The following is a 115343-nucleotide window of genomic DNA, read 5'->3' on the forward strand; positions in this document are numbered from 1 at the left end:
AACAGAAAGAAGCTTGCTTCTTTCTGTTACCGCTCGACTTGCATGTGTTAGGCCTGCCGCCAGCGTTCAATCTGAGCCATGATCAAACTCTTCAATTAAAGTTTTGTTGAGACATAAGTCTCGGCTCAATGAATTCTGATTACATTATGCAGACTCGGAAGAATCTACATCCTGTTTGTTACATATTGCTATGAACACTCATCGTTACATTGATAATAATTTTGATTGCTTCATTCTTTACGAGAAAGAGTGAGCAATTTCGATTAACTCAACACCTGTGAGTGTCCACACAGATTACTTGATAAATTGTTAAAGAGCGTTAGCGCATCTCGGTAAGCCCGAGTGGCTAGGGATGCGTATTTTACGCAATTCCCGTTTCGCGTCAAGTCATTTTTAAACTAATTTAAAAACTCTTTTCAGCGTCACTTTACAGTGAACTGATTTGGCGTATACACCATGCTATTGCGTGGTTTGCCGTGTCAGTGGATGCGCATTATAGGCAGATTCTGAAACACCGCAAGGGCTTTTTAAAAGAAAACAGATCGAACGAAGATCTTTTGCGCAGATCGTTTTATTTTTGACTGTTATGGGTATTTTTGAAACGATTTTATTCTAGATTAATGTGGTACAGCGAAGTTTTTATTGTGTTTTGAGCTCATTTTTTCATCAGAGTATGGTGAAACCGCCAATAATTCATTACCATAGCTATGCTTTTTAACAGTTATTTATCATTTTTCATTTTTATCAGAGACAAACTTATGCAGAAGTCATTTGTTATTACCTTAGTTGCAGCGCTAATTGGCGCAGTCATCATTTATGCTCTTTCTACCAATGTTCAACTTGTTGTGTCTTTTATCGCAGGTGTAATGTTAGCAAGTCTTATTTTCACTTTCGTACCTTCTTCATCTGCTGCAGGTTCAAATGAACCGTATGTTGGCCCAACAATGACTTTATATGTTGGTAACCTTCCATACCGTGTACATGAGGGTGAAGTTAAATCACTTTTCGGTGAATATGGACCAGTTAATTCCGTTCGTTTAGTTCGTGATAGAAAAACAGGTCGTCGTAAAGGTTTCGGTTTCGTTGAAATGTCTGAAGCTGGTGCGAAGAAAGCGATGAACAAATTGAATGATTACAGCTTCCAAGAACGTACTTTAAAAGTACGTGAAGCAAAATCTCAAGAATCAGATCCTGCGGATCAAAATAAAGATAGTTAGCAAGACCTTATTTAGTTGGCTACGGCAATACACTCAAACTGTGTAAAACCGTAGTCGGCTAACGTCTCTTTAAGTCCTACATCAATTTCCTTCGTATATCCTGCTTTTAGCGTCCCTTGAACCTCAGTCTCTCCATTGCCTTTATCATCCATAAAAGACATGACTCTTGTGGCTATTGCATCTCCAGAATCTAACAACACCACTTTATGAGTCAAAGCTTCATCAATCTCTTGGCGTAACAATGGGAAGTGGGTACAACCCAAAACTAAAGTATCTAGGTTAGTATTATTAATTGGTGCGAGTATGCTGGCAATTTTGGCGTGGTTAACAGTTTGTCTTTTTGCTTTGGCTTCTGCTATGAGCACAAGTTCAGATGAACCCACTAAAGTCACTTTGCAACCACCAGCAAAAGAGCTAATTAAGTCTTGAGTATATTGTCTTGCTACAGTGCCAGGTGTTGCAAGTAAACCTATATGCCCAGTTTTTGATTTTTGTGCTGCAGGCTTAATCGCTGGCACAACACCAACAACAGGGATGGTTAATTGTTTTCTCAGTTCTGGCAAAACTAAAGTACTAGCACTATTACAGGCGACAACAACAATCGAGGCATTAATTTGTCGAACCTGTTCAACGATTAATTCAACACAACCTTGAATTAACTCTTGCTCGTTGAGATCCCCATAAGGAAGCCGAGCATTATCAAATAGGTAATAAATATCATGGTGGGGTAATTGGCGCTGAATAGGTTCAAATACTGATAAACCACCAATACCTGAATCAAAAATGAGTATAGAACCGACCAAGATATTCTCCGTTGTAAGTGGTTATTAATAAGAATTCGATTATATTTTGATTTAATGTTCGAAGAACACGCCAATCCACTGGACATCAGCGGTGTGTAGTATAATATTTGCGCCCTTAATTTACAGCCTATGGTGGAACAAAATGAATTTAGCTGCAATGGATCCTAAAAACTATGATGCGCAACTCGCTGAAAAACGTATCAAGCTTGAACAGGCCTTTGCCGAGTTTACTCCGCCTAGCTTAGAAGTTTTTGCTTCAGAACCTGCTAACTACCGCATGCGTGCCGAGTTTCGTGTTTGGCATGATGGTGACGACTTATTCTATTACATGTTTGATAAAGCGTTGAACGAAAAAGTACGTTGTGAGCAATATCTTCCAGCTGGAACCCTCATTAATGAAATGATGATAGCGTTAATGGAAGAACTACGTCCCAATCATGACTTACGTTTTAAGCTTTTCCAAGTTGATTTCCTATCTACGCTCAGTGGCGAAATTCTTGTATCACTGCTTTACCACCGCCAACTTAACGATGAATGGCGCGAGCAAGCAGAACTAATGAAGCAGCGTTTAGCTGAAAAGTTTAACGTTAACTTTATTGGCCGTGCACGTAAGCAGAAAATCGATTTAGATAAAGACTTCGTTGTTGAAACCCTAACTGTAGATGGCACCGAACTTAAGTATAAACAAATCGAAAACAGCTTTACTCAGCCTAACGCTAAAGTGTCTGTCAAAATGCTCGAATGGGCAATTTCAGCCACTAAAGACAGTACTGGGGATTTACTTGAGCTGTATTGCGGTAACGGTAATTTCACTATCGCACTTGCGCCTAACTTTGATCGAGTGCTTGCGACCGAACTTGCCAAGCCATCAGTTGATGCAGCGCAATATAATATTGCCATTAACAAGATTGAAAACCTACAAATCATTCGTATGTCTGCTGAAGACTTTAGTGATGCAATGGCGAAGAAACGTAAATACAGACGCTTGGAAGGTATCGATTTAGATAGCTATGACTGTAATACCATTTTTGTCGATCCACCACGTGCAGGGATCGACGATGATACGCTGTCATTAATGCAGAACTACGACCGTATTTTGTATATCTCTTGTAATCCGGAAACTTTGAAAGCGAACTTAGCAACGTTAAGTACAACTCATGAAATAACCCGTTTTGCTTTGTTTGATCAGTTCCCTTATACCAATCATATGGAATCCGGTGTGTTACTTGAGCGCAAATCGCAAGGTTAACTTGCTATTGCTGGTTAAACAGTAAGATCAAAAAGGCGGTGTTGTGATATCACAACACCGCCTTTTCTGTATTTATGTAGCAGCCTTTCTAAAATCTACTTAGTTTCAACCTTGTGCTGAAGGGCTTCGGCACCTTTTGCCACCATACGCAATTGAAGCACCAAGTGATCTGCTAACACCTTTCTATCTGCACGCTTCATATCTAATGCTGATGCTCCAGCATTAAACACTAAGGTTACTAAGGCTTCTGCCTGCACTCTTGCAAGCATTGGTGTTCTACCCGCTGTCGCTTCAGTGTAATGAGATAATTCTGAAATGAAATGCTCAATCTCTCTGGCTACTGCAGCGCGAAAAGCTGCTGACGTGCCAGAGCGTTCATGTAACAGAATGCGGAATACGTTAGGATTTGACTCTAATACTTCCACAAAAGTGTCAACTGAAATGCGAATAACACTACCACCAGCTTCAGCTCGTTGACGACCTTTACGCATCATCTGTCTTAATGTTAATCCGCCTTCATCCACCATTGTCAGACCTAACTCGTTCATGTCTTTAAAATGGCGATAAAATGATGTTGGTGCAATCCCTGCTTCCCTTGCAACTTCACGTAAACTCAAACTAGAAAAACTACGCTCAGCACTGAGTTGATTAAAAGCGGCATCTACCAATGCACGACGGGTTTTTTCTTTCTGTAATGCTCTTACACCCATGTATAGAATCCAATTAGTAAATGTTAGTGCACAGATAATACCGTTTTTATCAAAGAAACACAGCCCTTCAAAGCTTGACCATAGAATGAGTGTAAGTTAAATTAGCGTACAACTGTACGCCCAATAAGTTTTTTGGATTATCTTAATGAAAAAACCACCGATTATTTGGTTAAATACGTCTCTATTTGCACTCACTTTATTGGGTGCCATCACGCTGGTGCCTTGGCGTGGATTGACCCACGGCTTTGAAGCTATTGAGTGGGTTGCCTTTGTGGTGCTTGCTTTCGCCAGTGGCTTATCAATTACAGCCGGCTACCACAGGTTGTGGTCACATAAAGCTTATAAAGCTCACCCTGTCATGCGTTTTCTGTTCGCTTTAGGCGGCGCGCTTGCTTTACAAAATAGTGCTCTGCATTGGTCTTCGGATCATCGTATTCATCATAAGCATGTGGACAACAACGACAAAGACCCTTATTCGGCTAAAAAAGGGTTTTGGTACAGCCATATTGGCTGGATGCTACGTGAATACCAAGCAAGTCGTTATCATGATTACAATAACGTGCGTGACCTACAAAAAGATGCCATCGTCATGTGGCAGCATAAGCACTACCTTTCTCTAGTAGTATTGATGAATATTGGTTTACCTGCATTCTTAGGCTGGTTAAACGGCGATATTATTTCAATGGTGCTGATGGCTGGTTTACTTCGCCTTGTTGTTGTTCATCACTGCACTTTCTTTATTAACTCCCTTGCTCATATTTGGGGAAGTCAGCCATACACCAATAAAAATACCGCCCGTGATAATGGTGTTATTGCGCTATTAACCTATGGTGAGGGATACCATAACTTCCACCATATTTTCGAGAATGATTATCGCAACGGTATTAAGTGGTGGCATTACGATCCAACCAAGTGGTTAATTAAATCCATGCATTGGGTTGGATTGGCTAAAGACTTACGCGTTGTGCCGCAAGAACGTATTGAAAGTGCAAAGCTACAAATGCAGCTACTTAGAGCTCAAGACAAAGTCGCTCACTTACCTAACTGTGATGAAATCATTGCTAACTTCCAAGCTGAATATGATTTAATGAAGTTACACTTAGTTGAGTACTATCAAGCTAAAAAGAGCTTAATAGAAGCAAAACGTAAGCAATTAAGCTATCAGCAACTCAGCTTACAAGTTGAAGAACTAAAAGCACGCTTGTTAGCTCAAAAGAAAAATTGGCAAAACATTACTGCGGCTTATTAAAACCAGTCATTGTCATTAATGTGAATCGGCTACCTTGCAAGGTAGCCGTTTGTGTTTATGATGGATAATCGACATTAATGAGGATTATTCATTTCATGGCTGACACCGATATTAAGCTCACTGAATACAGCCATGGCGCTGGCTGTGGTTGTAAGATTTCCCCTCAAGTACTCAGTACTATCCTAGCCAGTGAAATACCTGCTTTTACCGACCCTAACCTACTCGTTGGCAACCAAAGCCGTGACGATGCAGCTGTTTATCAGCTCAATCAAGAAACGGGCATCATTAGCACCACTGACTTTTTCATGCCTATTGTCGATGATCCTTTTACCTTTGGCCGTATTGCAGCCACTAACGCTATAAGTGACATTTACGCCATGGGCGGTACTCCAATAATGGCCATTGCAATACTAGGTTGGCCGGTGAATACCCTACCAGCCGAAGTGGCGCAAAAAGTTATTGAAGGTGGCAGACAAGCCTGTGCAGATGCGGGAATTATGCTTGCAGGAGGTCATAGCATTGATGCGCCAGAACCGATTTTTGGTTTAGCTGTCACTGGGCAAATTCCTCTAGCCAAACTTAAACGTAATGACCAAGCTCAAGCAGGCGATAAACTTTACCTTACTAAACCCATAGGTATAGGAATATTGACCACAGCCCAAAAACAAAAAAAGCTTGCTAAAGAGGATAGCAAAATAGCCATTGATGCTATGTGTCAGCTTAATAAAGTGGGACAAAAAATTGCTAATATAAATGGCGTTAACGCCTTAACCGATGTCACTGGATTTGGCTTAGCAGGACATTTAATTGAAGTTTGCCAAGGCGCAAACTTAGCCGCAACCTTGTTGTTTGAGCAGATCCCACTTTTGGATAAAGCAGAACATTATCTTAATCTTGGCTGTATTCCTGGTGGCACCCAGCGAAACTTTGACAGCTATAAGCAACATTTAGGTTTACTTACTGACAAACAAAAAGCAATTTTATGCGACCCGCAAACTAGCGGCGGCTTATTAATATCGGTATCGGCAAATGCTGAACAGCAACTCATCGCTTGTTTAATTGAGCAAGGGATTAAACCCATCTGTATTGGTCAGTTATCCTCAGTTAACCAAACTGAAACAGATAAGCCTATCGCATTAGTGGATATCTGCTAATGAGTTCCAATATGATCGCCAGTAGCGAATATCAACGCATCTTTCTCGAGGATATACCTCTTCTCGATGTTCGCGCGCCTATTGAATACAGTAAAGGCGCATTTAATGATTCGACTAATATAGCGTTAATGTCTGATGATGAACGTAAGCAAGTCGGTACTTGTTATAAACAACACGGCCAAAATGCGGCAATAACACTTGGTCATAGCTTAGTAAACGGTAAGACCAAGCAGCAACGAGTAGAGGCATGGCAACAATACATCACAAAGCATCCTCAGGCTTATCTATACTGTTTTCGTGGCGGCTTGCGATCAAAGCTGAGTCAGCAGTGGATTAAAGAAGCGGGTAGTGACATCCCTTTCATCGAAGGTGGATACAAGGCGATGCGTCAGTACCTTATTCAAACTATTGAATCAGCAGCAATCGAACAACCACTGTTGATGCTAAGTGGAATTACAGGCAGTGGTAAAACAGATTTATTATTGCAACGAAATGAAGCAATAGATTTAGAAGGTCTAGCCAATCATCGCGGATCGAGTTTTGGGAAGAATATCGACCCCCAGCCAACTCAAATAAACTTCGAAAATAACTTAGCGGTTAAACTACTTAAACAACAGCGACTAGCATATCAATTTACCCTACTAGAAGATGAGAGTTATCTCATTGGTCGCTCCGCTATTCCGCAAGTTTTCTATCAAGCAATGCAGCGTAGCCAAGTTATCGTTTTAGAAGAGTCTTTCGATAATCGACTCTCTCGTATCCACCAAGCCTATGTCGTGGATAAAGCTAATACGTATATTAACCGTTATGGAATGGAACAAGGAAAGCACGCCTTTACTGATTACCTACTCAATAGCATTAACAGTATTAAAAAACGCCTCGGCGGCAAGATGCACGCAGATTTAACAGTATTGATTGAGCAAGCTATCAATTGTCAATTTATTCGAAATGACCTATCAGCACATTTTGATTGGATCTCTACTCTGCTGCTGCATTACTACGACCCTATGTATCAGTATCAGCTAGCAAAAAAACAACAGCGTATAATATTTAGTGGTGACCATCAGGCGATTAGTGAATGGCTAACAGCAAACAAAAAGCGCATTCAGTATTGAATGCGCCTCTCTAATCATAAGCTAAATCTAGCTAGATTTATGCTCAAATAACTCAGCAACACTTTTTTGTAAGCCGTGACGACCTAGCTCGACACCATCTACAGCTTCCCCAATATTCACTTCCACGTTTGACCAGAATCGTTTTGGAGGAGTTGTTAATGCATGACCTCCTTTATGGCTAAAGTACGAGCCCCATAAGCCATTCAACGCCATCGGAATAACAGTAACAGGATCGCGCTTTAATATTCGCTCAATTCCAGGTCTGAACTCAGCAATCTCACCATCTTTAGATAAACGACCTTCTGGGAAAATACATACCAATTCATCATTACTGAGCGCTTGATGTATTTGCTCAAATGATTCTTCATAGGTCTTTTCACATTGCTTAGGAGAACAAATAGGAATGACTCCCGCGTGACGGAATAAGTACTTAAGCAAAGGTATTTCACTAATTGATTTATCCATCACAAAACGCATTGGACGGGTTGATGACCCCATAATAATCAAGGCATCTACATAGCTGACGTGGTTACACACAATCACACCTGCCCCTTGAGCTGGGATCTGCTCACGGCCAGTAACCTTTACCCGATACATGAAGTGACTCAACAAGTAACTTATGAAACGCTGCGCAAATTCAGGCACTTGTGAATACACGTATAGTGCAACGACAGTATTCATCGCAGCCAGTAGCAAGAATAAGTCTGGGATGCTCCACTCTAATACGCCCAGTAGAATTATCGACAGTATGGCAGCAACAACCATAAATAATGCATTAATGATGTTATTGGCTGCAATGGCTTGCGCACATTCATCTTTAGCAGCTCTAGACTGAATGAAAGCATAGAGCGGCACGATAAATAAACCACCACTCAACCCGACCATAAATAAATCGCCCATCACTCTGAAATGCTGCGGATCAGTAATAAACGCACTAAAACCATAAACAAAGGTCAAGTCGGCCGGCGCTGGCGGTATCGCAAAGATTAAATCAACCCCAAAAACGGTTAATCCTAAAACACCGAAGGGTAAAACACCTAGCTCTACATGTCCGTATGACACTCGCTCACAAATCCAAGAACCAACAGCAATACCAATCGAGAACAAGGCAAGCAATAGCGACACTACAGTAGCATCAGCATGTAAGTGTAATTTGGCAAAGTTAGGAAACTGAGTAAGATAAGTCGCACCTAAAAACCAAAACCAACTAATCGCTAAAATAGCCATCCATATACCTGGAGTTTTTCTTACTTTAGCAATACTGCGCCAAGTGCCAGATAAAGGGGTAAATTTAATTTTTTCAATTTTTCCCTGCGGTGGTAATGCAGGAATAGCGCGACTTGAAAGATAACCAATAGCAGCTAATGTCACGACAATCGCCGCTGCGCCTATTAAACTATGATCACTGGCCACGATTAAACCAGCTGATAATGTTCCCACTAGGATTGAGATAAAGGTGCCCATTTCTACCCAAGCATTTCCGGTAACCAATTCATTTTCTTTTAATGTTTGTGGTAATAATGAGTATTTTACAGGCCCAAAATAAGCAGATTGACTCCCCATCATAAATAGCAGCAATAACATCACTAAATAGCTCTGAGATAGAATCGCAAAGGCTGCGCAGGACATAATGATCAATTCAAGTAACTTCAATCTACGGATCAGCATTGCCTTGTCCATATTATCGGCAACCATTCCCGCATGGGCAGAAAATAAGAAGAAAGGTAAAATAAATACCCCAGCGGCTAAATTAACAAACATATTCACACTAATAGGCAACTCACTGACCTGGCTATACGTCACAAGCAGCAATAAAACATTCTTATAAATATTATCGTTTAATGCCCCTAAACACTGAGTAACAAAATAGGGAAGAAATCGTTTAGTTAATAACATGAAGAGTCCTTTTCTTGAGTCATACCTGCTAAATACCCTCTTACATGACTACTGAGCATGGCGGGCAACGCTGCTTGTTCGGTAAAGAGTTTTCCGTCAACGGCAAGACAGGTTAAACCATGGATACCACCCCACAATACTCGGCTCATCAATACAATATCCTCATGATTCGTCTCAGCAAAAAGAACATTTAGCTGCTCGACAATTAAATTGAACAATGTATCAATAGCAAGCTTATGTTTTGATGACAGCTCGACTCCTTCTGGTGCAGACAACTCAAATACCAGTTTAAAACAAGCTGAATGGTCATTAGCAAACTGAAAATAACTGTGCGCCATTATCTCAATCGCTTCAATCGCCCTAGCCTTATGTGCTTCAGTGTTATGAACATGGGTTTTGTCAGTCATATTTACCGTTAACTGCTGATATAAATCCGTTAATACTTGTTCAGATACAGATAGCAATAAATGCTGATAACTACCAAAAATATTAATCAGGGTACTCGGTGCATAACCAATCTGAGTGGCGACTTTACGTAGGCTTAAGCTTTCAAGCTGGGCAGTTTGTAAGTATTCCATCACAGATTTAATGGCCATATCATGAATTTCTTCATGAGTATGTTCTTTCCTTCTCGCCATCAGACAGTCCTTTAAGATGTTTAAGTTTGTCTAAACTAACAATAAATAAAATAAAAAACAATGTTCATAATAAGTTTATTTTTACTCAGTCACTATCCGATAACTTAGCTGCACTAAAAAGCAGACACAAAAAAGCCCTCCGAAGAGGGCTTGTTTTTATTAATTTATTCAGCGAGTTAGTTACTAGGTAGTCAATATATCATCCCAAGCTAAACTAGGGCTGCCAACGACAATAAAATTAGGATTTTCTAGTGTTTCACGCTCGTTGTAGCTCATAGGTTGTAAGTTGATATCCATCAATGAGCCACCCGCTTCTTCCAAAATAATCTGCGCAGCGCCAGTATCCCACTCACCAGTAGGGCCTAGGCGGACATAACAGTCAGCCCGCCCTTCAGCCACTAAACAGCTCTTTAAAGCGGCTCCACCTAACACGACTAATTCGCAGCTATTAGGATGGCTTAATAATTTTAAAACCGATTGAGGATCTTGACGGCGACTAACAGCAAGCTTTAAGCCAGACTCTTCAATACTCTCAATTTGTCGGCTCATAATGCGCACTTCATTTTTACTATCACGCTTATAGGCACCTAAACCAGCAATCGCGTAATAACACACCTTGGTCATAGGAACATATACCACGCCCATTACAGGTCGATTATGTTCTACAAGTGCGATAATGACAGAGAAGTCGCCACTACCAGCAATAAATTCACCAGTACCATCTAATGGATCGACAAGCCAATATCGTTGCCATTCAGCGCGTTCAGAAAAAGGAATATCGGCAGCTTCTTCACTAAGAATAGGAATATCAGGAGTCAGTGCAGCAAGACCTGCACATATAATTTCATTCGCGGCTAAGTCGGCAGAAGTTACAGGTGTATTATCTGATTTTATTTCTCGATCAAAATCACCTTTGACATAGATGTCATGAATTTTTTGACCTGCCTCTGTGGCAATAGTGATGACTTGTTCAATAATTTCTTCTGGCTTCATAACGACTCCAATCGCCAAATAATACGCTGAATACTGTCAAGTTAGACCAAATTAAGGATTTTTTGTAGTTAACTTAGGCTAATATTTTGTTTTTATTTTAATTTATAACGACTATTTTGCTAAAAACTGCTGTGCGAGGAATAACGCACTGACACTTCTCGACTCTGAAAAGTCTTCATTCTCGAGTAAAGTTTGCCATTGCTCTAACGGATAAGGAATGACTTCTATCGGTTCAGGTTCATCGCCTTCAAGGGTGCTTTCATACAAGTCTTCAGCGATAAATATTTGCATTTTACTGGCAAAGTAACCTGGCGCTAAACTGAGCTCTTTTAGTAAAGTTAGCTTTTTACTGGCAAAACCTATCTCTTCTTGAAGCTCACGGTTGGCTGCTTCTATGGCTTCTTCACCAGGATCAATCAAGCCTTTAGGAAAACCAAGCTCATAATTATCTGTGCCAGCGGCATATTCTTTGGCTAATAACAACTTGCCTTGATGTACAGGAACTATCATCACCGCACCACGACTACCGCCACTCATTCTTTCATATTGACGCTCTACTCCATTAGAAAATTTAAGATGGAGTTGCTCAATCTGAAATAAACGACTTTTTGCGACGATTTCACGATGCAAGATTTCAGGCTTTTTATGCCGAGTTGTCATTAAGGCCTCATATATGACGAATTTACGTAGACGAGTTACAATCTTACTACCCTAGCTATATTCTACAACTGGAATTTTCATGTTTCCTTGGCATAAGATAGACACTGTTTTACTCGATATGGACGGCACTTTGCTGGATTTGCATTTTGATAACCACTTTTGGTTAACCTTAGTGCCCCAGCAGCTCAGCCAACAAAGACAAATTTCTGTAGCAGAAGCACAGCAATTAGTGGAGCAGTCGTATCACAAAGTAGAAGGTACGTTAGATTGGTATTGTATTGATTACTGGCAGCAAAAATTAGGCTTAGATATTTTAACCTTGCATTACTCACTCGTTGAGCGTATCCAAATGCGCCAAGATAGTATGCCTTTTTTACAAGCCCTACATCGAGCTGGTAAGCAGCGTATTTTAATGACCAATGCTCACCCAAAAAGCCTTGAGTTAAAACTAGAACATACCGACCTAGCCCACGGATTAGATGCCACATTTTCAAGCCACGAAACAGGTTACCCTAAAGAGCACCCGTTATTTTGGGAACATGCAATTAAACAATTTAACTTAGATCCTAGCCGTTGTTTATTCGTTGATGACAACGAGCATATTCTAGAAGCATCTAAAAAAGCAGGTATTGGTTTTCAGCTCGGTATTTCTAACCCTGATAGTCAAAAACCTCATAAGGAATTTTTTGACTTCCCGGCCATTCACGATTATCAAATGCTACACCAAGATTTATTAACCAATATAAAAGCCCCTTAAACGCTACGATCAAAAAAGGCATGTTATCCACATGCCTTTTTATTAAATCACAACCTAAACTGATTCAGTTATAAACCAGGAATCACCCCATTATAATTAATTGGGTAATAACCTTGGCTATCTTGTTTACCCAAAAAAGATAATGCTTGAGTTAAATCTTCAGGCTGTTCTGGTGTCGGCTTAATCTTAGCGCTAACAGAAAAACGATTATTCTCGCCAAGTGATGCTACACCTTCAATGCCCATGGTATTCATGGTGTCATCAGTGTTTAACTGCACCATGCCATCGACACAGCTCAACCCAAGGGCGATATCACCTAACGGATATTCACCAAACTGATTTTTCACATCAATACGGTTTAAAAATAACTTACCACTTAACTGTTCACACCAAGGTTCACCTTGCTCAAGACGTTCGACAATTAAACTGACATCGCCTTCTATCTTGGTTCTAAAAGGTAAACGAGCATTACCCAATAAAAATTGATTCGGTGCTTCGAAGCGTAGATTCTCTGCCGAGATACCTGACATAGACCAGCTAATATCACCTTGACCACTCACTGGAGTCGCACGACTACCGATTTGCAGATCAACATTGGCAGCACCGATAAGTAATGCCCAAGGATTTAAATCCCACTTCACTTGCTCTATCAAACGACGGTCAACAGACACAAGATCGGCACTACCTTGCCATAAAGTGCCAGTAACGCCACTGATTTTGATGTTGTTTGGCAATGGGGCAATGCCCACAACCCAATTAGCAGGAATATAAACCACCATAAAAATAAGGTAGATGAATACACCAATTATAATTTTCTTAATCAAACTCACTACAATACCTGCTTACTTAGACAGCTGAATACGACGAACTTTGACAAAACCAGCAATATCAGACTCTGATAAATCGACACTTTCCAGTGTTAAGCCTTTCTCTTCTACCAGTTCGTGTAAATAATTTAATAAACTGTCGAACGGTACATCGTCCATCCACAATTGGATTTTATCCCCTTGTGGTTGCATACGAGTAATCTCTAGTTTGTATTGTCCAGCCAACTGATTCACAACCGAGCTCAAACTCCCGCTGGATGTTGGTCTAGAGCCAGACTGCTTCAAACCCGCAATTTTATTTGCGGTCTGTTTGACATAGTTTAAAGTTTGTAATTCCGATTGATGCCTCATCTCTGCATTTTCAGCAGCTTGAGAAATCGGACTCCAAATGCCCCAATACAAAATACCAATGATGACAAACACACCACAACAAGCAACGAGTTGCTGCTCACGAAGGGCTAAGCCTTTCCACCAGGTCTGCAAATTTTCCATCTTATTTGCCTCTCAATGTCAGGGTTGTGTTCACTTCATCTTCACCACTGTTAATTGCACCCATATCGAGGTCATAACGCGTTTCAACGAGTTCTTTAAACTTATCAACCTGATCGTAAGTCTTAGCAGTCACTTGCATTCGAAGTTCATTTCTATTGGCATCAAAGCGTAACGAGTTTGGTTTCAGATCTGGCACTTGCTCAAATGAACCTCGTAAACCATCAAGCATTTCAAAAAATGCAGCTCCACCGCCTTGACCCTGCATACCGCGTAATTGCGAGTCCATTTGACTACGGATATTAACGATACGGCTTACATTGGGGATCACACGCTTAAATATGGCTTCACTCTCTTGCTTCACTTCAGCTGTTTGGCTTTCTAGCTGATGAATTGTAAGCCCTTTATTAACCAGAGAAAGTACTATGGCGACGGCTGCAATAATCGCAACGTTCTTCCACAGCATGAGGTGTTTACTATATTCACGCTTAGGTAAATAAACGCCGCTCAATAAATTAACTGGGGCTTGTAATATACCTTTCGCCAGCACCATCATAGGCAAATCTAATGGTTTTGGTTCAACCTCTGCATCCATAAAGACTAAATCTTCACTATAGGCAGCAATATTTAACGGCGCTTCATCTTCTTGCTTTTCTGGCATCAGTTTTGGCAATGCAAAATCTAACCAGGTTTTGGGTAAGCTAACTCCGCTACCTTCTCCGGTTCTAAGTAATAACTCGTCGCCCATATCAAGAGCTGCCCAGCGGCATTGCTCTAATGGTAATGCTAAACAATCTGGCACGATGCGTTTTACTTTAATGCCCGCTTCAAGTAACCAAGACATCCAATCTTGCATTTGGTCATGAGCTACCGCAACAACGTTAAGTTTCTCGCCATCTCGAGGACCAACCACAAAGTGCATGTCTTCGACATCGGATGCAATGGTTTCTTCGAGCATAAAAGGCAATGCTTTTAACGCTTGGCGCTGATTTTTTTCAGGCAAATTAATTTGCGTCAATGTCATGCTAGATGCAGGCACTAAAACATCAACCGGACGATTACCGGCACGCTCAGTTAAGCTAGTCAAACTAGCAGCATCGCTTAACTCACCTGAGGCAATGATTTCTTGCTCCTGTTCTGACCACACTAGCCAAGAACAAGGGCTTTCTGATGTTTTTCCTAATCGGATAAAAAGCCGTTCAGACACTGTTATTCTCCACAAGCTGCAATGGCGTCAATGCTAATTGCAGCGGGTTGTTACGCTTGTTCATTATTGCTGACCGCCATATTGGCGAGAAAGCACTTCAAAATTGGTGCCGCTTCGCTGTAATACGCTATCCATTCTAAAGGTTGCGTTATCCACTCTAGCGCCAGCTTTAAGTAAAAAGAAATTACTATCTACAACAATACTCGATTTCATATTGCTTTCTATGGCCACACTGGCCAACGTATTATTTTCCCAAAACTCTGCTGCAGTCTCAAAACCATCGGCAGGTCTTTGGTTAATTAAGCTTTCAGCATCGCTTTGGCTAATTTTATTATCTAGCATGCCAACCAGTAATGCCGCCTGCTCAACCTCAATGGTGTTCACATTGAGTAATTGCTGATTATTTCCTGGAATGGCGCAAATATAAGGTAATAATGTCAAATACACCTGCTGGTTGTAACCCATTACCGATCTGAGCTCACTGCGATGGTTCAATAAAGTGTTTCCAGTACGATATGGCACATTGCGAGATTCATACTCAGCATCTTCCGCGCCATAAGGCATCGATGTCGTATCATCATCAATGTAATCAATTAATGTATGGGTCAGTCTTTCTGCACCAAAATCATCCATACCTAACGCTACTAATAAGGCTTTATATTGCATTGCTGCGACAGTTAATTTCGGCTGACCATTTTCTAAGTCTGACGATGTCACCGATAGCGCATTCAGATTGAAACAGGAACGCATATCCATCATCTCACCACCAATTTCACCAAATTCAGCGGGAAAAATAACATCAGCAAGTGCCCAGTATTGCTGGAGATGTACCGTGCCGTCACTGTCTTCCATGTCTTGCTTTAATGTCTTTTTTGCCAGCTCTTCGGCTGACATCGCATACCAATAAGCCTGATCATACTGAGCTAGGTTCAAGGTTCGGCGCATTGAAAGCTGGTTTCTGCTAGTGATATTAGTTGCAATAATAACGACCAACGCCACTATCAGCAGCACAACTAGCAAAGCGACGCCTCGCTGCTTACGAATACCGGGTAATTGCTGCTTCATCATGTGCCATTACCTGTGCTACCAGAGCCATTATTGCCAGAGCCACTGTTGCCGGAACCATTTCCATTATTGTTGCCGTTATTATTACCGTTGCCATTACTGCCGTCGTCACCAGAACCACTACTGTTACCGCCTTTTGGCAATAAGAAGCGTCGCTCGATAATACCAAGCCCCTCAATTTCTACTTCCATGGCAATCGCTAAAGGCAAAGTAGACGCATCGACTTCAGTTTCCCATTTCTCTCCCACAAAAAAGGAGTATTTAATATCAATGACGTCTTCGATGATTAAACTTTTCAGCGGTTCAGCGCCTACTACTGGTTCAGGGTATGGGTAATACCAACGCTCTAATCGACCATCTTGTACAATATAAGCAACAGACTGCAGGCTACCACGGGGCAGCATGCCATCAGGGTTAAGCCAGCCTAAGCGAAAAAATACTAGTGCTTCAGTTTCAGAATCCAGCATATTGTCGCCAGTTTGAAATACCGAGCTAGTGCGCTCTCCATCCAAACCACGTTGTGTTCTGGCGACAATCTGACCTAAGTCGCGTTCAATTATTCCAAAACCTTGCTGCAATGCTTTTAGACGAACCGAGAATTCTTTAGTTGCTTCGTCATTTTTCATCACCGTTGATAGCACGGCATTTGCCGCCAAGCCTATCATGGCAAAAATCGCAATTGAGATAAGCATTTCCAGCAGGGTAAAACCTGCTTGGCTGCATTGTCGAGAACTAGCCTGCGTTGTGAACATAACTACTCACTTGGGCAACGATTCGGTTAAACCTATCTTCGTCGCTGACTAAAACTCTTATCATTCTAAAATTGTCGTCAGTCGTTTTAACCACCTCTTGACGCCAATACCAATCTTTTCCAGCCAATTCAACTTGGCCATTTTTAGTTCCAAGCTCCGGGAACTGCTGTATGAGTCGCGCTTCAACCATCTGATTGCTCGCGACCCATTGAGCTAAAGTACGTTCTTCCAAAATGGGTAAATTCGCCATTTGGTCGCCAATACTCTTTGTTACTGCTACAGCTGCGATGGAAAATACCGCTAAAGCAACAATGACTTCGAGTAAGGTCATGCCTTTACTGATCTTCATCGAAACTTCCTATAGCTAAACGCCCTAAAGCATCACCGACTACCAAGACTTCGACTTCTTTACCGTTCTGATCATCTGTTAAGAAACTCAGCTCAAACGTCGTCATTTCGCCACTTGGAAATAGCAGGATTTGTGGTTCGGGATTTTTCTTCTTGTCTTCTTTTGATTCTTCAATCAAAGGTTCATCGAACCAAGACTCATCATCTTCATCATCTTGTACTAAAGGTAAGCCATCCAACAATAAACTTAACTCCACCCCTTCATCCATTTGCTGTGGAGCAAGCTGGCGGTCACCGGTTAATGGTTCCCACTTACCTTCTTTGTAATAGACAAATTCATATTCGTCTTCTTCAACGACAATACCTAAAAATTGGCCACTTAGGATGGTTTCCTCAATGACCAGTTCAGTGGTAGCAATAAACTTTCTTGCCGTTTTTGTTAACGCTTGCTCAGGTCCCGCAGTGCTAGTGGTCATGGTCACAGCTGCGGCTGCTAAGCCCATCAACAATGCAACAAGTAACACTTCTAGCAGTGTGAAGCCTGATTGGCGCTTAAAGTTCATGATGCAATATCAAATCAAACTTCCATTACTGGAAGTTCTGTAGGTTCCAATTACCGATATCATCTTCAGTACCAACTTGACCGTCAGGTCCTGCACTGAAAATATCAATACGACCATTCTCACCTGGACTTAGTAAGAAGTAATCATTGCGCCAAGGATCCTGAGGTAAACGCTTAAGGTAACCATCTGGACGATAGTTGCGTGGCTCAGGAGAAGACGTTGGCTTTTGCACTAGTGCATCTAAACCTTGATCTGTTGTTGGGTAAACGCTGTTATCTAAACGGTACATATCAAGTGCATTTTCTAATGCAACGATGTCAGATACCGCTTTTTGTAAATCAGCTTTATCTTTGTTACCCATTAAGTTTGGTACCACCATTGAGGCTAAAATACCTAAAATCACGATAACTACCATGACTTCTAATAGGGTAAAACCACGTTGTTTACGATTCATTTGCATTGACGACTTCCTCCGATACGCACCCAATAGTGCGTGACAAAAATAAGATTAATAACTTACTGCGCTTAGCCGCTGATTAAGTTATTCAATTCTAAAATAGGCTGTAAAATGGCCATAACGATGAACAACACTACTGACGCCATACTGACGACAAGCATTGGTTCAAATACGCCAAGGGCAATATTCACGTTTGATTCAAATTCGCTATCTTGGTTATCTGCAGCACGTTCAAGCATTTGCTCCAACTGACCACTTTTTTCACCTGATGCAATCATATAGAGCATCATTGGCGGGAAAAGTTTAGTATTTGTCAGCGCCGCGCCTAAACTCGTACCTTCACGTACACGTGCAGTAGCATCATCAACAGCTGCTCTGACCTTCACATTAAGCAATACTTCACTAGCAATGCGCATCCCTTCAAGTAAAGGCACTGAACTAGCCGATAAAATACTTAAGGTTCTTGCAAATCGTGCTGTGTTAATTCCTTTACTGACCTTACCGATAACTGGCGCCTTTAGCAGCCAAGTATCAAACAACATTCTAAATTTAGGTTTTTTAAGCATTTGTTTAAACAATACAAATGCAGCAAATAACAGCCCAAGTACCACCAACCCATAAGATTGAACAAAGTCAGATGCAAGGATCAAAAACTGAGTTGTACCAGGTAACTCTTGGCCCATATGCTCAAACTGACCAACCACTTTGGGTACTACCGCAGCAAGCAGCACTGCAATAACACCAATCGCTACAACTGTCAGTACAATGGGGTAAATCATTGCTTGAGTCAGTTTTGATTTGAGTTGTTGACGACGTTCGGTGTAATCAGCAAGACGATTCAATACCACTTCTAAATGGCCAGATTTTTCACCTGATGCCACCATTGCGCGATATAAATCATCAAAGACGTGAGGATATTCAGCAAGAGAATCTGCAAGGCTATAACCTTCAACAACTCGAGAGCGCACAGCCATAACTAAACTTGCAAGTCTATCTTTCTCACATTGTTGACCAACAGCCTTTAACGATTCTTCAATCGGTAAACCTGCCGCAACGAGTGTTGCAATTTGACGAGTAATCAATGCCAGTTCGGCCACTGAAATGCCGCGTTGGAATAATTTTAAACCGCTACTTTTGGCTTTTGCTTCCTTTTCTGCAACGGGTTGCAGCTCGAGTGGCATTAAGCGTTGTTCGCGTAACTGACTACGAGCGTGGCGCGCTGTATCAGCTTCGATGACACCTTTTTGTTGCTTGCCATTGCTATCAAGGGCTTTATATTCAAACGCTGCCATTGATTATTCCTCGCGAGTCACACGCAGTACTTCTTCTAAAGTTGTCACCCCAGCAAGCACTTTGCTCATGCCATCATGGCGAATACTTGGAATAGTCTGACGCACGTATTTTTCAATGGCTAGTTCACCACGGCCGCCATGAATTAATTCACGGACATTATCATCAACCACGAGTAGCTCATGAATACCGGTACGACCACGATATCCATTATTACCACACTCTTTACAGCCATTGGCACGATAAATCACTCGAGTATCGTTGGCAGTAACGCCTAGTAATTCGCGTTCACGTTCATCTGGTTCATGGGGGATCTTACATTCATTACATAAAGTACGAATAAGGCGCTGTGCTAATACCCCTAATAAACTTGAAGAAACAAGGAAAGGTTCAACACCCATATCTTGCAAACGGGTAATTGCACCCGATGCAGTATTGGTATGCAGAGTTGAAATCACTAAGTGACCCGTTAACGAGGCCTGAACCGCAATTTGCGCGGTTTCTAAATCACGGATTTCACCAATCATCACCACATCTGGATCCTGACGCAAGATGGCACGTAAGCCACGAGCAAAGCTCATATCGGCTTTCATGTTCACTTGAGTTTGACCAATACCTTCAAGTTCATACTCAATAGGATCTTCAACGGTCAAAATGTTGGTATCTTTTGAATTAATCTCAGTTAAGCCAGCATACAAGGTGGTACTTTTACCTGAACCTGTCGGGCCTGTTACCAAGATAATGCCATGGGGTTTACGAATGATGGCATCAAATTGTTCGCGAATGTCTAGGGTCATCCCGAGTAATTTCAAATCAAGATTACCAGTATTCTTATCTAAAAGACGCAATACCACACGTTCGCCATGGCTTGACGGCATGGTAGATACACGCACATCAACCGCACGACCAGCAATACGTAATGAGATACGACCATCTTGAGGTACACGCTTTTCAGCAATGTCCAAACGCGCCATAACTTTAATACGAGATACGAGTAATGAAGACAGCTTACGATTAGGTTTTAGTACTTCTTTTAGTACACCATCAATACGGAAGCGAACGATCAATTGCTTCTCATAGGTCTCAATATGGATATCTGAGGCTTCTTCTTTAATCGCCTCTGACAATAACGCATTAATTAATTTAATAATTGGCGCGTCATCATCGCCTTCTAACAAATCTTCAGTTTGCGGAAGTTCTTCGGCGAGAGTGAATAAATCCATCTCATTGCCAATATCTTCCATTAGCTGTTGAGCCTCTGAAGAGTTAGCTTGGAAAGTTTGTGTCAGCTTGGCTTCAAACTCTTCCACTGGCAATTTACACAGCACTAACTCTTCGCCAGCGTAGCGACGCACTTCTAGCATCGCATCTAACGGAGTTTCACTGGTGTAATATAACTTTAGCGCATCAGTTTCTTTCGCTAATGCCAAATTAAAACGATGAGAAAAAGCAAATGGCAAACGCTCGCGACTGGTGGAGTGAAAAACCTCATCATTGAGCTCTTCTGCTTCCAAGCCTAAGTCGGTTGACACTTGTGCCAATTGCTCAGTCATTTCTGCTTCACTCATTGGCATCATCTTCTTGTTCTTCAGCAGCAGCTTCCTCTGCAGCTTCATCAGTTAATTGATTGTCTTTATCTTTACTTTCACTGATGTGTTTCAGTGCAGGATCTGTTTCGCGCATCTTAGTTTCTAAGTTTTTACCTTCTTTGTAGCGATTCAATACTTCGTTCACTTCATCTGGTAAGTATGCGTCTTGATCCCACTCTTCAAGAATAGGCACATCAGAATTTGGCATTAAGTTCACGCCACGCTCTTGCTGTTCAATTTGTAGAGCACGGAAGTAGTTATATTTACGACCAGCGATGCCTTCCATAGTAATGCCATCACGAATAATCGTAGGCTTAATAAATACCATCAAGTTTTTCTTCTTCACACCACTTGAAGAAGACTTAAATAAATGACCAATAATCGGTAAGTCACCTAAGAATGGTACTTTCTGAACCGACTCTTGGGTTTCTTCGTTAATCAAACCACCTAAAACAACAATTTGTCCTGAATCCGCCATTACGGTAGTCGTTAAACGACGAGTCGCAAAGGTAACATCGACGCCGGTTTTACCATTAATACCTGATACTTCTTGTTCAATGGTTAACTTAACAGCATTACCTTCGTTCACTTGAGGAACAACTTTCAGTTTCACACCCACTTCTTTACGTTCAACCGTTTGGAATGGGTTAGAGTTACCGTTACTTGAGTTTTGGCTACCCGTTAGAATTGGAACTTCGTCACCGACAATAAATGATGCTTCTTGGTTATCAAGAGTAGTAATAGAAGGAGTAGCAAGTACGTTTGATTTAGTATCGCTAGATACTGCTTGAACTAAAGCGCCAAAATCACCAGCAGCAATACCCCAAGCCATACCATTAACTTTACCTAACGCTGATGCAAGTAAGGTAATATCACCATCAGTATCTGGGTTTTCTGTACAAGTACCATTCTCAGTACAAACAGTAGTCCCTTCTTGACCTTGAGCTTCCCAGACACCTGCGCCAATCTCGCCAATGGTTGGACCTAAGTTATTAAACTGAGTACCACCACCCGATGCTGATGCCCATTGAACACCGAAACCAACATCATCACCTTCTGAGACTTCAACAATAATCGCTTCGACTAACACCTGCGCTCGGCGAATATCTAATTGGTTAACAACACTTTCAATCGTGCGCATCTGATCAGGCTCAGCGCTGATAACTAATGCATTAGTATCGACGTGCGCCATGATATTAATATCTTTACGGCGTTTGCTGCCACTTTGACCAGTATCTTGATCTGATTGTAATTGCTCAGCAAAACCTGTTAATACTTCAACTAAATCTTCTGCTTTTGCGTAGCGTAAATATCTTACTTTAGTGTTACCTGTTGTTGCTTGTTCAGCGTCGAGTCTTCTTACTAATTCAACAACACGTTGACGGCTTTTCTCATCACCACTGACAACGACAGCATTGGTGCGTTCATCAGCAACGACTTTAGGTGCTTGACCTGGCATTTGTGCTTGGTTAGCTGTTGAGCGGTATAAGGTGTCGATGATACGAACAATTTCGCCTGCTGAGGCAAATTCAAGTGACACCACTTGAACTTCGGTATCACCTTGTTTATCTACACGACGAACAATTTCAACTAGCTTATTTACTACCGCGGCGCGACCAGAAATCATCAATACGTTTGATGGGTCGTAGTTAACAACGTTACCACCGCCAGCGTTATCATTAAGCTGACGTAATAACGGCGCGAGTTGCTTAGCTTCGGTGTTATAAAGGGCAACAATACGCGTTACCATTTCATCGCCTAAACCAGGGGTATTATCATCAGCAACACGGATAGCGGCAGTTTTCGCATCTTTATCCTTAATCACTTTAATGACACGGTTTTCCATTTCAACAACGGCATAACCATATACTTGCAGTACATTGAGGAAGAATTGGTAGTACTGTTCATCGTCTAATAAATCGTAACTGCGTACGTTAATTTTTCCACGAACAGTCGGATCTACGATGATCGTTTTATTGAGGTTTTTACCTACAATATTAATGAATTCTTGAATGTCGGTGCCTTTAAAGTTGGCAGCATATTGCTCCGACCAAGCAGCTTGAGAAGCAAGCATTGCGATACCTGCAACCATCCCAGCTAATAACTTGCGTCGAATTCCATAACTCTTCATTATTTTCAATCCTCTACTGCCAGTACTATTCTGGCAAACTAAAAATTATTTCTACTAACTGTCCATCACGTTCAACCATGACGCCGATTTCTGTTAATTCTGGTAATTGCGCCATAACTTCTAATGATTGTCCCATGTCGGTTAAATCATATCCGTTAATGGATTTGGCTAAATCGTTTGCTTTAAATCCTGCAGCCGCAAATAAAGTTCTATCTTTACCTGGGTTGAGGCGATAGCCGCTGACACCATCGGGGCCGCGGACTGGAGAAATGGCTAGATAGTCAGTCAGCTTTCCTGGATCAGCTAATAACTCATCACGTGAATCACTGATTTGCTGGGCAACTTCAGCATTGAGTCGACGATCATCCCGTTGTACTTGTCGATCTTTCTTCGCTTGTTGCAGAGACTGGTTGGCTTGGCTTTGCGTGGTATAGCTTAAGCCATCCAACATCAAGGTTTCATAACGCCCAGCATTAGTAATAATAATTCGATCGGCATAAACTTCTTTTAGCGACGCTGAAGTGCCTTTGATTTTGTCACCTAAACCGTAGGTTTCTTGATTGCCTTTAGATTCAATGACAGCAAGACCATTAGTGTCTGAAGTCGAAGCCACTACACCAGTAAGCAATATAGATAGATTGGTTTTAGGAGCATCGGTAATTTGTTCGACTGGGGCAGGTTTATTTGGTCGACCATCAGCGTTGGCGTCTTTTTCGCCAAATAATGACAATTTCTGGACACTACTTAGCTCAACCCGCTTAGCTGTTGCTACCGAAGTTGGCGAAGGTTGCCATGCAACTGCCTGGGAATTTACTGGCATTAACTTCCAAGTAATCTGCGCTGTCAGTAATAGCACAATCACTAATCCTAACCAGAATACAGCTGTGCTTAACGGCTTTTGGGGGATTCCCGCGGCCTTAGTTATAATTTTATCTAATACATCCATATTCGGCTTTGACCCTCTAGCAGGTCGCTGTTCTAATTCTGTTAATTTAGGAAATACTGCATCATGCTAACTCACCCAGCTTATTGCAACAAGCCCGTAGCATATGGATTGGCGAAATTGCACTGAATATGCTACATTTGCGCGCCTAAAAAGGCTGTGAGAAACGCCACGATATTAGGCTCTTTCCACCATTTTATATATGAAAAATGTCAACGGTGTGAAGTCATACCACTTTTGGGGGTGTTAAATGAACCAAGCTCCATCTAAAACACTGACAGTTCGACTTGATAAATGGTTATGGGCGGCACGTTTTTACAAAACACGCTCATTAGCAAAAGAGATGATCAATGGTGGAAAGGTGCACTATAACGGTCAGCGGGCTAAATCTAGCAAACAAGCAGAGATTGGTGCCAAGGTTCGTTTACGCCAAGGCCATGATGACAGGGAAATAATTATTGCTCAGTTGTCGGAACACCGACAAGGAGCTGCTGTAGCGCAAACACTATATGAAGAAACAGCCGAAAGCATTAGCAAGAGAGAGTTTAATGCCGAGGCGAGACGTTTGAATATATTAAATAATCCCGCTCCAGAAAATAAGCCGGATAAAAAACAACGTCGCCAACTTATTCGCTTTAAAGATCTATAACGATATTTACGGCACAACAAACGAGATTAAACATGAGCAAAGATATATTACATCGCTACTTATTTGATAATGCCGATGTCCGTGGTGAAATGGTTCAACTTGAGAAAAGCTATCAAGAAATTCTTTCAGCACATCAATACCCAAAAGCGCTGCAACTGATTATGGGTCAGCTTATGGCTGCTACTTCATTATTAACTGCAACCATCAAGTTTACTGGTGATATCAGTGTGCAATTACAAGGTGACGGACCTGTTTCTGTTGCTGTGATTAATGGTACAAACTTACAAGCACTGCGTGGTGTAGCGCGCTGGAATGGCGAGTTTGCTGACGATGCATCACTAACCGATTTATTCGGCAAAGGTGTCATGGTGATCACTTTGACTCCTGATGAAGGTGAGCGTTACCAAGGCATTGTGTCATTAGATCATGAGAACTTATCTGGATGTTTAGAAGAATATTTCAACCAGTCAGAACAGCTACCAACGCGCATTTCATTATTTGCTGACGGTAAACAGGCTGCAGGAATGCTGTTACAAGTATTACCGACTCAAACTGAAGAAAATGAAGACTTCAATCACTTATTGGCCCTAACTGAAACCATTAAGCAAGAAGAGCTATTTACTTTAGAGGCTGAAGATATTTTGCATCGTCTTTACCATCAAGAAGACGTTCGTCTTTTTGATCCTGTTGAGGTGAGTTTCAAATGCACTTGCTCAAGAGAGCGCAGCGCTAAAGCACTGGCAACAATTGAGCAAAGTGAAGTTGAAGAAATTCTAGCGGAAGAAGGCAAGATTGAAATGGGATGTGAATACTGCCCTAAAATGTACACCTTCGACACTATCGATATCGCTGCTATCTATGCCGGCAACCTTGACGCTGGACAACAGCAATAACTGTTCGATGCAACATTAAAACTTTCATAAAAAAGCGCCTTTGGCGCTTTTTTTGTGTAAAAAATCTATCTTAAAACTAAATAACCCATCAAACTTACAAAAAAGTTACCAAACTGTTAGTTACCTGCCTTATTTATTACGTTACAATGACATTGCTAAATTAGTTTTAGCACAAGCAAGCGAGAACGTAAGTCATCCAAAATATGAATCGGCAACAAAGACCGATAAACGACCTATTTTAAACGGAGAAGCACCGATGACAGATGGAACCAACAGCGTACACTTTAACCTTACTAGCGCTGAGTTAATTGAACTTGCTTTACAACGTAATGAAGGGCAGTTAACCGCCAATGGCGCATTAGTAGCTAAAACAGGCGAGCGCACTGGTCGCTCACCCAATGATCGTTTCATTGTTCAAGAGATTAATACTCAAGATGAAATAGATTGGGGATCAGTCAACAAAGGTATTGCAGCAGATACCTTTGATGCACTGTGGGGCCGAGTTGAAGCTTATCTTTCTGAGAAAGACATATTTGTATCAGAACTTGAAGTTGGTGCTGACGATGCGCATTATCTTCCTGTTCGAGTCACTACCGAATATGCTTGGCATCAAGTTTTTGCCCGCAACTTATTTATCACCCCAGAGCAATTTAACCGTGGTGATAAAGACGTGTGGCAAATCATGAATGCGCCTGAGTTCGTTTGTGATCCTGCCCGTGACGGTACTCACTCTGATGCTGTGGTCATGATCAATTTCGAAGCTAAAAAAGTCCTACTCGCTGGACTGAAATATGCTGGCGAAATGAAAAAATCGATGTTCTCGGTGCAAAACTTCCTATTGCCAGCCAAAGGCGTATTACCAATGCATTGCTCTGCAAATGTGGGGCATGATGGCGATACAACCTTATTCTTCGGTTTATCTGGCACAGGTAAAACAACCTTATCAGCTGATCCAAAACGCTTCTTGATTGGTGATGATGAACACGGTTGGGCACCAGGCGGCGTATTTAACATCGAAGGCGGCTGTTATGCAAAATGCATCGACTTAAGTCAGAAAAATGAACCAGTGATCTGGGATGCGATTCGTTTTGGTACTGTGCTTGAAAACGTCATGTTAGACGAAAACCGTGTGCCTGATTACAGCGATACGACACTCACAGAAAATAGCCGAGCAGCTTATCCTCTTGAGCATATTGCTCAACGCAAAGAAGAAAACCGTGGTGCAGAACCAAACTCTGTGGTGTTTTTAACTTGCGATGTGTCAGGTGTATTACCACCAGTGTCAGTGTTAACTAAAGAGCAAGCGGCTTATCACTTCTTGTCAGGTTACACAGCAAAAGTGGGCTCAACTGAAATGGGGTCAACTTCAGCAATTCAATCTACATTCTCTACCTGCTTTGGTGCTCCTTTCTTCCCTCGCCCAGCTGGTGTTTACGCTGAGCTATTGATGAAACGCATTGAGTCATTTGGAAGCCGAGTTTACCTAGTCAATACCGGTTGGACAGGCGGTCCTCATGGCGTTGGTAAGCGTTTTGATATTCCTACCACTCGTGCAATTGTCGATGCGATTGTGAGTGGCGAGCTTAAAGATGTTGAAACACAACATATTGATAAGCTCAATTTAGCGGTACCTGTTGCGGTATCAGGTGTAGATACTCAGTTATTAAACCCAGTTAACACTTGGGCAGACAAAAATGAGTATGCTAAATATGCCCAGCAACTAGCAGAAGAGTTCACAGCAAACTTTGCTAAGTACCAAGTGTCTGATGCCATTAAAGCAGCAGGACCTAATAGCTAATTGGTTAAGTTAGCGCCTAAGTTAACGCTTATGCACAAGCGTAATTATATTGCTGCCTTAAAACAAAGCCTCAAATGACATTGAGGCTTTTTTATTTGTTACATTTTAGGTTCCTTTAAACCCAATAACCTCGCTTTTCCCTCTTGTCTCATACTCGATTTAATTTATGATAAAACAACACTTTTGCTCATATCATAGGGATATCTATGCGGCGCGCTTTTCTCGCAAGTTTGATTATTAATTCAATGTTTTCGTTTGCTAGCGTGGCAGCAACTGAAGAGCCGCAAGCAATAGATTCAAGCATTGCCGAGCCCAGAAATACTGAATCAGTCTATGCCGAACCTGTATTTATTAATGATGACATTCTCCCGCCAATTCTAACTTGGCAAGGCGCTAGTGAAGCACTGATAAAACCTGCTGACTCCCCATGGGCGACACCATTCGAGCAACAAGCATTAACCCAAAGCCCTAATTATGATGACACTCATCAATGGTTAACAAACTTAGTCGATAACAGTGCCTTATTAGCGCAAACATCTTTGGGGAAAAGCCCTCAAGGACGTGATATTTGGATGGTAATCGCATCTGAATCTGGCGCGACAACTCCCACGGAGTTATCTGAAAGCAACAAGCCAACGGTGTTAGTTCAAGCTGGTATTCATTCTGGTGAAATTGACGGTAAAGATGCCGGGATGATGTTACTGAGGGATATTACCCAAGGTGATAAACAGGCATTACTCGATAAGGTAAACCTATTATTTGTGCCCATTTTAAGTGTCGATGCCCATGAGCGCAGCACTGAGTTTAACCGCGTAAATCAACGTGGACCTGTGGATATGGGGTGGCGCACTAATGCTAGAAACTTAAATTTAAACCGTGATTACGCCAAGCTAGATACGCTAGAATTACAGCATATGATCCGTGCCATCAATGTGTGGCAACCTGACTTATATATTGATGTTCATGTCACTGACGGTATTGATTACCAATACGATGTCACCTTTGGCTACAACGTTAAACAAGGTTATAGCCCTGCAAGTTTTGACTGGCTAGAGAAATACTACCGCCCCGAAATTGAATCTGCGCTCACAGATAATGGACATGTTCCAGGGCCGCTTGTATTCGCTTTAGATAATACCGACCTTTCAAAGGGGTTATCTTACTGGAATCCAAGCCCTCGATTTTCAAACGGTTATGGTGACGCTCGTCATTTGCCGACCATTCTCATTGAAAACCACAGTTTAAAACCTTTTAAGCAGCGTGTTCTCGGCACATACGTCATGCTTGAACAAACCTTAAAAACAGTAGCAACACACGGCACCAAATTAAAAGCCGCCATTTATGAAGATAAATACCAACGTCAGCAGCAAGTTCCATTAACTTGGAATACAGTTGAACAAGCAGGGTGGGACTTTAAGGGCATTGATTATATCCTTGAGGCCAGTGAAATTAGTGGCAATGATGTGGTGCGCTGGAATGGTCAACCTAAGCTATATCCTAACCTACCAGTGATGGGAAATACTGAACCCAATATCATTACCCAACGCCCCAAATTTTATTATGTGCCTGCTCAGTGGCAACAAGTCATTGACCGCCTTTCGATTCATGGCGTTAGAATGAAACCACTGACTGAACCTAAAACGGTAAAGGTCAGTCAGTATCAATTTTCAGAGCCGCAATTTAATCTTAAGGACTATGAAGGCAGGCAACGAGTTAAGGCCACCAGCAACAAGGTAAATATCGAAACGACTTTACCGATTGGTACCATACAAATTGCCACGAATCAGCCATTAGGTGATTTAGCTATTTTATTACTCGAGCCTCAGTCTGCAGACTCGTTTTTCCAATGGGGCTTTTTTAATAGCATTTTCACTCGTACTGAATACATTGAAGATTATGCGGTAGAACCATTGGCAGCCCAAATGCTCAATGAAGACGAGTCACTAGCTAAAGAGTTCAAACTGGCATTAGAGGACGAAGCCTTTGCTAATGATCCAAAAGCAAGGTTACGTTGGTTTTATGAAAGAAGCCCATACTTTGATGAGCAATATATGAAATACCCAGTATTGCGATCTCGTTAGTGGCTTAGGTATTGATCTCGAGTTAAGATTCATTTTGTTATCCCGAGTTCAGGTGCTGGTGCTGGTGCTGGTGCTGGGTTCAGTTTCAGTAGCCAAGTTCTCAATCGTAAAGCCACTCTATGCTTATACCTCAGCTTACGCCTTGCATTGTTATCCGAGCTTGTGCCTGACAAAGCACCTTGAGGTAACATGGGTATTGAGTGGCTTTTTATTCAGGTTAACTTAATGCCTTAACTTAAGCATGACATAAGCTTCAAAGGCACTATATTAGAGGTGCTATATTAGAGGCTCTTTATCAGAGAAACTAAAGGTGATACTCGTCATATTGGTCATGCTTATCATCCTGATAAGAAGCAATTAATGCCAGCTTCTTCACTCTAGATAGTTTTTTCACCGCGACTTCTCGTTTTGACGCTAAACTTCTGTCTGCAACACTTTCTTGGTAAACCAAGGTCAATGGGCCTTTGCCTTTGAGGTACTTTGCCCCTTTAGCACCACCAGCTTGATGCTCTGTAAAGCGCCTTTTAACGTCAGTAGTAATCCCTGTATAGATATGTCCGTTATGGCACTTGATCATGTAAAGAAACCAATCGACATTTTTAGGTGATGACTTACTGGATTTCTCGCTCACATCGTCACTTTTACTAGTCATAGATATAAAAAACCTTCGGTCTGATCATAGTTATCTGTCGCTATCATGGCATAATGCGGTATCAAAAATGAATCTTATTATCTAAGTCAATCTTAGATGAACCACAACATGGCAATGTCATGTGAGGAGCAACGATGTCAACAAAATCTGATGCCTGTGCACAACCTGGCTTAATGGCGCCTGCAGATGCAATTAAAGCGCTATTGGATCAAGTCAGTGTTACCGAAAACAGTGAAATGGTCGGCTTAAATGAAGCTGTTGGCCGCATTCTTTCTGAAGATTTGGCATCTTGTATTGATCTACCGCCATTTGATAATTCATCAATGGACGGCTATGCATTTAAGTTTGATGAACTGACTGGTGACAAGGCTACAACATTGACCTTAGTCGGTACTTCATTTGCTGGACACCCGTATCAAGGCAAAATTCCTGCAAATACTTGTATTCGTATTATGACAGGTGCCCCTGTTCCAGAAGGTTACGATACAGTTCAAATGCAGGAAAAAACCACTGCAGATGGAAATAACATCACCATTGAACACCCTAAAGCCAAAGGCAATAGTATTCGCTACCGCGGTGAAGAGCTTGTCGCAGGCACTAGTGTTTTAAAAAGTGGCACCCAAATTCGCGCTGCCGAAATGGGCGTTTTAGCCACTATCGGTATTAGCCAAGTACGTGTTAAGTCACGCCTTAAAGTGGCTTTCTTCTCAACAGGTGACGAGTTACGCCCTGTTGGAAGCGACCTTGCCCCTGGACAAATTTACGATTCAAACCGCTACTCAATCAAAGGGCTACTGACCCAAGCCAATGTTGAATGGATTGACTTAGGCGTTATCCAAGATGATAAAGAAGCCATTCGCGGTGCATTTAAAGAAGCAGCGGACAAAGCGGATATGGTGCTGACCTCTGGTGGCGTTTCTGTGGGTGATGCCGATTACACTAAACAAATTTTATCTGAAGAAGGTGAAATCACCTTTTGGCGTCTAGCGATTAAACCTGGTAAACCTTTTGCTTTTGGTAAATTAGGCAAAGCAGTATTTTGTGGCTTACCTGGTAACCCAGTATCTTCAATGGTGACCTTCTACAAGCTGGTTTGGCCGATCATCAATAAGATGCAGGGATTAACCGTTAAAGAGCCACTCATTGTTAAAGCCACTCTATCTAGCCCAATTCGTAAACAGCCTGGTCGCGCCGAATACCAACGCGGTATTTTGAGCCGTAATGAAGCTGGGGAATTGGTCGTCGCCACCACTGGCGGTCAAGGTTCGGGGATGTTGACCTCAATGAGCTTAGCCAATTGCTTTATTAACTTAGATCAAGAACAAGGCGACGTTGCATCTGGCACTACAGTTAATGTTGAACCGTTCAACAGCGTATTGTGTTAAAGGCTGAGGAAGTATCATGAGTGATTTAACCCCAAATGCGCTTGAAGCTGATGATGGCGAGATTCTATCTGATAACGAAATGCTGCGTTATAGCCGTCAAATCTCCATTAAAGCAATGGATATCGAAGGCCAAGAAAAACTCAAGCAAGCTAAGGTATTGGTTATCGGTGCTGGCGGTTTAGGTTGTACTGTGACTCAATACTTAGCCGTTGCCGGTGTAGGTGCAATGACCATTGTTGATTTTGACACGGTAGAACTGTCGAACTTACAACGCCAAGTTCTACATCATGATGAAAACATCGGCCAAGCTAAGGTTGATTCAGCTAAACAGACGTTAGCGCAACTAAATCCGCTGATAACCATCAATACCATCAACGAATTCCTTGATGAAGCACGTATTGAACAGTTGGTTTCTGAGCACATGTTAGTACTAGACTGTACTGACAATGTGCAAGTCAGAGAGCAACTTAATAAAAGCTGCTTTAAACATAAGGTCAGCTTTATCTCAGCTGCGGCTATTCGTATGGAAGGCACTGTAACAGTCTTTGATTATCAAGCATCTTCACCTTGTTATCATTGCTACAGCAGCTTATTTGGCGAGCAGCAACTCACCTGTGTCGAATCAGGGATTCTAGCGCCTGTTGTGGGCTTAGTGGGTTGTATTCAAGCAACTGAAGCCATTAAAGCCATTAGCGGTATGGGACAAGGTCTGAATGGACGCATCCTGATGATTGATGCCATGACGATGGAGTTTCGTGAAATGAAACTTCCCAAGCAAGCCAACTGTGCTGTTTGCTCGAACGAGGCGTGAGCTATTGGTAAGAGCTATTTCTAAGAGCCATAGCCAAGCGCTATGACTTAAGTCTGTTTCAACCAAACTGACTTATCGATAAGCTATTTTTACCAAAACCTTCATTATTGGCTATAGTTGATAAAAGAAAAACTGCTGAATTATCAGCACTCTTTTATAAAGCTCTTTCATAGTTATTGTTAACGGAACCCTGTAATAGGAATTCACTATGTTTGCTCAATCGACTATAGCCAGTAACGCCATCTACAGTAATAAAAGCCAGTTAGTAAAATTCAGTAAGGTATTTTTCTGCTGCATCCTTCTGAGCACCCTCACAGCTTGTTCAGGTGATGACGTTAAACAGCTCAATATGACCAATCCAGCGGCTGATTACTGTATAGAAAAAGGCGGAACACGAGAGACTGTTGAGCATATCAATGGGGATGTATCGCTTTGTACATTGGCTGATGGGGAAGTCATCGAAGAATGGGAGCTGTTTAGGCGTGACCATCAAAAAAGCTAATGAAATAACTGTACAACGACTCTGTTAGACTCATTTTATAGCAATGTTTCTGTTAAAAAATTCTGTAAAAAATGAACTAGACACGTCAATTAATCTGCTTGCTCGCCGGTAACAACGGTTTCAATCGGTTGATTTTGATTGGCATCGCTTGTTACTGCTTGGTTCTCTAATGCCCGTTCCGCTTTAGAAACGTATTTAGGCTTATTGCTGCCCGCCTTTTTTGCATTGGCTTTCTTTGCTTTACCTTTGAGTGTTTGGTTAATCTTTTTACGTCTATTCATGATAATTTCACCTTTTACTCATTGATGTCGCTACTTTGCTCATGACCATTTAAGCAACAATAATCGGAGTGCGATTCTACAAGCCTAGACATAAAAATACCAATTCCAAATGACATCAGAATCGGTATTTATCATCTTACTCAGACATAAACTGTGGAAGTGTTGTATTTGCAGCTAATTCCTTACTAGCTAACAACTAGTCTTGAATCACCACCCAAATCGCATGGATTAAGCCCGGTACAAAGAAGAGTAAACACAAAATAATATTGATCAATAAGTCTTTTCCCATGCCTTTTTTCAAAAACACAGCAACTGGTGGTAGTAAAATTGCGATGACAATAAGTAGTAGTTTATTTGTATCCATAATTGTTTATTTTCCTTTTAACTTTAAAAAATTAATCAATCAAACCGCGCTACGAATGCAACAATTTGTGAAACAGATCAAATATTATTATGATGTTAGACACAATCAACTTATCCTGAATTTTTAATCATTTAATGCAGGTTTAATGATAGAAAACAGCAGTAGTCTCATTTTAATTCAAGTGATTTGTATCTTGTGCTTAGCAGGAACAATCGCTTGGACTGTAATGGTCGTTCCTATGCGGGTAGCACCCAGTGCTAGCTGGCGCTTTGCGCTTGCTAATTTCTGCGTTTTGTTAGGCATGCTGCTCTACACCCAACGTACTCAAGAACCAAGTTACCTGCATTGGCTAGTTGCTGACAACATAATTCTAGTCGGTTTTTGCTTTTTACGCTGGGGAGCTCAGCGTCTTTATCATTTAAAATCCAGTCATCGTTTTGATATTGCAGTTATTAGTATCTCAATCAGCTTAATGTTACTGGCAAAGCCTCACACGGCGAATGCGGCATACTTAATGATAATTTTATCGCTCGCTGCTGCAGTTTGTTTCTTCATGCTGGCTAAAGATCATTATATTGCTTTCAAAGCAAACTTTACCGCCTACGCCACTTATTGGTTGGTGATCCCTATAGTACTCATCGGGATGATGTTTTTGGTAAGAGCGTTCATACTTTTGCTGTTCCCTGAGAAAGTGGCCACTTATGCCGCCTTTCATACCGAAGAATCTTTGCCGATTTTATGGGTCTACATTGTATTAATTCTATTAGTGAACATTCTCATTATTGGCAACACCATCAATCGCCTTGTGGTAAAAATTATGACCTTGGCAAACAAGGATTCCCTTACAGGGCTTTGGAACCGTAACGCCCTTCAAAGTAAATTAGCTTTAGAGCATGCGCGTTGGCTAAGAGATAAGGTCAGTTACAGTGTGATACTGATTGACTTAGACCACTTTAAACAAATCAATGATTCTTATGGTCATACTGCTGGCGATGAAGTGCTAAAAGTCGCCGCGAAACAACTTAATAGCGTAACCCGAAAAATAGATTACTTGTGCCGTTATGGCGGAGAAGAGTTTGTATTAATACTGCCGCTAACGACGGAGAAAAAAGTACTTTGCGTTGCTGAAAAACTACAACAAATCTTATCTGAAGTGAGCTTCGAATGGCAAGGTAACCCTATTGCCATTGAGGCCAGTATTGGTTGCGCCACTATTAAAGAAGGTTTACCTGTGGAGGCTTTACTTCATTTAGCTGATAAAGCCATGTATGAAGCTAAAGCAAGTGGACGTAACTGCATTAAGATTGCTAAAACTGCACAACCCGAATAAAACTAAACATTACGCCTGCGGCCATCTAAGCTCTACAGGGTTTTGCCAGTCATCGTGTAACAGCTGCCCAACTAACGGATTGATAAATGCGCTACCAATTTCTGGAAGTTGTTTAAATTGGTAATGTTGCCCTTGATATTCAAAGTCCAGCATCATGGCATGTAAGTAACATCTATCAGCAACCTCTCCACCATAAAGCTCATCACCTAAAATTGGCACGCCGATACTGTTTAGCGCAACACGCAATTGATGGGTTTTACCACTTAATGGCTTAAGTAAATATAACCGTTCACCATCATCGATAGACTGGGAAAAGAACTGAGTAATGGCCGGGTTAGTCTTAGTTCGCAGTAACTTATACATACTACGACGTGATTTAGCCATATCACCGATTACCCAACCCTGTTTCTTTTTGGGCTTACCTTTAGCAATAGCCAAATAAAATTTCTGTATTTTATGTTCACTAAACAATGCAGTGAATTCAGCTGCCGCTTGAGGAGATTTAGCTAGAATAAGTAACCCAGAAGTGGGTGTATCGAGGCGATGAACAGCATACAGCTTAATCCCTAAATCTGCTTCAGCCTGTGCAACCACACCAGCACTGCCGTCTTGGCTATGGAAATGCACTTTGGGAGACTTATTGATAACGATGAAGTCTGGGTGCTGTTCTATTAGTTGGTACATATACTCGATTCTAGTTAAGTCACTGACTGATTTTAGCAACTAGGGCTAGAATTGAATATCAACAATTAAGCCTGGGTGATTGTCAATGAGCTCAATTTTAGCCTGGTGGCGAGATAAAATCGCTTTAACCATTGATAAGCCAAGCCCTGTCCCTTTATGGTGACGACTTGGATCGAGGCGCACTAAACGATCAAATACCCTTTCCTTATCTTCATCGCTGATGCCTGGACCATTATCAATTATTTGGATCGTTTTGCCTGATTGCACAATTTGAATTGTCGCATCTTCAGGCGCATATTTAATCGCATTATCCACCAAGTTAAACAAGGCTTGGAATAATAGGTATTTATCCCCAGATATGGTCACGTCTTTCTCAACGGTTAAGGTTAAACTTTGCTGTTTTGATTCAGCGACCACTTCTGCCATCTCAAATAAGTCTTCACACAAAAGCTGCAAACTCACAGGTTGCTTATCTAATGTTTGCTGACCTTCTTCGATGCGCGTTAAAGATAACATGGCATCAAAAGTTGCTAGACAATGATCTAACTCTTCCAGCAGCATTGCAGTCTGCTCAGGAACTTGTTCGGTGGCTTTATTGGGTAATTGTTCGATACCTATGCGCAAATGCGACAACGGAGTTCTTAAATCGTGGGCAATATTGTCAGTCACCCCGCGAACAGACATCAAATTGTGCTCTAAGGTATCAAGCACCCGATTGAACTGCCCAGCCAACATATCAAATTCATCTTCATTATGGCTGACAGGCAAACGCGTGTTGTACTCGCCTTGCTCAATCTTTTCACACAATAAATTGTACTGGACTAACCGTCTTAAAATCGCTTTAGAAAATATGAATCCGACAGCTAAAGTGATGCCAAGCGTGAACGCCACAGCCCAAAAGGCGGCATTAATGAATTTATCAATTAGCGCCGCTAAGTTATCGGTTCGAGTGGCTATCAATACCGGCCCATAATGCGTCATTACGATGCCACCAGTAAGAATATGAAGCTTATCGGGACCACCGGTTAAGATAGGGAAGTCTCGAGTTTTCGGCAACACAGGCATATTGTCAGGCACAAAACTGAGTGCGCCCACCATATCGACACTGTTACGCCATGCGATAAGGGCTGTTTTAGGATCTGCTGCTCGAATTTGCGCCGCGAAACTACGTCGGTCAACGGTTAATGCAAGCTGTTGATAGCGTTGCATTTCAGTCGCAAGATGTTGCTCAACCTGATTCTCTTGTTCAATGACGAGTTGGCGGTATAAACCAAATACCAACATCACGATCAACAAGGTCACCAAGGTTGAGAAGATCAGCGTTATCCGCCAAGCACTACTTTGGTAGGGTTTAATTCCCTTTGCAAAGGCGATATCCAGCCCCTCGAACAGTTTCGATGATTTCTGGATGGCCTAGCTCTTCAAATTTGCGACGTAACTTAGCGATATGCACATCAATCACGTTAGTGCGAGGATCAAAGTGGTAATCCCATACTGCTTCAAATAACAAAGTACGGCTTATCACTTGATTAGGGTGTTCCATTAAGTATTTCAGTAACTGAAACTCTTTAGGTTGCAGCAATAACTCATGCTCATCTAAAGTCACTTTACGTGTCAGCAATTCCATTCTTAAATTGCCCACTTCCAAATCGGTATTCGCCGCAGAAGGTGCATTACGTTGAATAAGCTTTTCAGCGCGCACTTGCAATTCAGCAAAGGCAAAAGGCTTAGTCATGTAGTCATCGCCGCCCGCACGTAAGCCTTTCACACGCTCATCAACGTGGCTAAGTGCCGATAGAATTAATACAGGGGTTTGGTTGCCATTATTTCTCAATGCAGTCAGCAAAGTCAGTCCGTCTAACTGCGGTAACATGCGGTCTAAAATAATAATGTCGTATTGATTATGCTTGGCTTGGTGCAGGCCATCATGGCCATTAGTCGCAGTATCAACTTGATATTGCTGCGCGGTAAAACCTTCGGCAACGTATTGTAAAGTAGTTGCGTCATCTTCAACGATTAATACTCGCATAGTGCTATTCCTTAATGCTACAGCCTTCACTGCAAAGATACTTATAGCCCGCTAAAGCTAATCCCATTGTAATAATGGTAACGGACGTAATTCTTCAATATCAAAAGCAATCGTATGCTTGCTAGAAACATTGAGTAATTTTAACTCTAGATAACTGATCGCTAAGTCATGGTCTAACTCAGCTTCGATTAAATATCCTGTTTGGTCTTGTTGCGCCATTCTGACGAGTTCAGTAAAGGTCATTTCTTTTTTTACTAAGACTTGAGCAGCTTTGACTTGATCCAAATCATCAGCTTCAAATACAGATAACTTTTTAGTGACTAAGCTGCCATCAGAGGCGTCAAATGAGAATTCGGTGACTTCACTATCATCAAGATTTAACAGGTCAATTTCATAAATTAGTTGACCGTTTTCAACATCCATATCAAACGATGAAACAATACCGCTGTATTCTGCTTCAACTTGTTCAATCACGATAAGCGGTTGTACGTATTCTCCCTCCGAAAGCAATGTATGCATACTCGGGGTTGCCATAACCATTGATGGGAATACGACTAACAACGACAGAACGATACGGAACATGAAAGCCTCAAGATGAGTATTTGAATAGTGCTACTTTACCTAAGCCCAGCAAAAGACCCAAGCATTGTAAGATTAATAATTGATCATGATTCTAGAATATGAACTTGTTCAGATTTAAGCGCAATCGTAGTCTCAAGCCCAGACTTTAATGAGAGTTTTTCAGCTAAGTGTGAAGGTATATCCATATTGAACACCTCATCAACATCAGCCATTCTGGCTTTTACTCGCACTGACTCACCCATGATAAGCATAGACTCAATGACAATATCGAGTTTATTAATACTACGACATAATCGCCCACTGGTAATGGCATTGAAACGGATACCTTGGTTAGGAATAACCCAGCGCACTTGCTGCCCCACCACTAACTCTGGCGCACTGTCGCTAGCAATAATTTGCTCACCCATTTTAAGCCAGGTGATATTAGCATCAGCATCTCGGCCGCTCACCTCAGCATTAAAGATGTTTCTCAGCCCCATTTGTCTAGCGACAGTTTCATTGCGTGGGTGAGATAACACCTCAAAAGGCTCACCTTGTTGCAGCATTTTGCCTTGGCTGATTAAAATCATTTTGTCAGCAAGTAACAAGGCTTCATTCATATCATGGGTCACCATGACAACAGGAATAGAGAGTTGCGACTTTAATCGGGCAAGCTCAATGTATAAGCGCTCTCTAGTTTCTCTATCAACCGCCGAAAAGGGTTCATCAAGCAATAACACTGAAGGCTCACGTGCTAATGCCCTCGCTAAGGCCACACGCTGACGCTGACCGCCAGATAACTGTGCAGGCAATCTAGCAGGAAGCCCATGTAAATTAACTCGCTCAAGCCAGTCTAAGGCTCTTGCTTTACGTTCGCTCTTAGGAATATGGTCTAAGCCTGAAATGACATTTTCTAGCGCCGTGAGATGGGGAAATAGCCCAAAATGTTGCGGCACATAGCCAATATGACGTTGCTGTGGTGACAAATGAATATTTTGCTCATCGTCAAACCATGTCTTACCGCCGCATTCTATCTGGCCTTGCTCAGATGAGCTTAATCCAGCAATCATCCGCAGCAATGTTGTTTTACCGCCACCTGATGGTCCAACGACTGCCAATACTTCCCCTGCTTTACAACTAAATTTAGCTGTTAAAGGGATTGGCGACTGTTGTGAGATTTCGCAATGTAAATCAGCGTTGTTGGTTGGCATGTTGCCCCCCTAAACGCTTCGACAAACTGGTCGTAATGGCGAGTACACTCACAGCGAATACCAACAACACCAGCGACATAGTGCCAGCCGCTTCAAAGTCGAAGGCTTGTACACTGTCATAAATGGCAATGGAGATAGTTTTGGTTTCACCCGCAATATTGCCACCGAGCATTAATACCACGCCAAACTCACCCAATACGTGAGAAAAACACAATACCACTGCCGTAAGGATCCCCGGCCAAATCATTGGAAGTTCAATTTTTAAAAAAATCCGCCACCAACTCATACCGCAACACGCTGCCGCATCTGGAATATCATGGGGAATGGTTTCAAATGCCCGTTGGATAGGCTGCACCGCAAAAGGAATATTGACCAAGATGGACGCGATCACTAAGCCAGAAAAATTAAACACTAACTGAGTACCAGTAAATTGCTCAACCCATTGGCCAATCAAACTTTGGCTACCTAAGCCCACCAGCAAGTAATAGCCAATCACAGTAGGTGGCAGCACCAATGGCACCATAATGAGTGCTTCAACCCATGATTTACCGCGAAATTGTTTATAGGCCAGAAAACGGCCCGCAAAAATAGCCATAGGGATCAAGATTAACACTGTAACGGTACTTAATTTGGCGGAAAGCCACAGTGACTGCCAATCCATACGTTACTGCTCCGCCACTTGTTGTCTTGGTCTTGGAGTGCTGAGTTTAGGTTGATGTAAATGGTGTTTATCATCGGCGTTGGTCGGAAAACCGAAGCCATAACTCTTCAGTACTTGCTGCGCAGCACTGGTTTGCATGTACCGATAAAACTGTTTGGTTGTATCGCCAGCTTTAGGCGTCATAACCATGCGTTGATTGATCGGCTGATATAAAGATTGCGGGATTTCAACATAACGTCCCATCTTGGTAAATTGCGGCGCCGAAGCTAACGACAATGCCACGATGCCACCTTGTGCTGAACCACTTAAAGCAAATTGAGCGGCTTGAGATACATTCTCGCCCATGATGATAGTTGGCAGTAACTCAGACCATAGCTCTTTGTGCTCCAGTAGCGCTTGAGCACGTTCGCCATATGGTGCATGAGCTGGGTTGGCAATAACAAATCGCTTAATTTCACCTTCAGAGACGGCTTCAGCTAGGCCTGTTAATTGGGGATCAAGTTTAAGTGAAGAGTTGTTAGGAGCGACAATGGCAAGCTTGCCAATGGCGTAGATATCACCATCAGAATCCGTTTTACCCGCCTTGTGTAACTGCTGCACATAAAACTCATCAGCGCTAAGCAACATTTCAAATGGAGCACCATGCTGAATTTGTGCAACAAAATTTCCTGAAGAGCCGTAAGATACCCGCAATTTCAAGCCAGTTTCTGCACTAAAGTTTGCCACAATTTCATCTAAGGCAAACTTAACATTAGCTGCAGCTGCAATGGCTGGCGGTTTAGCCGCAAATGCAGAAAACGAAAACAAAGAATAAAGTCCTAACAAACTCACAAGTAAAATACTTCGAATCTTTAATGCAACTCGACGACTAGCTGTCATTGGTAAGCATCCTTTGCTATTTGGTTTCGTTCCACATTGACGCAGCCTGCTCATCTGAATCACGTGCTTCGACCCAATTATTGCCTTCTTCACCCGCTTCTAGTTTCCAAAATGGCGCTTTGGTTTTTAAGAAGTCGATTAAGAATTCACAAGCTGCAAATGCTGCTTTGCGATGCATGCTAGTAACGCCGATAAATACGATTTGCTCACCCAACTCCATACGACCCACACGGTGAATGATGGTGACGTAATTTAATGGCCAGCGCTCATATGCTTGTTCAGCTAATTGCACTAGCACAGCTTCGGTCATACCTGGGTAATGTTCTAGGGTTAAATCAGTGACTGCACTACCATCATTGAAGTCGCGGACTTTACCAGCAAAGGTCACCACTGCGCCGTCGCTATTATCATTGGCTATGGCCGCATATTCATCAGCAACACTGAAATCAGCAGTTTGAACACGTACCACTTGTCTTGGGTTGTTATTAGCCGTTGCCGTCATAATTTAGCCACCTGTTACTGGTGGGAAAAAGGCAACTTCATCGCCATCAACAACAGCCGCATCCCATGCACTCATCGTTTGATTCACGGCTACCAGCAATTTGTCTGACGACAATACTTTAGCCCATTTATCATCTTTAGCGGCTAATGCTTCACGCAGTTGCTCAGTATTGGTAATACCCTCTGCTGCAACTTCAACTTTAGCGGTGCCGAGTAACTCTCTAACTTGTGCAAAAAATAGAACTTGGATCATGTCGATGTCTCGTATTGAGTTGGTCTTTCAATTAACGTTGAACTCTTGGTTGCGCTCAAATACCAGCAAAAATTAATCTTCTGCTTGGAAATGACCTGATTTACCGCCACGCTTTTCAAGTAAGCGAACGTGGGAAATAATCATGTCTTTTTGAACGGCTTTACACATGTCGTAAATGGTTAACGCCGCGGTTGAAGCTGCAGTTAATGCTTCCATTTCCACACCTGTTTTACCAGAAAGTTTACATAAACTCGTGATACGAACACGATTAAGCTCAGGCTGAGCTTCAAGGTCAACTTCTACTTTGGTCAACATTAATGGATGACATAAAGGAATTAAATCTGAGGTCTTTTTAGCTGCCTGGATACCTGCAATACGTGCTGTAGCAAATACATCACCTTTGTGGTGGCTGCCACTCATGATCATCTCAAGCGTACTAGGCGCCATTTCAATAAATGCTTCCGCACGGGCTTCACGCTCTGTGACATTTTTTTCAGTCACATCGACCATGTGGGCGTTGCCATCGGCATTGATATGGGTAAAACAATTGCTCATGCTAACTTGCCTTCTTAAGTCTTAATATCAGTCTGGGGCTAGTGTGGTAAATCGCGACTAAAGCGCACTGAGGTGCTAACCACCAATAGAGGCTAAATGCTTCGTCACACCGGTTATCCCTTGATGTAAATAATGCGTTTCTTCTTTCTGTGCTAATTGACTGTGTAAACGTTCAATAAGCTCTGCACGTTGAGATTCATGTTGCAATAAATCACGCAAATCAAGGCCATTTTCGGTAAACAAACATAAATGTAATTTACCTTTTGCAGACACTCGTAAGCGATTACAGCTGGCACAGAAGTTTTTGGCGTACGGCATAATCAAGCCGATGCGCCCCTGATAATCTGGGTGACTGAAGTTTTGAGCAGGACCGTCATCAACACTCGGTAAGTCATATAACCAACCCTCTGACTCAAGTTTTAGCTTGATATCAAGGCCAGCTAAGTGATGGGCATTAAAGTAATCATGACCTAGGCCTGTTTCCATTAACTCAATAAAGCGCAAATCTATCGGTGTGCTTTTGATCCAATGTAAAAAACGTGGCAAATCTTTGTCATTTAAGCCTTTAAGCAGTACTGCATTGATTTTAATTCGCTCAAAACCTGCCTCAAGCGCTGCGTCAATACCACGCATTACTTGATCAAACTTATTCTCGCCAGTGATTTGGTAAAACATTTTAGGGTCTAAACTATCAACCGAAACATTAATCCGGCGTAGACCCGCGTCATACCATTCTTTGGCGTGTTTCTCGAGACGATAACCATTGGTTGTTGTGGCAACAGTGTTGATGTTGTCATTATCAGCAACGACACGAATGATATCGGTAAAATCTTTTCTAAGGGTCGGCTCACCACCGGTGATGCGGATTTTTTGGGTACCTACTTCGCCAAAAGCCGCCACTAAATTTTCTATTTCATTTAGTGTGAGAAACTTAGGCTTGCCATCAGGTCTATAACCGTCAGGTAGGCAATAGGTACATTTGAAATTACAAACGTCAGTGACTGACATCCGCAGATAGTGAAATCTTCGACCAAAGCTGTCTTGTAGTTGGGACATGTTAACCTTTCCAAGTGTGGGAGGTAAGTGCATTTCTTTACTCACCCCGGTGGCATTATTACCACGGCTAAATACCCATATCTGTGGACGTAGGATATAAAGCTCGGAGAACCGTCAACCTTGATTATAGGCCTAAAATCACTCGAATCAGTACCTTTTTATGACAATTTGTCCCAGTTTGAACAAAATCTGTAAAGAATTGCGAGCTAGCTCACGAGCTCAAAATCGCAGTTGCTACTGTGACCTAGGTCATTTTTGAGGTAAGGTGAGTAAAACAATAAAAACAACAAACCCGCCAAAAATGGGAAACGAAGATCAAAGGTGAGATGATGGAACGCGAATCTATGGAATTCGATGTAGTAATAGTCGGTGCAGGACCAGCCGGACTCGCTACTGCATGTCGATTAATGCAAATATCACAAGATGCAGACAAAGAAATGACTGTCTGTGTGGTTGAAAAAGGCTCTGAGGTTGGAGCGCACATATTATCTGGTGCGGTTTTTGAACCTAAAGTATTGGATGAATTGTTCTCTGATTGGCGCGATTCCGATATCCCACTCAATACCAAAGTGACTCATGATGAGATTTATTTACTCAGCTCAGAGTCAAAATCTAAATTAATGTCTAACAGCTTAGTGCCTAAAACTATGCACAACGAAGGTAACTACATCATTAGTGTAGGTAACTTAACCCGTTGGTTAGCTGAAAAAGCTGAAGGTTTAGGTGTAGAAATCTTCCCGGGATTTGCTGCAAGCGAAGTGTTATTTAATCAAGATAATAGCGTTAAAGGCATTTTGATTGGCGATATGGGCGTTGGCGCTAATGGCGAAGAAAAAGACAGCTACATGCCCGGTATGGAATTACATGCCAAATACACCGTTTTCTCAGAAGGTTGTCGCGGTCATTTAGGCAAAGAATTAATTGCTAAGTATCATCTTGATAATGGCAAAACGCCGCAGCATTACGGCCTAGGCTTTAAAGAAATTTGGAAAATTCCAGCAGAGCAACACCACGAAGGTAAAGTGGTTCATACTGGTGGCTGGCCGTTAAATCAAGGCACATCTGGCGGTGGCTTCCTTTACCATATGGAAGATAACCAAGTCGCTGTAGGTTTGATTATTGACCTGAATTACAAAAACCCTCATGTCAGCCCATTTGACGAATTCCAGCGTTATAAGCAACACCCTGTGATTAGCCAAACCTTAACCGGTGGTGAGCGCTTAACTTATGGTGCCCGCGCCATTGCTAAAGGTGGATTAAATTCACTCCCTAAAATGAGTTTCCCTGGTGGACTGCTTATTGGTTGTGATGCTGGCACATTAAACTTTGCCAAAATCAAAGGCACGCATACCGCAATGAAGAGTGGTATTGTGGCAGCGCAAACCTTAGGTGAAGCTTTAATGGCAGGCGTTGAGGCGGGTAAAGATCTCGATTGTTTCCAATCACGCATTGAACAAAGCTGGCTTCATGAAGAGCTATTCCAATCACGTAATTTTGGCCCAGCTCTGCATAAGTTTGGCACTTACTTAGGTGGCGCATTTAACTTCATCGACCAAAACTGGTTCGGTGGAAAATTCCCTATTACCTTACGTGATGAAACACCTGATCATGCTGACATGGGCTTAGCCAAAGATTTCACCCCGATTGAATACCCTAAGCCAGATGGTAAGCTCAGTTTTGATAAGTTGTCATCAGTGTACCTATCAAACACATACCATGAAGAAGATCAAAAGTGTCATCTGCAGCTTAAAGATACCTCCATCCCTATTGCAGTAAACTTAATCAAATACAATGAACCAGCACAACGCTATTGCCCTGCTGGCGTATATGAAGTTGTTGCAGAAGGCGCTGAGAATAAGTTTGTGATTAACGCGCAAAACTGTATTCACTGCAAGACATGTGACATTAAAGACCCAAGCCAGAATATCACCTGGGTTACCCCTGAAGGCGGCGGTGGACCAAACTACCCGAATATGTAAGTTACTCATTAAATACACCAATAACGCACCTATCTAGGTGCGTTTTTATTTCTATTACATCACAAAAGCATAATCCCCCTCAGATGAAATAAAATCCATTCATTTATTCTGGCAGTTGCCGATATTACAGATATCGAACTAAATAGGCTGTACAAATGAATCTGTTAAAAAACCTAACCATTAAACAAAAAATCTTATTTTCGGTGATATTTGGCGTGGTATTTTCAACCATGCTTGTCGGAGTGCTTAGCCAACGCAGCGCAAAAATGGTTGTTGAACAGCGTATGGTAGATTCAGAGCTGCCTAGCTTATTGATGCAGATCCGCCATAAAATAGAACTTGATATAAACAACTTATTGAATGCTGCCGAGCAACTAGCCAAAAGTCGTATGCTACTTGATTGGATTGAACAAGGTCGTCCGAGTGATAAAGAAGCCGATGTTGTGGCTCAGTTAGGTGATATTCAAAGTCAATATCAGTTGGTGCAAGCGTCTTACGCCGATAGAGAAACAGCAGCATATTACACACAAGATGGATTTCTTCGTGTTTTGACCTCAGCTCAAGATAGTTGGTTTTTTGATTATCTTAATAGTGGTCAAGAGCGGATGCTAAATGTATTTACTGAAACCAATGGTGAAGTCAAATTGTTCATTAACTACCAGCAACCTAATGGTCGCGGGCTAGTGGGTTTGGCAAAGTCTTTAGATGATATGGTGCAACAATTAGCATCATTTAAAATTGAGGACAGTGGTTTTGTCTATTTGGTTGATGCAAATGGTGATGTAAAACTTCACCCAGAACCTAATAAAATAGGCAAAACGAACCTTAATGGATTTTACTCTGGAAGTAATACTCAGTCTTTACTGACCCAAAATGATTTCAATTTAATGCGCATCGAACTCAATGGCGAAAGTACCATAGTCGCTAGCAGTTATATTCCGGCGATGAATTGGTATTTAGTAGCCGAGGTACCTGAGTCAGAAATCTTTGCTCTACTCGATAAAGCGGTATATCAAATTGTCCTTGGCACTATCGTTATTGCCATCATTTTTATTGTGATAGCGAGCGCTGTAGCATCGTCCGTAAGTCGCCCAATTGCAAAGGTCGCTGAATTATTTAAAGACATAGGTGAAGGTGAGGGTGACTTACGTCAGCGCTTACCTGTAGAAGGAAACGATGAATTAGCCCAACTTGCCAAAGGGTTTAATAGTTTTATTAGCAAAATCCAAGAATCCGTTATTGAAGTCGCCCGTACCAGTGAGCAACTAAGCTTATCTGCGAAAGACGTATCCGCTCAAGCAAATCAAACTCTGGACGATAGCCAGCAACAAAAAGACCGTACCATTATGGTTGTGACAGCGATTAATGAAATGGGCGCAACGGTAAATGAAATCGCCAGTAATGCTGCACAAGCAGCTGTGACAGCAAAAGAAGCTGATACTGAATCTTCTGACGGTCAACAAGTAGTAATGAGTGCAAGAACAACGATTAATCAATTATCTAATGACGTTGAACAAGTCGGTGAAGTGATTGAGTCTCTGGCAACACACACTAAATCCATTGGCGGTATTTTAGATGTGATCCGCGCTATTTCCGAGCAAACCAACTTGTTAGCACTTAATGCTGCAATTGAGGCTGCCCGGGCAGGTGAAGCTGGACGTGGGTTTGCTGTAGTTGCCGATGAAGTTAGAAACCTTGCTTCTCGAACTGCTGATTCAACGAATGAAGTACAAACCATGATTGATAAGCTGCAATCTGAAGCTAGCCGTGCAGTTGTAGCGATGGAAACCTCTCGCAACCGTTCTCAAGAAGGCGTCAATGCGGTAGATGAGGCAAGCCAATCACTGAGTGGTATTAGCCAACAAATTGCCTCAATAAGTGATATGAACATTCAGGTGGCAGCAGCAACTGAAGAGCAGTCAACCGTTGTAGAAGATATTAATCGCAATGTTACTGAGATTAATGACATTACTCAGCGCACCGCTGATACAGCACAAGCTGCAGCTCAAGCAAGTGAGTCATTAAATAGCTTGGCCGGACGTCTAGACGTACTTGTCGCACGCTTTAAAATAGAATAAATGCATAATTAACAAACAAAAAACGCACTTTAACAAGTGCGTTTTTTATGTTCTTTGCAAACCTTACCTGCACTACTTGATAAAATTAATCGTTAACGGATAACGATATGCCACTCCCTCACCCGCTTTAATTATCGCGATGATAGTAAAGATAATGTCAGCTAATGCTAACACCATGAGTAATAGCACCCCAATACCAACAAAGATTAAAATGCTACTGATAATCACATAGATAAGTAAGCTCAGCTTAAAGTTAATGCAGTTTTTGCCACATTCATTAACGAATTCAAATTCATCTCGTTTCATTAGCCACACGATAAGTGGGCCAATAATACTGCCAAGCGGAATGATGTAACCTGCAAAACTTGCTGCGTAAACCAGCAGCCCCATATCTCTGGCTTCTTTTTCTACCGTTTCAGTCATTATGCATCCTTGTCATTATTCGTTTAACAAAGCGTTAAGCTGGCTCGCCTTCTGGGCCATACAATCGATATTGCCAATTCTCAATTTGCTGAGTATCAATCCGTTTTTGCATACTGGCAATCCAGTTTTCAGCTAAACCTTCACATTGCATCAACTGCTGGTATTGTTCTGGGTCTACATCAGCTATAAAGTATATCTTCATCGCCTGAGCAATACTGATATCGGTTTTTCTTTCAATCAATACAATGCTATCACTGGCTTTAATCTCACCTTCTTGGAGTACTTTATAAAACCAACCACACATACGACTTTCTTGCATTGCTAAAGCAAATTTAGGATGTCCAAACTGCAAATTAAGTTTAAAGCAAGGAGAGCGCGGCTGTGTGACTTGCAATAACACCTCACCGATTTGAATGATATCGCCAATATTGACTTGAGATTCATCTAAGCCAACAGTACTAATGTTTTCCCCCATCGCGGGAACATCCTTAAAGTTGGTGATTAAATCCCAGCGACGGTATTGGCCATAGTGCTCCCGTGGGAAGTGATGTAAAACACGTTCTTCGCCACCATGATGAATAGGGTCAGCTTGGTTGTCGCCCTCTACCCTACTTTTAGTCACCTTAAGCGTTTGTACTGGAAGCTTATTGTTCATGGCACTATCAAAACCCTTAATGGCGTCAATTTGATCTCCACGAAATAAACCTGAGATTTTTTTTGCTAAAACATGGCCAGCCATTAATACTCTCTCGTTGATGTATGATTAGTCGTGTATTTTCTTATCTTGTTAATAGTACAAGTACCAATTAATAAGACAATACTACCTGATTTCGGCCTTGTTCTTTCGCTTGATATAATGCGATATCAGCCCGATGAATGAGCTCTGTTGGCGTTTCAGTTTTACGGTATTCGGCAACGCCGCAGCTAATCGTAATATTAATATCGTTGCCATTCACCTTGATATTTCTTGCTGCTACCGATTCGCGCATTTTATCTGCTAAGTCATGTGCTTGGCTGGTATTTACATTCGACAATAACACCAAAAATTCTTCTCCGCCCCAGCGACACAATAAATCTGCTTCTTTGAGGTGAGATTTAAGCACATTCGATACGGACTGAATCACCAAGTCACCGATATTGTGACCATATTTATCATTCACTTGTTTAAAGTGGTCAATATCGAGAATGATTACAGCCATTGGGGTCGATTCAATTACCGCTTGAGATAATGCACGAGTATAGTACTCTTCAAATGCTTGCCTGTTAGCCGCACCAGTTAACTTATCGGTAGAGGCCATGACTTCGAGCTTTCTTTGATATTTGCCTAGGGTCATATTGGCAATAAATAAAATCCCTAGCGTCACCACTAAACTCAGCGCAATATTGACCCAAAAGGTGGTTAGTAATTTCTGCTCAGCCAAAACTTCGTCTTGCTCTACCATCAAATACCACTGGAACTCCTCCACTAAACGGCTATTTAAATAGATAGTTCGGTTATCACGTTTATAGGAGAAAGAAGCACTTGGGCTAGTTAAGATTCGAGTGGCAAGCTTTTGTAACCCTTCAGTAGACTGTAGAGTCGTCGCACCATCAAACCCTTTGCTGCGCAAAGTTATATTGCCCTGTCGGTCTGAGAAATACACCTTACGGTTATAGCGAGTTTGATAAAGCTCTATCATTTTTTTCACGCTTTCAACGGCTAAACCAACCCCTGTCACGCCAATAAAGTTTCCATCAAAGTCATATACCTTGTAATTGACATAAATGACGGTGCGACTTTTATCAGCAGTATCGGTATCTATATTGATTTCGTAGTCTTCAGATTTAGGCAAAGAACGCACTCTAAAATACCAAGCATCCTCATTGGAGACATCTTTGATTTTTCTTAATACGCCACTGGAGTGGTAATAGTTTCGGCTAGCTTCAGAGACAAAAAAACTCGTAACGGTATCGTATTTTTGTTGGATTTCATTGAGGTAACGAACCAGTTTTTCGGGTTGCTGCTCATCATTAATCGTCCAATCTCGCACAAAAGTGTCTTGGGCCATTAACGAAGAAATAAAGATAGGTCTTAGCAGGTCTTGCTGAATTTCAGAATAGATATTGTCACTGGTGAGTGGCAAGGTATTGTCTTCGATTTGTTCACTTAAGGATTCATGAGCGACTTGATAACTGATACCACTGGTGACAATAAATGCGGCTAACAGCAATATGGACAGCATCCAAATAAAGCGCTTTTTATCATTCCAAACTTTATTTCCCATAACGCCCCTACTAAATCTTAGTTCTTCAAATTAACAATAGAAAATTGCCTCTAAGAGAACTGGTATATGCGAACATGTTAAACCAATGTAAATACTAACTGAAAAGCATTAAAGACGCATCGACTTTTACCTACAAGGCTCAGTATTTATAGGCTTAGCTTGTTTTGAATGTTTTTTTGCAGACAAAAAAAGACCCTGTAAATGGGGGATACAGGGTCATAAATTCAAACAATTAAAATAGGGTTGTAATTAACTCCCAGGAAGTAGGAAGATTTAAATGAGACAGATCTTTAGCGGAAAAGATTTGGCTTTCAATAAATTACGGCGAAATTATAGATTTACTTCATGACAGATTAGCGACAGTTATATGACGTAAAAATGAAATAAAACAAAAACAGATGAACCTCATTTTTCTAAGTAAGTTTTTAACCCTTCTCCAGGTACTGAGCTTGGTGTGGCAACAGCAAAAGCCGCCCACCTTGCACCTTCTTCCATCGCTTCGGTAATGGTTTTTTGCTCACACAGAAAGTGAATTAAGCCTGCTGCATATGCATCGCCTGCACCTGTAGTATCCACCACCTCTGATAGAACAGCAGGCACATGTACTTGATCATGCTTACTGTAAGCGATGGCTCCATTTTCACCATCGGTTACCACAAAGTAACGTAATGACTCACCGGCTATTTGAGTCGCAAAGCGCCATTTGTTTTCATTGCAGCGCCCCTCCATATCGGTAATAGAAGCAATGAGAATATGACATGGGCGCACTCGTTCATCTTTGGCTAGTTGCGAAACCACAAGGCAAGAGTTTAAAGCTGATTCGGTCCAACCACTGATCCCTTTTGCTGAAGAGTTTATATAGAGAGCATCGAATTGCTGCCAATTAGGTGGAGAGGGTAATTCAAATATTGGCCGTTCTGGGCGAATAATCGTGCGCTCACCATCCGGCGTCATCACTAACAACATCTCGCAAGTATTGCCATTAAATCGCTCAACTAAGCGGCAATCAAGACCTTGAGTGCTAGCTTGAGCCAATATCCAATTGCCAATTTTATCATTGCCAACTTGGCTCACTAAAGACACAGAATGACCAGCCCAAACCAGCCCAATCCCTGTATTTGCACCGCCACCACCTAGCCTTAAGCCACCATCTTGATAATGAAAGCGCCCGCCAGTTTGTAGCGGTTTATCTAACCGAAGTAGTCGGTCACAGTTAATATTGGCAAGCAGTAAAATATTGGCCATAGCAGTCTCTATATTCAGCATTCAATCTCAATGACAAGTTATCCACTCTGCCATTTGGGTTGATATCAAAATCAGTATACTGCAAAAAACAAAAAAGGCAGTTACTATGGTCACTACCTTTCATTAACTTATTTTTTAAGCGTTAGGTACTTATTACATATCAGCGGCTTGTAACGGTTTACGTAGTTGAGCACGAACATTATCCATTCCTGAATAAAATTCTTTCATCATTAACAAACCCATCATTTTGCCGTTATCAGTCCAAATCAAGTTGTCTGGGTCATTCGGGTCATTCTTAATCGCACCAATTGCTCTCATTGAAGCCATTTCTTTAAATAATGCGGTATCTAAGTTAACGCCAAATGTGTCTCGGAAGTATTTACGCGATAAACGGCCTGAGAACATACCCAGCAAGAAGCGGTATTGCATCACTTCTTTTTTACCGTATTGCTTTTGCTGCTCAACACCCATTTTGCCATTGGCAATTCGTTCTTGGTATTTTTTCAACGAGAACGTGTTCACATATAAAGTGTCATCTAAGAAGCTGAATGAGCCAGAACCAACACCTAAATACTCATCAAAATCGATAACGTATTCATCAAAGCCTTCGTTATTTGCTTTACCAAATGCCCAACCTGATAACTGAGTGTACTGGCCATTTAAGCTATTTAGAATTTGACGGTATTGACGCGCCATATCTCCGTGCGGCGCGGCTAGTTTGCCTTTAACACTCTTACGAGTTTGATGGGTTATCATCAATGGATAAGTGGTGATTTGTCTTGGGTCTAATTTTGAAGCCATATCCAAATCGTGCTGGATAATTTCATCGGTTTGACCACGGAAACCGAAAATCAAATCAACATTAATAATTGGGAATAACTCTTTAGCCGCCATAATTCGGTCAAAGGTTTGCTGACCGTTACCAAATTTTTCAATTCGGTCAGTCATGGTTAAAATGTCATCATTAAAGCTCTGCACCCCAATCGACATACGATCGACTAAGCCTTCTAACTGCTTAAAGCCTGGGCTGTCTAAATGTTGAGGATCTGACTCACATGACACTTCTTTAATACTTGGGAACAGCTTTTTAGCATGTTCAATGGTGCGTGCCAGTTCATCTTCAAGCACTGTTGTGGTGCCACCACCGATGTACATAGATTCGAAATCGTAGCCGAGATTTTTAACCATATCCATTTCTTTACGTAAAGAAACGAAATAGCGGCGTGCTTTATCTTCATTAAATAGGAAGCGGTGGAAAGTACAATAAGAACACAGAGTATGACAAAAAGGCACGTGTGCATATAGCATGTACTTTTTGCCTTCTACTGGGTTTGGCATCATTTCTGCGGAAACGGTATCTAAGCGCAAATTACGATCAACGTAAAACTGCATCACTTTTTCCATAGCACTGATCATCCAATCTGGGGTGGTAATATTCGCTTGATAAGGCGATTGGATAATTTTATCTGATGGTTTAATTATTGATGACATAGCACTTCCTATCTAAAAATATATACACAGTAGCAACGCTAATTGATTGCCGATTGAGCAGAGTACTCTCAATCGAGTAACCATTATGTGAACTATCTATAACTTAAGGGTTAATCACAACTATGACAGTTGATTTTTACCAAGGAGATCACAGATTAGCAGCCATTAAATAACCAACACCTAATGTACACTATCCGCATGTTAAATATAACAAAGATTAATGTTAACGGTTTGAGTTCCATATTGCAGATATAAAAACACCCTCAAAAGCAGTGCCTTTAAGGGTGTTTACGACTTAAAATTAAGACTAACTAGTCTTTATATTTAAGCTCGCCTTTTTCTTTGATTTCATCATACCAAAGGTTGTGATGTTGCTTAGCCCACTGCTCATCACAGTAACCAGACACCATACAATCCATACCACCTTCAGACATAGCTGTTGCCATGAAGATGTGCACGATAGAGAAAGCACAGATAACGATTGCACTCACAGCGTGAACCACTAAAGCAAGTAAACTTAGGTTACGGCTAGGTTCAAATAAGTTCGGGAACAGTAATAACATTCCTGATACTGAGATGAATAGTCCGAATAGAGCAAATGCCCAAAACCACATTTTCTCACCTGCGTTAGCAAAGCCAGCGTCAGGGTGCTTACCTTTAAATGGACCGAAGTTAATGTAACCACCAACCACCATCATCCACTTAAGGTCATACATTTTAGGCATTTGGTTTTTAGCCCAAAGTACCGTCATTAACGCCCAACCCAACATGAATGGGATAGCCATATAGTCATGAACTTCTTTGGAAATGTAAACCAAACTAGACCACATTCCTTCACCGATATACGGTTGGAAGAAGAAACGGCCAGCAAGCAGTACTAAACCTGTCAGGATCAATAACAAGCAAGGAATCGCACCTAACCAGTGAATTGATACATCAAATTTAGACCAGCGATACACCATCTTACCGGTGAAACCACCGTGTAATTTTGAAATACCGTTTATTTTAATAAACAGTAAGAAGATGATGATCATGCCAAATAGCGCTGCCATTAAAGCTGGCGCTAATAAGTCACTACGAAGTTCGAATACACGTAAATCATAAGTATTGATTGGTTGTGCATGGAACTCACTTGTGGAAGTCGTACGTCCCTCTACACCGTCTTTAAGCTGTGCCCATAATTGTGCATTGCCATCTTGAACGGTTAGAGACTCTTCAACATTTCCACTTGCGTGTGCGAAAGTCATAACACTGAACATCAGTGCGATAACAACGCCAATTTGTTTGAACCACTTGTTCATATTACATCCTCTATGCTATTCGATGCCTAGGTTGCCCTAGGCATCATAGCTAAGCTGACTAACTCAGGCGGAGATTAACCCCAAACACCCTTGTTAGCACCGCGATAAGCAACACGCTCACGGAAGATGGCAGAAACGATTTCTGCATCACCAGCAAGTAGCGACTTAGTTGCACAAAGCTCAGCACACATTGGAAGCTTACCTTCAGCTACACGGTTAGCACCGTACTTCTGACGCTCTTCATTAGAGTGATCAGCTTCTGGGCCACCAGCACAGAAAGTACACTTGTCCATCTTGCCACGGCTGCCAAAAGCGCCTGACTGAGGGAACTGTGGAGCACCGAAAGGACATGCATATAAACAGTAACCACAACCGATACAAGTATCTTTGTCGTGAAGAACGATGCCGTCTTCTGTTTTGTAGAAACAATCTGCAGGACATACAGCCATACAAGGTGCATCACTACAGTGCATACATGCAACAGAGATAGACGCTTCGCCTTTAACACCATCATTGATGGTTACTACGCGACGACGTTGAATACCCCACTCTAGAGCAGAGTCATTTTCGTTTTTACAAGCTGTGACACAACCATTACATTCAATGCAGCGCTTGGTATCACATAAAAATTTCATTGTAGCCATTTGGCAATTCTCCTAGCTTAAGCTGCAATTACGCTTTTTCAATTTGACAAAGCGACGCTTTGGTTTCCTGCATTTGAGTCACAGGGTCATAACCATAGGTCAGTGCAGTGTTAGCTGATTCACCTAATACGTAAGGTACAGTGCCTTCTGGGTAGTTAGGCGCAAGGCTTTCGCCGTGCATTTCACCCGCGAAGTGGTATGGCATCCAAGTTACACCAGGCTTAACGCGTGGAGTGACCATTGCTTTAATCTTGATGCGTCCACCTTCAGCACCTTCTAACCAAACTGTATCGCCATCACGAAGACCACGATCAGCTGCGTCTGCAGGGTTAATTTCAACAAACATTTCTTGTTGAAGTTCTGCTAACCAAGGGTTAGAACGAGACTCTTCACCACCACCTTCGTACTCAACCAGACGGCCTGACGTTAGTGCAAGTGGGTACTTAGCAGAGTTGTCATTGTCTTGAATTGACTTGTACAGTGTTGGTAAACGATGTACTTGCATATCAGCGTACGTTGGGTACTTAGATACTAAATCACGACGAGGCGTGTATAACGGCTCACGGTGAACAGGTACTTCATCAGGGAATGTCCATACGATACAACGAGCTTTAGCGTTACCGTAAGGGATACAGCCGTGCTTCATTGCTACGCGTTGGATACCACCAGAGATATCAGTCTTCCAGTTTTTACCTTCTGCATGAACTTTTTCTTCAGCAGTTAGTTCGTCAAACCAGCCAAGCTGTTTAAGCATGTCTGCAGTGAACTCTGGGTAACCGTCTGTGATTTCAGCGCCTTTAGAGAAGCTGCCTTCCGCTAACAAGTTCTTACCTTTGTATTCAATACCGTAACGCGCACGGAAGTTACCGCCGCCTTCAAGCACGTGCTTGTGCGTGTTGTATAGAATTTGAGTACCTGGATGCTTCTGCTCCGGAGTACCCCAACAAGGCCAAGGTAAACCGTAAGTTTCGCCTTTAGCAGGTCCACCAGCAGCTTCAAGAGTCTTGTTGCTGAACGTGCCCCAGTTTTGAGTGTGTTCTTTAATACGCTCAGGGCTTTGACCTGACATACCAATAGTCCACATACCGCGGTTAATTTCGCGAGTGATGTCTTCAATAACTAGAACATCATTTGCATCTTTAGCGATACGTTTAGTGTACTCATCAGCAAAACCAAGTTTTTGAGATAGACGGTACATAATCTCAAGGTCAGTTTTTGATTCAAATAATGGCTCAACAATCTTTTCACGCCATTGTTGTGAACGACCAGAGTTAGATACTGAACCTTCAGTTTCGAACTGAGTACAAGCTGGTAGCAAGTACACGCCGTTTTGACGACGGTGCATAACACCAGCCATTGTTGGGAACGGATCCACAACAACTACTGTGTCCATCTTGTCTAGTGCTTCACGAACATCATCTTGACGAGTTTCAGTGTTAACTGATTGACCCCAGAAGAAGCCCATACGTACACGGTCTTTTTGCGCTAATTTTTCAGGCGTTTCTAAAACACCGTCATGCCAGCGAGAACAAGGGATACCAGGAGTGTTCATTGGAACACGGCCAAGGTATTCATTTTGGTCAAAACGACTAGAAACCCAATCTCTATCTAGATCCCAAACATTTGTCCAGTGATCCCATGCGCCAGAAGTTAGGCCGTAGTAACCAGGTAAGTTATCGAATAATAAACCTAAGTCAGTTGCGCCTTGTACGTTATCGTGACCACGGAAAATGTTTGTTCCGCCGCCTTTAACACCCATGTTACCTAGTGCTAATTGAAGGATACAGTATGCACGAGTGTTCGCGTTACCGACGTGATGCTGAGTACCACCCATACACCAAACAACAGTACCTGGACGGTTATCTGCCATTAATTTAGCAGCTTGGTAAACTTCTTCTTCGCTACAGCCAGTGATATCTGCAACTTCTTTCGGTGGGAACTTCTTCACTTCTTCGCGAATAGTTTCCATTTCGAAAACACGTTCTTGGATGAACGTTTTGTCTTCCCAACCGTTTTCAAAGATGTGCCAAAGCATACCGTAGATGAATGGGATATCCGTACCAGGACGCAGACCACAATGTAGGTCAGCATGCGCTGCAGTACGTGAGAAACGAGGGTCAACAACGATAATTTTAGCGTTGTTTTTCTCTTTCGCGATTAAGATATGCTGCATTGCAACTGGATGCGCTTCAGCCGGGTTAGCACCGATGAAGAAGATTGCATTTGCATTCTGGATGTCATTGAAAGAGTTAGTTTGCGCACCGTAACCCCAAGTGTTAGCAACACCGGCTACCGTGGTAGAGTGACAAATACGTGCAGAGTGATCGACGTTGTTCGTGCCCCACATAGCCGCAAACTTACGGTACATGTAACAGCCTTCGTTCGAGAACTTAGCACTACCCATGAAGTAAACTGAATCAGGACCTGACTCTTCACGGATATCTAGCATCTTGTCACCGACTTCGTTGTAAGCCTGCTCCCAAGATAGTTTCTTCCACTTGCCATCAACAAGCTTCATTGGGTATTTAAGGCGCTTTTCACCGTGACCATGTTCACGTAAAGCAGCACCTTTAGCACAGTGACCACCAGCATTGAATGGGTGATCGAAAGCTGGTTCTTGACCAGTCCAAACGCCATTTTGTACTTCAGCGTATAAACCACAACCAACAGCACATGCAGAACATACAGTACGTTTGATTTCAGTTGGCGCATCATGCGGTACATCTTTAGCTTCTGCTCTACGCATCATGCCAGTGCCCATTAATGAAGCAGCGGCGATACCACCAGTGGCAATACCTGCATTCTTCATAAATTGACGACGGTTGATACCGAGCGACTTGGTAGCAGCTTTAGGCGCTGCGGTAGACTTGCGAGTTAACTTCATCGCTTATTTCTCCTGAATTATCCGCGTAAGCTGTCGTAGTAGCTACGAATATGCGCAGTTTCTTTGTAACCTTTAGCATTTTTGCTACTAACGTTACTCTCGGTTGCTTGAGCCACACTCACACCTGAAACAGCAATTGCTGCAGTAGCAGCGCTACCTACGGTGATGGCTTTCAGCAAAGATCTGCGGTTCAGATCAGGCTGTTGCTTCTTCATCTTTACTCCCGGTTTAAATCACATCAACTCTTTGGTTAATGCCCTCATAGGCCTTTTCGATTACCAAAAACCAGTTGTTAACAACAAGTTAATAAAAGTAGACCAAAAAGGTAAAAACACTTCTAAATGAATAATGTTCACAAATTAACGGGGCTAATATATAGAGAGATAGGCTGAAATAAATTGATCTGACCCCAGTTCACATTCCAAAAAATACGACAAAATCGACAAAGCGTTAACTAGGTCATACTTTAAAATGAGTATCTGTTATTAGTCATCGAATGTGCCTTAAAGCAGGGAGGAAATGATTGTTAAAAACCTTAACATCTCATTAAGTTAGCACTGTTTGTAATACTTAATGAGTAGTGATAATTCTTCTTATTCACTTATAGCTTTTGGTGATTAAAACCAGTCACGGTAGTACTTTTAGCTATTAAGGATGTGAGTAATACAAGATTAAGTTCCATTCATGAACTCATTAACAATCAAATGACTTTACGAGCATCTGTTAGGCCAAATTAAGAGCCTTATCAATCTGTGGATTTAAGATTTAGAGGGGTAAATATAGGGATAGCTAAACCAAAGTAAACTCGGTCAAAGTTACCTCTTCGAACTCGAGCTAACGAAAGGTATAACTAAACTCAAACTTAATGGATAGTTTGGCTTGTTAAATTAGCCAATGAACAGTCAGTCTATTTACAAAGTCAGAACTTTAACCCGCAAAACTGAGTGTTAAAACTTATTTGGTAAATTGGAAAAATCGATTAAAAATAAAAACACCCCAACGAGATAATCTCAGTTGAGGTGTTTTTTCACAGCGTAAGCTAAATTGCTTTTGCTAATTTACTTTTGGTATTTCAACGTACCGTTGGCTTTGATTTCATCGTACCAAAGATTGTGATGCTGGATTGCCCAGTTCTCATCACAATAACCTGAAACCATAGATTCCATACCACCTTCACTTAATGCTGTTGCCATCCAAATGTGTACTATCGTGAATGCAATTAAAATTGCAGCACTAACACCATGAACAAGTAACGCAAGCATTGAAGCTTCTCGCGGTAAATCTAAGCCAGGAAGCACTAACATCATGCCTGATACGCTGATAAATAGACCAAAGAATACTAAGGTCCAAAACCACATCTTTTCACCAGCATTAGCAAAGCCACTGTCTGGATGCTTGCCTTTGAAAGGACCAAAGTTGATGTAACCACCGACCACGAGGAACCATTTCAAATCGTACATTTTAATGGTTTGTAGTGGCATCCATTTAACAATACATACCAACCAAGATACGATGAAAACAGGACCTGTCCAATCATGTACAAACTTACTGAAAGCAATGACCCCTGCCCAAATACTGCTACTCACATAAGGTTGTATTACAATTTTACCTAATATGATTACCAGACCTGTCAGCATCAGAGCTAAACACGCAATTGCCATAATCCAATGCAACACAATATCTGCTTTAGACCACCGTTCAACCATCTTGCCTGAAAAACCTTTGGTTAATCTTGCTGGGCCATTGACAAAATAGAATGCTAAAAATGCACCAAATACACCTACTAGAGCTAACGCTACAGCCGGAGTAATATAATCATCTCTAATTATTCTACCTTCATTGCCGCCAACATTAATCAGCACACCCGGCTCGATGCCTTGTGCGGTAGTACGGCCAGCTTCACCGCCTTTTACTGCCCGCCATAACTCAGCTGGATTATCCTTCGCTGCCTGCTGCTTACTTGATTGTTCATCTGCTGCTAAAGTTGTGGTTGAAAACCCTAACCCCATCACCAGAACCAACAGAGCAAACAAGCTACGCAGTGATTTGTTTAACTGTTTGTTTAACATTGTCACTCCTTGCTTGGTAACGGACAAAGTCCGTTACCTTTTGCACTGCCTAAACCATATCACCCGTTTTTGGGTCATAGCCCCAAATCACATTCGGGTTACCGCGTTTCGACATACGTTCACGGTAAATGGTTGATACGATATCAGCATCACCAGCTAACAATGCTTTAGTTGAACAAAGCTCTGCACACATAGGTAATTTGCCTTCAGCAATACGGTTTGCACCATACTTCTGACGCTCGGCATCTGAATGATTCTCTTCTGGGCCACCGGCACAGAAAGTACATTTATCCATTTTGCCTCGGCTACCAAATGCTGTCTTTTTCGGGAACTGTGGAGCACCGAAAGGACAAGCATAGAAACAGTAACCACAACCGATACACGTATCTTTATCATGCAATACAATGCCGTCGTCGGTTTGATAGAAACAATCCGCCGGACAAACGGCCATACAAGGTGCGTCAGTACAGTGCATACATGCAACTGAGATTGACGCTTCGCCTGGTTCACCATCATTGATAGTAACCACACGACGACGTTGAATACCCCACTCTAGAGCGGAATCGTTTTCGTTCTTACAAGCTGTGACGCAACCGTTACACTCGATGCAGCGTTTTGTGTCACACAAAAATTTCATGACTGCCATAGTGGCTTATCTCCTCATCAAGTTAATTAGGCTTTGCTGATCTGACACAAGCTAGACTTAGTCTCTTGCATCTGAGTCACAACGTCATAACCATAGGTCATTACAGTATTGGCAGATTCACCAATAACATAAGGAACCGTGCCTTCTGGGTAGCTCTTCTCTAGGCTCTTGCCTTCGAAAACACCCGCGAAGTGGTATGGCATGAAACATTCACCAGCAATGACTCGTGGAGTCACCATTGCTTTAACTGTGATTTTAGCGCCTTCTGGACTGTGAACGAATACGTCATCACCATCACGTAAGCCGCGATCTGCTGCATCAGCAGGGTTAATCTCAATAAACATTTCTTGCTGTAGTTCTGCAAGCCATGGATTTGAGCGCGTTTCTTCACCACCACCTTCGTACTCAACTAAACGACCCGTTGTTACAGCTAATGGGAAGTCTTTTGCAAAGTCTTTATCTTGAATAGACTTATACAGAGTAGGAAGACGTGCAACCATGCGATCTTCGTAGGTTGGGTACTTAGACACTAAGTCACGACGAGGGGTATATAATGGCTCGCGATGGATTGGGATATCATCTGGGAAGTTCCAAACAATAACACGCGCTTTCGCGTTACCGTAAGGGATACAACCGTGATTAATCGCAACACGTTGGATACCACCAGAAATATCTGTTTTCCAGTTTTTCCCTTCAGCATGAACTTTTTCTTCAGCGGTTAAATCATCCCACCAGCCAAGCTGTTTAAGCATGTCTGCGGTAAATTCAGGATAACCGTCTTGAATTTCACTGCCTTTAGAGTAAGAACCTTCAGCAAGAATGTTGTTACCTTCATGCTCTACACCATAACGTGCACGGAAGTTACCGCCACCATACTTAACTTCACGTCCAGTGCGGTACAGAATTTGTGTACCTGGATGTTTGTTTTCTGGTGTGCCCCAACAAGGCCAAGGTAAACCGTAAGTTTCACCTTTAGCTGGGCCGCCTGGTGCTTCTAAGCTTTCAATATCGAAAGTGCCCCAGTTTTCTTGGTGCATTTTCAAACGCTCAGGGCTTTGGCCTGTATAACCAATAGTCCACATACCTTTGTTGAACTCGCGAGTCATATCTTCAATTAATGGCTCATCGCCATTCACTTTAATATGCTTACAGAATTCAGCTTCGATGCCCCATTTTTTCGCCAGCTTGTACATAATAATGTGGTCAGCTTTTGACTCAAATAAAGGCTCGATAACCTGTGTACGCCACTGTAGTGAACGGTTTGAAGCCGATACAGAACCGTAGGTTTCAAACTGTGTCGCTGCTGGTAGTAAATACACACCATCAGTACGTTCGTGCATAACACCTGCCATTGTTGGGAAAGGATCCACAACAACTACTGTGTCCATTTTGTTCAATGCTTCACGCACTTCACGGCCACGAGTTTCAGTGTTAACTGATTGACCCCAGAAGAATGACATACGGATGTTGTCGTTCTGAGCAATCTTAGATTTGTCTTCAAGAACACCATCATGCCAACGTGAACATGGGATACCCGTTGAAGTCATTGGATCTTGACCTAAATGTTGAACTTGGTCGAAACGGCTTTTAACCCAATCGAAATCAAGATCCCATACATTACACCAATGCTGCCAAGAACCCGTTTTCAGGCCGTAGTAACCAGGCAATGTATCGAACAGTAAGCCAAAGTCAGTTGCACCTTGAACGTTATCGTGACCACGGAAAATGTTAGTACCACCACCTTCAACACCCATGTTACCAAGGGCTAATTGGAGGATACAGTACGCACGAGTGTTAGCATTACCAACGTGATGCTGAGTACCACCCATACACCAAACCACAGTACCAGGTTTAGTTTCTGCTAGTAATTTAGCTACACGATACATTTGCTTCTCAGGTACACCAGCAACATTTTCAACTTCTGCAGGGTTCCACTTCTTCACTTCCTCACGGATACGTTCCATACCGTATACACGTTGGTCGATGAAAGTTTGGTCTTCCCAGCCGTTTTCAAAAATATGCCACAACAAACCATAAATGTAAGGAATATCCGTACCAGGACGAATATGCACGAACTCGTCAGACTTAGCTGCAGTTCGGGTGAAACGAGGGTCGACTACGATAATTTTCGCGCCGCGCTCTTTACCTTCAAGGATGTGTTGCATTGAAACTGGGTGAGCTTCACAAGGGTTCGAACCGATGAACATCATCGCTTTCGATTTACGAATGTCATTAAATGAGTTCGTTTGCGCACCGTAACCCCAAGTGTTTGCAACACCGGCTACAGTGGTAGAGTGACAAATACGTGCAGAGTGGTCGACGTTGTTCGTGCCCCACATTGCCGCTAATTTGCGGTACATATAAGCTTGTTCGTTAGAGAACTTTGCACTACCCATAAAGAATACTGAATCAGGACCAGACTCTTGACGGATATCTAAGGCTTTTTGGCCTACTTCTTCAATGGCTTGTTCCCAAGAAAGTTTCTTCCACTTTCCGCCTTCCAGCTTCATTGGGTACTTAAGACGTTTCTCACCATGACCGTGCTCACGCAATGCAGCACCTTTAGCACAGTGACCACCAGCGTTAAATGGATGATCGAATGCTGGTTCTTGACCAGTCCACACACCATTTTGTACTTCAGCATAAATACCACAGCCCACTGAACAGTGAGAACAAATAGTACGTTTTACTTCTGTTGGTGCATCATGTGGTACATCTTTGGCTTCAGCTTTACGCATCATTCCAGCACCAAGCATTGATGCCGCTGCAATTCCGCCGGTAGCGAAAGTTGCTGACTTCAAGAATTGGCGACGATTCAGTCCAAGTGCAGGTTTTTCTGCTACTTCAACTTTTTCTGTTTTGCGGGTTAATCGCATCACATATTCTCCTTAATTTACTTACTACGTAATGTGTCGTAGTAACTACGTACATGGCTTGTTTCTCTGTAACCATCACTTTTACCCACAACTGGTGTGGCTTCTGGTGAGGCAGCAAGAGCTTGTCCGCTAACAGTCGCAACTGCGCCAGCGGCACTACCGACGGCCAATGCTTTTAGCATTTGACGACGATCCATGACGGAAGCTTGCTTCTTCATAGTCTCTCCTTAATGTAACGCTTGAATAACAGGGTTCTAAGGCCCTAGATTGAGTGGGAGTTGCCTCCCTTTTCGGTCTATGCCACTGAATGAACATCCAGTGGCATAAATCTTTGCACCTGCAATAACTGTGGCTAAATTAAGATGCCAACTCGTTAGTTGAAGGTTCAATTTTTTCCGCACTTTCTGAAGCTGCAGCTTCTGCTTCACTACCTGGGCAGTTCACAGGAATATCTAAGCTTAATTGCTCAAATTCATTCGCTTCAATTTCAAAAAATGCTTTTGCTAACTGTGCAACAGGTGCGTAAAACGCAGCACTTGGTGTCTTTTCTAATGTGTCACAGAAACGGGCAATCCAGCTGCCAATATGGCGTTGGTAAAACGCTAACTGACGGTAACCTGGTGCTTCTAAAATCAGCGTACCCATCACTTCACATAATGCAGCAACATGATCTTCAGGCTCTTTGACTTCATCTTCACGAGCAAAGCCTAATTGCAGTAGATCTTGACGCAACAATGCTAAGGGCTTGTCCATCAATGAGCCGGTCATGAACCAGCTACCGTATGGCAATACTTCACCTCGTCCTACACCATAGAAAATGTTGAAGTACTCTTCTTCAAGTTCTTTTTCTGTGTATTTGGTTGCTGCTACTTTCAATGCAACCCAAGCGGCAGTGATGTCATTTTCTTCTTCTGCATCAACTTCAAGATCGGCTAAAAACGCAAGTAATTCAGCACTTGGTTGACGACGTAATAAGGCTGCCAATATTTGGTAAATATCTGCCCGTAGCTGATCGTTTTCTGAAATTTCTCTAACTAATTCGGTCATATCGGGTCTCTTATCGAAGTTGCTTCTCAGGGTCTTCAAGAATGTCTTCAAACATATCTTTTACGCGGCAATCACCACACATTTTTAAACGCTCTATGTTGGCGTTAAATGCTGAGTGACCTCCAATCATATCTATCATGCGATGAACCATAGATTGAGTCGCAAACGCTGTACCACAGCGAATACATTCAAAAGGAGGCTCTTCTTTTAAGGTTTGACGCTGCTGACGTGATGCCTGTTCTAGATTGATTTGCGAGGTAATACTAATCACATCTTCAGGACATGAGCTTTCACACAAACCACATTGAACGCAATCTTGCTCAACAAAGTGAAGCGCAGGTTTGTCACCACCATCAGTTAATGCTTGGGTTGGACACGTCGCAACACATGACATACACAAGGTACATTTATCAGCGTTTACTTCGACTTTACCGTAAGGCACATTGCTAATTGCAATGCTAGTGTCAGTCGCTGCAGCTTGTTCATTAAGATGATCAATCGCAGCATATAAAGTGTCACGTTTAGTCGTTGGAGAGAAAGCTGCTGGCACAATTAATGGCCAATCTAGGCTTATAGCCAGCTTGTCATTTAGTGATGCCAAAGTCTGTGTATCAATCAAGCTAATACGTTGCGGCTGACCCATTTCATCTAGAATAGTATTCGCTAGTGACAATTCGCCATTTAACATTTGCGTCAATGTCGGCGCTGTAGCATCAGTATTTAAAATTAATACCTGACGAGCACCCCAAGCTAATGCAGACATCCAGTGATCAATACTGGCGACAGTAATTTCTTCCAGTTCAACCGGAATAATGTCACCCACTAAATCAGCGGTAATGTGCTCTGCACCAACAGCGCTATCATGGAATAAGATAACTGGCGCTGCTTGAGCTTGCTCAAGGTAGCGGCTAACTAACTTTTGAATATAGCTGTGAAGAGCTTGCGGCGTTGGTAAATCAAAAGCGATTGCACCTGTTGGACAGGCATTGGTACAACTACCCGCGCCATGACAAAGGTATGGATCGATTTCAATTTTCTGCTCGATACTGCTAATGGCATCTGCAGGACAGAAGTTCAAACAACGGTTACAGCCATTAACGCCATTACGGTTGTGAGCACAAATATCACTATTCACTTTTACATAACGAGGCTTATCGAACTCACCGACTAGATCAGGAATTTGATCTAATGCATCCGCTAATTTCTCAGCATCTTGGCCGACGTAAAAGTAACCAGGTGGAAGCATTTCAAGGTTAAGGCATGGGCTCATGCTTAAGTCTAAAACGATATCAAAGTGTGGCTTGCGAATTGCCACTAAGCTCAATTCAGCAGCATTGCTGTCTTGGCCTTCACTTTCTACCGTCACTTGGAATTGGCCTAAGAAGCCTTTAACCGAGATAAGTTTGTTGTAATAGCTTTCACTATTAACTGCAGCATTCATTACCGCTTCAAGATGTTCTTCATCTTGGCTAGTAATTGCTTCGTTAGCCAAAATTACGGTATTGGCCATAGTAGACAGTTTGTCTGCAGCTAATCGAGCCAAATCTTCTGGGCCGATGACTAACACATTGCCTTCAGTCGTGTAACTGACTGTTGGCGGAATCAAGTTTTGAATCACTTGAGTCTGTGCTAATACCTGCTGACGAACTTGTTGTAGTTCAAGCGGGGTTTGACTATTGCTCACATTGCGTTCCTGAACAGTTTTTAGCATGTGGAAGACTTATTCTGTGCTGTAAATCCATTAGTCATTGAGGCTTTCATCTTTAAGCATCAATCACATCAGCTCGAAATCTATAAGTTCTTCACCTGACACACCAAAATAGTGGACATAAAATTATTTGCTGATAATTAAGCTTTAGTTTGCTCTTGAAGCGGTTGTTCCGCTTCCTGTGCCATAACCAGATCATCACTCTGATTAACTAAATCTGTTTCAGCGACTAATTCACTCTTCTCATTTAATACTTGCGGGGCATCAGTTGCATCACCAACTGTGTCATCTCCCTCGCTTGCTAATAACGTTTCATCTTCAGCAGTTTCTTCTTCGTCTTTCATGACGTTTCGGAATACTTTTTTAGCCAACTCAGCTGAGACTTCTGGACTCAATTTAGGTTGGTTGCTGTAATCAAGGGCATACTCAAGTAGGCCATCAATTTCGTTATACTGTGGTTGTTTCCATAACGCTTTTAACGCTGCTGATTTTGCTTCGGGAGAAACATTGGCTCCCATAAACGAAGCAAAACTACCACCAACTTCAATTTTATCTGGATCCGGTAAATCTTCAGCTTCAAGTAACTTGTCAGCTTGGTCAGCATCTGTTGCGACCGTTTGACTCTCAAGATGTTCACTGTCATCTGCTGACTCAGCTTGCGTTGCTTCTGCGAGTTGCTCTTTATCAGCTAACTCTTGTGCCGCTTCTGCTTCAACTTGTTCTCTACGTTCACTCCAACGCGAGAAAAAACCTCTAGGTTTATCGCTCATTAATGACTCCGAAGATGATCTACGCTTGGGCCTTGCCCTTTACGACGATTAACATGTCTACGTCGCTTAGCTGATATCTCAACTTCTCCATGACGAGTAATAAATGCTTCTACCCAACAAGCCAACGCTTCTGGCATAGGTACATTAAGCACAGGGGTTTCTGACTCTAAACAGCCTGCAGCTACGTTTTGATCACAAGATATTGCTGCAGGAACGAGCGTTTCATCAGCTAATTCATCACAAACGATATATAACATGGTGTTATCCATATCGAGGTTGATACGGTAGCTACCACGCTCATCTTTGTGCAATTCAAATAGCACTAACTTAGCCCCTTCAGGCGCTTCGTGAGTTGCTGGAACCATTTGATCGACTTCCCATGTCACAGAAGGCCAGCGACCTATCATCTTTTCCACTTTCTTCAATGAGACGTACATTGGCCAAACATTTTCAGTATGTTGCATAAAAACTTTGCCCTTAAAACATAAACCAACGAGGAACCAACAAAAACACAATAAATACATAAAGTTGATTAACAATTGTGTGACCAAAAATATTGAGAATTACGGTCATATTCCTCTATATGGTCATTAATCTGCAATAATGATGCCAGATAAAATCAAACCAAAAATTTGACCTAGATCGCTTAATTAACTCTAAGAGTAGGACAATTTGTCCATATTGCTAATTTTACTAGGACATAAGGCTACGTTAATTAGCTGTTACTGATTAACTTTTGGGTTAGATCACGCATTTACAATCTACTTACTATTAGAGGAACAAAAGTTGCTATGCTGATATGCAGTTAGTTTTTATCACGATTCTCATCTTCGAGCCGATGATGGCTATGGATGACACAATCAGAGGCCTCAATATCAATGACACAATCCAATACCCGTGCCAGTGCTCCACTTAAGCTAGTCAAAACACAAGCAGAAGTCCCATTAACTCTACCTGTTAAAGCCATAAACGAATTAGGTGAGAGCATTGATAAGTTTGTCGCCTGTGAACGTCCATTGACGGTTTATTTAAATTGGCAGCCCATTGTTACCCTAATGACCTTAGGCGCAAAGCCTGAGTCGTTAGCACTTGGCTATTTAAAAAACCAAGGATTCGTCAGTGATGCTAACTTGCTTAAATCAATCATTGTCGATTGGGATGTCAACTCAGCGGCAATCTTAACTCAAGAAAAAACAGCGGATTTAGATGAGAAACTATCTGAGAAAACAGTCACATCAGGTTGCGGCCAAGGCACTGTTTATGGTGGTTTTATGCAAGGGCTTGATGACATTAACCTGCCTAAACCTGAGCTCAAACAATCGACCTTGTATAGACTGTTAAAAAATATTAACGCCTACAATGACACCTACAAAAATGCAGGTGCTGTTCATGGCTGTGGTATTTGTAAAAACGACCAAATACAAGCATTCATCGAGGATGTGGGTCGCCACAATGCGGTGGACACTTTAGCGGGTGATATGTGGCTTGAAGGTGAAAGTGGTAACGATAAAATCTTTTACACTACGGGTCGTTTAACCTCAGAGATGGTGATAAAAGTCGCTAAAATGGGGATTCCAGTATTATTGTCTCGTAGCGGTGTAACCCAAATGGGTCTTGAACTAGCTCAAAAGATGGGAATTACTATTATTGCTCGCGCCAAGGGTCGTCACTTCCTTGTTTACCATGGCGCTGAAAACATTGAGTTTGATGCCAATAAAGATAAGTAACATTTCTCAATAGATATATGGTTAACAACCTCCTAAAAGAGGCTGTTAACCATCATTGCATATTTCTAAATTTAGCCCACTGCTCTCGCTGGGTTTCAGTTAAAAAACTCCACGCCAATACTCGGGTAATCTTGTTACCTTGTTGCATTTCAATGGTTTTAACACTGTTTGCCGATAGTTTTTTTAGTAAGGCATAACAAGGCTTTAAATTCTCTGATTTAGACACCAATGAACTAAACCACAGACACTGTGAAGCAAACTGCTGACTTTCAGTAATCATATTTGCTAGAAACTGTTGCTCTCCGCCTTCACACCACAATTCAGCTTTCTGGCCACCAAAATTCAAACTGCTTGATGCTGATTTTGCACCATATTCAGAAACCACAGACTGTGGTTTTTTGGTCGCTTTTTTAGCGCGATTAGCGGCTAAATTGGCATTCTTTTTAATGCTACCTTGCGTTGCTTCTTCCAATGAACGATGAAATGGAGGGTTGCAAAGCGTGATATCAAAACGCTCATTTTTAGCAATAATCCCGTTAAAAATGTGGTTAGCATTTTGTTGAAGCCGTACCGTCAGCTTTCGACTAATCGCCTGATTTTTCTCAGCAATACTTGCTACATTGGCAATAGATATAGGGTCGATATCGCTGGCAACAAATTGCCAACCATAAGACTGAATGCCAAGCAGAGGATATATACCGTTTGCTCCTGTACCTATGTCCAACGCTTTGACTTTTTGCCCTTTAGGCACTTTGCCATTGGTAGCTAGTAAGTCCGCAATGTAATGCAGATAATCAACTCGACCAGGAACTGGTGGGCATAAGAAATCTTCAGGTATATCCCAATGTTCAATTTGATAATCGGTTTTTAAAATCGCTGCGTTGAGGCATTTAACAGCTTGTGGATCAGCAAAATCTATCGATAAGTTACCGTAAGGGTTTGGTTTTACAAAGTGGGACAATTTGGGACACTCTGAAATAAGCTTATCAAAATCATAACCTTGGTTGTGCTTATTTCGAGAGTGCAGCTTCTTTGAAGTCGCTTTTACTGTGTTAGCCTTGCCTGAGTGTGCTTTGTTGGTTGCCGTTTTCACTTGCTTAGCACGCTTTACCTTGTGAGCTGATTTACCTGCAGTGCTTGTCGTTTTAGTTGCAGATTTAGCTGCTGATTGAGATTTATTCTGTTTCATTAATCGTATAAATATTTAGTAAACAACAAATTAACCACGATTTGTTGTCCTGTTTCTTCTTCTAATAGTCGATTGACCGTTTCGTAGCACTCACGGCGAATGTCTTCACGACCCGTTAATGACTTCACTTTATCTTCGGCTTGATTCCCTAGCACTTCTACAATTGCTGAACGTAATAATGGATCATGATGTTCAATAAGCAATAAATGGTCTGGGTCTTTTACCATCAGCTCAACACTGATTTTTACGAAGCCTAATTTTTTACGGTTTGAAATGTAGTTGGTGACAATATCGGGTTCAAAACCATAATAAGCAAAGTTTTCTAGCGCTTTTTCATCGGCACTATGTACATTCATTGAAAACATCATTGAAAGTAAAATTGCGTATACGTACTTTGCCATAGTTAATCAAACTCCATTATTTATATATGCGCTGTCGTGATAAACTGCCCCCGTTTTGTACATTGTAACGAGTAATGAATGACAGTGACCAGCTTAAGCTTTCCCTACGGTGAATCAATCCAGTGGTTTTCACCTGAGAAATTCCATTCTATGCCAAAAACAGCCCTAAAAGAATGGTTACTTGCTACGGGCAGTTTAACTCAAAAATTAAGAAGCTGTTGCCAAGATTTTGAAGTCAAAGTCTTGGGCGAGCATCTCACAACGCCATTAGCCGGAGAGTGTCCTCACCAAAGCCGTGTTTGGGTGCGAGAGGTTTTACTGTGCCTTGATGGGGAACCTTGGGTGTTTGCTCGAACTTTAATACCAGAAGACTTAACCTCTAATCATCAACATAACTTTAAAGGCTTAGGAACCAGACCTTTAGGTGAGTTGCTGTTTTCAAGTAATGATATTGTTCCAGGAAAAATCGAAGTTGCTGAGTTTGAAAGTTGCAGTAAATTAGCCCAGCTTGCTACCAGTTTATCTCAACAAGTAAATGCGCCTTTGTGGGGCCGCCGCCGTTATTTTAATTTAGCAGAGCAAGACATTATCGTCAGTGAAATATTCCTGCCTGCGGCTGTAACTAAAATCAATATGATGAGCGAGCTTTGCCATCAAACAAGCTGCAAAAGCTAAATCCAACCTCTTTGAAGATAATAAAGGCATGATTTTTACCATGCCTTTATCTTGATTACTTTGCTGCCATTCGACAATAAGATCTATCTTTTAGATTGATTTCTACTGCGTGCCAATAAGCCCAATATCATTAAGCTGAACCAGCCAACGCTACCGCCGCCACTGCTTCCACCACTGTCGACGCTCTCTTCGACATTGTCATTGGTAGAGCTAGTGGGAATAGTAAAGCTCACAGCATAAAGGTGCTGATTGCTTTTTTCATCCGTCACTGTAAGTAAAATGGTATAACTTCCATCTGCAGCGTAAGTATAATCTGCAGGGCTTTCACCCGTTACCGTATTACCATCACCCATATCCCATGAATAGTTCAAATCCCCAAAGCCACCAGTGGTATTATTAGTTAATCGAACAGTCCTTTCATTATCACCCGAAATAGCAATATCAAAGTCGCCAGCAATCGATATAACAACCTCAACGATACGGCTGTAGGTTGCAGTCTCGCCCGTAGAATCGGTCACTGTTAATGTGACAACAAAACCGTCAGACGAGCTATAGGTATGTGTGGGATTAGCAACCAAACTCGTTGCGTTGGCTTCACCAAAATCCCAAGCATAAGTGTAATCACCGTCGCCACCTTGCACGCTGGCAGTAAAGTCGACTTTATATTCGCTGACTACGGCGTCAAAACTTGCTTCAAGCGTTGTTTCAACAGGGGTGGTAATAACAGAGTTGCGTTTAAACTCGACTGTTGCAGTATCACTATTAGTCGATTGTGCTGTGACGCTCATCGTTAAACCAAGTTCGCGAAGTTCAAGCCCTGACTGAGGCTGTAATGGCGAACTATAATCTCGGCTGTCATCAAATAAACTGACATTACTTAAGTGAGCATCAGACTGATAAGTTGTTTGAGGATATAAACTAAAGCTGGCATCACGAATTTGCACGTCAGTTGAACCATTACTGATTATGTTTTGATCAGCATCCACTAAGCCAATTAAGCCATAACCTGCATGTTCAGACACGTTATTGTCTTCATAGTTTTCGTTTTCAAGCCAAAGTAAAACACCCGGCTCATAGCCTATGTTTTCTAAGCCTTCATCAATACCTTGATAGTTACGTAGTTGCACAATATAACGTTGTGGTTGTCCAGGTAAGCTATCGTCAATTCGTGCAAAACCATCAAGAGCTACAGTACCAGCAGTTTCTGCACCGTCTTGGTAAACCACGCTAGCTTGGTGAGTAAGCGCAATATCATCAATGGTAATGCCGTAACCACCTACTGCTTCATCGGTAATATAGTTTATTTCAACTTGGACATTTTGACCTTCATATGCAGCTAAATCATAAGTCAGTTCAACCCAAGAGTCGCTACCACTAGCTGAGCTGATGTCACTCGACAAACCTGAAATATAATGTGAAACCCCGCTATAAAGCGGATTAACCGCTGAGGTATGATTACCAGCAATTGCGACACCATTAATTAATACTTGGCTGTAATCATAGTCAACTTCGATATCCCAGTGAGCTTGAAAAGATAACAATAAAGGCACGCCAGTCGGCACATCGAGATTGAAGCTCATGGAATTGGTCATCATATGACCCTTACCAGAATGATATTGATATTCACCTGAAAGTGGCTTTTTAAACTCAATGGCAGCAGTCGGCAGTGCAATAGATAACTGATTCACTTCTTCAGTATTAACCGCAGATACTAGATCGACAGATAAGCCAGCTTCATCAATGTCTTCCCAGGCAATTGATTGCTCGTTAACCCAGTTGCCTTTATAGCGCTCTTGTAAATATGAACGAGCATATGGGCTAAAACCTGAAGGTCTGGTACCCGCAATATAGTTACCATTTGTCGCTTGCCCAACCCAAGAGCCACCCGACATTAAAGACCAGCTTCCCACAGGCGAACCTTCACCAACGCCACCAGAAGTATCATATTCATCAGGTAAACCAAGATCATGACCAAACTCGTGAGTTATCACACCTGTCGCGGAATCAATCGGTTGTACGGTATAGCCATAGACCTTCATTGAAGTACCTGGCAAGGTGCTTCCAAATGAGCTTACGCCAACATAGTAACGATGTGACCAGATAGCATCAGTACCCAATACCCCACCACCGGCTTCTTCACCAACGCTTGAATGAAACAGAACAATATGGTCAATGATGCCATCGGGCTCATCTAAATTACCGTTATTATTGATGTCATAAGGATCTTCAATATCATATTCAGCTAGCTCAGCCGCAGTCATTCCTGCCACCGCTTTGGTCACTGCTTCCATGACAAGCTCTGGAGCGGCTTTATCATTGTCGTTAAAATTAGCGTCGTTACCACCATAATAAGCAGCATTATTATCAGCTGTAACCCAGCCTTTAACTTCACCGTTAAAGGTAAAGGTGTCACCTGATGCTTGCTTGAAATACTGGTAAGCGGTTTCTAAATTCTCACCATTTGGCCCTGCAAAACCTGACGTTGAAAACAAAATGTCTTCATAATGTTCCACAGAATAATTGTTGTAGTACATGCCAGTATCAGCAGCAGTCAGTCTATTATTGTCATAGGGCAAATCAGGGAAGTCGACTAACACCGCCAGTACGTTAACGCTCTTTGTAATATCGCTATCAGCAAAAGCAACCACTGACGCTGCATTCTGTTGCTGCTTAGTACGAGCTATTTGTTCAACTCGTTTGGTTTGCTCAGCGGGTACCGCATGATTGTTACCACGGGCTTTGCTAGTATAGTTAGCAACTGCAATTTGTTTTTCTGCATCAGTTGCATCCGCACTTAATTCACCGCGTTTAGTAAGCCAATATACAATTTGGTCGGGGTTGATTACCCCTGCATCTGCTGGTGATGTGTGCTTTAAAGGAGCAGCCCAAGAAGGTACGCTTAATATTGCCGCCAAAGTAAATGCTAAAGGAGTCATAACAGATAATTGGGTTTGCATAGATTTAATAGCCATAACTACTTCCCTTGTTTACATTTTTTGTAGGCATTGTTGCGTTTAGCGATGTATTCACTAATGACTGTTTGCTGCTGCGCCTCTGTCATCTCAGGTGTGATATCACCACGCTTAAGTAAATTGTTTCTTATCCCTTGAGTGTCAAGCAGAGGAGGCATTGCACCACACTGCACCTTTGGAGGTTTCATATCTGTAGGTGAATTTTGCACTGCAGTCTGATGAGTGCACGCCAATAAAGAACCACTAAAAAGTATTGCTAAAATCCGTTTCATTATTCAACTTACATCAGTATAGATTAACCGAACATTAACAGTTATCACTGATGAGTTACAATTCGTTTGTACGCATTTATCTCAAGATTTACAGCGTCAATGTTTGCGTATGTAAACGATATCCATAAAGTGTGCTGAAAACATATATTTGGCAGCAAGTTAACCTCAAAAAATAAACACAAAAAAGGCCGCGATTGCGGCCTAAATATACGAAAAATGCCCTAACAGGGATCATTTATGTGTTTATGCAGTACTTTTCATATAACTCGAAACACCATCGAGGAACATTTGTACCGAAATCATTACCAGTACCATTCCCATTAGCCGCTCTACAGCAGTCAGGCCTTTTTCTCCGAGTATGCGTGTAAACACTTTATAAAATAGCAGTATGATTGCACTCACTCCCCAAGCGGCAAAAAGCGCAATTGTCCAATCAGCCATCCGAGAGCTATCACTATGGGCAAGTAAAATGAGTGCGGCTAACACAGATGGACCAGCCATTAGCGGAATCGCCATTGGCACAATAAATGGTTCCTCACCCGCTGCAAGTCCCACTACGCCACCTGGTTGCGGAAATATCATCTTAATCGCGATTAAAAATAAGATAATCCCACCGGCAATGCTAACTGACTCTTGGCGTAAATTTAGGAAGTTTAGAATAGCTTCGCCAGCAAATAGAAACAGCAGCATAATAGCGAGCGCAATCAATAACTCACGAATAAGCACTCGACGACGTTTTTTAGGTTCGATATGTCTCAAAATTGAGGCAAATATCGGTAAATTCCCTAAAGGGTCCATGATCAAAAATAACATCACGGCTGCTGAAAATATATCCATTACATTTATTCTATTAATGATTAACAAAGAAGCGCTATTGTATACTTAATACCGCCATTTAGCAGGTATGAGCAGTTTAATTTATGTATTTTATCTCACGCTTTACCGTGTAAATTATCATGATGATGAATAATCAGGCTCAGCAAGTATTAAGTTAAATGGAATACTAGGATATACTTGATTGTTTTTTCCCGTTTCTTAGATTCTTTGGATTTCATGCTCTATCTAGTCGCTAGTTGTATCGCACTTTTATTCGGACCGCTTTTTTATCGCTACTTCTCATCGGGAAGTGGGCTACAAAAAGGCCTGGATGGATTTATCTTCGTCTCTTTAGGCGGATTAGTCCTTATCCACATTTTGCCCGAATTACTTCAGCATGGCGGGATCCTCACCTTATTATTTGTGGTTTTAGGCCTTTGGGGGCCTACTGCCAGCGAACGCTTGTTCCACCGTTACTCGGATATTACCCATAACGTCACCTTAACCTTAGGAATTGGCGGGCTACTGCTGCATACCATCACCGATGGCGGTGCAATGGTAATAGCGCAACAAGAAGATACCTCTATTTTACTCGCTCTTGGGGTCATCATGCATCGCTTACCAGTAGGCGTAGCAATTTGGTGGCTACTCAAACCTCAAGTAGGTACCCGATGGGCTAGCGCTGTACTTGCTGCCATGATGGTATTAACAGGTGTAGGCTACTTTGCTGGCGAGCAGCTTCTGCAACACATCAGTATCGACAATACCGTTTACCTACAAGCTTTTGTAACCGGATCAATCTTGCATGTTGTCTTACACCAGCCCCATGGTAACTCCGATGATGATCAACAAGGGCGTTACCAATATCAAGCTGGGATCGGTAGTTTGTTTGGCGTTGGGTTACTTGCGTTATTATTGCTTTTTGATACTGGCGGGCATGACCATTCCCATAGTCATGGTTCGGAGCAGTTTCTAACATGGTTACTGACCGTTTCACCTGTTCTAATCATAAGCTATTTAGTTGCTACTGCTCGGTTTAAAATGGGTTTATCACCGCAAAATCACAGCTTAGCGAGTCGCTGGTTGCAACGTCTTGCTGGTCCTGAAGCATTATTTATCACTTTGCTATTGCTAGGCCCTTGGTTTGCATTGTATCAAGCAATAGGTTTGCTATTTGTCGGCGCATTATTGAGCCTTGGAAAAGTTGAGCTGACAGATCCCCATGAGAATTTACCGACATCAAGTTGGCGCTTTGGCTTTGCTCATCTTGTAGATAGAAGCGCACCTTGGGTTGCTTTAAGCCTTATTTTGGCTAATTTAATTGGTCATCCATCAGTGCACTTCGAACACCCTGTACTGCAAGTGATGATACTGATAGCTGTATTTTTACCAATGCGTTTTTGTAACCTTGGCGCAGCAGTGTTAGCTCTGTCTTTAGCCTATAGTGGCTGGAGCAATGTAGCAGTGGCCTTTGTTTTAATTGCGGCGCCAGTGCTTAGCATCAGTCAGCTCAAGTTAATGAATTGGCCAATGAGAGTGGCTTTATCTGCAGTATTGGCAATCGCATTGTTGCTTGCTTATTACTTATTAGGCGAGTGGCATCAAGTATTAACCTTGCCTAACAGCGTGAATATTGCCGCAGCAGTGATTGTTGGCTTGATCTTTAGTGCCAGTTTATTACGCTTAGGGCCAAGAAAATTCCTTAGTCGACTACTGATAAAGTTGAAAGGTCACAGTCATGAACACGATCACACTCACGATCATGGCCATAGCGATAGCCACAAGCACCATCATTAAAGCCGATGACATTTCGCGTTGTCGCAATTAACCTTGCGACAACGCTCTGCTCTCCATTTAATAATAACCGCAACTTATAGACTTATAGCTCCAGAAACCAGTGCCTGAAACTAGCACCTGAAACCGATTACCCCTCTCCCATACTTAGCCGATAAGTTTTAGGTTATGATGTTTTATCATCCTATGCTGGTAGAGCTTATGTGCATCTTATTTATCGCTGTCGACATGCATCCCAAATGGCCTTTGATCGTCTGTGCTAACCGAGATGAGTTTCATCACCGCCCTACTGACCCCGCCCACTTCTGGCCTGTCATGCCCAATTCAGCTGAGCAAGCTAACTTTTCATCACAAGTCCTTGCTGGCAAAGATTTACAAGCAGGTGGCACTTGGTTGGGGATAAATAAATTGGGGCAGTTTTCGGCACTGACCAACATCCGTAATCTATCCGATAACGAAGGTATGCGCAGCCGCGGCGAATTAGTTCTAAAAGCATTAGCAAACGACGGCAGCTTAACCGAGCAATGGCTTAAGCAACACTGCAACAACTACGGCTCATTCAATTTGGTGTATCAGCAAAATGAGAAATTATGGTGTTTTAACAGCGCAACAGCTGAAAACTTACCATTAGAAAAGGGCTTTCACGCGGTCAGTAACGGTGCATTAGATGATGTTTGGCCTAAAATGGCCAAGGGGCAACAAGCTTTAGAGCAACATGTTTTAAGTCATACAGAGCCTGATGTAGAAGAAATGCTGGCGTTAATGCGTGATGAGTCTGAAGCTGACGATACTAGCCTACCCAATACAGGGATTGGTCTCGAATGGGAAAGGTTACTTTCTGCGATTTTTATCAAACACCCAGAGTATGGCACTCGCTCAACCAGTATTGTAATGCAGGATGTTCAAGGCAATATTGAATTTACCGAGGTGCGTTACGATGGTAAAGCAAGGAATTTAGGGCAACAACGATTCAGTATTAAAGCTGAATAGCACTTGCCCTAAAGATCGTATTTATTCACTGAATTAATCAGAAGAATGATCGTGGGTAATAACCCATTTGTCGTCAATGCGTTCAATTAACAGCGTAAATACACCACTTGGTTTGTCTTTCGCACGCTCTAATGCCCAGCGTCCAACGACTAACGCTGAGTAGTTACTCAACATTTTGATTTCACGTACATTAAAGCTGAGTTTTCCCATACGCTGCGAAGTTGGGTAACTGCGTTTATAGCTGGCTAATATTGAGTCCCAACCATAGTTGTACTTACCATTTGATACAAAACGCAGCTTGTCGCTTTTCCAATAACCTTCCATGTAAGCTTCGATATCACCGCTATTCCATGCCTTTTCTTGATTTGAGATCACTGAACGAATTCGGTCTGTGGGAATGGCGCTGTCAGCATTAACTTCATCTAACGAAATTGGCGCAGCATCCTCAGGATTAATATCAACGGCAGCAACCGGTGTGACTGGTGTAAATGTATCAGGTTGCTTTTTGACTTCCTCGGCCGTGCTATTTACCACATCTGTCACACTGGCATTCTCAGGTTTATCAGGGGCGGCTGAGCTTGAAGCCTGAGCATTAGCATTAGCATTAGCAGCGACAGGATTAATTGACCCCAGTTCAACTTTCTCAGCAGATACTGGCTTTAGCGGTACTGATTTTAATGCTTGTTCAGTTACTGTTTCTGCTGATTGCTCATTAGTTGGTGCTACAGTGGAGTCAGCTTTTTCAGTCAGCGTTTCACTGATTTGGTTATTATCAGCTGCAATGCTCACCATTGAAAATAACAGGCAAAATACGCTAATACCGATTGTTGTAAGGTGCTTCACACACTCTCCTTGCTGATTGCGTCTTAATTTCCCAATAAGAAATATAAAATTGGTACTTTTGTATTACGGCAATGAATACGATAGGTTAGTTAATTATCGCAGCATTGGCGTGTAAACTTGGTTTATAGATCTGACATTTTACTTGTCGCTCGTCACTGTACCAAAGCAATATTATTTAGCTATTAACACTGGTTTAAATAATATTCGTAAAATATTTCATTATCTTATCGTTAGATTCTAGCGTATCAGATTTAAATAAACTGGAAAATGATCCATGTTTGGTAAAATTAGCTTATGGCTTCTTAAAATAATGGGCTGGCAGTTTGAGGGCAACGTATCTGCTGATGGACAGTTCATCATGGTTGTTGGACCTCATACTAGCAACTGGGACTTTATCATTGGCATTATTGCCCGCTCAGCATTGGGAATGAACATCCACTTTTTGGGTAAACATCAATTGTTTATTCCACCTTGGGGCTGGTTTTTCAAATGGTTAGGCGGCAGCCCAGTTGATCGCAGAAAAAACAATAATATGGTCGATGCAGCGGTGCAGCTTTTTGAAACCAATAGTCAGTACAAATTGGCTTTAGCACCTGAAGGAACCCGCAGTGCAGTCACTCGCTGGAAAACCGGCTTCTATCATATTGCTGTCAAAGCTAAGGTCCCCATTGTCACCGTTGGACTCGACTTCGCTCGTAAAACCATTGTCCTCAATACACCTATGAATACCAGTGATGATATGACCACAGATATGAACGCGATAATGGACTTTTTCCGTGGCATAACAGGTCATCACCCTAAGGTGATTCCTGCATATGAGCCTGCCAAAATTAAAAAGCCAAACTAAATCGGCTTAGTGAACCTCAGGACCACTTTTAATACTGCGGATATCATTGCCCGTTGGGTTTTGAAATGCTTTTAAGCCAAACTCTGGCAAAATGGCAAACACATGGTCAAAAATATCGGCCTGTATTCCTTCATAAAATGCCCAACGAGTATCATTAGTAAACACATACAATTCAATAGGTAAGCCTTGAGTTGTAGGTGCAAGCTGACGAACCATTAGGGTCATGTCTGTATGTAGCTTATTGTTGTTTTTTAGGTAAGCTTCTAAATAAGCCCTGAATGTACCGATATTAGTCATACGACGACCATTAACAGGCATATCAAAATCACTCACTTGTTCATTTGAATGAGTGATTTCAGAGATTATCTTAGGGAAATAATCTTTAAGGTAATTGACCTTCGATAGTCGAGTCACTTCGTCATCAGATAAAAAGTGAATGCTATTCACATCGATATTAATAGAACGTTTTATCCGACGTCCGCCCTTTTCAGACATGCCTCGCCAGTTTTTAAAAGCATCTGATACCAGAGCGTAGGCAGGGATCATCGTAATGGTGTTGTCCCAATTACGCACTTTAACTGTATTGAGTGACACTTCATCCACAGCACCATCAGCGCCGTATTTATCCATCTGGATCCAATCGCCCTTACTGACCATGCGGTTAGCCGCTAATTGAATACCTGCAACAAAGCCTAAAATAGTGTCTCTGAATACCAACATCACTAAACCGGTTGCGACACCCAAGCCACTTAAAAAGTAAACTGGTGATTGCTCAGCAAGTACAGATACAGAAATAATCGCTCCGATGAAAAACAGGAACAACTTAGTTAATTGCACAAAGCTTTTCACAGGTAAACGGCGGCTAATGAGTTTTACATCAGCAATTTCGTTCACCGCATCAAGGCCGGCATAACATGCACGGATGATAAATATCACCACCATGACACTTAAGCCTCGGTCCAGAATAACTCCCAAGAGTTCTTGATGGGTTAACACAATCGGCACTAATAGATCGAGAATAATGGCTGGTACTAATAAGGCGAGCTTTTCTAGCACACCGTAACGCATGAAAATATCATCCCAAGTCACGGTGGACTTGCGAATAACGGCATTGACGGCTTTAACGAATACTTTTTTGGTAATGTAATACGCAATCGTTGCGATCACTAAACTGGCGAATAGCAAGATAGAGGTCGCCACACCATCAGATGGCTGACTATTCACTCCAACTTCTAACAACCACTGAGAAATATCTGCGCGTAATTCGTTATCCACTCTTTATTCCTTATTTACCTAACCTTAAATGGCCAAGCTAATGCACCTAAACTTAAGCGTTCTACATTTAAGCGACCTAAACTTAAACGGCCTAAAATCATTGGCTAAGATAGCATATTTATTGTTTTAAACGATGACATTCAATTATATGACAAAAACTCAGTAAGCCACCCACCGACATAAAACAATCCCATAACATCAGGGGATCATTCAGCGACTTCGATAGCAAAAACACGAGCAAATATTGACCTCTGATTTTCAAACCCTAACAATAGCGCCATCCAACCAGGTAGAGGTATTCATGAAACAAATTTTGCTAGCCACCGTTCTCTTTTTTAGCTTAGTGACTTTCAGCCAACAAGCTCAAGCAAACATCGATGAAGAACAACAGAACTTCAAACCTTCTGTGGCTTTACTGGTTGATTATATTGATACCCGCGGCGACATGTTTGGTGTCACGATAGCCTCAAGACACTTTGATCCTAGCTACGCTGACTGGGGTTACTACATTGGTTATGCATGGGGCAGTGAATACGATATTGAAGTACCAGAACCTGGTGAAGGTTATGCAAAAGAATACATGTGGCGCTTTGGCTTAAGCTACAGCTTAACCCAAGATTTAAGTGTTTATGGTGGTGCTACCGTATTCATTTATGAAGAAAATACCACAGATAATATCGTACCATTAATCGTAGGCGCTGAACCTGTATGGGAACGTGATCGCCAAAAAGAATGGGGCGCAGAATTCGGCGTTCGATACACCTTCATGGAAGGTTTTGTGATTGGTGCAGGTTATGACACCGGTGCAGAAGCGGCAATAATTTCATTTGGTTTTACGATGTAAGTTTATTCAACTTAACCCGTTTACAAAAAAAGGACCATAAGGTCCTTTTTTATTGGCTAAGCCAAGATTTTTTTACCGCTTATTAGGGTCTATTGATCTTTCGAGGTTGTTTTTGCAGTGAATTGTTGGTCATTTGTACAAGGAAGAGACTTTGTGGTGTAGTTATTCTACATAAAAAGTCGATAACGCAGTAAAAATGACCAACAAACGCTGCCCGAAGGGTTCGACTAAAAGCGTTTTACTCTTTGTTGAATGAACTTTGCTTAGATGACTAGGCATCAATTCATCCGCCTCGATTAAAACGCTTTTATTTCGAACAAAACTTAACCTGCAAAGATCAACAGGCCCTAGAAACTCGGTAATAACCCTGCTGGCAAATAGCGATTAAAGCTCGCGCTATAAAGCAAGTCAGTCGCATTATCTATATCAGGGGCAAAGAAACGGTCTTTATCATAGTAATCAACCACCTCACGTAACTCAGCTTTGGCACTAGCCACAGCATCACTTGGCGCTAAAGGCTTACGGAAATCGAGTCCCTGCGCAGCTGCAAGTAGCTCGATAGCTAATACTCCGCGAGTATTCTCAGACATATCACGTAAACGGCGCGCAGCAAATGTCGCCATAGAGACATGATCTTCTTGGTTTGCCGAAGTCGGTAGACTGTCTACTGAAGCTGGGTGAGCATAAGTTTTGTTTTCAGATGCCAATGCTGCTGCTGTCACTTGGGCAATCATAAACCCTGAGTTAACTCCGCCATTTTCAACTAAGAATGGAGGCAGCTTAGACAAGCTAGAATCAATTAACAATGCAATTCGGCGTTCGGCAATTGAGCCAAGTTCAGCAATGGCTATCGCTAAGTTATCAGCAGCCATTGCCACAGGTTCTGCATGGAAATTACCACCTGAGATAATATCGCCAGTATCTTGGAAGACTAATGGGTTATCAGTCACACCATTAGATTCCACCGCCAATACTTCAGCAGCATGACGAATTTGAGTCAAACATGCGCCTAACACTTGTGGCTGACAACGCAGTGAATAAGGGTCTTGCACCTTTTCACAGTCAACGTGGCTTGCACTGATTTCAGACTCATCGCCCAGTAAATTACGGAAAATAGCGGCTGAATCAATCTGCCCTTTTTGACCGCGAGCAGCATGGATACGTGCATCAAATGGACTACGACTGCCCATAGCAGCTTCAACACTCATTGCACCCACGACTGAACTTGCAGCAAATAAGTCTTCAGCATGGAATAAGCCTTCAAGCGCTAACGCCGTCGATGCTTGGGTGCCATTTAATAACGCTAAACCTTCTTTAGCAGCAAGTTCGATTGGCTTAAGGCCAGCAATTTCAAGCCCTTCAGCTGCGGTGATAATTTGCCCTTGGTAGCTCATTTCACCTTCGCCCAATAGTGGCAAACACATATGAGACAGTGGCGCTAAATCACCAGATGCTCCAACCGACCCCTTCTCTGGAATACATGGATAAACACCCGCATTGACCAACTGGATCAAAAAGTTAATCACCTCTAAGCGAATACCTGAAAAACCACGGCTTAATGAGTTAATCTTTAACACCATCATTAAACGCACTGTCGCATCTTGCATATATTGACCAGTACCTGCGGCATGCGACAAGACAATCGAACGTTGCAGTAACTGTAAATCTTCAGGGGCAATTTTGGTGTTAGCAAGTAAACCAAAACCTGTGTTAATGCCGTAAACGGTGCGACCTTCATCCAATACCTGCTGTACTAAACCAGCGCTGGTGTTGATGTCTGTTTTGGCTTCATCAGCTAAGGTAATATGTACTGAACCACGACCAATCTTACGTAGTTGAGCTAATGATAATGTGCCCGGTGTTAGCAATAATCTATGTTGTGTCGCAGTCATTACTTCACTCCTTGCATTGGTAAATCAAGACCTTGCTCTTTAGCACAGTCAATAGCGATATCGTATCCAGCATCAGCATGGCGCATTACGCCGGTTGCAGGGTCGTTCCATAACACTCGACCTAATCTTTGAGCCGCATCATCACTACCATCAGCGACAATTACCACACCAGAATGTTGACTGAAGCCCATACCAACGCCACCACCATGGTGGAGCGATACCCAAGTGGCGCCACTTGCCGTATTCAATAGTGCATTCATTAATGGCCAATCAGATACCGCATCAGAGCCATCAAGCATTGACTCAGTTTCACGGTTTGGACTGGCTACAGAGCCTGAATCAAGATGATCTCGACCAATCACGATCGGCGCTGACAGCTCGCCATTTTTAACCATTTCATTAAAGGCTAACGCTAAACGAGCTCGGTCTTTCAGTCCTACCCAGCAAATACGTGCAGGTAAACCTTGGAATTCGATACGCTCACGCGCCATGTCTAACCAATTGTGTAAATGCGGGTTATCAGGAATAAGCTCTTTAACCTTGGCATCGGTTTTATAAATATCTTCAGGGTCACCAGATAGCGCTACCCAACGGAATGGGCCAATCCCTTCACAGAATAACGGACGGACATAAGCTGGAACAAAACCCGGGAAATCAAAGGCATTTTCAACGCCTTCTTCAAGTGCCATTTGACGAATGTTATTTCCGTAATCGGTTGTAGCCGCGCCTGCAGCTTGCAGCGCGAGCATGGCTTTAACTTGAACAGCCATTGACTGTTTAGCCGCTTTAATCACTGCTGCTTCATCAGTGTTACGCATTTCAGCCGCTTGCTCTAACGTCCAACCCTGAGGTAAATAACCGTTTAATGGATCATGCGCTGATGTTTGATCGGTGACCACATCTGGCGTTACGCCGCGCTCAACTAATTCTGCAAAAATATCAGCAGCATTAGCTAATAAACCTACAGATACAGGATTGCCTGAAGCATTAGCTTCATTAATCATGGCTAATGCTTCATCTAATGAAGTGGCTTTTTTATCGACGTAACGAGTACGCAAACGGAAATCAATGCGAGTTTCGTCGACTTCACATGCCAGTACTGAGTAACCCGCCATGGTGCCAGCAAGAGGTTGAGCACCGCCCATGCCACCAAGGCCGCCGGTTAGAATCCACTTACCAGCAGAGCTGCCATTAAAATGCTGCTTAGCCATGGCAACGAAGGTTTCATATGTGCCTTGCACAATCCCTTGTGTGCCAATATAAATCCAAGAGCCTGCGGTCATTTGGCCGTACATGGCCAAACCTTTCTTATCTAGCTCATTAAAATGCTCCCAATTAGCCCAATGTGGTACTAGGTTTGAGTTAGCAATAATTACTCGCGGCGCATTGCTGTGAGTTTTAAATACACCGACAGGTTTACCCGATTGCACTAGCAGCGTTTCGTCGTCTTCAAGGCGCTGCAGTACTTCAATAATTTTGTCATAGCACTGCCAATCACGAGCGGCTCGGCCAATACCGCCATAAACCACTAAATCTTCAGGTCGCTCAGCAACGTCTGGATGTAAGTTATTCATCAACATTCGCATTGCCGCTTCAGTTAGCCAGCTTTTACAGGCGAGTGTCGTACCATGAGGCGCAATGATATTGCGGCTAGGGTCGTGTCTATTATTCATGTTTTTTCCTTTTATAAATCTTCAACCGCAGCACCATCTGATAACTAATACCTGACGGTTTGTCGGTTTGACTTTATTTTTGTTATTAAACTCTTGTTATCGATTAAAGGTTAAGTGACCACCTAAACTGAATTTACTGCCTGGATGGGTTAACCGGGCAAAACTCACCACACCTTTACGAGACCAGGTGCGACGTATAATTTGTAAACATGGCTCGGTTGCTGTTATCTCAAGTCGTTGCTGGGTTTGTTCACTGGCAATAACAGCCTCGACTGTGTGACGAGCCTCTGTTAGTGGTGCAACCTTAGATAAATATTCATGGGGAGTGAGCTGGTTGAAATCTTGCTTCAAGTAATCTGGGATCATTGCAGGATTAACATAACGTTCTTCTACTTGTAAGGGCTTGTCTTGTTCGCAATGGACTAATACTGAGTAAAATACTGGACTGCCTTCTTCTAAGCCCAGTGATATCGCAACTGCGCCTTGTGCACTCACTTGTGATAACTCTAATTGCTTAACACTGTATCCATGGCCACGGTCTTTAATCTCATCGGCAATATTACGAATGGCCAATAAAGAGGATTGCGATTTAAGCCCTGCCACAAACGTACCTAAACCTTGGCTTCGTTCTAACACGCCGGACTCGACTAACTCTGTTAATGCACGGCGGGCCGTCATGCGGCTGCAATCCATTAATTCTGTTAATTGATTTTCTGATGGCACGCGGTCATTCTCTTGCCATTCGCCAGATTCAATTCGCGCTAAAATGTACTGCTTAATTAATTCAAATTTTGCTAGTGCCATCGTCTTATCCATTGGTGGTTATATCATTCACCGTCATCGATGAACTTGTTTGTCACTGGGCTTTATTGCTGTAAACAACATCGATATCATGGAGAAATTGATGTTTTATACCACTGAGTGACTAAAAACTCGGCTTTAACCTTACCTTGTATATACAAGTAAAAACAAGTATTGTTTTGTCACTTTAATTATAAAGATTTACAGAGAACGGAGTTGCCATGTCGTGGGATCATGTTTGGATTGACGTCAATATTGCTACAATGGATCCAACGAATTCAGCCGCTTATGGTGCAATTACCGACGCCGCATTAGCAGTAAAAGATGGCAAAATTGCTTGGGTTGGACCGCGTAGAGATTTACCTGAATTCGATGTATTTGATATCCCTGTCTATCGTGGTAAAGGTGGCTGGTTAACCCCTGGATTAATTGATGCACACACTCATCTAGTGTTTGCAGGCAGCCGTGCCAATGAGTTTGAAATGCGCCTCGAAGGTGCTAGCTATGAAGATATTGCTCGTGCTGGCGGCGGTATTATTTCTACGGTAAAAGCGTGCCGAGAAGCTGACGAAGCAGAGTTATTTGAACTTGGCCGCCAACGCTTAAATGCACTGGCCAAAGAAGGGGTTACCACCGTTGAAATCAAGTCAGGTTATGGCCTAGATACTGAAACTGAAATCAAACTTTTAAAAGTGGCCCGCGAACTTGGTAAACATCATCATGTTGATGTGAAAACCACCTTCCTAGGTGCTCATGCGATTCCACCTGAATTTAAAGATAATGTCGAAGGCTATGTTGATTTGGTCATAAACCAGATGCTGCCAGCTGTTATCGAGCAAGGTTTAGCTGATGCAGCTGACGTGTTTTGTGAAAATATCGCATTCAACTTAGACCAAACTGAGCGAGTTTTAACTGCTGCGAAAGATGCAGGGCTTGAAATCAAACTCCATGCAGAGCAATTATCCAATATGGGTGGCTCAGCTATGGCAGCAAAGCTTGGCGCTAAATCGGTTGATCATATTGAATACCTAGATGAAGCTGGCGTAAAAGCATTAGCAGCCAGTGGCACTTGCGCGACGTTATTACCTGGCGCGTTTTACTTTTTACGTGAAACCCAAATGCCACCCATTGAGTTGCTACGCAAACACCAAGTGCCAATCGTAGTTGCTAGCGACTTTAACCCTGGCTCATCACCCATTTGCTCTACTTTATTAATGCTAAATATGGCTTGTACTCTGTTTAGGTTAACTCCTGAAGAAGCGCTGAAAGGTATAACGATAAATGCAGCAAAAGCACTAGGAGTTGAACAGAATCTAGGGGTTATTGCAGCAGGAATGCAAGCAGACTTCTGCCTATGGGATATCACCACCCCAGCGCAGCTTGCCTACTCATACGGCGTGAACCCATGCAAAGAAGTGGTTAAGAATGGCCAACTGGTGCATCAATAATATTGGTTCACCAGCAAATATGGAGTGTATTCACACTCCATATTTATACATGATGATTTAACTTAAACCGTCTTTACAAACACGCCAATAAATTTGGTTTTCCTTTTCTAACGAGCCAACAAAAGCACCTGAATAATCAAGGTAAGTCGCTTCAATGCGGTCAATAATTTCAGCATCACTAAGCTGACTTCTGTCTTGCTTAACGGCGATGGCTTTTTCAATGAATATCTGGCCATTTTCGGTATCTTTGATACTGCCAATATTTGCCAAAACAGCGCAAGAAACATAGTGATTAACCAATACATTGTATTTGGCGCCGCTGGTTTCATTGGCGAGTTCAGAGTCCATTGTTTGAGTTTGAGTTTGAGTCTGAGTTTGCGTTTGCGTTTGGGCAAAAGTAACTGGTGAAAAGATTATCGCTAAAGCCAGAACATATTTTCTCATTTGTTATCCCTTTGACATTATTTTGACCAGTTTCAGCCGCAGCTCTGGTACAACGGAATAAAATGAATATTCTATTCACGAAATTGACTGTCAGTATCGGCATAGTTGGCTAAATAAGATATGAGCTTTTACGTGCAAAAGAAGAATATGTGAGCAGCTTGGCAATGTTAACTTTACAAAAATTATGCCCGCTATAAATTACTAATGCTCCATTTACATTGAGCAACATTTCCTCACTTTTGCCTAGGGTTTATCACCTAGCTGCTTTCGTTATAAATCTTGAGTTTCAGAGGCTTTCGAATTGACTAAGCAAGGCAAAAATCATAAGGTAGCTCAAATTTTCAATCATTATGAATCATGACTTCTCAGCTCGAGCCCATTAGCCTTTTTAAATCCTTAACAGACCCAATTCGTCTGTCTATTGTCATGCTGTTAATTGCAGAAAAAGAGCTCTGTGTTTGTGAGTTTACTGAAGCGCTTGATGTGGTTCAGCCTAAAATATCTCGTAATCTGGCGTTATTAAAGACAGCGGGAATAGTAGTGAATCGACGTCAGGGGCAATGGATTTATTATTCGATTGATGAGCAGCTTCCTGACTGGGCCAAACAAGTGTTAGTTGAAACCTATAAAGGTAATAAAGCCTTAGTTGCTGACGCCTTATCAAAGCTTAACTTGGTAGGTGAGAATCAAGACCGCCCGATGATTTTATGTTGTGACTCGTCAGCCAAATAAAGACGGTTTGTTCCCATGTTACCTCAACAATCCTTGTCAATCACTTTTCTAATAGCCATAAAAAATGAGATGCAGGATTACCCCGACATCTCATTTTAATCACTTAGCTGTCATGCCTTTTACAACATCATTTAGTAAAGCGTTTTAACGTTAAAGCTGCGAATATAGTAAACATTCGGCTTAGTGCCAGCATCAAGGTTTAGTTGCTGCGTCTTATGCATTTTAACTAAACGTGATGCTTCACTGTTTGGATCGTCAAAGTCACCAAATACTCTCGCGCCAGACGGGCATGCCGTAACACAAGCAGGGCTTAAACCTTGATCTAAACGATGATCACACAATGTACACTTTTCAGTTGTTCTTCTTGGGCGAACTTCAGGGTAAGTATCACCGCGTTCAGGGTTCATGTAAGGGAATGTTTTAGTATCCACCTTCTTCAATAAAGCATGCGGTGAAGCTGTCGCACCCGCCACAATTGCTTCATCATCTTGCCATTCACGATGTGGCACTTGTCTGTTATAGCTGATCACACCATACGGACAGGCACGGTCACACTTTCTACAACCAATACACTTATCATTGTCTTGCAATGTTAAGCCGCGCTTGTCTTTGTACATTGCACCAGTTGGACAGACTTCAACACAAGCTGCATTGGTACAATGGTTACACATTGTTGGGATATAACTGTACTTCACATCAGGAAAACGTCCTTCAGTTTTAGTAATATGATTTGACCATTTAACGCCATCAGCAGTGTTATTTTCAGTTTTACAAGCCAAATCACAGCCACCACAGCCTACACATTTTTGTAGGTCAATTACCATTCCGAGTCTCATAATCTCTTACCTCAGGCTTTTTTTACGTTAATGCGAATATGACCATAAAACGCTGATGCGCCACTCAATCTGTCATATCTATCTGCGATGATGTCGTTGTTTGAACCGCCTCGTGCTTCTTTACCAAACGATTTACTGGCATAGCGACCATATGCCCAATGTCCTTGGCCAAAACATTTCGCGACAGTGCCAGGTCTCACACCTTCCCAAAGTGCGACAGTACAAGTCAGTTCACCAACAGGGCTAGTAACCACAATGGCATCACCGGTTTTTAGTCCCAATTTTTCAGCATCAATTGGGTTAATTTTGGCGGTGTCTTCATTGGCAATATCCCCAGGATCAACATCTTTGAATTCATAGAACCATGGCGCATTGGCCGAGCGGCCTTCTTTACTTAAACGAGACTTTTGATCCACCAGCAGTAATGGGTACTGTTTCTCGTCACCAAAGCGGTAAGGATCTTCGTAATGGGGTACGAATACCTCTTTTCCTCTTGCATGGTAGTCACACGCTTTCATCACTTCATCGACACTAACTTGATGATTTTTCGCATGCTTATTAAGAGCTTTCTCTAGGGTTTTACTGTAAAACTCAAACTTATGGGTTTCAGTTTTAAATTTACCCCAGCGGCTTTTCAGTTCATAAGGGTGACTATTCCACACGCCTTTATCAGTAAACTCTTGCCAAGATGTCATGTTGTCGCCATATTTGGCTGCACCGTCAGTCCATAATGGCGAGGTCACGTATTTCACCAACAGCTCACCAAAGTCTTTCTCGCTTTTCGCTGGCTGCTTAGTTTCTGGGTCCAGTAACTGCTCATTGATATAACGCCAAGGCATATCAAACCCTTTATCAGCTAACTTTTTAGCTAATAAATATGGGATTTCTGATTCATCATCTTTGGTATTCCATAGACGCTCAATTGATGGCTGCTGTACAGATACTTGATGTACACCGTTACCAATTGAATCCAGTACGCCCCACTTTTCAAACATGTGGTGATTTGCTGGCAATACAATGTCAGCAAACCAAGTAAATTCTGAAATGTTAGTGGTGACATGGGCCATAAAATCAAGCTGGCTTAGTGCTTCATCCCAACGACGGCCTTCAGGTGAAGAGAAGTTAAAGTTGTTGAAGTAAGCCAACATCACTTTAATGTCATAAGGATCGGCACTTAACATACCATTTGGCGTGTTACTGGTGACAACGCCGCCACCTGGCTTGCCTTTTTTAAGTGCTGGGAATGCTAAGGTGCCACGTTGATCAACCTTAGGATGCTTCACGCCTTTTTTAGCAACCTTATCAAGGTAAGGTTTTGAATCAGGGAAAGACTTATTCAATTTAATTTTATTGGCAGGGAATAAACCGCCTTTATTATCAATACCACCGAACAGGCCATTTAATGCATGACAAGCAAGTGAAGTATAAGTACCACGGGTATGCATAACCGCACCACGTGATGTCCACACTTGTACTGCAGGCGCAGCTTTACCCATATCGCGAGCAATATTAATAATGGTATCTGCAGGAATGTTAGTCACTGACTCTGCCCACTCAGGGGTGTAATCTTTTAAGCTAATGTTCCACCAATCAACCACGCCATGGGTATGTAGCTCGTTAAATGCTGCAGTATCGACTTCTTGACCCGCGATGAACTGGTTTTGCTTATTAGCAAAATCACCCACAAATGGTTTATGCCAAAGGCCTTCAACCAAGGCAACATGAGCAATGGCTAAGGCTAAAACACTGTCTTGTGCAGGCTCAATTGGGATCCATTTATGTGCCTTACTGGCTGATACTGATAAGCGAGGATCGACTACCACGACTTTAGCGCTATCTAATGCTGCGCCCCATGTCTTTGAGTAGTATGAAACTTGACGGTTACTGGCAATAGGGTCAGCACCGAAAGAAAGAATGAATTTGGTATTTTCAACATCGTACTGGTTATAGCCCCAGTTACCATCTTGATAGTAAGGCCCCATTTTATGGGCTTCTGCACAAATTGAACTGTGAGAGATATTATTCGGTGAACCGATCATCTGAGTAAGATGCTTATACATCAGTTCATTGATGTGAGAGTAACGTCCACGAAGTAAGGCGTATTTATGAGACTCGTCAGCAGCTCGAAGCGCAAGAATTTTATCAGCAAGTAAATCTAAAGCTTCATCCCAAGAGATAGGCTTGAACATTGGATCATGCTCTTTACCTTTCTTTGGGTTGGTGCGGATAAGCGGCGTTTTAACTCTATCTGGATCGTACACTTGCTGAAGACTTAAATGCTGTCTCGGGCAACTGGCTTCGCCATGTACTTTAGAATTAACATTGCCACGTAGTTTAATGGCTCTGCCATCCATTACGTAAACTTGCTTTGCACACCAAGAAGTACAACCTTGGCACGTAGTGCCGACCCACTGACCTGTGCCAGTGACGGTATCTTTACTCGGTAACTCTTGTTCAATCCCCTTCATCACAGGTTCAATTGAACTTGAACTACTACAGCCTATTCCAGATAGAGCTGCGCCAGCTACTGAGGTTTTTAATAACGCTCTTCTACCCGTATCAATTTTATTGCTCATCTCAACACCCCTTGAACATCACATACAACCAAACGCATATACACTTAAACGTATATATACATTTGTAAATATTTGTTGGGAAGTTATATCTAAGGGTGTAGATCACAGTTTTAAAATTAATCAATAATAATGCGATCTGGGTAATAAAATGGTAATAATTAACTGAATGTCTTTTTGAAAGTGAGAGCTAGGTAGTATCAATATTTTAAATGTTTATTATCAGTAATTTAAATATAAAACCATCAATATCCACATCTATTAATGACATCTAAACAAGCTATAAATGATGGATTAAATCAATATTATTTGTATATAAAACCACCTATTTACTGCTCTACAGCCCAGTAATAATGCAGAAATCGATATATTCCTAAAGGGTTAGTTTGATACCGTTATTTGGTTGTAATATGGGTAATTAAAGATTATTTGTATCAATCAAAAACAAAAAATCGCCCTGAGGCGATTTTTTATTGGATATTTAAATGCTCAATTAATCATTTTTTAGCGCATCAATAGGGAGCCAATTCACTTTTACACCCGCTTGAAGAAACATATCTTGGCTTATTTTGATTTTATCGCCCCAGCGTGACAAAAAGTCTTGGCTTTGCTCTGGACAAAAAACCGCTGTTATCCCAGTTTGAATGATTTTGGCTGCACAGTTAGGGCATGGAAAATGAGTAACCCAGATATCACAACCATCTAAGTCTCGCTTCGCAAACAAAATGGCATTTTCTTCTGCGTGCAATGTTTTGAGTAACTTCATATCTCGATCATCGGTTTCTGCGCTATCCGAAATTCCGTGAGGATAGCCATTAAATCCCACAGACACGATACGATTATGCTTAGTAATAACAGCGCCGACTTGTGTTGATGGATCTTTACTCCATGAACCGACTAGCTCAGCCATCTGAAAGAATCGTTTTGCCCATTTTGAAATCATAGAGTGTCCCTTTGAGTTACTGTTTCAGTTATCACGACATCGTTCATTCATAATACCTAAACTGAGCGCTATTGGCAGCTATTAACAGTGCAATATCATTGATTTGAGTAATCCTCATCTTTGTTGTTCAAATTGACTAGCCATCAGACCTAATAAAGCTTAGGATCTTGGTTAAGCACATTTAAGGATTGGAGTACGTAGACATTATGGGTATTAGAGCGATTATCGTAGATACAGCTGGCACCACGACTGATCTAGATTTTATTCAAGATGTACTATTCCCGTATTCAAAAAAAGCCATGGGCGATTTTCTTGATAAAAATCAACATAACCCATTAGTTGAATACTGTATTAGCGACGTTCGTGACCTTGCCCTAGAGCAAGATGCATCTATTGAACGCGTAACGGAAATCCTATCTCTTTGGATTGATGAAGACCGTAAAGCTACACCGCTAAAAACCCTTCAGGGTCTTATTTGGAAGCAAGGTTACGCAGCTGGCGAGTTTACTGGGCATATTTACCCAGATTTCATCGATGCGATTCCACGTATTGAAGCGGCGAACATTCGCATTTACAGTTTTTCCTCTGGCTCAGCTGAAGCGCAAAAAATGCTGTTCAGCCATAGTGACGCAGGTGACTTAACCCCTAAATTCAGTGGCCACTTTGATACTCGTACGGGTAACAAATTAGATAAGCAAGCCTACTGCAATATTCTGAACACCATCAGTTTAAGCCCAAAACAGGTTCTATTTGTATCTGATGTCGTAGAAGAATTAAAGGCAGCTGATGCAGCAGGATTACATACTGTCCAGATGGTGCGTTTTGATAATCAGAAAACCGCTAAATTCACTCAAATTAGTGATTTTTCAGCACTGAAAATTGATTAATCAACACCATTAATTTGCATAAAAAAACGACCTTTATGGTCGTTTTTTTATGGTCTATTGTGACGTTGATAGTGATATCGATAGTGGCATCTAGAATTAAACCTAGAATTAAATTTAGACTGTCATCTAGAGCTAAGCCTTAACCCGACTAGATATCCTCATTAAACAGTAGCACCACACTACCCCCACTCAGCGCACTATCAATATTGACCGTGATACCAATTCCTACATTCGTCAGCCAAGACGATAGTGAAGGGGTTTCAACTATCCAGCCCAAACCCGTTTCGTAATAGTGATAAGTGTTCATCGTTGCTACTGCATCACCCGTTAAATCAATCCGTTTGAATAAAAAACGCATTTCATTGCGAAGCTCCATCATTGGCGGAAGTGCATAATGAAAAATAAAAGCATTACTGAAACGACCGACTTTAGGTGAGCCATCTTGCTGCGGGGAGTCGGTGTCAAACAGTTGCCCAAAAGCATAGTTATAACGACTGATGAATTGCCACTTATTACCCCACAGCGTATCTTGATAGTGCAACTCAATTGTAGGGTCGATCATCCAGGCTGCATATGAGGTATTAAATAAGCTGCCATCGAGCTCATCTTGAAAATCAGCAAACTCGCTGCGATAGTCAAAGTCATTTTCATAGCGAATCAAATGCGCACCCACACCCAACTGTAACCACCACTTGTCTGATAGCAGATACTTCCAGCGCTGCTCAGCAAACAGTAAATAGCTTTTCTCATCAAGTTTATCAACGAGTGTTATATCATCTGATAGCTGTAATGACTGCTTAGAATTGATATAAGAAAATTTTGCAAATGTCGCTCGCTGCCATTCATCTTCTTTACCTTGCCAGTCACTTTCCCAAGGTACTGAATAAACACTAAGTTCTTTTCTACGCTGTATTGAAGTCTCTGATCCTGCATCGAATCGGTCAAAGCTGACAATATTATTAGGGTCAAAATTAACGACGCCCAGTGAGATTAAACTTGCATCAGATAACACGATAGCTGAAGCAATATTACCTTTAGCAATATCGCTGATACTTTGCTCAATTACAGGTGCCGACATTGAAGCCTTTGCCAGCAACATAGATAAGCCGATAACGATGCTATGACGGATCATGACTCCTCTTTAGCAGGAAAAGCCGGTGACACGCATGCTTTCACATCAAATGAATAACCATATCGGCTTTCACCTTCTGCCATGGGCAATACTTGTAAGATCTCATAGTCATTGAGTTCAACAACTTTACTATTGGGTTCAGATTCACAACGAGAAAACTGATTGCCCTCAAAATAATAAATAAAATTGGCAATCGTCATTCTGACCATCAAGCGGTAGCTTTCACGGATAATATCGTAACGTCGCTCAGCCACTTCATCCGCCCCCACATCCAAACGTGTCACCTCGTGTTGCTGTACTTGTCTAATAGATTGCTGAACCGCATCCTCAATCACCTTTTGAGTACTCGCGGCGATATCAGGAGAAGTCACGTCGTTAGCACTCGAAATCACTGGCTCTGGAGCAGGCATTGGCTCAGAAGCGTTAAGGTTTTCTAAATTCTCAGCAGCTAAAATTGTCTCAACGCCAGTCTCAGACCCTGTCTCAATTTCAGTTTCAGCCTCTACATTAATTTTGGCAACTTTCGCACCAACGGCTGAGAGCTTCTGCAAACCAGCATCAATATCTTCAGGCTTTTCACCCGTTTCCTCTTCTAACAGTTTGATCATTTTGGCTCTGGGATCACTGGTTTCAAAGGTGTTTTCAATATCACTTAATAAATACAGATTAGCTAATACCACGTACGCCAATATCATTCGCAGCAATATAGTGCGTTTTCGGTAATGTTCACTATTAGTAAAGCGTATTGATTTAACCCCAAGCAAGCTAAGTAGTGGCATCAATAAAAAGTAAATTGGGATGACGGCCTGCAGCAGCATTAGGGCGAGTCCGCTAACCAGTACGAACCATACTGGCATATAAAGCAGAATAACGAGATTGTGGGTATAGGTTAAATGATCAGCATTAACGCCTGAAACTTCATTAACTACAGAGGCTGCCCACACCAATGAAAAGTTAGCGATAATGGCGTAAAACAATAGCAGAAATGCTTTACCCGCTAAGCTATGCCAAGTTTTAGTAAACAATGGCCAAAATTCAATCATCATTGCAATCATGGCAATGACCCCTACCATCGTCACTCCATCAGTGGTAAACATCAAAAGAAAAGCGATGAAATACAACTTTTGCGCCACGGTCAGCTTACCGATGATGGTCTTAATATAACTGAGTATCACTCGAGGCAAGGCCGATACACTCACAACAGGGCGATAAAGTAATTGCTGTAAACGAGGGTAATTAAAAGAGTTCAAACCGTGCATTCCATAGCAAATGATTGATTAACAATATCAAAACATATTGCCCAATCGATAGCAAAGCATTCCCTACTTGTTGAAGTCTGATTTGGCTGTTACTCTGGACAAAAAATCAAACAAGCGTTTAATTTTTATCAGGGAGTAAAATTTATATGGAACAGTTCATCCAGCAGCATTCAATTATTGCCGAAATACCTGTCGCTTGGGGCGAAATGGACGCCTTAAATCATGTCAATAATGTGGTGTATTTTCGCTACTTTGAAACCGCTAGAATTGATTTCTTTAGCCAGATAAACATGATGGATGACTTAGAAAAAACCGCTGTTGGCCCTGTATTAAGTGAAACCCACGCGCGCTATAAGCGACCAGTGACATTCCCCGATACTTTATTAGTCAGCGTCAATATCAGTGACGTAAAAGAAGATCGCTTTATCATGCATTACCAAATTTTCAGTAAAGCCCAACGAGCTGTGACGACCACTGGCACCGCCAATGTGGTGATGTTTAATTTTAAGACAGGCCAAAAAGCCAAGCTGACACCTGAACTACTCGCAGCACTGGAACAGCATAAAGTAGCCGAATAGCCACTCAATAAAAAGCCCTGTATTTTTGCATTCAAAATACAGGGCTTTAAAAAGATAAGAAACCTACCTCTATAATTTACTCAATCTCACCGGTCAGTGCAGCAAGTTGCGCTTTTACTGCATCAGACATAGGTTGGCTTTTTTCAGTTTGGTAGTTGTAATGCACCATGGTGGTTTTGGCCTCTGCAGTTTGGCGGCCGTTTTGCCAGCAGCTTTGTGCAATCTCGAAACTGCTATTGCCGACACGACTGATATAGGTTTTAACCGTCACTTCTGCGCCGTAAAAGGTTGGTGCATTAAAGACAATATTAAAGCCTGCAATGATCATGTTCCACTTGGCTAAGTCTTGTCCTGGATTCACTATCTCAAAAATAGGCTCTCGCGCCGCCTCAAACCACACAGGAATAACGGTATTATTGATATGACCGAGTGCATCTGTCTCACAAAAACGTGGCGTTAGGGTTAAGCTGAACTGGGTGTCTTCCATGCTGACCTCTTGTTATTATAGATAATATTCATTGCCCACTTAGTTTGAGGGCTTTATAAACTGCCCGCAGTGTAAGTCAGTGTCAGCCTAGGGTCAAAATATTAGATTTCATCAAAGAAGTCTTTATTGCGAATGTATTTATGCATGTAATGAAACGCAAATGGTGACACTATCCAACTGAAAAAACTCAGCACAAATCGTTTTACCGGTGAGGTATTTTCATAAATTCGCTCATTGTGCAGCCACAACATCTTACCCACATGAAAGAAAATCCCAGGCAATGGCGGCAAAAATGTCACCACATCAATGTCACAGCAAATACGATAAGTACGTCGATGCAATAGGTAGGCTTTTTGAAAGCTTTTAAACCCTGGTGATGGTTGGCCAAATGTCACCACGCGTTTAATTGAGTTGGGGTACAAACGTTCTAATCTGTCAGCGGCTAAAATCGCCATCGAGCCGCCTGAAGAGTGTCCAGTCAGGGATATTCTTTTACCCGCTACAATGAGTGGGTATAACACCATCTGCAATTGAGAAAATAAACTCACATTGGGATCATAATGAGGCGGGATCGGATTGGTTTTCTGCTCTAATAAATAATCATATCCGGCATGGACATTATACTTAATATCAGCAAACTGCTTGCTTTTAGGCCAACACTGGCAGTTTATCAGCCACTCGTTCATGGTTTGTGATCCGCGAAATACCACTAACACTTCTTTTTTATCTTCACGCCACAAAATACGAGCACAAACGTTGCCCCAACGATTGGCGATCTCACGATAATGTTCAGGGGAAAAACCTAATTTCTCTGGTGCAAAGTCAGCGCGGTAAGTCACTTTGCACAAAACAGCATAACGTTCGTATTGATAGCGTTTAAGTTTTTTCAAAAGTAACGGGTTCAGTTAGGCAAACTGAATTGAGGATAAAGCCCTTTTATGACACTACTGTGATGCTATCTTATGCTTTCGGGATTATCGCTGGTAAGGCTGTCTAATCACTGTTTTCCAGTTCTCTGGCGCTGCGCGGCGAATATCTGACAAATAGATTTCGTGATGTTTTCCCGCCAATTGATGTCCAGAGGACTCAATAAAGTCATGCACTTTCGCTACTGTCGGGCCTTCTTCAGAAAAAGGGCCAACATGAAGAATTTGCGCACAGAGCCCTTCACTAAATGATTCATATCGCACTAAATCAATCGCATCCAATGACTTTTTAAGCTTTACTTGGCTTATTGCCTCTAACACTAAGTCTTTATCGACAAGTTCTGGCTGCATGATCATCATAGTCCATTGCCAATTGTGTTTATTGTCATTAATAAAATCACTCATGTCATCGGCCCACCACAAGCCTTCAAGGGGTAACACTCCGTAATCAAGCCCTGTCTCACCTTTTTTAATCATGAACTTGATGGTGTAAGCGACAGAATATAACGCTTCAATGGCTTGCTGATATTGCACACTCCCAGGCTCGCCTTTTCCATCGACCATTAAGTAATTCATTAAAGGCACATCAAGGCTAACCACTTGCTTTTTAGAGGGTAAATACAGATTTTCAAGCTGTTTTTTATAATCAATTTTAGACATCAGCAACTCTTTATTTTATACAAAAATCGAATGACTTATTTGACACTTTAACGTCATTCGAGCCCATAAAAAAGGACACCATAAGGTGCCCTTTCATCTGCGGATCTTAGTTAACGTGCATATTACTTAGCGTACATTTTACTTAGCGTACATATTAATTAGCGTACATGGCATCAATTTCATTCATGTACTTAGAGTATATCTTCTTACGGCGCAGCTTCATGGTTGGCGTAATTAAGCCTGATTCCATCGAGAATGCTTCAGGCAATAAAGTAAACTTCTTAATTTTCTCAAACCCTGCAAGTTCATGCTGCAACTCTTTCAAGCGTTGTTCAAAGTGTTCCACAACTTGACTGTGACGTAACAGATCCATTGGATTTTCAAACTTAATCTCATGCTCTTTCGCCCAAGACTCAAGTGACTCAAACGCTGGCACAATAAGCGCTGATACATAGTTACGCGCATCTGCAACAATAGCCACTTGCTCGATGAACGGACAACAGCTCACCTTGCCTTCAACACGCTGTGGCGCAATATACTTACCGTTTGAGGTTTTCATCAACTCTTTAATACGGTCGGTAATGTATAAGTTACCTTCAGCATCTAACATGCCCGCATCACCAGTTTTTAACCAGCCATCTTCAAATGCTTCTGCTGTATCTTCAGGGCGATTGTAATAGCCACGCATCACCGTTTCGCCGCGAACGAGAATTTCATCATTCGCACCAATTTTCACTTCCATGGCGTGAAGCGGCTTACCGTTTGAACCAGAAACACGGTTATCAAGGGTATTACAGGTGACGGTTGCACAAGTTTCTGTCATGCCGTACCCGCAAAGGATTGGCACACCAATGCTATGGAAAAAACCACCAACATTCACATCTAATGCAGCGCCGCCCACTGGCATAAACTTGAGGCGACCTCCTAAAACATTTTGTAATTTACTGAATACTAGCTTGTTGGCTAGTTTCCATTGTAGCGATAATGCAGTGCTAGCTCTTTTACGGCCTTGATTAACTTCAAATTGACGCGAACCCACACCAATAGCCCAGTTAAATAACTTTTGGCGAATTGCTGGGGCACTATTCACTTTGTCATGAACCGCGCTATACACTTTTTCTAAGAAACGTGGCACAACACATAAGGTGTGCGGGCGCACTTCTGCAATGGCTTCTTTAACGCGGTTAGTGTCAGACAAGTAAACATTATGGCCACCACGACATAATACGTAAAAGCTCCAACCACGCTCAAAAACATGACTCAGTGGTAAAAATGCTAAAGATACATCACCTGCTTTAAAGGCGATTTCATCGTCATGCTGTTCAACCATAGAAGCAATATTACGGTAATCCAGCATCACCCCTTTAGGATCGCCTGTGGTGCCTGAAGTATAAATTAGGGTAAGAAGATCATCTAAGCTAGTTTGTGATAAACGCAGCTCAAGCTCATCTTTGCTTGCTGGCGTTGTATCTGTAATTAATAAGTCGTCAAAATGAAAGTGGGCATCCGTAGCCAACTTAACTTGGCTATCAAATACCACAATATGTTCAACGCTTGGACACTGGGCTTGGATTTTACAAGCAGTGGCATACTGGCTTTCATCGCCAGCAAAAATAACTTTAGCGCGGGCATCATTGGTAATAAATACCGCTTGTTCCATCGGGCTTGTTGGATAAACAGGGACCACGACAGCACGTGCTTTTAATGCGCCGATATCTGCWCMRMTCAMAYWRCGGCGCKATTTTGCGCCACAATCACTACTTTTTCTTGGGCTTTAAGGCCAAAGTCAATTAACAGCTGTGCCACTTTATTAGTAATAGTGTCAAACTGGCTCCATGAAACATTGTTCCATGGTGCTGCCATCTCAAATCCTTCGAGTGCGATGTTATCTTCTAACGTTTTACTTTGCTGCTGTAGAAGTCTGACTAAATGAAATTGTTCGAGAGACATTAATAATTACCTTTTAGCTTACAAGTGTTCCGCTTTTTGGCATTCTACTTTAAGCCTTACAGAAAAATAAGAGTTTTTAGTCTAAATTAGCGCCAATTCACAGATTATGGCGATATTTTACAAGCTGGCAACACCATTCTTCCAAAGTTTGCCTTTGCTGATAACCAGTAAAACTCCCATTAACACTAGTAAACCTAAATCTCCCCAATAATAACCAACGCTGATAGAGCCTTGCTCGCGCAAGGCAACTAACGAAACAGAAAGCCATATGGCACTACTAAAGACTGGCAGCATAGATAAGCTGATATGTAGAGTAGAACGACTCAACGCGCCAAACGCTAAGGCAAATCCAGCTGCCCAAGTCGTCGTCGCGACGATATGTAAGCCCACCAGCAGGGTTATTTGTGGGTTAAACAAGGCTGATAGCAGGCTAATCAATGACATAATCACTATCACGATACCCAGTAAGCGCAATTGCGACTTAAAAAACTGCTCTACCAAGCCAGCTTTACCGCTAAAACTTGGCAGCATATAAAGTGTCTCTGCTGCTCGCCAACGCTGAACACGTGTCCAGTGAATTAATGCGCATACCATTATCATTAACTGCGAAAGCACCATTAAAATAGGAAGATCGACATTCATATATGCAGCAGATAACACCCCAACAGCACTTAATACCAATGAAGCGGTCAACACCATGCCGAGCATTGGTCCAATAAAAAAACTGGCAGGATGTAGGTAGCGACTGAGCTTAATAAACCAAGGGTTTTGTCCCACTATTGGACCCACCATCCAACCTGTTTCTTGGCCATTTAAATATATGGCACGAGCATCTTGATTCCAGCTGAAACGTGTTAGCTCCCTAGCAATCAAGACCGCTAATAACAACGGGATCAATACGATAAAATCAGCCATTAATTGCGGGATATAGTGAGTTAATTCCGGTGTAATCGGCAAACACAAATACACTAGCATGGAAAAGTTAAATCGTTGTGGTTTGATTAAACACACGTATATAAACCCCATACCAATACTGACAAAAAGCATCAAAATCGCAATACTGGTCAGTTCACTTAGCTTAAACGCTACGAGACTAAGTACTAATGTCACTACCCATATACTGGTAGCTTGTATTAATACCTGTTGTCGATAATGAGGAATAAGCACTGCGCATTCACTGGCCGCTAATTTAATGAACTGCCACGCCACAGAAGTAGAAATCGATAAAATAGTCATGCCTAGAGCAAGATTTATGACGTCAATTTTTTCAGGCTTAGTCAATATGGTGAGTATTGTCAGGCCACAACCTAGCAAAGCGACCATCAAAAAACTTAAACTGCCAAAATCACGAAGCCATAGTGAATAAAACCCTTTAAATGGATTGCGAAAGGTGCTTTTACTCACTTTAGTGTTAGGTTGGGTTGAGGAAGATGGGCTATTCATCGGTGAAGCTCCATGAATAGTTGTTCAAGATTCAATGCAGTGCTACTAACAACGCCAGAAATGTCGATTTGATTGGCATTATCCACTAACACTTGCTGCTGATTACGATTTAACACCGTTAACCCTTCGGGTAAATCTTGATTATCGGCTAGTTGTACTAAAACAACGTCTTCCCGCAAAGCATCAATTTCTTTAAACAAGATTAATTCACCTTGTTTGATCAGCGCCACATGACTCGCTACTCGCTCTAAATCCGAGGTAATGTGCGATGAAAATAACACCGCTGAACCAGACTCAAGCGCTAACTCAAATAAGTCGCCCATAAACTGACGACGCACTATAGGATCTAAACTGGCAACGGGTTCATCAAGAATAAGCAATTGCGGACGATATGCCATCGCCATAATGAGCGCTAAAGATTGACGCTGTCCTACTGATAACTTTTGCACTTGTTGTTTACTATCAAGTCCAAAGCGAGCCAACCAATCAGTTTCAAGTGCTTTGTCCCATTGCGGGTAAAAACTACTGTGAAGCTCTAAGGCACTGGCAACAGTAAACCCTTCATAACCAAAAGGTTGTTGCGGTACATAGCCAATTTTAGCTTTAGCCTCAGTTGAAAGTTTTGTTGCAGGGTCGCCTAAGGTGATGATTTCACCCGCTTCAATATCGAATATCCCAAGGGCTGCACGCATTAAGGTCGACTTACCCGCACCATTTTGCCCCAACAAGCCCACCACCATTCCGGCCGATAAACTGAAGCTCAGTTGGGATAATACTGCCTTGTCATCAAATCGTTTATCGACTTGCTTAAACTCAAGAATTGCTTCAGAGCTACTGTCCATTAACTTGTTCCTTGTTATCTTACTCGCGATATCACTTTGACTGTTTAACTGGAGCTTGGCTTATTTTATTACGCTCACTGATTCCACTGCTGACTAACTAACGCCTGTAATTCATCTAAGCTGATGCCCAATTGTTTGGCTTGGCTAATTAAATCATTGGCTTGAGGAGCTAATAACTGCAAACTCGAGGTTGCTGGTGCATTTTGTTTGTTGGCCACACGCGTAGGTTGACCACGACGACGCTCAAGCCAGCCTTGTTCAACCAATTGCTGAATCGCACGGGATACTGTCATCGGGTTTACCGCTAAATGCTCAGCTAGTTGCCTCACTGATGGCAATACTTGGTCGACAGGTAATTGGCCGCCTACAATCAATCGCACAATTTGCTCATGCAATTGTCGATAAATGGGTTCGCCACTACTGGGGTTGACTTTTATTAGTTCTAGCATTAGCCTTTACTTACTGTATTAATACATTGATACACCGATACACTAATGTTAAGTTACCACAATCATCCTGAAATGCAAAAAGGAAAGATGTTATGAACATCGGCAAAGTTATGTTGCAAGGAACGTTTAATAAGGTTCGTAAGCCAAAGCTATTGGCTCGCCAATCAAAATTGATCAGCGCAATTCAAGTTGGTTTGCTTTCTATGATCAGCTTGTCAGTGACAGCAGAAGAAACCACGTCAAGTCAGGCACCACTATCAGCATGTTACGTTGATGGTCTATCAGAGCAAGTTCAATGCGGTTCATTAATGGTGGCAGAAAACCCTGCTCAACCAGATGGCAACAAAATCGCGATTCATTACGCGGTATTACCTGCGATTAAGCCAAGCTTTAAAACCCAAGCTTTGTTAGCCATTGCAGGTGGACCTGGACAATCAGCCATTGAAAACGCGGCAGGATTTGACCGTGTGCTGAGTAAGGTGCGCCAAGATAGAGACATACTGTTAATTGACCAACGTGGTACAGGCCAATCTAATTTATTAGCCTGCGAAAACGATGATATGTCAGTGCTGTCTTTTAATGACGACGATATGGATTACGTTAAAGATACTCAAGCCTGTTTAGATGAAATAGATGCTGATGTCACTCAATACGGTAGCTTAACAGCATTAACCGACTTTGAAGCTATTCGCCAACACTTAGGCTATGAAAAACTGCACTTATATGGTGTTTCATATGGCACACGTATGGCACAGCTTTACATGCGCGAATATCCACAAGCACTAGCAACAGTCACCCTAGATGGCGTAGTACCAATGCAGCAAAGTGTCATTGCCATTGGCAAAGCCATTGACCGAGGTTATGCACTGCTTTTTAAAGATTGTCAGCAAAATAGTTTATGTGCAGAGCAATTTCCAACACTTGAGCAAGATTTTACAGCTGTCGATAATGCGCTAACTGAAGCACCTATTGAGACACAAGTGCGTGACCCGCAAACCGATGAAGTCGCCAGCTTCTTACTGACCCGCGCAAAATTTAATGGCGCAATACGCATGGCATTATATATGCCCAATATTCGCTCGTTAATTCCTCATGCAATTCATCAAGCATCCATCGGTAACTATCAGCCGGTATTAGGAATTTATGCCTTAACCTCTGACAGCACAGGCATTGCAATGGGAATGCACGCCTCTGTGGTATGTGGCGAAGATATTCACCGTGTCACTGATGCAATACGTGAGCAAGCCAAGCACTCTTACATGGGACGTACCATGATTGAGGGCTTAGAAGCGACTTGTAGTGTGTGGAATATGCCGCAAGTTGATAATAGCTTTAGTGATGCTATCGAAAGCGACATTCCCACCTTGTTGTTATCTGGTGAATTAGACCCAGCAACCCCACCAAGCTGGGGCGATATGGCCACAGAAAAACTCACCAATGCCAAACACTTTACCTCTGCGTTTGCAACTCATGGGGTTGCCTACCAAAGCTGCGGTAATGACTTGATTGCCGATCTCGTGAAAACAGGTTCGTTAGATAACATCGATGGTGAATGTTTAGAAAAAGATGTTAGCCGTAGTTTTTACTTAAATGCCAACACCGTTGAAGTGATCCCAACGACAACTGAGGAAGAATAATCATGATTACTGTAACGAATCTATCTAAAAAAATTGGTGACGTACAAGCACTTGATAACCTCAGCTTCAGCGCACATGACGGCCATATCACGGGCCTGCTTGGTCCTAATGGCGCAGGCAAAACCACCTGTCTGCGCACGGTATTTGGTTTACTTGCCGCCGATGAAGGCCATGCAGAAATTGACGGCATTGATGTCGCCAAAGAGCCAACAAAAGCGAAAGCACAACTGGGGTTATTCCCCGATCCATTTGGCTTATATGAGCGTTTATCGCCAAGAGAATACATCAGCTACTTTGCCGAGCTCAGCGGCATGTCAAAAGCTGATGCTAAGCAAGCCACCCAAGATGTGATTGAACAACTTAAGCTTGAAGATATTGCCGATAGACGCTGCAAAGGGTTTTCTCAAGGGCAACGTATGAAAACCGCATTAGCTCAGGCTATTGTGCATAAGCCAACCAATATTATTTTGGATGAGCCGACTCGTGGATTGGATGTGATGAGTACCCGCTTACTGCGTGACATATTGCTCTCGCTCAAGGCCGCAGGACATTGTGTGCTGTTTTCAAGCCATGTGATGCAAGAAGTTGCCGCACTTTGTGACCAAGTGATTGTGATGGCCGACGGTAAAGTCGTTGCCACAGGCAGTCCAGAAGAGCTTTGCCAACAAACTGGCAAGGATTCACTTGAAGATGCATTTATACAATTAATTGGTACTGACGAAGGGATCGCAGCCTAATGAAAACAGTTATTGCAATGGTTCGCAAAGAACTCATCGATGCCATGCGTGATAAACGCTCTGTCATGGCAGGTTTATATTATGCCATCGGCACACCGCTATTAATGTGTGGCATGTTTATGGTGTTAATTGGTCAGCTCTCAAGTCCTGAAGATCTATCCATTAAGATCACTAACGGCAACAATGCGCCAGACTTAGTGCGTTTTCTGAATAATCGCGGCATTAATGCAGCAACGGATGAAGGTGTCAAACCGAAAAACGTTAAAGATATCGAGTTGATTATCAGTGATGAATTCGCGGCGCAAATGGCAAAAGCCAAGCCTGCTGAAATCACCCTTATTGCTGATAATTCTAATGAAAAACTGCAGCAATCTATTCGCCGTGTTGAGCAGCAACTGCAAGCTTACAGTAGCGAAATGGGCAGCTTACGTTTAATTGCCCGCGGGATTAACCCTGTCGTGGTGCAGCCAATAAAAGTGATTGTTGAAGATCAGGCCACACCTGATTCAAAAGGTGGCTTTATTCTCGGTATTGCGATTTTCACCATGATTTATTCAGTATTTATTTCAGGAATGAATCTGGCCATTGATACCAGTGCCGGTGAGCGTGAGCGTAACTCACTCGCCTTGCTGCTAAGCCATCCTATTAGCACTCGTCAGCTGGTATTAGGTAAGATTATCGCTGTGACCTGCTTTGCCTTGTTGGGTTTATTATTAATCCTGATTGTATCGAAGATTGCTTATACCTTTGTCCCTTGGCAAGAACTTGGTTTTAGCGTGAATATCTCACCAGACTTTATGGGGCTGATGCTGTTTATTGGTATTCCACTGGCCATCATGGCGGCAACGTTACAACTGTTCGTGTCGTTTATGGCTAAAACCTTTAAAGAAGCGCAGTCCTACTTAACCATGGTGCTATTTGTGCCGCTCGCTCTGTCTATGGCCGCGAGCTACAACATTGCACCAGATGTACTTGAATGGCTGCCAGTTTCTGGTCAGCAACAAGCACTAATGGCCTTTATCAAAGGACGTGAAATCCCAATGCTGCAATTACTGGTGTCATCTGGTGCCACACTCGTACTGTCAATTGCACTGGCATTAGGACTAGAGAAACTGCTGAAAAGCGAGAAAGTCGTATTTGGTTTGTAAACGTTAATGGCATGAATGGGCAAGGTTAGATAGCGACCTTGCTCATCATGCTTAACCCTCAAATAGGAAGGAGTCTGTTATGGAACAAGAATATGCCATTGTAGCGTTAGTCATTGTGATTACTGTTGGCACCACTGCGACTGAGATTTTTAAGCAGTATATGAAGTCAAAAAGCGCTAATAAGTCAGGTCAGCAAACTGAAGAACTCAACTTACTGCGACAACATAATAATGAACTCAAGCAGCGCATTGCCACCCTTGAGAAAATTGTGACTGAGCCAGAGTATGAATTGAAGCAACAAATTAATTCACTTTAATTGGCACTTAAAACCTAGGGCCTGTTGATCTTTGCTGGTTAAGTTTTGTTCGAAATAAAAGCGTTTTAATCGAGGCGGATGAGTTGACGCCTAGTCATCTAAGCACCTTTTATAAACAAAGATGCATCCAACAAAGAGTAAAACGCTTTTAGTCGAACCCTTTGGGCAGCGTTTGTTGGCCATTTTTACTGCGTTATCGACTTTTTATGTAGAATAACTACACCACAAAGTCTCTGCCTTGTATAAATGGCCAACAATTCGCTGCAAAAACAACCTTGAAAGATCAACAGGCCCTAGGGCTAGCAACAGGTATGAGTATTAAATTTTTGTCGATAAGCACGCGGGCTTAACGTGGTGAGTTGGATGAATAGTTTTCTAAATGAGCTAACATCCTCATACCCAACCCGCTCGACAATTTGCTCAATGGCCAGCTCTGTGGTTTCTAGCAACCTTTTAGCTTCATCTACTCGAAGTCGCTGCATATAGCTCGCAGGCGTTTCATTAACGGCTTTTTTAAAGCGCCGAATTAACGTGCGTTTACCCACTGCAAATTTATCGGCAATGTCATCTAACAACCAGTGTTGGCTCAAGTCAGCCTGCATCCACCGTTGGACGTTATGTATTAATTCGTCTTTATGCTGTTCAGGATTAATTGCCATTGTCATAAAGGGTTGCTGAGAACTGCGGTTAGGATCGATCAGCAATATTTTCGCCATCTGCTGCGCCATTTGTTCACCCGCTAAAATCGAAATAAGATGCAGCGCCAAACTTAAATTTGAAGTGGTCGCGCCCGCGGTATGTATATGGCCATCAGACACCACTAATGAATCCATGCATAGTTTTACATCTTTAAAGTTTCGCTCAAACATCTCACTCAACCACCAAACCGTTGTGGCACGCCTTTGGTTCAATAAGCCAGATGCGGCAAGCAATAATGTTGCTGAACAATAAGCAGCAACGGGCTTCTCAGCAGCCGAAAAGCGCGACAGTGGTTCTATTAAAGGCTCAAAATCAGTTAAAAATGCTTGAAACTCAGATCGGTCAGTCACAAAGGCAGAAGCCAGAATGACGGCATCAGCCTGCAAAATATCATCAGGATGCGTTAGCCCTTTGGCGGGTACTTCAAAACCTTGATTGGTTTTTACATTATGGCCGTCAGCTGAAATAACATGACAGTGAAACAAGTCCTCTTTGGCATCTTGATTAATACGACGCCAATAAGCATTACAAAAACTAAATACATCTAAAAAGCTAACCAGCCCGCTCGCCACCACGTTACCCGCCGCTAAAATATAAATTGTTTTCATCACGCCCTCACAATGTCACTTTTGACTTTATATTTGTCAATAATGACACTTAAAATTAATTTGTCTAGTTTTTATACTATTAATCACAGTGAGTCATCGGTAGTAAGGACACAAGTCATGAAAAAAATCAGCCATCATATAATTATCAGCCTAAGTTATCTCGCAGTCAGTTGGGGGTTATTACTGTCATTGAACTTCAATACAGCGCCCAATGTATTTACCCATCTGATAGCTATTCCCTTCTTAGCCATATTTACTGGCTATAGCGCCCACTTAATCTTTAGAAAAGGGCTGTAATCAGTATTGATAAGGCCATAAAAAAACCTGCTATCGCAGGCTAAGCAAACAAGAAAGACAAGTAAATTAGTTCTGTTCTAGGTATAAAAAAGCGCATTGCAGGCTAACACCCCGCAATACGCTTAGTAATGACCAATATAAGGTTAGTAATCTAAATAACCTAAACTCGGCTTAAAATTATTTTGCTTTCGGTCTGAATGGCTTAATCACAGACTCGTCACACTCTAAGAATGGACCATCCATTAAATCAATACAGTAAGGGATCGCAGGGAATACTGCGTCTAAACACTCACGAATTGATTTAGGCTTACCTGGTAAGTTGACGATTAATGAGTCGCCACGTAAACCTGCAGTTTGGCGCGATAGAATTGCAGTAGGCACAAACTTTAATGATTCAGCACGCATCAGCTCGCCAAAACCTGGCATCATGCGATCGCATACCGCTTCAGTCGCTTCAGGAGTCACGTCACGCTTAGCAGGGCCTGTGCCGCCAGTCGTTACGATCAAGCTACAGTTTTGCACATCTGCCATATCAATTAATGTGGCTTCAATATCCGCCGTTTCATCCGGGATCACTTTATAAACAGGTTCCCATTCAGACGTTAAATATTCATTTAGTACGTCAATAATGGCTTTACCTGAAATATCTTCGTAGATACCTGCACTTGCACGATCACTTACCGTAACAATACCGATTTTTGCTTTGGTCATGACGAGGTCCTTAAACTTGATCATTTAATTGGCTGTAAGGCTAAATCACAATTTAGACTTTAGATGGGGCTAAAATACCACAAATTTCAATTTGAGGCGGAGAGATTGATCAAGAGTTGAATTAATGAAATCAACGAACAGCAATCTGCACGATATGATCAACAAAGTATCAGCTTAATGAGTTTCGCGTTATGTTAAAGCCGACTCGCGAACCAATAGCGCGGCTTCCAGTACACATTATCCATACTCGATATCATCACGCCTTTTTTGGTCGACACATGCAAGAATCGATGGCCAGATAGATACACTCCAACATGGCGACCACGGCCTGTGGTTTTGAAAAAGACTAAATCGCCACTTCGTAAGTCACTTTTAGCAATGCGAGTGCCTAAGCTTGTTTGACCTTGAACTGTCCTTGGAATACTGGGGCCCACGAGATCTTGATAAGCCACATACACCAAACCAGAACAATCTAAGCCTTTTTTGGTTAACCCGCCTAATCGATATGGTGTGCCCTGCCACTGCTGATGAAACTGTAATAAGCGTGCTTCGTTCCAAAGTGCGCGATCGACACTGGGAATATCTGCAGAGTTTGGAGGAATAGGAGTATTTGTATCAACTTGACTGGCACAAGCAGAAAGTAGAAGGCTAATAAGCGTGATAACAAGCTTTTTAAACATGCTTTATTTCCAGCTGAGTAATGGATAAAAACTAGCACAAATCCATGCCAGAAAAAGAACTGTCAGTGTAATCTAATTGGAGTTATAAGCCACGACTCAAACTCAGTTTGGAAATGACTTTTTAAAATTTAACAACTGAGCAAAAAACTAGCAATAATACACACTAAGCCATCACCTAAAGAACACAAACCAATAGATTTAACACCACTTGTATTAGCTATCTATCTGAATGGTATAGTGTTTAGATCATACAATAGTGCCAAAATACCTATTTAGGGGTAATATGTGATTTGAACACGGTTTAGACAATTATTCTTATGATAAGTTCCCAAAATCGAAATCACTCGAGCACTTGGTAAAAACGAATGCAAAAACAACTATCAAGACTAGATTACTTTACCCTTAAAGTTCTTATAGGCTTATATGAGTTTAAAAATGGCAGTGTGGTAGCAGAAAAACTCAATAGCACTCAGCCCAAGGTAAGCCGCGCACTGAGTACAATGCGTGAAGTGATCCATGATGAGTTATTTATCCGCCAACAATATGGCTTGCAACCCAATGCCATGGCTGAGCGCCTTTACCCTTTCGCAAAAAATATTATCATCGCTTATGACCAAATGGCTATAGAAGCCAATGCACAACCAGAGCACCATCGTGTTCTGCATATTGGCGCGCCAGAACAAATGTCGACGTTTATATTGCAGTCAATTGATCAAGCAGGTGAAATCTTAGGGATCAGCCACACAGTCGATATTCACCCTTGGGTCGAAAATGTCGAAAACCTCCTTATACAAGGCAAATTGGATTATTCTATATCGTCTCGCTCTTTTCAGCATGAAAACTTAGTCAACAGTAAACTCGGTGATGTCGAGTTCTGGTTTTTAGCCGTTCGTAAAGGTCATCCTATTTTACAGGCTGAAATTACCTTGGAAGCAATCCTCAACCATAGATTAGTATTTATTAACAATGGCCCTGTTTCTGAATTAAACGAGTTAGTGAACCGGTGTTGCGAGGGTGTCGAGCAAAAAGCCGATATTAGTTTAATTACTTCGAGTTTATTAATGGCTTTTGAGCGTATCTCGAAATCTGACGATGTATGCTGGGCACCTTCAGTTTTTCCATTTGAATTAGGTAAGCAGCGTGATGATATTGAGTTAATTGATATGACAGATTTTTATAAAGAGCATTTTAAAAACATTGATAATTTAAGTCACCCGAGTCATTATTTACAGTTTCATGAAACACAAAAAAATAAATTCACTTCATTACTATCAGACATAATGTCGAATAACCTGAAAACATATCAACAGTTATATATAAAAAACGAGTCAAGCAAACTCAAAAATAGTTAATTACAAATATTAAAACAAGCTATTTCAAATTAGCAAATATAAAATGAAAAATAACAACTATTAGCAAGAAAAACAAAGCCACTCATTTATGAGTGGCTTTGTTTTTAAAGATTATAAACATTAATGTAATGCCGAATAAACTAAGCCTTGAATTTTTTCAGAAAGCCATTGAAAGTTCGCTTCATGATTATTCTTATTAGATACCATATAAAGTGTCGGTACTTTTACTTCCATATATAAACGTTCTGATTCAACTTCTGCAAGTCGACAAGCATGTAAACCTGGCGTGGTATTAATCATATTATAAATAGAACTATATGGCAGTAATGCTAATGATTCCGTTCCCCGTAAGTACTCAAACAAACTAGAAACACCATTCAAATCCATTTCGGTGTTGAGAGGGATATTCTTGCGATAGCAATACTCTTGATATGCACTCATCTTTTGCTCTGCATCTCCCACATTGCTATTCACAAATGGATATTTTGCAATCGACTCTAAGGTTATTTCTTCCTTCAAAATTGGATGTTTATCATCACAAATTAAAAATAACTTATTGAGTTTTATTAAAGGATGAACAGCAAGATTGTCATCAATGTTTTCTATATTATCTAAGGCTTTGCTGCAACATAGGCCAATATCAACATCGCCAGATACAATGCTGTCTAAAGAAGACTTATTCCAAGGAGAGATATTGAAGTTAACATCTTTCCCAGCATCCCTAATAGACGTTAATAACATCTTAGGGAAAGGGAAGGAAACCAAGTCTGGTGCGACAATCTCAAAGTTATGGACATTATCAGCTAACGCCTCGCCATGTAACAATTGAAGGCTGTTAGAGCATTCAAGGATTTGCTTGGCAATAGGGTATACCTTACCAGCAAACTCATTTGGCACTAAGCCGTACTTTTTTCGGATAAACAGTTCATTGCCAAAAATCTCACGTGCGTGTTTAAGACAACGGCTTATCTTGGGTGCTGGAACATTCAGTTTATTAGATACATAAGTTGCTGATTTGTTTTCATAGAGATTAACTAGAATATTAATGCTTAATAAGTCTAGGTCACTATAGCTAATATCTCTCATCTAAATACCTCCCAATGATAAGTTCAATTTAATAATACCCAATTTATATTTATATTTGTTGTTTTATTTTAATTGTTTTTTGAAAATGTTTACCAAGTCACTTATTGGGATATACAGAAAATAAATAATGATTATATGAACTTTGAAATACTAACAACTGGGATAGGCAATTGTTGACAAAAATTATAAAACAACAAAAGATTAAAAAATAGAAAGTGAGACTCTATGCGGGTCGCAGCCATTTAAACATACTTTTAAAATATCACTTCAAAACTTTATAACATAGATATTTTATTAATCGAAATGTTCGATTCAAATATTCAAAAAATGAAATTGGGAAAGTAAATATTCAAATTTGTAAATTACAAATAATAATAAACAACTGCAAGTTAGATATTTAAATACAAAAATAACCATCTCATTATTAAATTGATTTAAATCAATGTTTATAAAGCTGCAGAGATAAATACTGGCTCTGCGTTAAAAATATAAATTTAATAATCAATGAAAGTTTGGAGGCGTTTATGAACACATCAGTCATATTAAGCTATGCTTTTGTCTACTTTGTATTATTCCTTGTTGTCCCATTTGTACTAGTGACATTTACGATGACTTGTATAAAGTTTTTCAAAACAAGCAATGTAGAGAATGTGGGAGTTAATATTAAATTAAACCCAGATAAAATTGCTAATAAGCCAGTTGGTTTTTTCAATAAGCTAAATACTATTGCTAAAGGGAAATACAACATCTTATATGGCACAACCATGGATACCATCGTTGATATCGGCAACACTGACAAGCCAGAAGATGCTCACCAGCATTTACAGCACTGTCACCTCGACTATGTCGTTGTCGATGAGCAATCTTCAGTGAAATTGGTGATTACCGATCCACAGCACAATACACCTGAGAATAATGAATTTATCGACCACTCATTAGCAGAGGTAGGCATCAAAGTTATTCACCTTGCACAGAACCAACAGTGCGATGAATCTCTAATCCGTAACTCTCTAGCGGCATAGCTCCAAGGAGTGCTGAAGAGCCTCTTCAGCACTCACATCCTTTAAAAGACTCAACCGTATCACTGAATTATGTGAGGGCTCATTATGTCCAGAATTTCAAGAATCACCCTTCCCCTGCTGACCTCCATTTTGATGGTGGTACTCAGCTTTACTGCACCCATTGCTAAAGCTGACATCCCAGAGTTTAAAATGAATCAAAACCGTCAATGCATCATGTGTCACAAGAAAAACGGCAACATGTATGGCATGCATGCTAATGACGCATTAGATCAAACCTGCCAGGACTGTCATGGCGAAAAAGGTAAACACCCTCGAGGTGAATCAGAGCTTATCGGCTTTGGTGAAAACTCTCCCGCCACAGCTAAGCAACAAACAGAAGCTTGTATGGCTTGTCACGGTCAAGAAGAACTTGCCGAAGCTGATTGGACCCACAATGTCCATTCAGACAAAGTGAACTGCGCCGACTGCCATCAGCTACATCCAGAAGTTGATCCCGTTATTGGTCAAACAGAGACCGTTCGCATTAAGTCATGCGTGAGCTGTCATGAAAGCCAGTAATCAGGAGGATAAAACAATGAAAAAAGAAAGAAGACTATTTTTAAAAGGTGCATGTGTAGCAGCGGTTGGCGTTGCAGGCGCATCAGGTCTTAGCATCGCACAGTCTAGAAGTCAGCAAGGTAGTGACGAAACAAACTGTAAATATGCGCTGATCCATGATGAAAACAAATGTATTGGTTGCGACGCCTGCTCCGTCGCTTGCCGTGAAGCCAACGATGTACCAGAAGGTGTAAGCCGATTAGATATTGAACGTGAAGGTCCTTTTGGAGAATACCCAAATCAATTCTATCGCTTTACCCGAAAATCTTGTCAGCAATGTGAAGGTAAGCCTTGTGTCAACGTTTGCCCAACGGGTGCAGCTTACCATGACCCTAAAACAGGTATTGTGAGTGTTGATGAATGGAAGTGTGTGGGTTGCTTATATTGCATCGCCGCCTGTCCATATCAAATTCGCTTTATTAACCCTGTGACTAAAGCCGCTGACAAATGTGATTTCTGTAAAGAGACCCGTTTAAAAGAAGGCAGACAACCAGCCTGTGTTGACGCCTGCCCAACAAAAGCACTGACCTTTGGCGACCTTAAAGATCCCCACTCACAAGTGGTTGAAGTGCTTAAGACTACGCCTAACTATCGCAGTAAAACAGAACTAGGCACTCGCCCTAAAGTGTTCCGTATTGCGTCGCAAGAGGGAGAAATCAAATTATGAGCCCATTCCACTTTGACAGCCTCATTTGGCACTGGCCAATTGCCATTTACTTATTTCTAGCAGGTATTTCTGCCGGTGCGATTTGTTTTGCAGTGTTATTAAAACACTTCAAGTTAGGCAAAGATGCCTATAAATCAAGCTTCGTAAAAGCGGCCTGTTTGATTGCCCCATTAGCGGTATTTGCAGGCTTAGGGATCTTGGTTGTTGATTTAACCAAGCCATTCGACTTCTGGAAAATCCTAGTTTTCTACAACCCGACATCTGTGATGTCAGTGGGTGTTGCAGTACTCATGGTTTATCAAGTCGCCCTGTTCTCATGGTTAGCCTGCTTATTCAAAGAGCCGATTCTGAAGAGGTGTGATAACCGCTGGCCTATCGTTGAAAAAGCACTGACCTACTTAATGAAGTTAGAAGCAACCATTACTGGCTTACTGGTTATCCTTGCATTGTCACTGGGTGCTTACACAGGGTTCTTATTGTCAGCACTCACCACATTCCCAATGCTGAATAACCCAGTATTACC

Annotated in this window: 110 protein-coding genes, 1 rRNA gene, 2 pseudogenes and 1 riboswitch (1 of these 114 running past the window's edge); of the genes and pseudogenes, 36 read left to right on the forward strand and 77 right to left on the reverse strand. The window is 41.9% G+C overall.

The window, feature by feature from the left end; all coding sequences use genetic code 11:
* Positions 1 to 98: ribosomal RNA gene (locus FNZ24_RS21450) — 16S ribosomal RNA — on the reverse strand; the annotation flags it as partial.
* A 660-nt stretch (positions 99 to 758) separates the two neighbouring features.
* Between FNZ24_RS21450 and FNZ24_RS02580 the strand changes: the two genes are divergently transcribed.
* A complete protein-coding gene (locus FNZ24_RS02580) occupies positions 759 to 1217 on the forward strand; it encodes an RNA recognition motif domain-containing protein (protein WP_153912865.1) in 459 nt (152 codons plus the stop codon).
* Positions 1218 to 1228: 11 nt separating this feature from the next.
* On the opposite strand, the gene murI is transcribed toward FNZ24_RS02580, so the two are convergent.
* Positions 1229 to 2020 (reverse strand): glutamate racemase, encoded by a 792-nt coding sequence (murI, locus tag FNZ24_RS02585; RefSeq protein ID WP_153912866.1) that lies wholly within the window; start codon positions 2018 to 2020, stop codon positions 1229 to 1231.
* A 142-nt stretch (positions 2021 to 2162) separates the two neighbouring features.
* Here murI and trmA point away from each other — a divergent pair, with 142 nt between their 5' ends.
* The gene (gene trmA / locus FNZ24_RS02590) at positions 2163 to 3269 is read left to right on the forward strand and encodes a tRNA (uridine(54)-C5)-methyltransferase TrmA (RefSeq protein WP_153912867.1); all 1107 of its coding nucleotides are present in this window, start codon (positions 2163 to 2165) and stop codon (positions 3267 to 3269) included.
* A 95-nt stretch (positions 3270 to 3364) separates the two neighbouring features.
* Here the strand turns inward: trmA and fabR are convergent, their stop codons facing one another.
* A complete protein-coding gene (gene fabR / locus FNZ24_RS02595; RefSeq protein ID WP_102527639.1) occupies positions 3365 to 3979 on the reverse strand; it encodes an HTH-type transcriptional repressor FabR in 615 nt (204 codons plus the stop codon).
* 145 nt (positions 3980 to 4124) lie between these two features.
* Here fabR and FNZ24_RS02600 point away from each other — a divergent pair, with 145 nt between their 5' ends.
* From FNZ24_RS02600 to mnmH, 3 genes are all read left to right on the forward strand, one after another.
* Positions 4125 to 5228: an acyl-CoA desaturase gene (locus FNZ24_RS02600; RefSeq protein ID WP_153912868.1), complete on the forward strand. Its 1104-nt coding sequence runs from the start codon at positions 4125 to 4127 to the stop codon at positions 5226 to 5228.
* Positions 5229 to 5323: 95 nt separating this feature from the next.
* Positions 5324 to 6382 carry a selenide, water dikinase SelD gene (gene selD / locus FNZ24_RS02605; protein WP_153912869.1) on the forward strand — a complete coding sequence of 353 codons (1059 nt, stop codon included), beginning with the start codon at positions 5324 to 5326 and terminating at the stop codon, positions 6380 to 6382.
* Positions 6382 to 7497: a tRNA 2-selenouridine(34) synthase MnmH gene (gene mnmH, locus FNZ24_RS02610; RefSeq protein ID WP_153912870.1), complete on the forward strand. Its 1116-nt coding sequence runs from the start codon at positions 6382 to 6384 to the stop codon at positions 7495 to 7497. Before selD ends, mnmH begins: the two co-directional genes overlap by 1 nt.
* A gap of 27 nt (positions 7498 to 7524) precedes the next feature.
* Here mnmH and FNZ24_RS02615 read toward each other — a convergent pair whose 3' ends face one another.
* The 4 genes from FNZ24_RS02615 to nudE form a co-directional block, all read right to left on the reverse strand.
* Entirely contained in the window at positions 7525 to 9393 is a 1869-nt protein-coding gene (locus tag FNZ24_RS02615) for an MFS transporter (RefSeq protein ID WP_153912871.1), read from the reverse strand.
* Positions 9384 to 10031, reverse strand: coding sequence for a TetR/AcrR family transcriptional regulator (locus tag FNZ24_RS02620; RefSeq protein ID WP_153912872.1), 648 nt, complete (start codon positions 10029 to 10031; stop codon positions 9384 to 9386). Before FNZ24_RS02620 ends, FNZ24_RS02615 begins: the two co-directional genes overlap by 10 nt.
* 183 nt (positions 10032 to 10214) lie before the next feature.
* Entirely contained in the window at positions 10215 to 11024 is an 810-nt protein-coding gene (gene cysQ, locus FNZ24_RS02625) for a 3'(2'),5'-bisphosphate nucleotidase CysQ (protein ID WP_153912873.1), read from the reverse strand.
* Between the two features lie 111 nt (positions 11025 to 11135).
* The gene (nudE, locus tag FNZ24_RS02630) at positions 11136 to 11684 is read right to left on the reverse strand and encodes an ADP compounds hydrolase NudE (RefSeq protein ID WP_153912874.1); all 549 of its coding nucleotides are present in this window, start codon (positions 11682 to 11684) and stop codon (positions 11136 to 11138) included.
* A gap of 79 nt (positions 11685 to 11763) precedes the next feature.
* Here nudE and yrfG point away from each other — a divergent pair, with 79 nt between their 5' ends.
* Entirely contained in the window at positions 11764 to 12441 is a 678-nt protein-coding gene (yrfG, locus tag FNZ24_RS02635) for a GMP/IMP nucleotidase (protein ID WP_153912875.1), read from the forward strand.
* A gap of 68 nt (positions 12442 to 12509) precedes the next feature.
* On the opposite strand, the gene FNZ24_RS02640 is transcribed toward yrfG, so the two are convergent.
* From FNZ24_RS02640 to gspC, 12 genes are all read right to left on the reverse strand, one after another.
* Positions 12510 to 13271: a type II secretion system protein N gene (locus FNZ24_RS02640; protein WP_153912876.1), complete on the reverse strand. Its 762-nt coding sequence runs from the start codon at positions 13269 to 13271 to the stop codon at positions 12510 to 12512.
* A gap of 12 nt (positions 13272 to 13283) precedes the next feature.
* Entirely contained in the window at positions 13284 to 13760 is a 477-nt protein-coding gene (locus FNZ24_RS02645; RefSeq protein WP_153912877.1) for a type II secretion system protein M, read from the reverse strand.
* A 1-nt stretch (position 13761) separates the two neighbouring features.
* A complete protein-coding gene (gene gspL, locus FNZ24_RS02650; RefSeq protein WP_153912878.1) occupies positions 13762 to 14964 on the reverse strand; it encodes a type II secretion system protein GspL in 1203 nt (400 codons plus the stop codon).
* Positions 14965 to 15027: 63 nt separating this feature from the next.
* A complete protein-coding gene (gene gspK / locus FNZ24_RS02655; RefSeq protein WP_153912967.1) occupies positions 15028 to 16029 on the reverse strand; it encodes a type II secretion system minor pseudopilin GspK in 1002 nt (333 codons plus the stop codon).
* The gene (gene gspJ / locus FNZ24_RS02660) at positions 16029 to 16781 is read right to left on the reverse strand and encodes a type II secretion system minor pseudopilin GspJ (protein ID WP_153912879.1); all 753 of its coding nucleotides are present in this window, start codon (positions 16779 to 16781) and stop codon (positions 16029 to 16031) included. The genes gspK and gspJ overlap by 1 nt, the downstream gene beginning before the upstream one ends.
* On the reverse strand, positions 16762 to 17130 hold the full coding sequence (gspI, locus tag FNZ24_RS02665) for a type II secretion system minor pseudopilin GspI (RefSeq protein WP_153912880.1): 369 nt from the start codon (positions 17128 to 17130) through the stop codon (positions 16762 to 16764). The genes gspJ and gspI overlap by 20 nt, the downstream gene beginning before the upstream one ends.
* Positions 17117 to 17692 (reverse strand): type II secretion system minor pseudopilin GspH, encoded by a 576-nt coding sequence (gene gspH, locus FNZ24_RS02670; RefSeq protein ID WP_153912881.1) that lies wholly within the window; start codon positions 17690 to 17692, stop codon positions 17117 to 17119. Before gspH ends, gspI begins: the two co-directional genes overlap by 14 nt.
* Before the next feature lie 25 nt (positions 17693 to 17717).
* Entirely contained in the window at positions 17718 to 18152 is a 435-nt protein-coding gene (gene gspG / locus FNZ24_RS02675; protein WP_153912882.1) for a type II secretion system major pseudopilin GspG, read from the reverse strand.
* A 65-nt stretch (positions 18153 to 18217) separates the two neighbouring features.
* A complete protein-coding gene (gspF, locus tag FNZ24_RS02680) occupies positions 18218 to 19441 on the reverse strand; it encodes a type II secretion system inner membrane protein GspF (RefSeq protein WP_153912883.1) in 1224 nt (407 codons plus the stop codon).
* Between the two features lie 3 nt (positions 19442 to 19444).
* Entirely contained in the window at positions 19445 to 21007 is a 1563-nt protein-coding gene (gspE, locus tag FNZ24_RS02685) for a type II secretion system ATPase GspE (RefSeq protein WP_153912884.1), read from the reverse strand.
* Positions 21000 to 23159, reverse strand: coding sequence for a type II secretion system secretin GspD (gene gspD, locus FNZ24_RS02690; protein WP_153912885.1), 2160 nt, complete (start codon positions 23157 to 23159; stop codon positions 21000 to 21002). Before gspD ends, gspE begins: the two co-directional genes overlap by 8 nt.
* A gap of 25 nt (positions 23160 to 23184) precedes the next feature.
* Positions 23185 to 24105 carry a type II secretion system protein GspC gene (gspC, locus tag FNZ24_RS02695; protein WP_153912886.1) on the reverse strand — a complete coding sequence of 307 codons (921 nt, stop codon included), beginning with the start codon at positions 24103 to 24105 and terminating at the stop codon, positions 23185 to 23187.
* A 247-nt stretch (positions 24106 to 24352) separates the two neighbouring features.
* Here gspC and hslR point away from each other — a divergent pair, with 247 nt between their 5' ends.
* From hslR to FNZ24_RS02715, 4 genes are all read left to right on the forward strand, one after another.
* Positions 24353 to 24751, forward strand: a complete 399-nt coding sequence (gene hslR, locus FNZ24_RS02700; RefSeq protein WP_153912887.1) for a ribosome-associated heat shock protein Hsp15 — start codon at positions 24353 to 24355, stop codon at positions 24749 to 24751.
* 32 nt (positions 24752 to 24783) lie between these two features.
* Positions 24784 to 25644, forward strand: a complete 861-nt coding sequence (hslO, locus tag FNZ24_RS02705; protein ID WP_153912888.1) for an Hsp33 family molecular chaperone HslO — start codon at positions 24784 to 24786, stop codon at positions 25642 to 25644.
* A gap of 256 nt (positions 25645 to 25900) precedes the next feature.
* Positions 25901 to 27442 (forward strand): phosphoenolpyruvate carboxykinase, encoded by a 1542-nt coding sequence (locus FNZ24_RS02710; protein ID WP_153912968.1) that lies wholly within the window; start codon positions 25901 to 25903, stop codon positions 27440 to 27442.
* A 206-nt stretch (positions 27443 to 27648) separates the two neighbouring features.
* Positions 27649 to 29523: a M14 family metallopeptidase gene (locus FNZ24_RS02715; RefSeq protein ID WP_153912889.1), complete on the forward strand. Its 1875-nt coding sequence runs from the start codon at positions 27649 to 27651 to the stop codon at positions 29521 to 29523.
* 304 nt (positions 29524 to 29827) lie between these two features.
* Here FNZ24_RS02715 and FNZ24_RS02720 read toward each other — a convergent pair whose 3' ends face one another.
* A complete protein-coding gene (locus tag FNZ24_RS02720) occupies positions 29828 to 30181 on the reverse strand; it encodes a GIY-YIG nuclease family protein (RefSeq protein WP_416384808.1) in 354 nt (117 codons plus the stop codon).
* Positions 30182 to 30309: 128 nt separating this feature from the next.
* Between FNZ24_RS02720 and moeA the strand changes: the two genes are divergently transcribed.
* From moeA to FNZ24_RS02735, 3 genes are all read left to right on the forward strand, one after another.
* Complete coding sequence (gene moeA, locus FNZ24_RS02725; RefSeq protein WP_153912891.1) at positions 30310 to 31560, forward strand: molybdopterin molybdotransferase MoeA; 1251 nt, start codon at positions 30310 to 30312, stop codon at positions 31558 to 31560.
* Between the two features lie 16 nt (positions 31561 to 31576).
* Positions 31577 to 32371, forward strand: coding sequence for a molybdopterin-synthase adenylyltransferase MoeB (gene moeB, locus FNZ24_RS02730; protein WP_153912892.1), 795 nt, complete (start codon positions 31577 to 31579; stop codon positions 32369 to 32371).
* A 208-nt stretch (positions 32372 to 32579) separates the two neighbouring features.
* Positions 32580 to 32873, forward strand: coding sequence for a DUF333 domain-containing protein (locus FNZ24_RS02735; protein WP_153912893.1), 294 nt, complete (start codon positions 32580 to 32582; stop codon positions 32871 to 32873).
* 89 nt (positions 32874 to 32962) lie between these two features.
* On the opposite strand, the gene FNZ24_RS02740 is transcribed toward FNZ24_RS02735, so the two are convergent.
* Entirely contained in the window at positions 32963 to 33154 is a 192-nt protein-coding gene (locus FNZ24_RS02740; RefSeq protein ID WP_153912894.1) for a DUF2986 domain-containing protein, read from the reverse strand.
* A gap of 196 nt (positions 33155 to 33350) precedes the next feature.
* Positions 33351 to 33518: a YqaE/Pmp3 family membrane protein gene (locus FNZ24_RS02745; RefSeq protein ID WP_102527610.1), complete on the reverse strand. Its 168-nt coding sequence runs from the start codon at positions 33516 to 33518 to the stop codon at positions 33351 to 33353.
* Between the two features lie 145 nt (positions 33519 to 33663).
* Between FNZ24_RS02745 and FNZ24_RS02750 the strand changes: the two genes are divergently transcribed.
* Positions 33664 to 34848 (forward strand): GGDEF domain-containing protein, encoded by a 1185-nt coding sequence (locus tag FNZ24_RS02750; protein WP_153912895.1) that lies wholly within the window; start codon positions 33664 to 33666, stop codon positions 34846 to 34848.
* A 9-nt stretch (positions 34849 to 34857) separates the two neighbouring features.
* Here the strand turns inward: FNZ24_RS02750 and FNZ24_RS02755 are convergent, their stop codons facing one another.
* The 11 genes from FNZ24_RS02755 to moaA all read right to left on the reverse strand — a co-directional run bounded on the left by FNZ24_RS02755 (position 34858) and on the right by moaA (position 43238).
* Positions 34858 to 35532 (reverse strand): TIGR01621 family pseudouridine synthase, encoded by a 675-nt coding sequence (locus tag FNZ24_RS02755; RefSeq protein WP_153912896.1) that lies wholly within the window; start codon positions 35530 to 35532, stop codon positions 34858 to 34860.
* Positions 35533 to 35577: 45 nt separating this feature from the next.
* The gene (locus FNZ24_RS02760; RefSeq protein WP_416384809.1) at positions 35578 to 36816 is read right to left on the reverse strand and encodes a sensor histidine kinase; all 1239 of its coding nucleotides are present in this window, start codon (positions 36814 to 36816) and stop codon (positions 35578 to 35580) included.
* Positions 36817 to 36883: 67 nt separating this feature from the next.
* Positions 36884 to 37561 carry a response regulator transcription factor gene (locus FNZ24_RS02765; RefSeq protein WP_153912898.1) on the reverse strand — a complete coding sequence of 226 codons (678 nt, stop codon included), beginning with the start codon at positions 37559 to 37561 and terminating at the stop codon, positions 36884 to 36886.
* 57 nt (positions 37562 to 37618) lie between these two features.
* Positions 37619 to 38143, reverse strand: coding sequence for a PepSY domain-containing protein (locus tag FNZ24_RS02770; RefSeq protein WP_153912899.1), 525 nt, complete (start codon positions 38141 to 38143; stop codon positions 37619 to 37621).
* An 83-nt stretch (positions 38144 to 38226) separates the two neighbouring features.
* Positions 38227 to 39333, reverse strand: a complete 1107-nt coding sequence (locus FNZ24_RS02775; protein WP_153912900.1) for an ABC transporter ATP-binding protein — start codon at positions 39331 to 39333, stop codon at positions 38227 to 38229.
* Complete coding sequence (gene modB, locus FNZ24_RS02780) at positions 39314 to 39994, reverse strand: molybdate ABC transporter permease subunit (protein ID WP_153912901.1); 681 nt, start codon at positions 39992 to 39994, stop codon at positions 39314 to 39316. The genes FNZ24_RS02775 and modB overlap by 20 nt, the downstream gene beginning before the upstream one ends.
* 3 nt (positions 39995 to 39997) lie before the next feature.
* Positions 39998 to 40873 (reverse strand): molybdate ABC transporter substrate-binding protein, encoded by an 876-nt coding sequence (gene modA / locus FNZ24_RS02785; RefSeq protein WP_153912902.1) that lies wholly within the window; start codon positions 40871 to 40873, stop codon positions 39998 to 40000.
* Between the two features lie 16 nt (positions 40874 to 40889).
* Positions 40890 to 41375 carry a molybdopterin synthase catalytic subunit MoaE gene (gene moaE / locus FNZ24_RS02790; RefSeq protein ID WP_153912903.1) on the reverse strand — a complete coding sequence of 162 codons (486 nt, stop codon included), beginning with the start codon at positions 41373 to 41375 and terminating at the stop codon, positions 40890 to 40892.
* A 3-nt stretch (positions 41376 to 41378) separates the two neighbouring features.
* Positions 41379 to 41627, reverse strand: a complete 249-nt coding sequence (moaD, locus tag FNZ24_RS02795) for a molybdopterin synthase sulfur carrier subunit (RefSeq protein WP_102527601.1) — start codon at positions 41625 to 41627, stop codon at positions 41379 to 41381.
* 72 nt (positions 41628 to 41699) lie between these two features.
* On the reverse strand, positions 41700 to 42182 hold the full coding sequence (gene moaC, locus FNZ24_RS02800) for a cyclic pyranopterin monophosphate synthase MoaC (RefSeq protein WP_153912904.1): 483 nt from the start codon (positions 42180 to 42182) through the stop codon (positions 41700 to 41702).
* 75 nt (positions 42183 to 42257) lie between these two features.
* Positions 42258 to 43238 (reverse strand): GTP 3',8-cyclase MoaA, encoded by a 981-nt coding sequence (gene moaA / locus FNZ24_RS02805; protein ID WP_153912905.1) that lies wholly within the window; start codon positions 43236 to 43238, stop codon positions 42258 to 42260.
* A riboswitch (molybdenum cofactor riboswitch) is annotated at positions 43226 to 43359 on the reverse strand. Its footprint overlaps the gene before it by 13 nt.
* A gap of 208 nt (positions 43360 to 43567) precedes the next feature.
* Between moaA and FNZ24_RS02810 the strand changes: the two genes are divergently transcribed.
* Positions 43568 to 45217, forward strand: a complete 1650-nt coding sequence (locus tag FNZ24_RS02810; RefSeq protein WP_153912906.1) for an electron transfer flavoprotein-ubiquinone oxidoreductase — start codon at positions 43568 to 43570, stop codon at positions 45215 to 45217.
* A gap of 155 nt (positions 45218 to 45372) precedes the next feature.
* Entirely contained in the window at positions 45373 to 47295 is a 1923-nt protein-coding gene (locus FNZ24_RS02815; protein WP_153912907.1) for a methyl-accepting chemotaxis protein, read from the forward strand.
* A 72-nt stretch (positions 47296 to 47367) separates the two neighbouring features.
* On the opposite strand, the gene FNZ24_RS02820 is transcribed toward FNZ24_RS02815, so the two are convergent.
* The 17 genes from FNZ24_RS02820 to FNZ24_RS02900 all read right to left on the reverse strand — a co-directional run bounded on the left by FNZ24_RS02820 (position 47368) and on the right by FNZ24_RS02900 (position 67127).
* Complete coding sequence (locus FNZ24_RS02820; protein ID WP_153912908.1) at positions 47368 to 47718, reverse strand: DUF4870 domain-containing protein; 351 nt, start codon at positions 47716 to 47718, stop codon at positions 47368 to 47370.
* Between the two features lie 34 nt (positions 47719 to 47752).
* Positions 47753 to 48457 (reverse strand): MOSC domain-containing protein, encoded by a 705-nt coding sequence (locus FNZ24_RS02825; protein ID WP_153912909.1) that lies wholly within the window; start codon positions 48455 to 48457, stop codon positions 47753 to 47755.
* 67 nt (positions 48458 to 48524) lie between these two features.
* Positions 48525 to 49982: a sensor domain-containing diguanylate cyclase gene (locus tag FNZ24_RS02830; protein ID WP_153912910.1), complete on the reverse strand. Its 1458-nt coding sequence runs from the start codon at positions 49980 to 49982 to the stop codon at positions 48525 to 48527.
* Between the two features lie 405 nt (positions 49983 to 50387).
* Complete coding sequence (locus FNZ24_RS02835; RefSeq protein ID WP_153912969.1) at positions 50388 to 51227, reverse strand: PfkB family carbohydrate kinase; 840 nt, start codon at positions 51225 to 51227, stop codon at positions 50388 to 50390.
* 153 nt (positions 51228 to 51380) lie between these two features.
* The gene (locus tag FNZ24_RS02840) at positions 51381 to 52718 is read right to left on the reverse strand and encodes a coproporphyrinogen III oxidase family protein (protein WP_153912911.1); all 1338 of its coding nucleotides are present in this window, start codon (positions 52716 to 52718) and stop codon (positions 51381 to 51383) included.
* Positions 52719 to 53029: 311 nt separating this feature from the next.
* Positions 53030 to 54019 carry a formate dehydrogenase subunit gamma gene (locus tag FNZ24_RS02845; RefSeq protein WP_153912912.1) on the reverse strand — a complete coding sequence of 330 codons (990 nt, stop codon included), beginning with the start codon at positions 54017 to 54019 and terminating at the stop codon, positions 53030 to 53032.
* A gap of 74 nt (positions 54020 to 54093) precedes the next feature.
* Positions 54094 to 54663: a formate dehydrogenase FDH3 subunit beta gene (gene fdh3B / locus FNZ24_RS02850; protein WP_153912913.1), complete on the reverse strand. Its 570-nt coding sequence runs from the start codon at positions 54661 to 54663 to the stop codon at positions 54094 to 54096.
* A 28-nt stretch (positions 54664 to 54691) separates the two neighbouring features.
* Entirely contained in the window at positions 54692 to 57547 is a 2856-nt protein-coding gene (locus FNZ24_RS02855) for a formate dehydrogenase subunit alpha (protein ID WP_153912914.1), read from the reverse strand.
* Positions 57548 to 57564: 17 nt separating this feature from the next.
* Positions 57565 to 57762 carry a twin-arginine translocation signal domain-containing protein gene (locus FNZ24_RS02860; protein ID WP_102527589.1) on the reverse strand — a complete coding sequence of 66 codons (198 nt, stop codon included), beginning with the start codon at positions 57760 to 57762 and terminating at the stop codon, positions 57565 to 57567.
* A gap of 843 nt (positions 57763 to 58605) precedes the next feature.
* On the reverse strand, positions 58606 to 59616 hold the full coding sequence (locus FNZ24_RS02865) for a formate dehydrogenase subunit gamma (RefSeq protein WP_153912915.1): 1011 nt from the start codon (positions 59614 to 59616) through the stop codon (positions 58606 to 58608).
* Between the two features lie 49 nt (positions 59617 to 59665).
* Entirely contained in the window at positions 59666 to 60262 is a 597-nt protein-coding gene (gene fdh3B / locus FNZ24_RS02870) for a formate dehydrogenase FDH3 subunit beta (RefSeq protein WP_153912916.1), read from the reverse strand.
* Between the two features lie 26 nt (positions 60263 to 60288).
* Positions 60289 to 63138 (reverse strand): formate dehydrogenase subunit alpha, encoded by a 2850-nt coding sequence (locus tag FNZ24_RS02875; RefSeq protein WP_153912970.1) that lies wholly within the window; start codon positions 63136 to 63138, stop codon positions 60289 to 60291.
* A gap of 17 nt (positions 63139 to 63155) precedes the next feature.
* Positions 63156 to 63356 carry a twin-arginine translocation signal domain-containing protein gene (locus FNZ24_RS02880; protein ID WP_153912917.1) on the reverse strand — a complete coding sequence of 67 codons (201 nt, stop codon included), beginning with the start codon at positions 63354 to 63356 and terminating at the stop codon, positions 63156 to 63158.
* Positions 63357 to 63495: 139 nt separating this feature from the next.
* Positions 63496 to 64185, reverse strand: a complete 690-nt coding sequence (locus tag FNZ24_RS02885) for a TorD/DmsD family molecular chaperone (protein ID WP_153912918.1) — start codon at positions 64183 to 64185, stop codon at positions 63496 to 63498.
* 10 nt (positions 64186 to 64195) lie between these two features.
* Positions 64196 to 65896 carry a 4Fe-4S binding protein gene (locus tag FNZ24_RS02890; RefSeq protein ID WP_153912919.1) on the reverse strand — a complete coding sequence of 567 codons (1701 nt, stop codon included), beginning with the start codon at positions 65894 to 65896 and terminating at the stop codon, positions 64196 to 64198.
* 137 nt (positions 65897 to 66033) lie between these two features.
* A complete protein-coding gene (locus FNZ24_RS02895; RefSeq protein WP_153912920.1) occupies positions 66034 to 66663 on the reverse strand; it encodes a DUF3306 domain-containing protein in 630 nt (209 codons plus the stop codon).
* Complete coding sequence (locus tag FNZ24_RS02900) at positions 66663 to 67127, reverse strand: DUF3305 domain-containing protein (RefSeq protein ID WP_153912921.1); 465 nt, start codon at positions 67125 to 67127, stop codon at positions 66663 to 66665. Before FNZ24_RS02900 ends, FNZ24_RS02895 begins: the two co-directional genes overlap by 1 nt.
* Before the next feature lie 414 nt (positions 67128 to 67541).
* Here FNZ24_RS02900 and FNZ24_RS02905 point away from each other — a divergent pair, with 414 nt between their 5' ends.
* Positions 67542 to 68390 (forward strand): formate dehydrogenase accessory sulfurtransferase FdhD, encoded by an 849-nt coding sequence (locus FNZ24_RS02905; RefSeq protein WP_228768354.1) that lies wholly within the window; start codon positions 67542 to 67544, stop codon positions 68388 to 68390.
* A 52-nt stretch (positions 68391 to 68442) separates the two neighbouring features.
* Here the strand turns inward: FNZ24_RS02905 and rlmF are convergent, their stop codons facing one another.
* Both rlmF and FNZ24_RS02915 read right to left on the reverse strand, forming a co-directional pair.
* Positions 68443 to 69579, reverse strand: coding sequence for a 23S rRNA (adenine(1618)-N(6))-methyltransferase RlmF (gene rlmF, locus FNZ24_RS02910; protein ID WP_153912923.1), 1137 nt, complete (start codon positions 69577 to 69579; stop codon positions 68443 to 68445).
* Entirely contained in the window at positions 69579 to 69980 is a 402-nt protein-coding gene (locus FNZ24_RS02915; protein WP_153912924.1) for a flagellar basal body-associated protein FliL, read from the reverse strand. The genes rlmF and FNZ24_RS02915 overlap by 1 nt, the downstream gene beginning before the upstream one ends.
* A gap of 78 nt (positions 69981 to 70058) precedes the next feature.
* Between FNZ24_RS02915 and FNZ24_RS02920 the strand changes: the two genes are divergently transcribed.
* The gene (locus FNZ24_RS02920; RefSeq protein WP_153912925.1) at positions 70059 to 70655 is read left to right on the forward strand and encodes a chorismate--pyruvate lyase family protein; all 597 of its coding nucleotides are present in this window, start codon (positions 70059 to 70061) and stop codon (positions 70653 to 70655) included.
* 83 nt (positions 70656 to 70738) lie between these two features.
* Here the strand turns inward: FNZ24_RS02920 and FNZ24_RS02925 are convergent, their stop codons facing one another.
* From FNZ24_RS02925 to FNZ24_RS02935, 3 genes are all read right to left on the reverse strand, one after another.
* Positions 70739 to 73627 (reverse strand): immune inhibitor A domain-containing protein, encoded by a 2889-nt coding sequence (locus tag FNZ24_RS02925; protein ID WP_228768353.1) that lies wholly within the window; start codon positions 73625 to 73627, stop codon positions 70739 to 70741.
* 2 nt (positions 73628 to 73629) lie between these two features.
* On the reverse strand, positions 73630 to 73899 hold the full coding sequence (locus tag FNZ24_RS02930; RefSeq protein WP_153912926.1) for a hypothetical protein: 270 nt from the start codon (positions 73897 to 73899) through the stop codon (positions 73630 to 73632).
* A 243-nt stretch (positions 73900 to 74142) separates the two neighbouring features.
* Positions 74143 to 74736 carry a YhgN family NAAT transporter gene (locus FNZ24_RS02935; RefSeq protein WP_153912927.1) on the reverse strand — a complete coding sequence of 198 codons (594 nt, stop codon included), beginning with the start codon at positions 74734 to 74736 and terminating at the stop codon, positions 74143 to 74145.
* A 216-nt stretch (positions 74737 to 74952) separates the two neighbouring features.
* Here FNZ24_RS02935 and FNZ24_RS02940 point away from each other — a divergent pair, with 216 nt between their 5' ends.
* Positions 74953 to 76512: a metal transporter gene (locus tag FNZ24_RS02940; protein WP_153912972.1), complete on the forward strand. Its 1560-nt coding sequence runs from the start codon at positions 74953 to 74955 to the stop codon at positions 76510 to 76512.
* A 198-nt stretch (positions 76513 to 76710) separates the two neighbouring features.
* Entirely contained in the window at positions 76711 to 77499 is a 789-nt protein-coding gene (locus FNZ24_RS02945) for an NRDE family protein (protein WP_153912973.1), read from the forward strand.
* 33 nt (positions 77500 to 77532) lie between these two features.
* Here FNZ24_RS02945 and FNZ24_RS21615 read toward each other — a convergent pair whose 3' ends face one another.
* Positions 77533 to 77955: a YybH family protein gene (locus tag FNZ24_RS21615; protein WP_228768355.1), complete on the reverse strand. Its 423-nt coding sequence runs from the start codon at positions 77953 to 77955 to the stop codon at positions 77533 to 77535.
* 661 nt (positions 77956 to 78616) lie between these two features.
* Here FNZ24_RS21615 and FNZ24_RS02955 point away from each other — a divergent pair.
* Entirely contained in the window at positions 78617 to 79189 is a 573-nt protein-coding gene (locus tag FNZ24_RS02955) for a lysophospholipid acyltransferase family protein (protein WP_153912928.1), read from the forward strand.
* A gap of 6 nt (positions 79190 to 79195) precedes the next feature.
* On the opposite strand, the gene FNZ24_RS02960 is transcribed toward FNZ24_RS02955, so the two are convergent.
* A complete protein-coding gene (locus FNZ24_RS02960; protein WP_153912929.1) occupies positions 79196 to 80464 on the reverse strand; it encodes a mechanosensitive ion channel family protein in 1269 nt (422 codons plus the stop codon).
* A gap of 301 nt (positions 80465 to 80765) precedes the next feature.
* Between FNZ24_RS02960 and FNZ24_RS02965 the strand changes: the two genes are divergently transcribed.
* Positions 80766 to 81308, forward strand: coding sequence for a TonB-dependent receptor (locus FNZ24_RS02965; RefSeq protein WP_153912930.1), 543 nt, complete (start codon positions 80766 to 80768; stop codon positions 81306 to 81308).
* Positions 81309 to 81655: 347 nt separating this feature from the next.
* On the opposite strand, the gene hutH is transcribed toward FNZ24_RS02965, so the two are convergent.
* The 3 genes from hutH to hutC all read right to left on the reverse strand — a co-directional run bounded on the left by hutH (position 81656) and on the right by hutC (position 85677).
* Positions 81656 to 83200 carry a histidine ammonia-lyase gene (gene hutH, locus FNZ24_RS02970; RefSeq protein WP_153912931.1) on the reverse strand — a complete coding sequence of 515 codons (1545 nt, stop codon included), beginning with the start codon at positions 83198 to 83200 and terminating at the stop codon, positions 81656 to 81658.
* Positions 83200 to 84873, reverse strand: a complete 1674-nt coding sequence (gene hutU, locus FNZ24_RS02975; RefSeq protein WP_153912932.1) for a urocanate hydratase — start codon at positions 84871 to 84873, stop codon at positions 83200 to 83202. The genes hutH and hutU overlap by 1 nt, the downstream gene beginning before the upstream one ends.
* A 96-nt stretch (positions 84874 to 84969) precedes the next feature.
* Complete coding sequence (hutC, locus tag FNZ24_RS02980) at positions 84970 to 85677, reverse strand: histidine utilization repressor (RefSeq protein WP_153912933.1); 708 nt, start codon at positions 85675 to 85677, stop codon at positions 84970 to 84972.
* A gap of 218 nt (positions 85678 to 85895) precedes the next feature.
* Here hutC and hutI point away from each other — a divergent pair, with 218 nt between their 5' ends.
* A complete protein-coding gene (hutI, locus tag FNZ24_RS02985) occupies positions 85896 to 87122 on the forward strand; it encodes an imidazolonepropionase (protein WP_153912934.1) in 1227 nt (408 codons plus the stop codon).
* Positions 87123 to 87179: 57 nt separating this feature from the next.
* On the opposite strand, the gene FNZ24_RS02990 is transcribed toward hutI, so the two are convergent.
* Positions 87180 to 87566, reverse strand: a complete 387-nt coding sequence (locus FNZ24_RS02990; protein ID WP_153912935.1) for a hypothetical protein — start codon at positions 87564 to 87566, stop codon at positions 87180 to 87182.
* Positions 87567 to 87923: 357 nt separating this feature from the next.
* Here FNZ24_RS02990 and FNZ24_RS02995 point away from each other — a divergent pair, with 357 nt between their 5' ends.
* Positions 87924 to 88298 (forward strand): metalloregulator ArsR/SmtB family transcription factor, encoded by a 375-nt coding sequence (locus FNZ24_RS02995; RefSeq protein ID WP_153912936.1) that lies wholly within the window; start codon positions 87924 to 87926, stop codon positions 88296 to 88298.
* Positions 88299 to 88429: 131 nt separating this feature from the next.
* Here the strand turns inward: FNZ24_RS02995 and arrB are convergent, their stop codons facing one another.
* The 3 genes from arrB to FNZ24_RS03010 all read right to left on the reverse strand — a co-directional run bounded on the left by arrB (position 88430) and on the right by FNZ24_RS03010 (position 92650).
* Complete coding sequence (arrB, locus tag FNZ24_RS03000; RefSeq protein WP_153912937.1) at positions 88430 to 89134, reverse strand: arsenate respiratory reductase iron-sulfur subunit ArrB; 705 nt, start codon at positions 89132 to 89134, stop codon at positions 88430 to 88432.
* An 11-nt stretch (positions 89135 to 89145) separates the two neighbouring features.
* A complete protein-coding gene (arrA, locus tag FNZ24_RS03005) occupies positions 89146 to 91710 on the reverse strand; it encodes an arsenate respiratory reductase molybdopterin-containing subunit ArrA (protein ID WP_153912938.1) in 2565 nt (854 codons plus the stop codon).
* Between the two features lie 490 nt (positions 91711 to 92200).
* Positions 92201 to 92650, reverse strand: a complete 450-nt coding sequence (locus FNZ24_RS03010) for a dCMP deaminase family protein (protein ID WP_153912939.1) — start codon at positions 92648 to 92650, stop codon at positions 92201 to 92203.
* Positions 92651 to 92856: 206 nt separating this feature from the next.
* Here FNZ24_RS03010 and mtnC point away from each other — a divergent pair, with 206 nt between their 5' ends.
* Positions 92857 to 93537 carry an acireductone synthase gene (gene mtnC / locus FNZ24_RS03015; protein WP_153912940.1) on the forward strand — a complete coding sequence of 227 codons (681 nt, stop codon included), beginning with the start codon at positions 92857 to 92859 and terminating at the stop codon, positions 93535 to 93537.
* Between the two features lie 148 nt (positions 93538 to 93685).
* Here the strand turns inward: mtnC and FNZ24_RS03020 are convergent, their stop codons facing one another.
* Entirely contained in the window at positions 93686 to 94669 is a 984-nt protein-coding gene (locus FNZ24_RS03020; RefSeq protein ID WP_153912941.1) for a Solitary outer membrane autotransporter beta-barrel domain, read from the reverse strand.
* On the reverse strand, positions 94666 to 95919 hold the full coding sequence (locus tag FNZ24_RS03025) for a hypothetical protein (RefSeq protein ID WP_153912942.1): 1254 nt from the start codon (positions 95917 to 95919) through the stop codon (positions 94666 to 94668). Before FNZ24_RS03025 ends, FNZ24_RS03020 begins: the two co-directional genes overlap by 4 nt.
* Before the next feature lie 155 nt (positions 95920 to 96074).
* Here FNZ24_RS03025 and FNZ24_RS03030 point away from each other — a divergent pair, with 155 nt between their 5' ends.
* Positions 96075 to 96506 carry an acyl-CoA thioesterase gene (locus FNZ24_RS03030; RefSeq protein ID WP_153912943.1) on the forward strand — a complete coding sequence of 144 codons (432 nt, stop codon included), beginning with the start codon at positions 96075 to 96077 and terminating at the stop codon, positions 96504 to 96506.
* Positions 96507 to 96582: 76 nt separating this feature from the next.
* Here the strand turns inward: FNZ24_RS03030 and FNZ24_RS03035 are convergent, their stop codons facing one another.
* The 7 genes and pseudogenes from FNZ24_RS03035 to FNZ24_RS03065 form a co-directional block, all read right to left on the reverse strand.
* Positions 96583 to 96993 (reverse strand): acyl-CoA thioesterase, encoded by a 411-nt coding sequence (locus tag FNZ24_RS03035; protein ID WP_153912944.1) that lies wholly within the window; start codon positions 96991 to 96993, stop codon positions 96583 to 96585.
* 101 nt (positions 96994 to 97094) lie between these two features.
* On the reverse strand, positions 97095 to 97883 hold the full coding sequence (locus FNZ24_RS03040) for a lipase family protein (protein WP_153912945.1): 789 nt from the start codon (positions 97881 to 97883) through the stop codon (positions 97095 to 97097).
* 84 nt (positions 97884 to 97967) lie between these two features.
* Positions 97968 to 98579, reverse strand: coding sequence for a GyrI-like domain-containing protein (locus tag FNZ24_RS03045; protein WP_153912946.1), 612 nt, complete (start codon positions 98577 to 98579; stop codon positions 97968 to 97970).
* A gap of 154 nt (positions 98580 to 98733) precedes the next feature.
* Positions 98734 to 100529: pseudogene (locus tag FNZ24_RS03050) on the reverse strand (AMP-dependent synthetase/ligase).
* A gap of 117 nt (positions 100530 to 100646) precedes the next feature.
* Positions 100647 to 101972 carry a hypothetical protein gene (locus FNZ24_RS03055; RefSeq protein WP_153912947.1) on the reverse strand — a complete coding sequence of 442 codons (1326 nt, stop codon included), beginning with the start codon at positions 101970 to 101972 and terminating at the stop codon, positions 100647 to 100649.
* Positions 101969 to 102814, reverse strand: coding sequence for an ABC transporter ATP-binding protein (locus FNZ24_RS03060; RefSeq protein ID WP_153912948.1), 846 nt, complete (start codon positions 102812 to 102814; stop codon positions 101969 to 101971). The genes FNZ24_RS03055 and FNZ24_RS03060 overlap by 4 nt, the downstream gene beginning before the upstream one ends.
* 74 nt (positions 102815 to 102888) lie before the next feature.
* A complete protein-coding gene (locus FNZ24_RS03065; RefSeq protein ID WP_153912949.1) occupies positions 102889 to 103263 on the reverse strand; it encodes a GntR family transcriptional regulator in 375 nt (124 codons plus the stop codon).
* A 92-nt stretch (positions 103264 to 103355) separates the two neighbouring features.
* Here FNZ24_RS03065 and FNZ24_RS03070 point away from each other — a divergent pair, with 92 nt between their 5' ends.
* From FNZ24_RS03070 to FNZ24_RS21915, 5 genes and pseudogenes are all read left to right on the forward strand, one after another.
* Complete coding sequence (locus FNZ24_RS03070; protein ID WP_324187466.1) at positions 103356 to 104900, forward strand: alpha/beta hydrolase; 1545 nt, start codon at positions 103356 to 103358, stop codon at positions 104898 to 104900.
* 2 nt (positions 104901 to 104902) lie between these two features.
* Positions 104903 to 105637 carry an ATP-binding cassette domain-containing protein gene (locus FNZ24_RS03075; RefSeq protein ID WP_153912950.1) on the forward strand — a complete coding sequence of 245 codons (735 nt, stop codon included), beginning with the start codon at positions 104903 to 104905 and terminating at the stop codon, positions 105635 to 105637.
* A complete protein-coding gene (locus FNZ24_RS03080; protein ID WP_153912951.1) occupies positions 105637 to 106785 on the forward strand; it encodes an ABC transporter permease in 1149 nt (382 codons plus the stop codon). Before FNZ24_RS03075 ends, FNZ24_RS03080 begins: the two co-directional genes overlap by 1 nt.
* Positions 106786 to 106864: 79 nt before the next feature.
* Positions 106865 to 107101, forward strand: a complete 237-nt coding sequence (locus tag FNZ24_RS03085; protein ID WP_153912952.1) for a hypothetical protein — start codon at positions 106865 to 106867, stop codon at positions 107099 to 107101.
* A gap of 121 nt (positions 107102 to 107222) precedes the next feature.
* Positions 107223 to 107423: pseudogene (locus FNZ24_RS21915) on the forward strand (hypothetical protein).
* Here FNZ24_RS21915 and FNZ24_RS03090 read toward each other — a convergent pair.
* The 3 genes from FNZ24_RS03090 to FNZ24_RS03100 form a co-directional block, all read right to left on the reverse strand.
* Complete coding sequence (locus FNZ24_RS03090; protein ID WP_153912953.1) at positions 107401 to 108408, reverse strand: GlxA family transcriptional regulator; 1008 nt, start codon at positions 108406 to 108408, stop codon at positions 107401 to 107403. The pseudogene FNZ24_RS21915 and the gene FNZ24_RS03090 sit on opposite strands and share 23 nt — an antisense overlap.
* Positions 108409 to 108882: 474 nt before the next feature.
* Positions 108883 to 109416, reverse strand: a complete 534-nt coding sequence (gene mog / locus FNZ24_RS03095) for a molybdopterin adenylyltransferase (protein ID WP_153912954.1) — start codon at positions 109414 to 109416, stop codon at positions 108883 to 108885.
* Positions 109417 to 109610: 194 nt separating this feature from the next.
* On the reverse strand, positions 109611 to 110096 hold the full coding sequence (locus FNZ24_RS03100) for a C40 family peptidase (protein WP_153912955.1): 486 nt from the start codon (positions 110094 to 110096) through the stop codon (positions 109611 to 109613).
* 365 nt (positions 110097 to 110461) lie between these two features.
* Between FNZ24_RS03100 and FNZ24_RS03105 the strand changes: the two genes are divergently transcribed.
* Complete coding sequence (locus FNZ24_RS03105; protein WP_153912956.1) at positions 110462 to 111448, forward strand: LysR family transcriptional regulator; 987 nt, start codon at positions 110462 to 110464, stop codon at positions 111446 to 111448.
* A 120-nt stretch (positions 111449 to 111568) separates the two neighbouring features.
* Here FNZ24_RS03105 and FNZ24_RS03110 read toward each other — a convergent pair whose 3' ends face one another.
* Positions 111569 to 112534, reverse strand: a complete 966-nt coding sequence (locus FNZ24_RS03110) for a LysR family transcriptional regulator (protein WP_153912957.1) — start codon at positions 112532 to 112534, stop codon at positions 111569 to 111571.
* 524 nt (positions 112535 to 113058) lie between these two features.
* Here FNZ24_RS03110 and FNZ24_RS03115 point away from each other — a divergent pair.
* The 4 genes from FNZ24_RS03115 to nrfD all read left to right on the forward strand — a co-directional run.
* The gene (locus FNZ24_RS03115) at positions 113059 to 113556 is read left to right on the forward strand and encodes a DUF2726 domain-containing protein (protein WP_153912958.1); all 498 of its coding nucleotides are present in this window, start codon (positions 113059 to 113061) and stop codon (positions 113554 to 113556) included.
* An 84-nt stretch (positions 113557 to 113640) separates the two neighbouring features.
* On the forward strand, positions 113641 to 114114 hold the full coding sequence (locus FNZ24_RS03120) for a nitrite reductase (RefSeq protein WP_153912959.1): 474 nt from the start codon (positions 113641 to 113643) through the stop codon (positions 114112 to 114114).
* A 16-nt stretch (positions 114115 to 114130) separates the two neighbouring features.
* A complete protein-coding gene (locus tag FNZ24_RS03125) occupies positions 114131 to 114820 on the forward strand; it encodes a 4Fe-4S dicluster domain-containing protein (protein WP_153912960.1) in 690 nt (229 codons plus the stop codon).
* Positions 114817 to 115343: the 5' portion of a cytochrome c nitrite reductase subunit NrfD gene (gene nrfD / locus FNZ24_RS03130; protein WP_153912961.1), read on the forward strand. Its footprint extends 415 nt past the window's final position; the window shows 527 of its 942 coding nt (coding positions 1–527); its start codon is at positions 114817 to 114819; its stop codon lies off the right edge, out of view. The genes FNZ24_RS03125 and nrfD overlap by 4 nt, the downstream gene beginning before the upstream one ends.

The organism is Shewanella sp. TC10, from assembly GCF_009663145.1.
Classification (GTDB): Bacteria; Pseudomonadota; Gammaproteobacteria; order Enterobacterales; family Shewanellaceae; genus Shewanella.

Bases quoted from the DNA above. Each gene is read 5' to 3' on its own strand.
- FNZ24_RS02580 (WP_153912865.1), top strand. From the start codon at position 759: ATGCAGAAGTCATTTGTTATTACCTTAGTTGCAGCGCTAATTGGCGCA.
- trmA (WP_153912867.1), top strand. From the start codon at position 2,163: ATGAATTTAGCTGCAATGGATCCTAAAAACTATGATGCGCAACTCGCT.
- fabR (WP_102527639.1), bottom strand. From the start codon at position 3,979: ATGGGTGTAAGAGCATTACAGAAAGAAAAAACCCGTCGTGCATTGGTA.
- FNZ24_RS02600 (WP_153912868.1), top strand. From the start codon at position 4,125: ATGAAAAAACCACCGATTATTTGGTTAAATACGTCTCTATTTGCACTC.
- selD (WP_153912869.1), top strand. From the start codon at position 5,324: ATGGCTGACACCGATATTAAGCTCACTGAATACAGCCATGGCGCTGGC.
- mnmH (WP_153912870.1), top strand. From the start codon at position 6,382: ATGAGTTCCAATATGATCGCCAGTAGCGAATATCAACGCATCTTTCTC.
- FNZ24_RS02615 (WP_153912871.1), bottom strand. From the start codon at position 9,393: ATGTTATTAACTAAACGATTTCTTCCCTATTTTGTTACTCAGTGTTTA.
- FNZ24_RS02620 (WP_153912872.1), bottom strand. From the start codon at position 10,031: ATGGCGAGAAGGAAAGAACATACTCATGAAGAAATTCATGATATGGCC.
- cysQ (WP_153912873.1), bottom strand. From the start codon at position 11,024: ATGAAGCCAGAAGAAATTATTGAACAAGTCATCACTATTGCCACAGAG.
- nudE (WP_153912874.1), bottom strand. From the start codon at position 11,684: ATGACAACTCGGCATAAAAAGCCTGAAATCTTGCATCGTGAAATCGTC.
- yrfG (WP_153912875.1), top strand. From the start codon at position 11,764: ATGTTTCCTTGGCATAAGATAGACACTGTTTTACTCGATATGGACGGC.
- FNZ24_RS02645 (WP_153912877.1), bottom strand. From the start codon at position 13,760: ATGGAAAATTTGCAGACCTGGTGGAAAGGCTTAGCCCTTCGTGAGCAG.
- gspK (WP_153912967.1), bottom strand. From the start codon at position 16,029: ATGAAGCAGCAATTACCCGGTATTCGTAAGCAGCGAGGCGTCGCTTTG.
- gspJ (WP_153912879.1), bottom strand. From the start codon at position 16,781: ATGTTCACAACGCAGGCTAGTTCTCGACAATGCAGCCAAGCAGGTTTT.
- gspI (WP_153912880.1), bottom strand. From the start codon at position 17,130: ATGAAGATCAGTAAAGGCATGACCTTACTCGAAGTCATTGTTGCTTTA.
- gspH (WP_153912881.1), bottom strand. From the start codon at position 17,692: ATGAACTTTAAGCGCCAATCAGGCTTCACACTGCTAGAAGTGTTACTT.
- gspG (WP_153912882.1), bottom strand. From the start codon at position 18,152: ATGCAAATGAATCGTAAACAACGTGGTTTTACCCTATTAGAAGTCATG.
- gspF (WP_153912883.1), bottom strand. From the start codon at position 19,441: ATGGCAGCGTTTGAATATAAAGCCCTTGATAGCAATGGCAAGCAACAA.
- gspE (WP_153912884.1), bottom strand. From the start codon at position 21,007: ATGAGTGAAGCAGAAATGACTGAGCAATTGGCACAAGTGTCAACCGAC.
- gspD (WP_153912885.1), bottom strand. From the start codon at position 23,159: ATGAAGAGTTATGGAATTCGACGCAAGTTATTAGCTGGGATGGTTGCA.
- gspC (WP_153912886.1), bottom strand. From the start codon at position 24,105: ATGGATGTATTAGATAAAATTATAACTAAGGCCGCGGGAATCCCCCAA.
- hslR (WP_153912887.1), top strand. From the start codon at position 24,353: ATGAACCAAGCTCCATCTAAAACACTGACAGTTCGACTTGATAAATGG.
- hslO (WP_153912888.1), top strand. From the start codon at position 24,784: ATGAGCAAAGATATATTACATCGCTACTTATTTGATAATGCCGATGTC.
- FNZ24_RS02710 (WP_153912968.1), top strand. From the start codon at position 25,901: ATGACAGATGGAACCAACAGCGTACACTTTAACCTTACTAGCGCTGAG.
- FNZ24_RS02715 (WP_153912889.1), top strand. From the start codon at position 27,649: ATGCGGCGCGCTTTTCTCGCAAGTTTGATTATTAATTCAATGTTTTCG.
- moeA (WP_153912891.1), top strand. From the start codon at position 30,310: ATGTCAACAAAATCTGATGCCTGTGCACAACCTGGCTTAATGGCGCCT.
- moeB (WP_153912892.1), top strand. From the start codon at position 31,577: ATGAGTGATTTAACCCCAAATGCGCTTGAAGCTGATGATGGCGAGATT.
- FNZ24_RS02735 (WP_153912893.1), top strand. From the start codon at position 32,580: ATGTTTGCTCAATCGACTATAGCCAGTAACGCCATCTACAGTAATAAA.
- FNZ24_RS02740 (WP_153912894.1), bottom strand. From the start codon at position 33,154: ATGAATAGACGTAAAAAGATTAACCAAACACTCAAAGGTAAAGCAAAG.
- FNZ24_RS02745 (WP_102527610.1), bottom strand. From the start codon at position 33,518: ATGGATACAAATAAACTACTACTTATTGTCATCGCAATTTTACTACCA.
- FNZ24_RS02750 (WP_153912895.1), top strand. From the start codon at position 33,664: ATGATAGAAAACAGCAGTAGTCTCATTTTAATTCAAGTGATTTGTATC.
- FNZ24_RS02755 (WP_153912896.1), bottom strand. From the start codon at position 35,532: ATGTACCAACTAATAGAACAGCACCCAGACTTCATCGTTATCAATAAG.
- FNZ24_RS02760 (WP_416384809.1), bottom strand. From the start codon at position 36,816: ATGTTGGTATTTGGTTTATACCGCCAACTCGTCATTGAACAAGAGAAT.
- FNZ24_RS02765 (WP_153912898.1), bottom strand. From the start codon at position 37,561: ATGCGAGTATTAATCGTTGAAGATGACGCAACTACTTTACAATACGTT.
- FNZ24_RS02770 (WP_153912899.1), bottom strand. From the start codon at position 38,143: ATGTTCCGTATCGTTCTGTCGTTGTTAGTCGTATTCCCATCAATGGTT.
- FNZ24_RS02775 (WP_153912900.1), bottom strand. From the start codon at position 39,333: ATGCCAACCAACAACGCTGATTTACATTGCGAAATCTCACAACAGTCG.
- modB (WP_153912901.1), bottom strand. From the start codon at position 39,994: ATGGATTGGCAGTCACTGTGGCTTTCCGCCAAATTAAGTACCGTTACA.
- modA (WP_153912902.1), bottom strand. From the start codon at position 40,873: ATGACAGCTAGTCGTCGAGTTGCATTAAAGATTCGAAGTATTTTACTT.
- moaE (WP_153912903.1), bottom strand. From the start codon at position 41,375: ATGACGGCAACGGCTAATAACAACCCAAGACAAGTGGTACGTGTTCAA.
- moaD (WP_102527601.1), bottom strand. From the start codon at position 41,627: ATGATCCAAGTTCTATTTTTTGCACAAGTTAGAGAGTTACTCGGCACC.
- moaC (WP_153912904.1), bottom strand. From the start codon at position 42,182: ATGAGCAATTGTTTTACCCATATCAATGCCGATGGCAACGCCCACATG.
- moaA (WP_153912905.1), bottom strand. From the start codon at position 43,238: ATGTCCCAACTACAAGACAGCTTTGGTCGAAGATTTCACTATCTGCGG.
- FNZ24_RS02810 (WP_153912906.1), top strand. From the start codon at position 43,568: ATGGAACGCGAATCTATGGAATTCGATGTAGTAATAGTCGGTGCAGGA.
- FNZ24_RS02815 (WP_153912907.1), top strand. From the start codon at position 45,373: ATGAATCTGTTAAAAAACCTAACCATTAAACAAAAAATCTTATTTTCG.
- FNZ24_RS02820 (WP_153912908.1), bottom strand. From the start codon at position 47,718: ATGACTGAAACGGTAGAAAAAGAAGCCAGAGATATGGGGCTGCTGGTT.
- FNZ24_RS02825 (WP_153912909.1), bottom strand. From the start codon at position 48,457: ATGGCTGGCCATGTTTTAGCAAAAAAAATCTCAGGTTTATTTCGTGGA.
- FNZ24_RS02830 (WP_153912910.1), bottom strand. From the start codon at position 49,982: ATGGGAAATAAAGTTTGGAATGATAAAAAGCGCTTTATTTGGATGCTG.
- FNZ24_RS02835 (WP_153912969.1), bottom strand. From the start codon at position 51,227: ATGGCCAATATTTTACTGCTTGCCAATATTAACTGTGACCGACTACTT.
- FNZ24_RS02840 (WP_153912911.1), bottom strand. From the start codon at position 52,718: ATGTCATCAATAATTAAACCATCAGATAAAATTATCCAATCGCCTTAT.
- FNZ24_RS02845 (WP_153912912.1), bottom strand. From the start codon at position 54,019: ATGAACAAGTGGTTCAAACAAATTGGCGTTGTTATCGCACTGATGTTC.
- fdh3B (WP_153912913.1), bottom strand. From the start codon at position 54,663: ATGGCTACAATGAAATTTTTATGTGATACCAAGCGCTGCATTGAATGT.
- FNZ24_RS02855 (WP_153912914.1), bottom strand. From the start codon at position 57,547: ATGAAGTTAACTCGCAAGTCTACCGCAGCGCCTAAAGCTGCTACCAAG.
- FNZ24_RS02860 (WP_102527589.1), bottom strand. From the start codon at position 57,762: ATGAAGAAGCAACAGCCTGATCTGAACCGCAGATCTTTGCTGAAAGCC.
- FNZ24_RS02865 (WP_153912915.1), bottom strand. From the start codon at position 59,616: ATGTTAAACAAACAGTTAAACAAATCACTGCGTAGCTTGTTTGCTCTG.
- fdh3B (WP_153912916.1), bottom strand. From the start codon at position 60,262: ATGGCAGTCATGAAATTTTTGTGTGACACAAAACGCTGCATCGAGTGT.
- FNZ24_RS02875 (WP_153912970.1), bottom strand. From the start codon at position 63,138: ATGCGATTAACCCGCAAAACAGAAAAAGTTGAAGTAGCAGAAAAACCT.
- FNZ24_RS02880 (WP_153912917.1), bottom strand. From the start codon at position 63,356: ATGAAGAAGCAAGCTTCCGTCATGGATCGTCGTCAAATGCTAAAAGCA.
- FNZ24_RS02885 (WP_153912918.1), bottom strand. From the start codon at position 64,185: ATGACCGAATTAGTTAGAGAAATTTCAGAAAACGATCAGCTACGGGCA.
- FNZ24_RS02890 (WP_153912919.1), bottom strand. From the start codon at position 65,896: ATGCTAAAAACTGTTCAGGAACGCAATGTGAGCAATAGTCAAACCCCG.
- FNZ24_RS02895 (WP_153912920.1), bottom strand. From the start codon at position 66,663: ATGAGCGATAAACCTAGAGGTTTTTTCTCGCGTTGGAGTGAACGTAGA.
- FNZ24_RS02900 (WP_153912921.1), bottom strand. From the start codon at position 67,127: ATGCAACATACTGAAAATGTTTGGCCAATGTACGTCTCATTGAAGAAA.
- FNZ24_RS02905 (WP_228768354.1), top strand. From the start codon at position 67,542: ATGACACAATCCAATACCCGTGCCAGTGCTCCACTTAAGCTAGTCAAA.
- rlmF (WP_153912923.1), bottom strand. From the start codon at position 69,579: ATGAAACAGAATAAATCTCAATCAGCAGCTAAATCTGCAACTAAAACG.
- FNZ24_RS02915 (WP_153912924.1), bottom strand. From the start codon at position 69,980: ATGGCAAAGTACGTATACGCAATTTTACTTTCAATGATGTTTTCAATG.
- FNZ24_RS02920 (WP_153912925.1), top strand. From the start codon at position 70,059: ATGACAGTGACCAGCTTAAGCTTTCCCTACGGTGAATCAATCCAGTGG.
- FNZ24_RS02925 (WP_228768353.1), bottom strand. From the start codon at position 73,627: ATGGCTATTAAATCTATGCAAACCCAATTATCTGTTATGACTCCTTTA.
- FNZ24_RS02930 (WP_153912926.1), bottom strand. From the start codon at position 73,899: ATGAAACGGATTTTAGCAATACTTTTTAGTGGTTCTTTATTGGCGTGC.
- FNZ24_RS02935 (WP_153912927.1), bottom strand. From the start codon at position 74,736: ATGGATATATTTTCAGCAGCCGTGATGTTATTTTTGATCATGGACCCT.
- FNZ24_RS02940 (WP_153912972.1), top strand. From the start codon at position 74,953: ATGCTCTATCTAGTCGCTAGTTGTATCGCACTTTTATTCGGACCGCTT.
- FNZ24_RS02945 (WP_153912973.1), top strand. From the start codon at position 76,711: ATGTGCATCTTATTTATCGCTGTCGACATGCATCCCAAATGGCCTTTG.
- FNZ24_RS02955 (WP_153912928.1), top strand. From the start codon at position 78,617: ATGTTTGGTAAAATTAGCTTATGGCTTCTTAAAATAATGGGCTGGCAG.
- FNZ24_RS02965 (WP_153912930.1), top strand. From the start codon at position 80,766: ATGAAACAAATTTTGCTAGCCACCGTTCTCTTTTTTAGCTTAGTGACT.
- hutH (WP_153912931.1), bottom strand. From the start codon at position 83,200: ATGACTGCGACACAACATAGATTATTGCTAACACCGGGCACATTATCA.
- hutU (WP_153912932.1), bottom strand. From the start codon at position 84,873: ATGAATAATAGACACGACCCTAGCCGCAATATCATTGCGCCTCATGGT.
- hutC (WP_153912933.1), bottom strand. From the start codon at position 85,677: ATGGCACTAGCAAAATTTGAATTAATTAAGCAGTACATTTTAGCGCGA.
- hutI (WP_153912934.1), top strand. From the start codon at position 85,896: ATGTCGTGGGATCATGTTTGGATTGACGTCAATATTGCTACAATGGAT.
- FNZ24_RS02990 (WP_153912935.1), bottom strand. From the start codon at position 87,566: ATGAGAAAATATGTTCTGGCTTTAGCGATAATCTTTTCACCAGTTACT.
- FNZ24_RS02995 (WP_153912936.1), top strand. From the start codon at position 87,924: ATGACTTCTCAGCTCGAGCCCATTAGCCTTTTTAAATCCTTAACAGAC.
- arrB (WP_153912937.1), bottom strand. From the start codon at position 89,134: ATGAGACTCGGAATGGTAATTGACCTACAAAAATGTGTAGGCTGTGGT.
- arrA (WP_153912938.1), bottom strand. From the start codon at position 91,710: ATGAGCAATAAAATTGATACGGGTAGAAGAGCGTTATTAAAAACCTCA.
- FNZ24_RS03010 (WP_153912939.1), bottom strand. From the start codon at position 92,650: ATGATTTCAAAATGGGCAAAACGATTCTTTCAGATGGCTGAGCTAGTC.
- mtnC (WP_153912940.1), top strand. From the start codon at position 92,857: ATGGGTATTAGAGCGATTATCGTAGATACAGCTGGCACCACGACTGAT.
- FNZ24_RS03020 (WP_153912941.1), bottom strand. From the start codon at position 94,669: ATGATCCGTCATAGCATCGTTATCGGCTTATCTATGTTGCTGGCAAAG.
- FNZ24_RS03030 (WP_153912943.1), top strand. From the start codon at position 96,075: ATGGAACAGTTCATCCAGCAGCATTCAATTATTGCCGAAATACCTGTC.
- FNZ24_RS03035 (WP_153912944.1), bottom strand. From the start codon at position 96,993: ATGGAAGACACCCAGTTCAGCTTAACCCTAACGCCACGTTTTTGTGAG.
- FNZ24_RS03045 (WP_153912946.1), bottom strand. From the start codon at position 98,579: ATGTCTAAAATTGATTATAAAAAACAGCTTGAAAATCTGTATTTACCC.
- FNZ24_RS03055 (WP_153912947.1), bottom strand. From the start codon at position 101,972: ATGAATAGCCCATCTTCCTCAACCCAACCTAACACTAAAGTGAGTAAA.
- FNZ24_RS03060 (WP_153912948.1), bottom strand. From the start codon at position 102,814: ATGGACAGTAGCTCTGAAGCAATTCTTGAGTTTAAGCAAGTCGATAAA.
- FNZ24_RS03065 (WP_153912949.1), bottom strand. From the start codon at position 103,263: ATGCTAGAACTAATAAAAGTCAACCCCAGTAGTGGCGAACCCATTTAT.
- FNZ24_RS03070 (WP_324187466.1), top strand. From the start codon at position 103,356: ATGAACATCGGCAAAGTTATGTTGCAAGGAACGTTTAATAAGGTTCGT.
- FNZ24_RS03075 (WP_153912950.1), top strand. From the start codon at position 104,903: ATGATTACTGTAACGAATCTATCTAAAAAAATTGGTGACGTACAAGCA.
- FNZ24_RS03080 (WP_153912951.1), top strand. From the start codon at position 105,637: ATGAAAACAGTTATTGCAATGGTTCGCAAAGAACTCATCGATGCCATG.
- FNZ24_RS03085 (WP_153912952.1), top strand. From the start codon at position 106,865: ATGGAACAAGAATATGCCATTGTAGCGTTAGTCATTGTGATTACTGTT.
- FNZ24_RS03090 (WP_153912953.1), bottom strand. From the start codon at position 108,408: ATGAAAACAATTTATATTTTAGCGGCGGGTAACGTGGTGGCGAGCGGG.
- mog (WP_153912954.1), bottom strand. From the start codon at position 109,416: ATGACCAAAGCAAAAATCGGTATTGTTACGGTAAGTGATCGTGCAAGT.
- FNZ24_RS03100 (WP_153912955.1), bottom strand. From the start codon at position 110,096: ATGTTTAAAAAGCTTGTTATCACGCTTATTAGCCTTCTACTTTCTGCT.
- FNZ24_RS03105 (WP_153912956.1), top strand. From the start codon at position 110,462: ATGCAAAAACAACTATCAAGACTAGATTACTTTACCCTTAAAGTTCTT.
- FNZ24_RS03110 (WP_153912957.1), bottom strand. From the start codon at position 112,534: ATGAGAGATATTAGCTATAGTGACCTAGACTTATTAAGCATTAATATT.
- FNZ24_RS03115 (WP_153912958.1), top strand. From the start codon at position 113,059: ATGAACACATCAGTCATATTAAGCTATGCTTTTGTCTACTTTGTATTA.
- FNZ24_RS03120 (WP_153912959.1), top strand. From the start codon at position 113,641: ATGTCCAGAATTTCAAGAATCACCCTTCCCCTGCTGACCTCCATTTTG.
- FNZ24_RS03125 (WP_153912960.1), top strand. From the start codon at position 114,131: ATGAAAAAAGAAAGAAGACTATTTTTAAAAGGTGCATGTGTAGCAGCG.